This window comes from Enterobacter sp. K510, assembly GCF_055804875.1.
This window is the reverse complement of record NZ_JBNRLQ010000002.1, coordinates 456,657-551,706: the sequence shown is the minus strand read 5'-3', so window position 1 is coordinate 551,706 and position 95,050 is coordinate 456,657. Positions and strand designations below refer to the sequence as shown.

The window sequence follows — 95,050 nt, the reverse complement described above, 5'->3', positions numbered from 1 at the left end:
CTGCGCGCTCTGTGCGCCGGAAGCAAACGTTATTCCGCAACGTTAATAAGAGCGCAACCTACCCGGTAACAAACGTCCACAGCAAATAAAACCCTAAGCCTCCAGCCGGAACTGCGCCACCGTCTGCGCCAGCTGCCCCGCCTGATCCTCCAGCGAGCTGGCTGCCGCTGACATCTGCTGCACCAGCGCGGCGTTCTGCTGAGTCACGCCGTCCATCTCATTCACCGCAATGGTCACCTGACTGATGCCGCGCGACTGCTCTTCCGAGGCATTGACGATCTCGCCGATAATACTCTGCACCGAGCTCACCGCCTGGGTCATCTCCTGCATGGTTTTACCGGCGTCCTGCACCAGCTGCACGCCGCTTTCCACGCGCTGGGTCGACTCTTCGATCAGGGTGGCGATCTCTTTCACCGCGCTGGCGCTGCGCTGCGCCAGGTTACGCACCTCGGTCGCCACCACCGCAAAGCCACGCCCCTGTTCCCCTGCGCGCGCCGCTTCGACGGCGGCGTTGAGCGCGAGGATATTAGTCTGGAAGGCAATACTGTTGATCATGGTGGTAATGTCGCTGATTTTGCGGGAACTCTCGTCAATCTGCGCCATATTCTGCACCACCTGCCCGACCAGTTTTTCACCGCGGCTGGCGATGCGGGTGGCGTTCGCCGTCAGCTCGGTGGCCTGATGGGCGTTGCTGGTGTTGTGTTTAACGGTGGCGGTGATCTGCTCCATGCTGGCCGCCGTCTGCTCCAGCGCCGCAGCCTGTTGCTCAGTACGGGAAGCCAGATTGAGGTTACCGCTGGCGATCTCCTCCGCCCCCTGGCGCACCGAAAGGCTGGCGTCTTTGATCTGCCCGACAATCTCCCGCAGTTGCGTCTGCATGGTATTAAGCGCGTAGAACAGGCTGCTGCGATCGTTGCCGTGCACGGAAATCGCGTTGCTGAGGCGTCCATCGGCGACCGCCAGCGCGAAGCTTGCCGCCTGACGGGGTTCGCCGCCCAGCGGTTTGAGCACTTTGCGGCTGAACACCAACCCCAGTAAGGCACTGACCAGCACAATGCTTAAAACCATCAGCGCAATGGCCCACATCAACTGGCGGTTAGCCGCCGCCATCACCAGACTGACAGGCGCGACCACGCCCAGCAGCCAGTGCTCATCGCTGTTGCCGACGGTAATCGGCTGCCAGGTGACCAGCGCGTCTTCGCCGAGGATCGGATCGTGGCGTTCAGCCATGGTGCTGCTCAGGCTGCCCACCGGTTCGGACCAGGCTTTGCTGGTCAGGGATTTATCCGGATAAGCGACAATTTTGCCTTTACTGGAAAGCAGCACCGCATAACCTGCGCCATGCCAGGGTTTGATCTGCGCGATTTTGTCCTGTAGCGAGGCGAGTGAAATATCGGCCGTCACCACCGCCCACAATTTCCCTTCCTCGACAATGGGTGCCGCCACAGAGGTGAGCAGCGTATCGACGCCGTTATAGGCGTAAGTGTACGGCTCGGTAACGGTGTCTTTGCGGGATTTTTGCGGCAGCAGATAGTAATCCCCCTGCCCCGGCGTCAGATAACTGGTCAGCGGGTGCATGCTGTATTTACCGCCCGCGTCTTTATCAACGAACCAGGCATAGCGACCACCGGGCGCCTGGCCCGGCAGCGCGGCAAACTCGGCGTCACGTCCGTCGAGGGCGTTCTCTTCGAAAATCACGGACATTGAAAGATATTCAGGATTGGCGCGCAGGGTATATTCCGCCATTTTGTCAGCAATGGCGCGGTCTGCCTTGCCTGCCGCCGGTAGCGCGATCAGGTTATGACCGAGGTTACGCGCCACATCGCGGGCATAGCTCAGTTCATGCTGCACTTTCAGCGCATTCGTTTGCGCGATTTGTTGCAAATACTCTTCGGCCAGTTGTTTTTGCTGACGGCTGGATTGCCAGCTCAGCACGCCGATGGTCACCGCAAAGCCCAGCGTAATGGTCAGTGCGCCGGTCAGCAGCATTTGTGCGCGTGTACTTAATGTTTTCTTATTGTGTTGTGTTGCCATTACGGCTCTCCCCGGAGTTGCAGATTCTGTGTGGCACAGCCTGTGCAGCAACATCCCTCACAGGATCTATCGGCGCGGGGAGAGATAACTTCATCGCAAAAGGAAATTATTCCATTTACATATAAATTACATCCCTGTAACCATCTGACGTCCTTAGTGTTCTGCGATCACCACCACGCACTGACCGGCGCGCACCGGGGATCCGGGCTGCACGCGCACCTGCGCCACCACACCATCCGCGCTTGCCACCAGCGGGATCTCCATTTTCATCGACTCCAGCACCACCAGCACGTCGCCTTCACGCACCTGTGCGCCGGGTTCGACGTTAACCTGCCACAGATTTCCGGCAATGGGACTGTCGATACCGCGCTGACCAGGTTTAAGCGGCGCGTCATCGCCGTCGTCCGCCGCCGCCTCATGGCTGTCGAAATGGGCCTGGCCGGAGGCTTCCCAGCGCTGGCGCTCGGCGTTAAAAGCGGCCTGTTGATGACGACGGGCGGCAGCGATGCTGTCGGCTTCCGCCGCCAGAAACTGCTGGTACTCCGCCAGACGCAGGGTTGTGGTTTCAATGCGCAGCGGATAACGTCCTGTCGGGAAATCCCGGCGGATGTCGAGCAGTTCCTCTGCCGAAACCGGATAGAAACGGATCTGATCGAAAAAACGCAGCAGCCAGGGTTTGCCGCCAAAGTCCGGCACCTCATGATAGCGATCCCACATTTGCAGCGTGCGTCCGACGAACTGATAGCCTCCCGGCCCTTCCATGCCGTAAACGCACATATAGGCCCCGCCAATACCCACCGAGTTTTCCGCCGTCCAGGTGCGCGCCGGGTTGTATTTGGTGGTCACCAGCCGGTGCCGCGGATCGAGCGGCGTGGCCACAGGCGCGCCGAGGTAGACATCCCCCAGTCCCATCACCAGATAACTGGCATCGAAGACGGTTTTATACACCGCGTCGATATTTTCCAGGTCGTTAATACGGCGGATAAACTCCAGGTTGCTCGGACACCAGGGCGCATCACGCCGCACCGTGGTCATGTATTTGTCGATGGCTTTCTGGCACGCCGGATCGTCCCAGGAGAGCGGCAGCCAGACGATGCGCGACGGCACCTGTAAATCCTCCTGCTGACAGACCCCTTGCCAGGCTTCCGCCACCGTCCTCAGCAAGGTGGCGAGCGGCATGGCGTCCGGCTGGTAGTGAATTTGCAGCGAGCGAATGCCGGGCGTGAGGTCGATTACGCCGGGCAGCGCCAGCGCCTCCAGCGCCTGCATCAGCCCGTGACCGCGAAAACGCAGCACCAGATCCAGCTCCGCGTCGCCGATTTCCAGCAGCAAATGCGTATCGCCTGACAGCCGTGCCACCAGACGCTTATCGCCATGCCCGGTCTCCATCACTACCGGCGAGGCGAGCGGTTCCGGATGCCAGTTGATACTGACCGGCGCAAGCGACGCCAGCTCCTGCGCCCGGGCGTGGGCCAGCAGTCGCGCAGTCTCAATACTTACCGGCACAAAGCGCACCTTATCCCCGGCATTGAGCTGCCCGAGCTGATACAGATCCGCTTCAATAATAGTGACCGGGCAGACAAATCCGCCGAGGCTCGGGCCGTCCGGCCCCAGGATCACCGGCATGTCGCCGGTAAAATCCACCGCGCCTATGGCGTAAGGGTTGTCGTGTATATTCGACGGATGCAGACCCGCCTCGCCGCCGCTTTCGCGCACCCACTCCGGTTTCGGGCCGATTAAGCGCACGCCGGTACGGCTGGAGTTGAAATGCACTTCCCAGTCGGTGGCGAAAAAGGTGTCCATGTAGCCGGGTGTGAAATATTCCGGTGCGCCGTGCGGGCCGTAGATCACCCGCAGTTCGCGCACCGCCGGCAGCCGGGTGTGCAGCGCATCGGGCAGCACCGCCCCGGTGCGGGTATCGGTGAGCGGCGTCAGGTGCAGCACATCGCCGGTGCGCAGCGTGCGCCCGGCATGGCCGCCGAACTGCCCGAGCGTAAAGGTGCTTTTGCTGCCGAGATACTCCGGCACCGCAAAGCCGCCGCGCAGGCAGAGATAGCTGCGCACGCCCTGCGCCGTCAGATCACCCAGCCGCAGCGTCGCCCCTGCCGGAATGGCAAACACGCGGTTCATCGTCTGCGGCTCGCCGTCCAGCGTGATCGCCAGCGCCGCGCCGGTAACAACGGCCACGGCGGCAGTATTAAACTTCAGCGTCGGGCCGCTCAGGGTGATCTCCAGCGCCGCCTCGCCGGGCGCGTTACCCAGTAAGCGGTTGCCAAGCCGCAGCGCGCGATCGTCCATCGGGCCGGACGGCGGCACCCCCACTGCCCAGTAACCGAGGCGGCCCGGATAATCCTGCACCGTGGTCTGGGTGCCGGGGTTTAACACTTCCAGGGTATCAGCCTGATAATGCAGATTTTCCAGGCAGCGCGTCCACGGCTGGCCGCAGGCAAAAGGCGCGTCCGCGATAATTTGCCGCAGATAGTGGCGGTTGGTCTCCACGCCGTACAGCCGGGTCTGCGCCAGCGCCTCATCCAGCGCGGCGATGGCCTGGTCACGGGTGGGCTGATGGGTGATGATTTTAGCGAGCATCGGATCGAAAAACGGCGGCACCTCGCAGCCGGACTCCACCCAGGTGTCGATACGCAGCGCCAGGCGATCCTGCAGCGGGAACACCACTTCGGTCAGCAGACCGGGGGACGGCTGAAACTGACGTCCCGGATCTTCGGCGTACAGGCGCGCCTGTACCGCATGCCCGCGCGGAGTGAAGGTGGCGGCGATGTCGCGCAGCGGCGGCAGATCCCCTGCCGCCAGTTCGATCATCATGCGCACCAGATCCACACCCCAGACCTGCTCGGTGACGCCATGCTCCACCTGTAAACGGGTATTCACTTCGAGGAAGTAAAACTGTCCGGCGTCGCTGTCATAAACAAACTCTACCGTACCGGCGCTGCGATACTGCACTGCCTGGCCGAGACGCACGGCGGCGGCGCACAGGGCATCCGCCATGCCGTCAGGCAAACCGGGCGCGGGGGTTTCTTCCAGCACTTTCTGGTTACGACGCTGCACAGAGCAGTCGCGCACGCCGAGGGCGATCACCTCGCCGCGACCATCGCCGAAAATCTGTACTTCCAGATGACGCGCGCGGGGAATGTATTTTTCAATAAATACTCCCGCGTCGCTGAAGTTGTTTTTGCCGAGGCGTTGCACCACCTCAAAGGCCTCCGCCAGCGCCTGCGGCGTATCGCAGACGCGCATACCGATCCCGCCGCCGCCCGCGGTGCTTTTCAGCATCACCGGGTAGCCGACCTGTTCCGCCGCCGCCAGCGCCGCGTCGCTGTCCGCCAGCAGATCGGTACCTTCGAGCATCGGCACGCCGTGCTGTTTTGCCAGGGCGCGGGCGGTATGTTTCAGGCCAAAGACGCGCAGCTGCTCTGCCGTCGGGCCGATAAAGGCAATGCCCGCGGCGTCGCAGGCATCGGCAAAGGCGGCGTTTTCCGAGAGAAAGCCATAACCCGGATGGATGGCCTGCGCGCCGGTGTCACGCGCGGCGGCAAGAATTTTATCCACCTGGAGATAGGTTTGCGCCGCCGGGCCGCTGCCAAGGCAGATCGCTTCGTCCGCTTCACGGATATGCAGGCTGCTGGCGTCCGATTCAGACCAGACGGCGACGCCCTGGACGTTGATGTCGCGCAGAGTGCGCAGAATGCGGCAGGCAATGGCCCCGCGGTTGGCAATAAGGAGTTTCGTGAACATGATCCAGCCCCGAACCGTGGCGGGTCGTCCCGCCGGAAAAGTGTCGCCGCCTGGTCGTCCAGGGGGAAAATTTATTTGGATTATCCGTTTACGCCCGGCGGCGCAGGCTTGCCGGGCCTACAAACTTACAATCATCATCGATCCGTAGGTCGGGTAAGCGCAGCGCCACCCGACAAAAAACCGCCTCATTTCAGCCGGTTGGCCCGCACTTCGAACAGGCGGAAAATCGCGCGGCGCAGTTTTTGTAAGCGCGTCAGTTCCATACCAGCACCTCCGCCGGAGTCGGGTTCCAGCCGTTGCAGGGATTATTCAGCTGCGGGCAGTTGGAAATCAGCACAATGACATTGCATTCGGCGCGCAGCTCGACGTATTTGCCCGGCGCAGAAATGCCATCGGCAAAGGTCAGGCCGCCCTCCGGCGTCACCGGCACGTTCATAAAGAAATTGATGTTCGCGCCGATGTCGTGCTTGTGCAGACGACCATCGTGCAGGCAGGCGCAGAGAAAGTTGTCGCGGCAGCTGTGCATATAGCGCACCTCCGGCGAGTAGCGCACGGTGTTGCTCTCCTGGGCGCAGGCGCCGCCGAGGGTGTCGTGACGCCCGCAGGTATCGGCGACGATGGTCAGCAGCGGATTGCCCAGCCCCGACCAGAGTACGCTGCCGGTAGTCAGATAAGCATTTCGCTGACGCCGCAGCGTGCGCTGGGGATCGTAGCGCTCGCGCGGGTTATCGGCGTTATAGAACAGCGTATCGATCGCCTGATTGCCTTCCAGATCGACCAGGCGCAGCGTCTGCCCGCGTTTAACATCAAACAGATAATGCTCCCCTGCCGGGATCACATGGCGGAACACCGCCTGCTGCGGATTTTTTTGGCTTTCGACCAGCGTCATGATGCGTCTCCTTACAGGGCAAACAGGTGAGTGTTATCCAGTGCGCGACCGTTTTCCGGGCGCGTTAACAGCGCGTGCTCCGCAGCCTGCGGATCGTCCGCCGTGAACCAGCTGAGCGCCACCGGGCGCGGGGCGTACTCCGGGTCTGGATCCAAAGGATGTTGTAACGAAGTGAGCACGATCAGCGTATCCATCGCCGCATACAGTTCGACGACACTTCCCGGCGCGGAAAAATCCCGCTGAAAATGGAAACGCCCGTCTTCATCCACGCTGACCTTGCTGAAAAAGTTGACCACCATCAGCAGATCTTCGAGGTTCAGATCCCACTTGCCCATCTCCACCAGCAGGTTATCCATGCCATTGCGGTAAAAACCGTTGCGTCGCTCCTGATAGCGCCCTTCGCCGTATTTCTCCAGGGTTTCCGCCGCGTTCAGCACGCCGCCGAAGGGATCGTGCCAGCCGCAGCTGTCTGTCAGAATGCCGGTCAGCACACGGCCCATATCCGAGTAAAAGCAGTGCCCGGCGGTCAGCCGCGCGGTGTGCTGACCTTTCAGCGTGTCCGGCAGATTCAGGCGTTCACTTTTTTCATGGGCGTTAAGCATCATCATGCTGACGTTGGCCCCGCCGTGCAGATCGGTCATGCGCAGGATCTGCCCACGCTTGAGAATAAAAGAGAGATGGCCGCCGCCGGGGACGGTTTCCTCCCGCAGCGCGGGGGCGGAATGATACTGTTGCGTCATCAGATGTACTCCTTCATGGATACGACGTTAACCGGGGCCGCGGCCATCACTTCCGCCATGCGCGCTTCGTTAAGCGGAATGTCGTAGGTGATGCGCGCGCCATACGCATTAGGTTCGTGGGGATCAATTCGCACTTTGTCGAACACCAGCAGACGGGTGCCAAGGTTGAAGCCCTCGGACAGGTCATGAGTGACCATAAACACCGTCATGCGGGTTTCGCTCCACAGCTGTAAAAGCAGGCCGTGCATGTCTTTGCGGATGCCGGGATCAAGCGCGCCAAAGGGCTCATCGAGCAGCAGCACGCGCGGCTGCATAATGAACGCCTGGGCGATGGCCAGCCGCTGTTGCATCCCGCCGGAGAGCTGCGCCGGGTATTTATGCAGCGCCTGTCCCAGCCCCACTTTGTGCAGCATCTGCGCCGCCTGTTCCCTGGCGGCTTTTTTACGGTTGCCGAACAGCCGCCCGAGCAGTGGCGCATGGGGCAGTTCAAGGCCAATGGCCACGTTATCCAGCACGTTGAGATGCGGAAACACGGAATAACGCTGGAACACCACCCCGCGGCTGCGATCCGGCTCGGCGGTCAGGGGTTTGCCGTCAAGGGTGATAGTGCCGCGGCTGGGCGCTTCCTGGCCGAGCAGCAGACGCAGGAAAGTGGATTTGCCGCAGCCGGACGCGCCGACCATCGAGCAGAACTCCCCTTCCCGGATTTGCAGGTTCACACGCTCCAGCACCACATGATCGCCGTACTCCTGCCAGATATTGTCGATACTGATAAAACTCATGCTTTGCCCCCTTCCGCCCACGGGAAACAGACGCTGTGCAGTTTGCGCAGGGCCAGATCCATCAGCCACGCCAGCAGCGTGATCCACACCACGTAAGGGATGATCACGTCCATCGCCATGTAGCGGCGCACAAGGAAAATGCGGTAGCCCAGCCCGGCGGTGGACGAAATCGCTTCGGCGGAAATCAGGAACAGCCAGGCCGAGCCCAGCAGCAGCCGCAGCGAGGTCAGCAGGCGTGACAGCAGTTGCGGCAGCACCACGCGCAGCACCAGCGTCCAGCTGTTCGCGCCGAGGGTCTGGGCTTTGATAATGATCTCCTGCGGAATTTCACGGGCGCGGTGCTCCAGATCCCGCGCCAGCATCGGCGTGATGCCGATAACTATCAGCATGATTTTCGACAGCTCATCCAGCCCGAAGACGATAAACAGCACTGGTAAGATCGCCAGCGGCGGGATCATCGACAGCACGGTCATCAGCGGCGACAGCGACGCCCGCCACAGCGGGAAAACGCCGGCGGTAATGCCGATGCACAGCCCGAGCAGCGAGGCAATCAGCAGCCCGGTCAGCAGACGCGCCAGACTGACCAGGGTGTCCATCCAGAACAGGTAGTCACCGCTGCGGCGGTCTGGCGTGAACGCCATCCGGTCAAGCGCGCTCAGCATCTGATCCAGCCCTGGCAGCAGCTTGTCGTGGGGATTAGCGTCCAGGCGCACCGCGGAGCCAATGAAGTACACCGCCAGCAGCAGGATAAACGGCAGCAGCATCAGCATGATGTGCATACCCCGGGACGGATGGCGGTTAATCTGGCGCATCAGAGCGTCCCGGCCACGGCCATTTTCAGGAAGCTGTCGTCAAAGCGCAGCTTAATATTGCTGGCATCGCCCTGAGTGACGTTACCGGGGAAAGCCATGCCGATGAAATCCGCGCTCTGTGCGCCATCGCCGAGCAGTCCTTTATCAAAGGAGAACTGCGCCACGCGCTGCATGGTTTTTGCCAGTTCCGTCGAGGTGGTGAACGCAAGGTTATCCGCCGGGGTATAGAACAGGTGAGTGGTTTTGAGCTGCGCCTGATAGCCCGCCAGATCGGTGCCGGACGCCGCCGCCATCGCATTAAGCGCTTTCGCATCCTGCGCTTTCATCAGGCTCATCATTTCATACCAGGCGCCGGTCAGGGCTTTGCCAAGCGCGGGATTGTCTTTCAGGGTGGCGGTGTTCACCACCATCATGTCGATAAGTTCCCCTGGCACCGAGGCGGAGCTGAACACTTCCGTCGCCTGCGGCGTACTCTTGATCACTGACAGCTGCGGATTCCATGCCACCGCCGCTTCGACGTCCGGCGTACTAAAAGCAGAGACAATATCCGCATCGGAGGTATTCACCACCGTTACGTCACGTTCGGCAAGCCCGGCTTTCTCCAGCCCGCGCACCAGCAGATAGTGGGACACCGACAGCTCCGGCAGGTAGATCTTCATGCCTTTCAGATCCGCCAGCGTTTTGCCTTCGCCTTTCATCACCACGCCGTCGTTGCCTTCCGAGTAGCTGCCAAGGATCAGCGCCGTGGTATCAACGCCGCCCGCGGCCGGAATCGTCAGCGCATCCATATTGGTCATGGTGCAACCATCAAACTGGCCCGCAGTGTACTGATTAATGGATTCGATATAGTCGTTAAGCTGCACGACATTGATTTTAATGCCGTATTTGCTGGCCCATTTGTCGATGATTTTGTCACCCGCAATGGTGCCCCAGGGCATCCAGCCGGCGTAGATGGTCCAGCAGACGTTGAACTCTTTTTTGGCGGCAGCAAGGGCTGGCAGGCTGGTCAGCATCACAAGTGACAGCGCGAGGGTGCGGAGCAAGGGAAATGTCTTCATGGTTCGACCTCTGGTTGGACAAAAAGGGGGCAGCGCGACACCATCTGGTGCTGCTGTCTCCCGGGTTTTTGTCCCGCCGTGTAACCTCACAGAGGTCGCGTGCTCTCGGACCAGCATTCACCTGAGTGAACCGGAACCCTAGCCCGCTATTTTTTTACAGATAATTGTCTGATGCGCTGCCTTCTGAAATGAATAAAGCAAGCGCTGTGCCAGTTTTATCTTTCCCCGGCGGCGGTGATTTTCACGGGCGATAAGGAGGCAGTGAGCGAAAATAGCGACCCAAAATGGGGCAGTGCCGCAAAGCGGTGCAGGCGTCTTTTTCACCGGCAGGCGTAAGGCACGTTTTGATGCGCTGATTTAACCTAAGAAAAATCTCTTTTTTTAGTCGATTGTCACGTGCGAAATAACGCAATATAGCCTTTACTCAACACCATAAGATAAGCTGGGATTAACCCCTGTCAGGTAAGGGATAAGAATCAACTTAATCTCATACTTATGCATGATGGCGGTTTATTCAGCATTGTGAGAGGCGGGCTGGCAAACGCCATTGAATTGTTAATCAGTCAATGTAAAATCATAAAGATGATGCTAATCCATGTTAATTGCTTTACCGTTTTGCGTTGGCAGATTTGCCGGTGCACCGGTTATCCAGGCAGCATGGCATATTTCACGTCGGGTTCAACTTTATTGCAGGGAAAGTTACGATGAATTTGCGAAGCTTGTTACTCCTTTTAGTGGTCAGCACCGTCGTGGGGTGTAAAGCGCCGCCGCCGAAAATCACCGACGATACCATCGTGACCAGTCAGGTAAATGGTGTAACGCTGACCCACCGTCATATTGTGGTCCCGCCTAAAGAATTTAACCCGGTTAACGATGAATACCGGGCGATGTACCCCGGCTCCATCCTCAGCAAGCCCGATTTCAGCGGCAAGGTGCTGGGCGAGCTGAAAACCGGCGAAACCTATATGGTGTTAGGTTTTGTTGAACAATCCTGGCTTGCCATCAGCACCACGGATAACCCTCAGTTGCTGGGCTACGTGCCGCAGCGCGCCATGGTGGTCAGCGAGCGTTACGAGCAGGCGCTGAAAAGCGACCGTCCGCGTCCGAAACGCGCGGCGAAAAAATCCACCTGCGTGGCCGTGGACGACAGCAGCAAAGCCTGTCAGAAAGGCGACAGCGGTACCTGGATCATCGACTGAATTCACAACGGGGAGCAGATGCAACGTCGCTCCCCCTTCTCATAAGATAATTCTGAACTAAAATACGTATCCAGGGTGATGAAGTCGCAACTTCATTTTTCACAGGCTAACAAGGATTTTTATGAAACTCTGGCTCTCCGGTCTGGCATTGCTTCTGGCAACCACTACCGCGTCAGCTGGGAATTATCGCATCGTGCAATCCCCTTCGCAGAAGCTGGATGTCTGGATAGACGATATAAAGGATAACTCCCCGCAAAGCTGGTGCGCCGCTGAACTCCCGCTGCGTATTACCACGATGGGCGATAAAAACCCGTTCATTCTCAGTAACTTTATGCCACGCCTTGGCAAACTGCTGTTGAGTCAGTGCAGCACCCTGACGCAGATTAGCTGGCAGCTGGTGGATCCGCAGGATCACGTGCTGGCGACCGGCACCGCCAGTAAAGAGAGTGACTGGGCGCTGGATATCGCGCCGCAAACGCTGGAGCCGGAAGGCGCACCGGCGCAGGCCACCCTCTCCGCCCCGGCCGATCGCACGCCCTGGCTGGAATTCACCCTGCAGGATGGCTGCCATCTGCGCACCTTCTGGCGCGGCGATGCCAATGCCTCGGCGCTGTTTATTCCGGCCAAAGCGCAGGATCAGTGTGAGAAAGGCGGCTGGCTGAACGGCCGCAGCGAGATGGTGCAAAGCGGCGTCAATGGCGATAAGCGCATGATGATGACCTTTGTGCACGGTTTCCCGGTCAGCGGATTAAGCAGCGCGGTGAATGCCGATACGCTCCTTATCACCAGCGTCAATAATGAACGCATGGTGGTCAGCAACGAGCAGGCCCCGCAGAGCTGGATGATTTTGCCTTACAGCCCGGAGATTAACGGCTGGAAAAGTAACGGCACGGTGGCCGTCGAAGTGTCCCGTGAACTGGCGCTGGACGAAGCGCGATTACAGACGCGCCTGAATGCGGTACGCAAGGTCTGGTCGCAATGGCTGGAGCCGGGCACACCGCTGACGTTGCTGTTAATCGATAATTTGCATCCGCAACTTCGCGACCCGGCCGCCGGTTCGTGGCGCACGCAAAAATGATCACGTCCGTCTGGAACAGAGAAGCCGCATAATGACAACCAGCGATTACACTCCAGCGATAGCCGACGCTCTGCCGCCGGGCTATCGTTTTGACGAATTTGAGATACAGGACGTTTTGCAGACCACGCCGTGCGAGATTGTCTATCGTGCGTGGGATCATCAGCTGGAACGCGCCGTTATCATTCGCGAATATATGCCGCGCGCGATGGTGGTGCGCAGCGATGACATGCACCTCGGGCTACGCAGCCAGCAGGATCATCCGGCATACAGCGCAGGTCTTACCGCCTTTATTCAGGACGCCCGCCGCCTGGCGAAGTTTAACTATCCGGAACTGGTACAGGTGCTGCGCTTCTGGACGGAAAATGACACGGCCTACACGGTGACGCGCTATTACAGCGGCATCACCCTGGCGGAGCTGCATCAGCAACAGCCGGACGTGCTGGACGAAGAGTGGGTGCGTCGTATCCTGCCAATGCTGTGCGGCGCGCTGGCGGCGCTGCATGCGGAAGGCGTGATCCATCGCGATTTATCGCCGAAAAGCATTCAGATCCAGGACAACGGCGTGCCGCTGCTGCTGACCTTTGGCGTCTCCCGTCCGCAGGGCGACGAGGTGCGCGATCTCAATACCACCATGCTGCATGCGGGCTATGCGCCGCTGGAGCAGTACAGCAGCGATCTGGAAAATCAGATCGGACCCTGGACTGATATTTACGCACTCGGCGCGGTGCTCTATACGCTGATCACAGGCGTTGCGCCCCCTGCCAGCGTGACGCGCAGCATTCAGGATAACTGTATTCGTCTGACGGAAAATCCACCGGCAGGCTGGTCACCGGCGCTGTTACGGGCCGTGGATCAGGCGCTGGCGCTGAAACCCGAAGCCCGTCCGCAGTCTATTGAAGCCTTTGCGGCGCTGGCGGAGATCAATACTCATCGCAGCACGGAAATTGGCGGGCTGAAAAAAACCGGCACGATGCTGGTGCCGGTAGAAGAAGCCGCGGCGGCAAAACCGCTGTGGGCGCGCGTTAAATCGCCATTGCAAATCGCCGCAGGCGTGCTGGTCGGGGTGATCGTCGGGGCCTTATTGTTCCGCGGCGAGCCTGCGGAGGTTCCTGATGCGCCACCAACCGCGACGGCCACCCCAACGGCCACGCCGGTGACGCCAACGCCTGCGGGCGGGCTTATCGCGCGGGTGTATATCCGCATGAGCGATGCGGATCATCTGCTGGTAAACGGCAAGCCGCAGAAGGCGGTGGCCGCGTCGAGCGGGTTCGCGTTTATTCAGCTGCCGGCCGGGAAGTATGATATTACGCTGCAAAGCGGCAGCCAGACGCATACGCAGTCGCTGGCGATTGCCACGCCGGGTACCTGGCTGATTAATCCGCAGGGGTGATTCGTTTCGTGGTAAATTGCGCTCTTACTGGCTTCTGAGTACGGCTCAGACTCCAGGCGCACAGAGCGCGCAAGGGGCGGCCAGTCGCCGCCGCCCCCTGCACCCCCGGGCTCCCCACACTTCACGATTTCTAAAAAACACCACTCACAGATTCCTGTAAGTTAAAAAAAATTAACGCCACTCAGTCGTCTTATAAAGAATAAAAATAATGACGCGAGGGGTTGAGTCCCCGCTGAAACCGGCGAGCCGTAGGCCGGATGACAAGGGCTGGACGCCATGGATGGCGGCCAGAGGCGAAATGAGGCAGGATGCCGAATCGAGCCGACCGCGGGCAGACGGCCGGGAGGTGAGCGCAGTGCGCAGCACCGGTTTCTTTGCGGGGCCGCGGGGATTGCTAAGGGGGCCGCGGTGGCCCCCTTAGCACGTTCACCGTCAGCGGCGTCACGCCTGACTCAAAACGCAAAGTGAACGGAACATTCCACCAAACCAAACATTCCACAGAACCAAACATCCCTCCAAACCAAACATTCCACAGATCCGCCTATCCCCCACAAAATTTGCCTTCCAATGCGCAAAAAGTTAAATCCACCACGCACCCTGCCCGATATTCGTCTACTGTTTTCTCAAGGTTGATTGCAGCGGTTTCGCTGTTCGCCCCTCAAGGAGAATAATTAATGACCAAACCTTTTATGCGCCGTCCCCACACGCTGTTTTTCGCCATGCAAATCGCGATTGGTGGCGCACTGCTGTCCCTTTCCGCCCCGCTGCTGGCCGATGAAGTCCAGAACAAAGGCCAGCCGCAGTCCCCGGATGTCCTGCTTGGCCCGCTGTTTACCGATGTGCAGACCGCCAAACTCTTCCCTGATCAAAAAACCTTCGCCGATGCGGTGCCGAAAGGCGATCCGCTGATGGTGCTGGCGGATTACCGCATGCAGCGCAACCAGTCTGGCTTCGATCTGCGCCACTTTGTTGACGTGAACTTTATTGTGCCAGGCGAAGGCAAAAAATATGTGCCGCCTGCCGGACAAAGCCTGCGCGAGCATATCGACGGTCTGTGGACCGAGCTGACGCGCACCACCGATACCGCCGGAAAATGGGACTCCCTGCTGCCGCTGCCGAAACCTTATGTCGTGCCGGGCGGACGCTTCCGGGAGGTCTATTACTGGGACAGCTATTTCACCATGCTGGGGCTGGCGGAGAGCGACCACTGGGATAAAGTGCAGGATATGGTCGACAACTTTGCCCATGAACTGGACGCCTGGGGGCATATCCCCAACGGCAACCGCAGCTACTACCTGAGCCGTTCGCAGCCGCCCTTCTTCCCCTTTATGGTTGAGTTGTTAGCCACTCACGAAGGGGATGACGCGCTGAAGCAGTATCTGCCGCAGATGGAAAAAGAGTATCAGTACTGGATGGAAGGCGCAGATGCCCTGCAACCGGGTGAAGCCAGTAAGCGCGTGGTTAAACTTCCGGATGGCTCGCTGCTCAACCGCTACTGGGACGATCGCGACACCCCGCGCCCGGAATCCTGGCTGGCTGACGTGACCACGGCGAAAAACAACCCTAACCGCCCGGCGACGGAAATCTATCGCGATCTGCGCGCGGCAGCGGCATCCGGCTGGGACTTCAGCTCCCGCTGGATGGACGATCCCGAACAGCTCGGCACTATCCGCACCACCAGCATTGTGCCGGTGGATCTGAACGCGCTGATGTACAAAATGGAAAAAATGATCGCCCGCGCCAGCCAGGCGGCCGGCGATACGGGCAAAGCGCAGAAGTTTGAAGCGCTGGCGAATGCGCGCCAGAAAGCGATGGAAGCCAATCTGTGGAATGACAAGGACGGCTGGTACGCTGATTACGATCTGAAAACCAAAAAAGTGCGTAATCAACTGACCGCCGCCGCCCTGTTCCCGCTGTATGTTAACGCGGCGGCGAAAGATCGCGCGGATAAAGTGGCCGCAGCGACCGAGGCCCGGCTGATCAAGCCAGGCGGCCTGACCACCACCACGGTAAACAGCGGTCAGCAGTGGGATGCGCCGAACGGCTGGGCGCCGTTGCAGTGGGTCGCCACCGCCGGTCTGAAAAACTACGACCACGAGAAGGCGGCGATGGATGTCACCTGGCGCTTCCTGAAAAACGTCCAGCATACTTACGACAGCAAGCAAAAACTGGTGGAGAAGTATGACGTCAGCAGCACCGGCACCGGTGGCGGCGGCGGTGAATACCCGCTACAGGACGGCTTTGGCTGGACCAACGGCGTGACGCTGATGATGCTGGATCTGGTCTGTCCGAAAACGCAGCCGTGCGATAACGTACCGGAGACGCAGCCCGCTGTGCAATCCACCGCGCAACCGGCTGCCGCGCAGTCATCTGCCCCTGCCCCGACGGCTGAAAAAGTCGCACAATAAGCGGTTCGCCTGCTACCAGATTTGGTAGCAGGTTTTAGTGTGCGAAATCAACACATTGCCCGGCGGCGCAGGCTTGCCGGGCCTACAGCAATCTCCTCACTCTCCCCTCGGTTAATCCCACACTCATTTTCCGTTGTATTCTTTAACGTTAACGATAATAATTCGCATTCCTTTTACATTTGTTAATACAAATTTCCCGTTTGTGGCGGAGGCTTGTTCCGCGCACAACGGTACTCAGGATCCCGGAATGACCACGACATTATCCCTGAAACGTTCGTCCCTGCTGTGCGCTCTTGCGCTGGCGCTTCCTCATGCGGTGCTCGCGGAAGACACCGTGGTGGTTACCGCCACCGCGCCTCAGTCAGCCATTGCGCCGACCGAAGGCTATACCGTGCAAAGCACCCGCGGCGCGACCAAGACCGATGAACCGCTGATCACTACCGGTCAGTCGGTGTCCGTCGTTACCCGCCAGCAGATGGAAGATCAGGGCGTGGCGACGGTGTCCCAGGCGCTGGCCTATACGCCGGGGGTTTATTCCAGCTTCGGCGGCGGCGCTACCCGCTTCGATACCGTTTCCCTGCGCGGCTTCCACGGCGGCGACGTGGATAACCTGTTCCTCGACGGGATGCGTCTGATGAGCGACGGCGGTAGCCACAGTGTATTGCAGGTGGATCCGTGGTTTATCGAACGTGTTGACGTGGTGAAAGGCCCGTCATCGGCGCTGTACGGTCAGAGCGTGCCGGGCGGGCTGGTGAATCTCACCTCCAAACGCCCGCAGTTCAAACAGGAAGGCCATTTCCGTCTCAGCGGCGGTACCCATAACACCAAAGGCGGCGCCTTCGATTACACCGACGCGATCAACGAGCAACTGGCGTTCCGCATTATCGGGATGACGCGCAGCAGCGATACCCAGTATGACAACACCCGCGAAGAGCGCTACGCCATCTCCCCGTCGCTGTTGTGGCAGCCGGATTCGGATACCAGCCTGCTGTTGCGCGCTTATCTGCAAAAAGATCCGACCGGCGGCTATCACGGCTCCCTGCCTCTCGACGGCACGCGCTTTGCCCACAATGGCCGCAAGCTCGACACCGGTACGAATGAAGGCGAAAGCGAAGACGGCTACCGTCGTCGTGAGCAGATCTACAGCCTGGAGTTCGATCACCAGTTCAACGACATCTGGTCAGTACACTCCAGCGGCAGCTATACCCATGCCAACGTGTCACTGGATCAGGTGTATCAGACCGGCTGGATCGACGGCGGCGATACGCTGTCCCGCGGCTATAGCGGCAACCGAGGCTCACTGGATGCGTGGTCCACCGATAACCGCGTACAGGCGGATTTCAATACCGGCGAGGTGGCGCATACGCTGATCCTCGGCGGCGAATACCATCGCTATCGCAACGATCTGTGGACAGGCGCGGGCAGCGCTTCGCCGCTCAACCCGTACACCGGTTATACCGCGCAGCATGGCCACGTTGTGACCTACAGCGATGACAACAACCGCCGCTATTACCAGACCGGCATCTATTTGCAGGATGAGATGGTGTGGGATCGCTGGCATATGGATCTCTCGGGCCGCTATGACCGCATCGTCTCTGAGCAGGTGAGCGACAGCAATGCCACCTCGAATCGTCGCCAGGATGACCATATCAGCGGCAGAGCGTCACTGCTGTATGCCTTTGAAAACGGCCTGTCCCCCTACATGAGCTACAGCCAGGCGATCACCCCGGCCTCGCTGCCAGGCGCGGACGGTACGCTGCTGAAACCGACCACCGCCGAGCAGTATGAAGCGGGTCTGAAATTCCAGCCGCCGGGCACCTTGGATATGTACAGCATTGCCCTTTACGACCTGACGCAGAAAGACGTCGCCACCCGCGATATTAATATCGCCACGGCGACCTATCTGCCTGCCGGGAAAGTGCATTCCCAGGGCGTGGAAATCGAAGCCCGTAACCAGTTAACGCCACGCCTGAGCACTATTGCGGGCTATACCTGGAATCGCCTGAAGTATCAGGATTCGCTCGATGGTAACAACGGTAATACGCCGCAGCTGACGCCGGACCAGATGGCCTCCTTCTGGGCAAACTATAAGTTTGATTATGGCCTGAGCGTCGGCGCGGGCGTGCGTTACATCGGCAAGCAGTGGGCGGATGATGCCAACTCATCGCGCCTGCCGTCGGCTACGGTGTTTGATGCTTCGGTGCGTGCGGATCTGGGCGAGTGGTCAGCGCCGCTGAAAGGGGCGTTCGTGCAGGTGAATGCCAATAACCTCGGGGATCGTGAATACGTGGCGGGATGCTACGGAACGAATAACTGCTATTACGCGGCGGAGCGCAGCGTGGTGGCGACCGTGGGATATGATTTCTAATCTGTAGTACTGGAAATAACAAAGGGGCGGCTTCTGGCCGCCCCTTTCGCGCTTAAGAACGCGATTTATCGCATCTCAGAATTCGTTAGCCCCGACGCAGCAAACGGAACAGCGCCAGTACCACAATCGCACCTACCACCGCGACCAGGAAGCTGTGCAGATCAAAACCTGTCACGTCGCCGCCAAAGCCGAACATCGTCGCCAGCCAGCCGCCGACCACGGCACCCACCACCCCAAGAATACAGGTCAGAATGAAACCACCGCCATCACGTCCTGGCATGATTAATTTAGCGATAACACCGGCAATAAGACCAAAAATGATCCACGCAATAATGCCCATTTTGCATTTCCTCTTTTTGTTGTGACTTGATATTGCAAGATTGATTTCCTGCCCACGACGCTAAGTATAGGCAACCACAGCAAAAGGGTTAGTTGTCACAGACTTAATTCAGTTTAATCGCAAAAAATATTTGCTCGTTTGTATTAAGTTTCCCGCCGCCATGCCGATATATTCCCGACAGGCGATACGCTATTAAGGAGCCATCCGGCGTGAGTAATTATAGTGAGCAGTTTCTGAAGCAGACCCCACTGGCCGTACTGGGGGTATTGCGCGATCTGCAAAAAGGCCAGGTGCCACTGCGCATCTCATGGGCCAGCGGTCAGTTCATCAGTAAGATCCTCGACGTCACGCCGGAAGGGCTGGTGATGGACTACGGCAGCCAGGAATACGATAACAAAGCCGTTCAGCGTGCCGAAAATATCGCCATCACGGCGGAAACCCGTGGCGCGAAAGTTGAATTTACGCTGCCCCGTTTACAGAGCGGACAGTACCAGGCATTGCCAGCCTTTACCACGCCACTGCCTGCTGAACTCTGGTTTATCCAGCGCCGGGAATATTTCCGCATTTCCGCCCCGCTCTATCCGGCCTATTACTGCAAAGCCAGAATGCCGGATAAATCCATGCTGCGTTTCCGTTTGTTTGATTTGTCCCTTGGCGGCATGGGCGCATTGCTGGAAGGTAACGCGCCGGAAGCGCTGAAGGAAGGTCTGCGCTTTACGCAGATTGAACTGGATATGGCGGGATGGGGTCAGTTCTATTTCGATGCCCAGTTACTGTCGATCAGCGAGCGCACCGTGGTGGACGGCAAAAACGAAACCGTCACCACGCCGCGCCTGAGCTTCCGCTTTCTGAACGTGAATCCGGCAGTTGAGCGCGAGCTCCAGCGCATTATTTTCTCGCTGGAGCGCGAAGCGCATCAACGGGCGAACAACGTTCGCTAGGCGTTACATGGCATCCATCGCCTGCTGGACTTTCCAGATATAGCGGGGTGCCTGGGGTGCAGGGTGATTGTCGGCCACATGGTCGACAAACTCATCCGGGCTGAGCGAGTTGATCTCTTTGATGGCCTTTTTACGATCCGATGAGAAGGTGCGCAACAGCGCCCCCGCCCCGTTCACATAAGACACCACCAGCGCGTATTGCATCACTTCCGGATCTTCGATCCCTGCCAGCACGCCGTGTTCCAGTATGCTCAGGTAAGCGGTCCCCATTGAGATATTACGCTCCGGGTTTTTCAGCTCGCTGGTGGAAGGCTGCCCCTTCCAGCCCATATGCCGGTACACTTCACGTCCGGCGGTGGAGGCTTTCAGCTGCATCAGGCCAACCGCGTTGGATTTGCTGACCAACGTCGGATTACCGCCGGATTCCACGGCGATGATCGCGGTGATAAGCCGTGGGCTGACGCCCCATGCTGCTCCCGCTTTCTCGGTGATCGGCATCCACTGCATGGCGCGTTTTACCGGCACTTCCGGGTTCCATGGTGGATTTTTATAGTCCTGTTTTGAACTGCATCCCGCCAGTAACACAATCAAAAAAGCAAACCATCTTAATTTCACGCCAACGATCCTTATACCGGTATGTAATGTTCAGTCGCCCGCCGGCCAGCAGATGCCGCTTGAAGTGTGACGGGCGTAAGCGGCATGATAAACGTTTCACCTTATATGTCAGCAAGGAATTGCCATGTCAGTGTTTCATTTGATTGCGCCTTCGGGCTACTGCATCAATCAGCAGGCAGCCGCCCGCGGGGTCGCGCGTCTGGAGGCCGCCGGTCATGAGGTACGTAATCGCGAGGTGATCGCCCGTCGCTGGCAGCGCTTCGCCGGGAGCGATGCCGAGCGTCTGGCGGATCTCAACGGACTTGCCCGGCTGGCCGGTAAAAACACTATCGTGATGCCGGTACGCGGCGGCTACGGGGCCAGTCGTCTGCTGGCGTCGGTGGACTGGCACGGGCTTGCGCAGCGCCAGCGGCAGGATCCGCTGCTGATTTGCGGGCACAGCGATTTCACCGCTTTTCAGATGGGACTGCTTAAGCACGGCGTGATGAGCTTCAGCGGGCCGATGCTGGCGGGCAACGTCGGCGCGGAAACTGTGGACGCTTTCACCGAACGCCACTTCTGGCTGGCACTGCGCAACGAAACCTTCACAGTGGAATGGCACGGCGACGGCCAGCCCTGCCAGGCACAGGGCACGCTGTGGGGCGGAAATCTGGCGATGCTGGTGTCGCTTATCGGCACGCCCTGGCTGCCTGTTATCGACAATGGCATTCTGGTGCTGGAAGACATTAACGAGCATCCTTTCCGCGTGGAGCGCATGCTGTTGCAGCTGCACCATGCCGGTATTTTATCCCGCCAGCGGGCGGTGATCCTCGGCAGCTTCAGCGGCAGCGCCCCCAACGATTACGACGCGGGTTACACGCTTGAGGCGATGATCGACTATATGCGCACGCAAATTCCTGTCCCGTTAATCGCCGGGCTGGCCTTCGGCCATGAGCCGCAAACCGTCACCCTGCCCCTTGGCGCGCAGGCGACGCTGGAACACGATGGCAGCCATACCGGGTTAACCCTGACAGGGCATTCTGTGCTGCATGCGTAAAAAAACCATTCATCGCACTTATCAAATCTGACCTCCTGCCGTTAATATAAAGAAGCGTATTGAGATGCACGGTCACCGATCGTGCATGTTGTCTGGCAGTAACGGTGTTTTAAGGAGTAATTCGACATTGGAAGCAGAGGCGATAATCGGTCTTTTTATCCTGGGTTCTGTTCTTGTAACCTGTAGCATCTTATTAAGTTCTTTCTCCTCTCGTCTCGGTATTCCTATCCTGGTCATTTTTCTTGCCATCGGCATGCTTGCCGGGGTGGATGGTGTTGGCGGTATCCCTTTCGATAACTATCCCTTTGCCTATATGGTGAGTAACCTGGCGCTGGCGGTGATCCTGCTGGATGGCGGGATGCGCACCCAGGCCAGTTCGTTTCGTGTGGCGCTGGGTCCGGCGCTGTCGCTGGCGACGGTGGGCGTGCTGATCACCTCCGGCCTGACCGGGATGATGGCGGCCTGGCTGTTTCATCTCGACATAATGGAAGGCCTGCTGGTGGGCGCGATTGTCGGCTCAACGGACGCCGCAGCGGTGTTCTCCCTGCTTGGCGGCAAAGGGCTTAACGAGCGTGTGGGCTCGACGCTGGAGATCGAATCAGGCAGCAACGATCCGATGGCGGTCTTTCTGACCATTACCTTAATTGAGATGATCCAGCAGCATGAAAGCGGGCTGAGCTGGATGTTTGCAGTGCACATTATTCAGCAGTTTGGTCTGGGTATCGTGCTCGGGCTGGCCGGGGGTTATCTGCTCCAGCAGATGATCAACCGTATCGCGCTGCCCGCCGGGCTCTACCCGCTGCTGGCGTTAAGCGGCGGCATTATGGTGTTTGCTATCACCACGGCGCTGGAAGGCAGCGGGATCCTGGCGGTCTATCTGTGCGGCTTTTTACTGGGCAACCGCCCGCTGCGCAACCGCTACAGCATCCAGCAAAACTTTGACGGACTGGCGTGGCTGGCGCAAATCGCCATGTTCCTGGTGCTCGGCCTGCTGGTGACGCCATCGGATCTGCTGCCGATCGCCATTCCGGCGCTGATCCTTTCGGCATGGATGATTTTCTTCGCCCGTCCGCTGTCGGTCTTTGCCGGGCTGCTGCCGTTCCGCGGCTTTAACCTGCGTGAGCGGGTGTTTATCAGCTGGGTGGGTCTGCGCGGCGCGGTGCCGATCATTCTGGCGGTCTTCCCGATGATGGCCGGGCTGGACAATGCGCGGCTGTTCTTCAACATCGCCTTCTTCGTGGTGCTGATTTCGCTGCTTTTCCAGGGCACTTCCCTCGGCTGGGCAGCGAAAAAAGCAAAAGTGGTGGTGCCGCCGGTTGGCTGGCCGGAATCCCGCGTCGGGCTGGATATTCATCCGGAAAACCCCTGGGAGCAGTTTATTTATCAGCTCAGCGATGACAAATGGTGTGTCGGCGCGGCGCTGCGCGATTTACACATGCCCGCGGAAACGCGCATTGCCGCGCTGTTCCGTGATAACGCCCTGCTGCACCCCACCGGCAGCACCCGGCTGCGTGAAGGGGATGTGCTGTGCGTGATTGGCCGCGAGAAAGATCTTCCGGCGCTCGGCAAGCTGTTCAGCCATTCGCCGCCGGTGGCGCTGGATCAGCGCTTCTTCGGCGACTTCATCCTTGAAGCCAGCGCGAAATTTGCAGATGTGGCGCTGATCTACGGCATTGATGTGGGCGCGGATTACCGTGACAAGCAGCAGACGCTGGGGGAAATCATTCAGAAACTGCTGGGCGCGGCGCCGGTCGTCGGCGACCAGGTGGAATTTGCCGGTATGATCTGGACGGTAGCCGAGAAGGAAGATAATGCCGTGCGTAAGGTCGGGGTGCGCCCGATGGAAGACGAGGCGGAATAACCGCCCCGTTAAAAGTTACACCGTCACGACAGGCACGCGCGGGGCTAAGGCGCACATCAGTTCATAGCCCACCGTGCCTGCGGCAGCAGCCACATCATCAATTTTGATCTCCTGCCCCCACAGCTCCACCGGCGTACCTATTCCCGCCTGCGGACAGGGAGTGAGATCCACCGCCAGCATGTCCATGGACACCGTGCCTACCGTACGGGTGCGCACGCCGTCCACCAGCACCGGCGTGCCGTCCGGCGCGACGCGCGGATAACCGTCGGCATAACCACAGGCCACGATGCCGATACGCTGCTCGCCCCGTGCCTGATAACGCTGGCCGTAACCCACACGATCGCCCGCCTTTAACGTCTGAATGCCGATGATCTGGCTGCTCAGGGTCATTACCGGTTTCAGGCCGCTGGTCGCCACATCCTGCCACTGACCGGACGGCGACGCGCCGTAAAGTATGATACCCGGTCTGACCCAGTCGAAATGCGCCGCCGGATGCCAGAGCGTGGCCGCCGAGTTGGACAGCGAACGCGGGCAGTCCAGCCCTTCTGCCGCCTGTTCGATTTTTACCATCGCCTCATCAATGCCATCCGGCCGTTCCGCGACGGCGAAATGCGACATCAGCGTCATATCGCCGACGTTGCTCATCGCCCGTAGCTGCTGCCAGACCGTATGGATCCGCTCCGGCTGAAAGCCGAGGCGGTTCATACCGCTGTTCACCTTGAGATAAATATCCAGCGGCGCTTGCAAACGTGCATTTTGCAGCGCTTTCAGTTGCCAGTTGCTGTGCACGCTGGTGGTCAGGCGATACTGATCGAACAGCGCCAGTTCATCGGCGTGAAAGAACCCCTCCAGCATCAGGATCGGCCCTTTCCAGCCGCGTTCGCGCAGCGCAATGGCCTCCTCCAGATTAAGCATCGCAAAGCCATCGGTGCTGCTGAGCGCATTCCAGACCCGCTCAATCCCGTGACCATAGGCGTTGGCTTTCACCACCGACCAGACGCGGGACACCGGCGCGGCCAGCCGGACGACCTGCAGGTTGTGCCGCAGCGCCTGAGTGTCGATGGTGGCCAGTACAGGACGAGACATGACTGCTCCTTTTTAGTTTTGCACACCGTGCAGGTGTTGCGCGCGGGCCGGGGTAAAACCGGGCTGGTAGCGCGCCACGCTCAGATCCTCGAACGGAATGGCCGGGGTACGGCCGGAGAGTAAATCGCTTAACAACTGCCCGGAACCGCAGGCCATGGTCCAGCCCAGGGTGCCGTGACCCGTGTTAAGCCACAGGTTTTTAAACGGCGTGCGCCCCACCAGCGGCGTACCGTCCGGCGTCATCGGCCGCAGCCCGGTCCAGAAGGTTGCCTGCTCCACATGGCCGCCGCGCGGGAAGAGATCGCGCACCACCATCTCCAGGGTTTCGCGCCGCGGCTGTAACAGTTCGGTGTTAAAGCCGACAATTTCCGCCATCCCGCCGACGCGAATGCGCTGGTCAAAACGGGTGATGGCGATTTTGTAGCTTTCATCCAGTATGGTCGAAACCGGCGCGCCGTCATCTTCGGCCACCGGAATGGTGAGTGAATAGCCTTTGAGAGGATAAACCGGAATATCGACAATATTTTTCAGCATCGCCGTGGAGTAAGAGCCAAAAGCCATCACATAAGCGTCGGCTTTGATTACCTCATCGCCGCACTTCACGCCATAGATTTTTTCGCCTTCATACAGCAGTTGCTCCACCGGCGTGTTATAGCGGAACACCACGCCCGCCTGTTCCGCCATCGCCGCCAGACGTTGGGTAAATAGCTGGCAGTCGCCGGTTTCATCGTTCGGCAGGCGCAGGCCGCCGGTCAGTTTGTGTGCCACTTCCGCCAGCGCCGGTTCGACTTCGGCAAGGCGGGAAGATTCCAGCAGCTGATACGGAACGCCTGCGTCTTCCAGCACCGCGATATCGCGGGTGGCATTTTCATATTGCTGCGCGGTGCGGAACAGTTGCAGCGTGCCGCCCTGCCGCCCTTCGTACTGGATGCCGGTGCTGTCGCGCAGGGCTTTCAGGCAGTCGCGGCTGTACTCCGCCAGACGCACCATGCGGCCTTTGTTTTCCATGTAGTGACGGGTGTCGCAGTTGCGCAGCATTTGCCACATCCATTTCAGCTGTGACGGGGAACCATCAAGGCTGATGGCCAGCGGCGCATGCCGCTCAAACATCCATTTAATGGCCTTCAGCGGCACGCCGGGCGCGGCCCAGGGGGCGGCGTAACCGGGGGAGATCTGTCCGGCATTGGCGGCGCTGGTTTGCAGCGCCGGGCCCGGCTCCCGTTCGATCACCGTGACCTCATGTCCGGCCTGATTCAGATACCAGGCGCTGGTGACGCCTACTACGCCACTTCCCAGTACAACAATGCGCATAACCACTCCCTTTGAGAAAGAACAATGTTCTGATTACAAATTGATAACCCAGATGAAAATGTTATTCAACATATGGCTTTTTTATGGTGACTTACCTCACATCTTCGCCTACGCTGCCTGTGATGGCGGATTTAGGATCTCCTGCTGACCGGCGATTTTAGTCAGCATTTAATGCTGCAAACAGGCGCTTTTACCCCGTCACCACAAGGTGAAATGGCGAAGAAAAAAATTTACCGGGCAGACCCTTTGTGACACCTTGATCTATGCTTGAAATGAGGCTCTCCATACAGAGAGATCCGCCAACAATGAGGGCGCGCTAATGGCTACGATTGATTCCATGAATAAGGATACGACACGTCTCAGCGATGGACCTGACTGGACGTTTGAGCTGCTCGATACCTATCTTGCTGAAATTGACCGCGTGGCAAAGCTCTACCGTCTGGATACCTATCCGCACCAGATTGAGGTGATCACCTCTGAGCAGATGATGGATGCCTATTCCAGCGTCGGGATGCCGATCAATTATCCTCACTGGTCTTTCGGTAAGAAGTTTATCGAGACAGAACGGCTCTACAAACATGGCCAGCAGGGGCTGGCGTATGAAATCGTTATCAACTCAAGCCCCTGTATTGCTTATCTGATGGAAGAGAACACCATCACCATGCAGGCGCTGGTGATGGCGCATGCCTGTTACGGACATAACTCTTTCTTTAAAAATAACTATCTTTTCCGCAGCTGGACCGATGCCAGCTCCATTGTCGACTATCTGATCTTCGCCAGGAAATACATAACCGACTGCGAGGAGCGCTATGGCGTGGACGAGGTGGAAAAACTGCTCGACTCCTGCCATGCCCTGATGAATTACGGCGTTGACCGCTATAAACGTCCGCAGAAAATTTCTTTGCAGGAAGAGAAAGCCCGTCAGAAAAGCCGTGAGGAGTATCTGCAAAGCCAGGTGAATACCCTGTGGCGCACACTGCCGAAACGCGAAGAGGTGGAAACCGTGGCGCAAGCGCGCCGCTATCCGTCCGAACCGCAGGAAAATCTGCTCTATTTTATGGAAAAAAATGCCCCGCTGCTGGAGTCCTGGCAGCGCGAAATCCTGCGTATTGTGCGTAAGGTTAGCCAGTATTTTTATCCGCAAAAACAAACCCAGGTAATGAACGAAGGTTGGGCCACGTTCTGGCATTACACCATCCTCAATCACCTGTATGACGAGGGTAAAGTCACCGAACGTTTCATGCTGGAGTTTTTGCACAGCCACACCAATGTTGTATTCCAGCCGCCCTATAACAGCCCCTGGTACAGCGGTATTAACCCTTATGCGCTGGGCTTCGCCATGTTCCAGGATATTAAACGCATTTGTCAGTCGCCCACTGAAGAAGATCGCTACTGGTTCCCGGATATTGCCGGATCGGACTGGCTGGAAACGCTGCATTTCGCCATGCGCGATTTTAAGGACGAGAGTTTTATCAGCCAGTTCCTGTCGCCAAAGGTGATGCGCGATTTCCGTCTGTTCAGCGTGCTGGATGACGATCGTAATAATTATCTGGAAATTTCGGCTATTCATAACGAAGACGGTTACCGGGAGCTACGCGCCAGGCTTTCGGCTCAGTACAACCTGAGCAATCTGGAGCCAAATATTCAGGTCTGGAACGTGGATCTGCGCGGGGATCGTTCGCTGACTCTGCGTTATATTCCGCATAATCGCGCGCCGCTGGATAAGGGCCGTCGGGAAGTGTTAAAGCATGTGCATCGTCTGTGGGGTTTTGACGTCGCGCTGGAGCAGCAAAATGAGGATGGCAGCGTAGAGCTGTTGGATCGTTGCCCGCCACGGCCAAACAATCTTTAAAACAAAAAGCCCTCTCCGGTGAGAGGGCTTTTTCTTAGCGTCCGTGCATTGAAATGCCGCCGGGCAGCGTCTTTTGCATGCGGTGCCAGATTTCGCCGCTCTCACGACCGTAACGACGCACGGTGTCGTATACCTGATCAAGCTCCCCCCGCTCACACACCTGCGCCAGCTGGTGATAAAAGCCGAGCGCCAGGCTGCGCGCTTCCGGATTCGCAAAGTAATGACGGCCAATACGCGTATATAAACCTTTCATGCCGTTGATGATCAGGCCATAAATCGGGTTACCTGATGCAAACGCCAGGCCGCGGAAAATGTTGTAATCCAGCTCGGCAAAGGCATCAGCGTGATCTTCAATAGCACTGGCGGTGGCCAGCACCTTCAGCGCATCTTCCGGGTGCTGGCGGAAGGCGGTACGGATAAAAATGGTGGCGATGTTGGTGCGCACGGAAAGCAGGTTATCGATCAGCTGAGGAACGCTTTCGTGATCGAGGCGTGCCAGCGTTTCAAGAATATTCAGCCCGGACGTTTCCCAGAAATTATTTACTCTGGTGGGTTTGCCGTGCTGAATGGTCAGCCAGCCATCGCGGGCCAGACGCTGTAACACTTCACGCAGGGTTGTGCGAGTGACACCAATCAGTTCAGAAAGCTCACGCTCGGCTGGCAGGATGGTTCCAGGGGCGAAGCGGTTATTCCAGATACTTTCGATGATGTATTCTTCAGCGAAACCCGCCGGGCTTTGCGCCTTAATGACCATAGTGAGATTTCCATTACACAGCTTAACAAAGAGACTCATCATACCAGAGCGATACAGGCGCAGATAGCGCCAGGCATGAAGAAAAAGGGATCGGGACTTCATTTTTAAGATTTTGTCAGACGCATTTTTCTGGTGAATAAAACCAGCAAACTGACTTAAGGGACAGGCTTATCCTGGCGACGATTCAGGTAAAATAATCCATTACTTATTATTTTTATTGTGGCTAGTGGCGCGGGAAGTGAATTCGTTTACACTGCGTTGTCCACGCTTGTCTTAGGGAAATGATTATGTTGCGATTTTTGAACAAGTGCTCACACGGACGCGGTGCCTGGCTGTTAATGGCCCTCACCGCGCTGGCGCTTGAAATGGTGGCGCTGTGGTTCCAGCATGTGATGCTGCTTAAACCCTGCGTACTTTGTATTTATGAACGAAGCGCGCTGTTTGGCGTGATGGGCGCGGGGCTTGTGGGAGCCATCGCCCCTAAAACGCCGCTGCGCTTTGTGGCGATGGCGATCTGGTTGTACAGCGCCTTTCGGGGGATCCAGCTGGCCTGGGAACATACTGACATTATGTTGCACCCGAATCCGTTTGCGACCTGTGATTTTGCCGCCCGCTTCCCGAGCTGGCTGCCGCTGGATAAGTGGCTGCCGCAGGTGTTTGTGGCGTCCGGTGACTGTGCGGAACGTCAGTGGTCGTTCCTGTCGCTGGAAATGCCGCAGTGGTTGCTGGGCATTTTTATCGCCTACTTCGCGGTTGCAGTGCTGGTGGTGATTGCCCAGGGGTTTAAACCGAAAAAACGCGATCTGTTCGGGCGGTAATCATTCAGCCCGGCGTTACTGAAATCCGGAAATACATGGTGTTTCCGGATTTTTTTGTGGGCTTATCCCCTGCTTGAGAGAGTAAACAACAGGCTCGAATGGATTAAGCGTTTGTTATAGTGGTATCCAGCGGCTTTGTGATTTCAGGACGACTATGAGTGTTGGTTGGTGCCCATGACGACTCAGAGATTTAACCTGATAATCATTTAAGCGGATATTTTTCCCGGTATTTCTCAATTACGTTTGGTTTGCAGGATTCGACATACTTTGGATCAGCATCGATTTTCTCAATTCCTGGATGATCCTTAACTACTTCTCTATAGGCTTCCAGTACATCTTCATTGAAAGGAGTGGGATCAGTCGCATTTAATATCCCTTTTTTAATTTCAAAATCTGACTTAGCAGCATCTGCTCTGAATTTAGCGCTGCAAATTAGTTCAGCTTGATACGACAACGCGTCATCAGACAAAGGGGTTTTAGTTTCGGCTGCATAAGCTGTAAAGCTGAGAGCAACTGTACATAAAGCAACTACAGTCTTTTTCATTATTGCTTCCCTATGAGTTATGTCACGATATCTTTTATCACAAAGTGATGAAACAACCGAGAGTCCCCACCCTACCAAAGTTAAGTATCGTCACGCAGCTTATGAGTGAAATCAGACGCCACAGGCCTGAAGCGCATGTTCTGTGTATTCAGCCGAATATGCGAATGGGTTAGTAGCACAGGATAAAAACTCCTGCGCGCGAGTTAGGCAAAATGAGCACAAATAAATGTACATTTATGTTGGTGATGCAATGAGCAGGTATCTGGTACTGGAAAGCTTATATTTCAAAGTGGCGGTTTAATACAAAAGATCACTCAACGCTGTATCACCGCACAGATGGTTTACAAGGTTAGGTAAAAAAGAGGGCCGACCAGATGAGCATTCTGAACGCGAATTTTAACGCTGATGCCCCACCCATGCCCCTGGAATCTTCGCTGTAAGGTAAAACCCTTTCAAATCACCGCATCAATCCGCCCACTCCGGCTTATTCAAAATATGATCCTGCCAGTCATTCACTTCTGACTCTTTAACCGCAATGTGACGCACGGAGATGCGTTCGGCGTGCATCGCGGCTTTGGAGCCGGTGCGCAGCGGGTGCCAGACCGGCAGGTTCTTCCCTTCGGCGAGGAGTCGATAGGCGCAGCTTGGCGGCAGCCATTCGAAGGTCGGCAGATTATCACGGGTCAGCTTGATGCAGTCCGGTTCAAATTCGAAACGGCGCTCATAGTTGCGGCACTGACAGGTTTTGATATTCAGCTGACGACAGGCGACATTGGTGAAATAGATTTCATCCGTGTCTTCGTCCATCAGTTTATGCAGGCAGCATTGCCCGCAGCCATCACACAGCGATTCCCACTCGGCGTCGGTCATCTGCTCAAGTGTTTTGCTTTGCCAGAAAGGAGTGTCAGTCATAAGCGGATCCGCCAGTAGAAAATCAAGCTGCACCTTATAACCAGTCAGGCTCGTTGATGCAAGCTTTGCCGCCCTTGCGGACGGCATTTCGCATTTAAAGTACGCGGGTATTAATGGTTAACCCGTTGAGGCTCACTTCCAGCGTATCGCCGCTGTGCAGCGGGCCGACGCCTTCCGGCGTGCCGGTGAGGATAATATCCCCGGCGCGTAAGGTGAAATACCGGCTCATGTAGGCGATGAGCGGCACGATTTTGTGGATCATGTCAGCCGTCGTCCCCTGCTGGCGTACTTCACCGTTTACTTTCAGGCTAAGCGGGGTGTTTTGCGGATCGCCCTGGAATTCTGCCGCCGGGATAAAACCGGAAATCGGGCAGGAATTATCAAAGCCTTTCGCTTTTTCCCACGGCTGCCCCGCTTTCTTCATCTGCCCCTGAATATCACGCAATGTCAGATCGAGCGCCACGCCGTACCCGGCGATCGCCTGTTCGACATGCGCTTCGCTCGCCTGACGCAGCGTGGCGCCAATCAGCACTGCCAGTTCAACTTCATGATGCACCGATCCCAGTCCCTGCGGCAGCGCCAGCGGCTGGCGCAGATCGCAGAGCGCGGTTTCCGGTTTGATAAACAACACCGGCTCCGTCGGGGTGGCGCTGCCCATCTCCTGGATGTGCTTTGCGTAATTGCTGCCGACGCAGACAACTTTACTGACCGGCATTTCCAGCAGTGCGCCCTGCCAGTGATGATGTTGATACATGAGTTCCCCCTGAGTAACACCCTGAACGCGTAAGAAATTAACCTTTTCCGTTGCTCGCCAGATGTTGTTTCAGCAAATCTTCCGGCGGCGGTGGCAACTGCAAATAATAGCCCTGCGTCTTCAGCGCCTCTTTCACTTTTTCCAGATCGGCGTTGACCAGTTTTTTACGCCCGTCGAGGGGTAAGAGCATCGCCAGTTGCGGTTTACCGAAGCCCTGCATCAGGGCTTCAGGCACGCGGGAAAAATCGTCTTTTTTTTCAACGTAAAGGTAGGTCTGTTCACGCCGTGGGCTTTTGTAGATCACACAAAACATTCTTTTGCTCTTATTTGTCGGGAGGTCACTTGCCTCAATATAATCCTGACTATAACATGCCTTCTGGTCTTCGGAATATTACCCGCTGTACGGGTGATAATAGCAAATTGAGTAAGGTCAGGATGTCAAACACGCCCATCGAGCTAAAAGGCAGTAGCTTCACCTTATCAGTGGTTCATTTGCATGATGCAAAGCCCGAGGTTATTCGTCAGGCGTTGAAAGACAAAATCGCTCAGGCTCCCGCGTTTTTACAACATGCGCCGGTTGTGATTAACGTCGCTGATGTGGAAGGCAATATTTCCTGGGCCACGCTGCAAAAGGTGATCGCCAGTACCGGTTTGCGCGTGGTGGGGATCAGCGGCTGCAAAGATGCCGCCCTGAAAGCCGAAATCGAACAAGCAGGCCTGCCGTTACTGACGGAAGGCAAGGAGCAGGCGGTACGTCAGGCCCCTGCCCCCGTTGCAGTGGTGGAAGAACCTGCTGTTGCGCCCCACACCATTTCACGGTTGATAGATACGCCGGTGCGTTCCGGGCAACGTATTTATGCACCTAACTCTGATTTGATTGTTACCAGTCATGTCAGCGCAGGTGCAGAACTGATTGCCGATGGCAATATTCATATCTACGGCATGATGCGTGGACGCGCGCTGGCAGGTGCCAGCGGCGATCGTGAGGCACAAATTTTCTGTACCCATCTCACCGCGGAACTGGTTTCTATCGCGGGGGAATACTGGCTGAGCGAGAACATCCCGGCCGAATTTTATGGCAAAGCGGCGCGTCTGTTGATTGCAGATAACGCTTTGACTGTTCAACCATTGAACTAAGCCCTTTTTAACAAGGAACTCCTATGGCACGCATTATTGTTGTTACTTCGGGTAAAGGGGGCGTCGGCAAGACCACCTCCAGCGCGGCCATCGCGACAGGTTTAGCCCAGAAGGGAAAGAAAACCGTCGTTATCGATTTTGATATCGGCCTGCGTAACCTTGATCTGATCATGGGTTGCGAACGCCGCGTTGTATACGATTTCGTTAACGTTATTCAGGGCGATGCGACGTTAAATCAGGCACTTATTAAAGATAAGCGTACTGAAAACCTGTTCATCCTGCCGGCATCGCAGACGCGTGATAAAGACGCGCTGACCCGCGAAGGCGTGGAAAAAGTGCTCGACGATCTGCAGAAAATGGACTTCGATTTTATCGTCTGTGATTCACCGGCAGGTATCGAAACCGGCGCGCTGATGGCGCTTTATTTCGCCGATGAAGCCATCATCACCACTAACCCGGAAGTCTCTTCCGTGCGCGACTCTGACCGTATTCTGGGCATTCTGGCGTCTAAATCTCGCCGTGCGGAACAGGGCAAGGAGCCAATCAAGGAGCATTTGTTACTGACCCGCTACAATCCAGGCCGCGTCAGCAAAGGCGATATGCTGAGCATGGAAGACGTGCTGGAAATTCTGCGTATCAAGCTGGTTGGTGTGATCCCGGAAGACCAGTCGGTGCTGCGCGCCTCCAACCAGGGCGAGCCGGTGATCCTGGATGCCGCGTCAGACGCGGGCAAGGCCTATGCAGATACGGTGGAACGTCTGTTGGGAGAAGATCGTCCTTTCCGCTTCATAGAAGAAGAGAAGAAAGGTTTCCTCAAACGCCTGTTCGGAGGATAAATTATGGCTTTACTCGACTTTTTTCTCTCACGAAAGAAAAGTACCGCCAACATCGCGAAAGAACGTTTACAGATTATCGTTGCCGAGCGTCGCCGTAGCGATGCTGAACCTCACTACTTACCGCAGTTGAGAAAGGACATTCTCGAAGTCATTTGCCGCTATGTGCAGATCGATCCGGAAATGGTCTCGGTGCAACTGGAACAGCGTGATGGCGATATTTCTATTCTGGAGCTGAACGTCACGCTACCGGAAACAGAAGACAGTAAATAAATCTCTCTTACTGGTTAAAATATCAGAGATAAAAAAAGGCAGCCTCAACGCTGCCTTTTTATTTACCTGCCAAAAAACCCTGTAATTAATTACAGGGGTAATGAAAGATCACCGCGGATATTCTTTTAGCAGCACGTTAAGTTTTGGTGCCATTAAATCGCCGCGCCAGCCGGAAATTAATTCAGGCTGCACGCTTTGCGGTTTTAACTGCCAGTGCCAGTTGAGCAACTGATTAATCTGGCGACGGGAAGCCAGCAGTTCGGCGCTGACGCCGCTTTCCGTACTGACCTCCTGTACCAGCGCTTTGATGGCTTTAAACGCCTTGCGGTAGCCCGGCATATCCACCAGATTCACCAGCGGCTCAGGAAGCGCCTCCTCCGGCAATTCCTGCGCTTTCGCCACCAGCGCCAGCAGAGTTTTGCCATGGAAGCGGATCTCGCTGCCTGACAAGCCTATGCTGTCCAGCTCGCCCATGCTGCCCGGCATGTAACGCGCCACGGCCCACAGGTGTTCTTCACGTACCACAAAGTTCACCGCCAGATCGCGCTCACGCGCTTTACGCAGACGCCAGTCCGCCAGCAGACGCAGACAGGCCAGTTGACGGGTGCGCAGCTGCCAGGCGTTGCTGATGTCGCGCCATGCCTCCTCAGGGGCCAGCACTTCCTGGCGGCGCTGCTGCATCAGGCGGCATTCGTCCAGCGCGGCGGGCAGCCAGCCTGCGGTTTCGGCTTCCGCCATCAGTTTGTGGGCGATGGGTAACAGGTACCAGACGTCTGCCGCCGCATAAATGCACTGACGCTCCGTTAACGGACGCGCCAGCCAGTCGGTGCGGGATTCGCTTTTATCCAGCGCCGTGCCGGTGTACTCCTCCACCATCGCGGCAAAGCCCCATGACATCGGGCGTCCGCTGAATGCAGCGAGGATCTGCGTGTCGATCAGCGGTTCCGGCAGTTCGCCAAAGACGTTGAGGAACACTTCCAGATCTTCGCTACCCGCATGCAGGAATTTGATGATGCTGCGATCCTGTAACAGCGCGCGGAACGGCGTCCAGTCGGTGATGGTCAGCGGATCGATCAGCGATACCTGCTCGCCGTCAAACACCTGGATCAGGCCAAGCTGCGGATAGTAGGTACGGGTACGGACAAATTCGGTATCAAGGGCGATAGCGGGAAACGCGCGCGCGGCGTCGCTCATGGCGGCCAGCGCGTCGTTGGTGGTGATCATCTGGTAATTCAAATCGGGTTCTCTCAGGTTTGCGCCCATAAAAAACGCCGGCTAACCGGCGTCGGGCGACTTACTCAAAGCTCAGACTTTATTGTCCACTTTGGCGCGGGCTTCGTCACGCAATTCTCGTCGCAAAATCTTGCCAACGTTGGATTTCGGCAGTTCATCGCGGAATTCCACCAATTTTGGCACTTTGTAGCCGGTAAGCTGACGACGGCAGAAGGTTATCAGCGCCTCACCGGTGAGCGCCGGATCTTTCCTGACCACAAAGAGTTTGACCGTTTCACCGCTGTTGCCGGAGGGTACTCCCACCGCCGCCACTTCCAGCACGCCGGGATGCTGCATGACCACGTCTTCAATTTCGTTAGGGTAAACGTTGAAGCCGGAGACCAGGATCATATCTTTTTTACGATCGACAATACGCAGGAAGCCTTCGTCGTCCATCACCGCAATGTCGCCAGTGAGTAACCAGCCGTCTTTGAGGATCTGATCGGTATCGGCAGGACGCTGCCAGTAACCAAGCATCACCTGCGGGCCTTTAATGCACAGCTCGCCAGGCTGACCGTGCTCGACTTCGTTGCCTTCATCGTCGATCAGTTTGGCTTCGGTGGACGGCACCGGCAGACCAATGCTGCCGCTGTGATAATCAATGTCGTGCGGGTTGACGCTCACCAGCGGCGAGCACTCGGTCAGCCCGTAGCCTTCCAGCAGGTATTGTCCGGTCAGCCTCACCCAGCGCTCGGCCACCGCCTGTTGTACCGGCATGCCGCCGCCCGCGGAGAGATGCAGCGAGGAGAAGTCCAGCTGCTGGAACTCTTTGTTGTTGAGCAGCGCGTTAAACAGCGTATTGACGCCGGTCATCGCGGTGAAGGGATATTTCGCCAGCTCTTTCACCAGCCCCGGAATATCGCGCGGGTTGGTGATCAGCAGGTTCTGGCCGCCCAGCTCGATAAACAGCAGGCAGTTCATGGTCAGCGCAAAGATGTGGTACAGCGGCAGCGCCGTTACGACCAGCTCTTTACCGCGATGCAGCAGCGGGCCGTAGGTGGCATTCACCTGTTCGAGGTTGGCGAGCATATTGCGGTGCGTCAGCATCGCGCCTTTCGCCACGCCGGTGGTGCCGCCGGTGTACTGTAAAAACGCCAGATCGTCAGTCACTACTTCCGGCTTGATGTACTGCATCCGGTAGCCGTTGTGCAGCGCCTGACGAAACGAAATCGCATCCGGCAGGTGATATTTCGGCACCAGCTTTTTGATGTATTTGACCACGAAGTTCACCAGCGTGCCCTTCGCCGGGGAGAGCTGATCGCCCATACGCGTCAGGATCACGTGCTGAACCTGGGTTTTTTCCACCACTTTTTCCAGCGTGTGGGCAAAGTTGGAGACGATCACAATCGCCGCCGCGCCGCTGTCATTAAGCTGATGCTCCAGCTCGCGCGGGGTGTACAGCGGGTTAACGTTCACCACCACCATACCGGCGCGCAGAATGCCGAACAGCGCCACCGGATATTGCAGCAGGTTAGGCATCATCAGCGCCACCCGATCGCCCTTCTTCAGCCCCAGCCCCTGCTGGAGATAGGCGGCAAACGCCCGGCTGCGCTCTTCGAGTTTGCGGAAGGTCATCACCTCCCCCATATTCACGAAGGCGGGCTGATCGGCATAACGCGCCGTGGAGTGTTCAAACAGCTCTACCAGTGACTGGTAGCGGTCGGGGTTGATCTCTGCTGGCACATCGGCGGGATAACGGTTAAGCCAAACCTTCTTCAATGCATCACCTCTGAAATGAGTATTTGTCGTCATCGCAACCCCGGATAATAAACAAGTCGTTAACATTATATTAACTCAGCGTACCAGTTTAATAATTAAACGGATTTAAGGTTGCGAAGCGCGTCACTATTTATTTTTCTTATGATCCTGAAAACGCAGAAACAGCGGACCGGCCGCTGTTTCTTTTGTTGCATTAACAGGAGTTTACTCGGTTACTATGGTCTGAACCTGCGCCGGGCCTGGATTGTACCAGCCGCCATAACCGTAGCGCCACGGGTGAGGCCCCGGTCCCCAGAACCACGGGTCGATGGGCTGCGGCGGCATCATCACCTGCTGGGTAATACGCCAGCGTTTATAGCCGTTCGCCTGCATCACCATGTATTTATATGGCGTGTCGCCGACTTTGCCTTCGGCGGTGCCGGTAATCGGCCCGACAACGGTGACCAGCTGACCGCGGAAGTCGACCGGATCGAGGAAGCCGCTGACATCGGCATAAATACGTCCGCGGGACGGCTCGCCCAGCACCGGACGGGCAGCGCTGTCCAGCGGCACGGCGGCGATCTCAAGGCGGGTTTTGCCCTGCTCGTTTTTCACGTCGATCACTTTGCCGCCAAAACGCGCTTCCTGGCCCACATAGAGCTGCGGCGCGTTCATCACCCGCACCAGATCCTGCTGCGGCGTCGGGCTGGTGCCCTTAATGGCATCCGGTACGCTGACGCAACCGCTCAGGGCGATGGCCACCAGCGCGGCGACAGCGCCGCGTACAACTCGTTTATTCAGTGCCATGTTGCGACTCCCGTTATGAACATCCTGTATCTAAGATTCACTCGCGGCCAGGAAGTTTCTTCCATGCCACTTCGTTTCGCAAATAAACAGGTTCGGCGGTATCGGCGGTCACGGTGTTGCCCGCCGCCAGCAGCTGGCAGGCCAGCGGTAGCATATCTTCAGCTGCCGGCAGCAGAATGTCGCCGTCCGTCAGCGTGAGATCGCAGCCTTGCGCCAGATCCGGCCAGGCGGGCCAGCCGGTGCCCACGGTAGCCCAGGCGCCGTCCAGCTGCGCCAGACGCGCGCGCACGGCTTCCGGTTTCAGGACGGCTTCCGTCTCTTCGCCGTGCCAGACGCCCTGCGCATCGCGCTCGTACTGCGCCCAGTAGACTTCGCCCATGCGGGCGTCGATGGCAGCCAGCACGCGGGTGGCCCCGGTTTTACGGTAAGCGCCCTGCGCCATGGTGGCGAGGGTGGAGACGCCGATCATCGGCAGCTCTGCCCCCAGCGCCAGCCCCTGGGCAATGCCGATGCCGATACGCACGCCGGTGAAACTTCCCGGTCCGCGGCCAAAAGCCAGCGCGTCAAGATCGCGCAGCGTCACGCCGCCTTCGTTCAGGATCTGCTGAACCAGCGGCAGAATGCGCTGAGTGTGCTCACGCGGGCAGAGTTCAAAATGGGCATGGGTGGTGTCGTTTTGCTGTAGCGCAACTGAACAGGCTTCAGTTGCGGTATCAATAGCCAGAATTCGCATGGGTCTTCGCGCGCTCTCTTTAATAAATGGCGCGCATAATACCACAGACTGCGATTACTGTGTCGGCGGGACGGCGAGAAAGCGCACGGCGCGGGAGATGTCCCGGGTGCGCGGCGTCGGCGGCAGGCTGGCGAGGAAGGTCGCGCCATAAGGGCGCATTACCAGCCGGTTATCGCAGATCACCAGCACACCGCGATCGTCAATGTCGCGGATCAGGCGGCCGACGCCCTGTTTCAGGGTGATCACTGCATCCGGCAGCTGTACTTCATCAAAGGGATCGCCGCCGCGCAGACGGCAGTCTTCCATGCGCGCTTTCAGCAGCGGATCGTCCGGGGAAGTAAACGGCAGTTTGTCGATGATCACCAGCGACAGCGTGTCTCCGCGCACGTCCACCCCTTCCCAGAAACTGCTGGTCGCCACCAGCAGCGCATTACCGGCGGTGACGAACTGCTGCAACAGCTGCCCTTTGCTGGTTTCGCCCTGCAACAGCACCGGCAGCGTCAGGGTGGCGCGGAACTGTTCCGCCAGATCGCGCATCATGGCGTGTGAGGTGCAGAGCATAAAGCAGCGGCCATTGTTCGCTTCGATCAACGGACGCAGCATCGACGCCAGTTGCCGCGCCGCGCCCGGTTGATTGGTCTGCGGCAGATTGCGCGGTACGCACAGCAGCGCCTGACGGGCATAGTCAAACGGACTCGGCAGCAGCAGCGAGTGCGCCTCTTCAATGCCCAGCCGGGCAGTGAAGTGGTGCAGATCATCATTCACCGACAGGGTGGCGGAAGTAAAGACCCAGCTGCCCGGCTTCTGCGCCATCACTTCTTTGAATTTATCGGCTACCGACAGCGGCGTCAGCGCCAGGGTGAAGTGCCGCGAGGTGCATTCGTACCAGTAGCTGTAGCCGGGCTGGTTGATCTCTTTCAGGCGTTTTAAGCGCGCGCGGTACAGGGTGGCGCGTTCAAAGGCGGCATCCAGCAGGGCTGAACGCCCGAGGGAGAGTTTTGCCACGTCGTAGCACAGCTCAAGGGTGTCATCGAGCAGCAAAAAAGCGCGCTGAATGTGGCTGTCCGCCAGCAGTTCGCGCAGATTCCCGCGATAGCCCGGCTCGCCGAGCTGCAACCGAAAATCCTGGGCGCTCTGCGCCAGCCGGTCGGCGCATTTTTGCAGCTGCTGGGTGTCGCGCAGTTCGGTGAGATAGGCGATGGTGAAATCTTTTGCCAGGTCGAGCAGCTGACGGCTGGAAAGCGACTGACCAAAATACTGGCTGGCGATATCCGGCAACTGGTGCGCTTCGTCGAAAATCATCACCTCGGCTTCGGGGATCAGTTCGCCAAAGCCGCTGTCTTTCACCACCATATCCGCCAGGAACAGGTGATGGTTAACCACCACCACGTCGGCATCCATGGCTTTTTTACGCGCCTTCACCACAAAACAGTCTTTGTACTGCGGGCAGTCGCTGCCGAGGCAGTTATCGTTGGTGCTGGTGACCAGCGGCCAGGCGGGAGAATCTTCCGCCACGCTGGCGCAGGTGCTGATATCGCCGTCGACGGTCTGGTTTGACCATGAGCGCAGCAGAATAACATCGCTCAGGGTCTGCACGGGTAGATCGCCCCCCGCCAGCGCCTGCTGTTCCAGACGTTCGATGCACAGATAGTTGGAGCGGCCTTTCAGCAGCGCCAGTTTACCGCTGTACTCCAGCGCGCGGGAGACGGTGGGCAGATCGCGGCTGTAAAGTTGATCCTGAAGCGCTTTCGATCCGGTTGAGATAATGACTTTTTTCCCGGCGCGCAGTGCAGGTGCAAGATAAGCGTAGGTTTTCCCGGTGCCGGTTCCCGCTTCCACTACCAGCGGCTGCGTTTGCGCGATGGCCTCAGCCACAGCCTGCGCCATCTGCCGCTGCGGTTCACGCGGGTTAAATCCCGGTATCGCTTTTGCTAACTGACCGTCGATCGCAAAATCGTCCGTCTCACTGTTTTTCGCCACACTACCCCCTGGTTAAATCGCCAGTGATTATGTCAGGGGCGATGGCTTTTAGCCAGCCGAAGTCGTGACAGGGTAAAAACTCTGTGGCAGTCTTGGCGCGCCAATGAAAAATAAGGAGAGATTCATGACAATCGTGCGAATTGATGCCGCAGCCCGCTGGTCTGATGCGGTGATCCACAATCAGACGCTGTACTACACCGGCGTGCCGGAGAATTTGCAGGCGGATGCCTTTGAACAAACCGCCAACACGCTGGCGCAGATTGATGCGATGCTGGAAAGCCAGGGCAGCGACAAATCACGCATTCTGGACGCCACCATTTTTCTGGCGGACAGTAAGGATTTTGCGGCAATGAATAAGGCGTGGGATGCGTGGGTGGTTGCGGGTCATGCGCCGGTGCGCTGTACAGTGCAGGCCACGCTGATGAACCCGCAATACAAAGTGGAAATTAAAATTATCGCCGCCGTTTAAAGGCGATTATTCTTCCTCGTCTTCTTCGTCAAAGCGTGCCAGAACCCGTTCGCCTTTATGGCTGGCGCGCAGTTCCGCAGCAACCAGGGCAATGGCTTCGCCGCTGCTCATACCTTCAGCCATCAACGTATGAATGCGATCGACGGCCTCTTGTTGTTGCTCGTGCGTAAGGGAAGGTAAACCTGCAAACATAGTGAACTCCTGCTAAATTGTTCGCGCTGATCAAACATGCTACCCCATAAGCCGGTTACCGGATAGCAAAGAGTCTGGATTAATGAAGACGTTATCACCCGCCGTTATTTCGCTGCCGTGGCGCCCCGACGCTGCCAGCCACTGGTTTACCCCACTCAACACGCAGCCATGGGCCATGCTGTTGCATTCCGGCCATGCGGAGCATGCCCATAACCGTTTTGATATTCTGGTGGCGCAGCCCTGCTGCACGCTGGTTACGCACGGCGACAATACCACCGTGACCCGCGAGGGTGTCAGTACAGCCTCCACAGCGGATCCGCTGGCGCTGTTACAGTCTGAGCTGGACGCCATGCAGCTTGCCCCGCCCTGCGATCCTGATTTGCCCTTTACCGGCGGCGCGCTGGGTCTGTTTGGTTATGACCTGGGTCGCCGCTTTGAAACGCTGCCATCGCAGGCCGAACAGGATCTTCCCCTGCCGGATATGGCCGTCGGGCTGTACGACTGGGCGCTGATTGTCGATCATCATCAGCAAAAAGTCACCCTGCTCAGCTATGGCGATATAGCGCAACGTCTGGCCTGGCTGGAAGCGCAACGGGCAGAAGAGACGCAATCGTTTAGCTTAACCTCCCCCTGGCGCTCAAACATGACCCGCGAGCAGTATGGCGAGAAGTTTCGCGCGGTGCAGGCGTTTTTACACAGCGGGGACTGCTATCAGGTTAACCTTGCCCAGCGCTTTCAGGCACATTACCGCGGCGATGAGTGGCAGGCGTTTATGCAGCTGAACCGCGCCAACCGTGCGCCGTTCAGCGCCTTTCTGCGTCTGCCGCAGGGGGCGGTGCTCAGCCTGTCGCCGGAGCGCTTTATTCAACTGGCTAACGGCACCATTCAGACCCGCCCCATAAAAGGTACACTGCCGCGGTTAAGCGATGCGCAGGCGGATGCTCATCAGGCCGCGCGGCTGGCGCAGTCGCCCAAAGATCGCGCCGAAAACCTGATGATTGTCGATCTGATGCGCAACGATCTGGGCCGCGTCGCCGAACCGGGATCCGTACGCGTGCCGGAGCTGTTCGTCGTCGAACCGTTCCCGGCGGTGCATCATCTGGTGAGCACCATCACCGCCCGGCTTCCTGCCTCGCGTACCGCCTGCGACGTATTACGCGCCGCTTTTCCGGGGGGCTCGATCACTGGCGCGCCGAAAGTGCGGGCGATGGAAATTATCGATGCGCTGGAGCCGCACCGCCGTAACGCCTGGTGCGGCAGCATCGGCTATATCAGTCTGTGCGGCAATATGGACACCAGCATCACTATCCGCACCCTGAGCGCCTGTAACGGGCAGCTATACTGTTCGGCGGGCGGCGGCATCGTCGCCGACAGCGAGGAGCAGGCGGAATATCAGGAAACCTTTGATAAGGTTAATCGTATTCTGCATCAACTGGAGAGCTGATTTTGGATTTACAGGCGCTGACACTGGATGATTTTTTATCGCGATTTCAACTTTTACGTCCTCAGGCGAGCCGCGCGTCGCTGAACGCCAGACAGGCGGCGGTGCTGATCCCGGTAGTTCGCCGTGAACAGCCCGGTCTGTTGCTGACCCAGCGCTCGGCGCAGTTGCGTAAACATGCCGGTCAGGTGGCCTTCCCCGGCGGCGCGGTGGACAGCAGCGATGCGTCGCTGATCGCCGCCGCCCTGCGTGAGGCGCAGGAAGAAGTGGCGATCCCGCCGGAGGCGGTGGAGGTGATCGGCGTGCTGCCGCCGGTAGACAGCGTGACGGGATTTCAGGTGACGCCGGTGGTCGGCATTATCCCCCCTGACCTGCACTATCACGCCAGTGAAGATGAAGTGGCGGCGGTTTTTGAGATGCCGCTGGCGGAAGCTCTGCGCCTGGGGCGCTATCATCCTTTAGACATCCATCGTCGCGGCAACGATCACCGCGTATGGCTGTCGTGGTATGAGCACTATTTCGTCTGGGGGATGACGGCGGGTATCATTCGTGAACTGGCGTTGCAGATTGGCATCAAACCCTGAATATTCTTTATGCAATAACCCTTCTGCCAGGAGTGGGATCCGCGTCTCGCCATTAGAAAATTAATGTTCACGCATTAATTTAATTCATGCGAATACTCCAGCCGATCCCGCGGTTCCCTCATACACTATGCGCAATTATTACATCGTTATCGGAAAGTCCGGTAACCCTGTCAGGAGTGTTAATGTGATTAGTCTATTCGACATGTTTAAGGTGGGGATTGGTCCCTCATCTTCCCACACTGTAGGCCCGATGAAGGCCGGCAAACAGTTCGTCGATGACCTGGTCGAAAAGGGATTGCTTGAGAGCGTAACCCGCGTGGCGGTTGACGTGTACGGTTCGCTGTCACTGACCGGTAAAGGTCACCATACGGACATCGCCATCATTATGGGTCTGGCGGGCAATGCGCCGGCCACCGTCGATATTGACGCCATTCCGGCGTTTATACGCGACGTTGAAACCCGCGGTCGTCTGCTGCTGGCGCAGGGTCGTCATGAGGTGGATTTCCCGAAAGATAACGGCATGCGCTTCCAGAGCAATAACCTGCCGCTGCATGAAAACGCCATGCAGATCCACGCTTATAACGGCGACACCACCGTTTACAGCAAAACCTACTATTCCATCGGCGGCGGTTTTATCGTCGACGAAGAGCATTTCGGCAAAGAAGCCAGCAATGAAGTAAGCGTGCCTTATCCGTTCACCTCGGCAAAAGAGATGCTTGATTACTGCCATGAAACCGGCCTGTCGTTATCCGGCATGGTAATGCAGAACGAACTGGCGCTGCACAGCAAGCAGGAGATCGAAGATTACTTCGCTGATGTCTGGCAGACCATGCGCGCCTGTATCGATCGCGGCATGAACACTGAAGGCGTGCTGCCTGGCCCGCTGCGCGTGCCGCGTCGCGCCTCGGCGCTGCGTCGCCTGCTGGTCGCCAGCGATAAGCTGTCCAGCGATCCGATGAACGTTATCGACTGGGTGAATATGTTCGCCCTGGCGGTAAATGAAGAAAACGCCGCCGGTGGCCGCGTGGTCACCGCGCCTACTAACGGCGCATGCGGTATCGTTCCGGCGGTGCTGGCCTACTACGATCACTTTATTGAGCCGGTGACGCCGGATATTTATATCCGCTACTTTATGGCGTCCGGCGCTATTGGCGCGCTGTACAAGATGAACGCCTCTATTTCCGGCGCGGAAGTGGGCTGTCAGGGCGAAGTGGGCGTGGCCTGTTCGATGGCGGCGGCCGGTCTGGCGGAACTGCTGGGCGCAAGCCCGGAGCAGGTGTGCGTGGCGGCCGAAATCGGCATGGAGCATAACCTGGGTCTGACCTGCGATCCGGTGGCCGGTCAGGTACAGGTGCCGTGCATTGAGCGTAACGCCATCGCCTCGGTGAAAGCGATCAACGCTTCACGCATGGCGATGCGCCGTACCAGCGCGCCGCGCGTGTCGCTGGATAAGGTTATTGAAACCATGTACGAAACCGGTAAAGACATGAACGCCAAATACCGCGAAACCTCCCGCGGTGGTCTGGCAATCAAGGTGCAGTGCGACTAATACTTCTCATAGCCCTTCTGCGACAGAAGGGCTAAATCTCCTCCAATTCTCGTCCGATTATTTTTTCCACACTACACTTGCTGTGGTGCCGTTGCCTTTTGCGATCAACGGTATACTTACCGGACGATGACTTCATGCAGACTGCGCAACGGATCATTAGCGACTACCGGCGAAAACGCATTATCGTCTGCGTGCTTGCTGCCGTTTCCATGCTGCTGTTGACCCTCGGCGCGCGATTTATTTCGGAGCGGAATTTAAATCAGCAGCGTCTGTTATCTTTCACTTCTCATGCTGTTTCCTCACTGGAAAAAGTACTTTCCGCCCTTGAACGCGGGCGTCCCCTGCTGTTGCCGCTGGTAGGTAAACCCTGCGACGACGTGCATCTGGCGCTGCGTATTGAAGCGGCCTCATTGCAGACTATCCGCTCCATTGGCCTGGTGGAGAACGGGATGCTGTACTGCTCAAGCATTTTTGGTTTTCGCAATGTGCAGGTGCGTCAACTTCAGCCTTTGCTGCCCGCCAGCGAAGCACAGCTGATCCTTTCCACCGATAAATCGTTACTCAAAGGCAGCCCGATACTGATCCAATGGTTTCCTTCTGCGCAAGGGGATGACAGCGGGGTGATGACCATTGTCAATATCACGCTGCTGACCGACCTGATGCTGGAACCGCAAAAACCGCTGATCACCGGCGCCAGTCTGTCGGTCAATAACCGGCATCTACTGTATGGCGGTGGGGTGGCGGACGCCCTGCCCGCGCTGACGGATGAAAAACGCTTTTCGCAAACGTCACAGCGCTACCCTTTTACGGTTAACGTCCGCGGGCCGGGCGCAACGGAGCTGGCGCTGCGGCATCTGCCCTCCCAGTTTCCGCTGGCGCTGCTGCTCAGCCTGCTGGTGGGTTATATCGCGTGGGTGGCGACCGCCAGCCGCATGAGCTTTGCGTGGGAGATCCATATGGGGCTGGCGGAAAATGAGTTTGAGCTGTTTTGTCAGCCGTTGCTGGACGCACAATCCCAGCAGTGCGTGGGAGTGGAAATTCTGCTGCGCTGGAATAATCGCCGTCAGGGCTGGATCTCGCCGGATGTGTTTATTCCTATAGCCGAAAACCAGGGTTTGATCGCCCCGCTGACGCGTTACGTGCTGACGGAAACCCATCGCCAGCTCGCCCTCTTCCCGCCCTCGCCGCACTTTCATATCGGCATTAACGTCGCCGCCAGCCATTTCGGCCACGGAGAGCTGATTGCCGATCTGAACCAGCACTGGTTTAACATCCGTCCGGTGCAGCAGCTGGTGATAGAACTCACCGAGCGGGACAGCCTGAGCGAGGCGGATTTCCGCATGGTGCGTGAACTGCATCGTATGGGCGTGAAAGTGGCGATTGATGATTTTGGCACCGGCAACACGTCCCTCTCGTGGCTGGAAAAGCTTAGCCCGGACATTCTTAAGATCGACAAATCCTATATTGCGGCCATTGGTACGGATGCGGTGAATTCGACGGTGACGGACATGATCATTGCGCTGGGCAAACGTCTTGAACTGGAAATGGTGGCAGAGGGGGTGGAAACCCCGCTGCAGGCGGCACATCTGCGCCAGCGCGGGGTGCATGTGTTACAGGGGTTTCTCTATGCGAAGCCGATGCCGCTGAAAGATTTCCCCGGCTGGCTGGCGGGAAGTACCCCGCCGCCAGCCCGGCATAACGGGCGGATGATGCCGTCAATGCCGTTACAATAACCTTACTCTTCTTCGTCGTGCTCCGGACGCTCTTTAACAACCCGAACCAGATCGACCCGGTAGTCGTTGGCTTCCAGCACGGTAATGGTCAGCGGCGCCAGTTGCAGCACGTCACCCGCGCGTGGGATCTGGCCGTTAATGGCGATCACCAGACCGGCAACGGTCGCGATATCTTCGCTGTCGTTAACCAGATTATCCAGCCCCAGCGCATGTTGCAGGGCGTGCAGATCGGTGGTGCCTTTTACCAGCCAGCCGTCGGCATCGGCGATGATTTCCGGCGTTTCGTCGGCATCCGGGAATTCACCGGCAATAGCTTCCAGCACGTCGAGCGGCGTCACCAGGCCCTGCACCACACCAAATTCGTTGGTGACGATAACAAAGCTGCCGCGGGCGCGGCGCAGCACGCCAAGCAGTTTGATCGGATCCAGGGTTTCCGGCACCACAATCGCCGGGGACGCGGACGCTATCGCCGCCACGTCGCCGCCCTCTTCCAGCGCCACCAGCATCTCTTTGGCGCGCACGATACCGATCACTTCATCCAGCTCGCCACGGCAGACCGGGAACAGGCTGTGCGGCGACGAGAGCAGCTGCTGGCGAATAGTGTCTTTATCCAGGCTGGCATCCACCCAACTGATGTCGCCGCGCGGCGTCATAATGCTGCGCAGCGAGCGCGATGCCAGCGTCAGTACGCCGTTGATCATATAACGCTCTTCATCGGCGAAGGCCCCTTCCGGCACCTGCACCGGCGCTTCGCTGTCCGGCTCATGCTGTTGATTATCTTTGCGGCGACCGCCCATCAGACGCAGAATGGCGTCCGCGGTACGGGCACGCAGCGGCAGCGTTGACTGATGGCGAATAAAGTTGCGGCGAGCAATCTGGTTAAAGAACTCAATAATGATTGAGAAACCAATCGCGGCATACAGGTAGCCTTTCGGAATATGAAAGCCGAAGCCTTCCGCCACCAGACTCAGACCAATCATCAACAGGAAGCTCAGACAGAGCACCACCACCGTCGGATGCTGATTGACGAATCGCGTCAACGGTTTTGACGCCAGCAGCATCACCGCCATGGCGATCACTACCGCCGCCATCATGACCGGCAGATGGTTCACCATACCGACCGCCGTGATCACCGCATCGAGTGAGAACACCGCATCAAGGATGACGATCTGTACCACCACGACCCAGAAGCTGGCGTAGCCTTTCGTCTGTCCGGTGTCATGTTCACGGTTTTCAAGTCGCTCGTGTAATTCTGTTGTCGCTTTGAACAGCAAGAATAGTCCCCCGAGCAGCATGATTAAGTCACGGCCGGAGAAGCTTAAATCCATCACGGTAAACAGCGGATTTGTCAGCGTTACCATCCACGAGATCACCGACAGCAGGCCGAGTCGCATGATCAGCGCCAGTGACAGGCCGATCAGCCGGGCTTTATCACGCTGTTTAGGCGGGAGTTTATCCGCAAGGATGGCAATGAACACCAGGTTGTCGATACCGAGAACGATTTCAAGAACAACAAGCGTCAACAACCCCACCCAGATCGAGGGGTCCATTAAGAATTCCATGACAGGCTCCTGTTTACGGAATGGCAAAACGGTGCGTTAAGCACAGGCGTGATGACAGCAGATGAAAATGAAAGGTGGCGGAAAACGCCGGATTGCGAGGCACGAAACGGCCAATGGGTTAACTGACGTCGGTGACGGTCCATACACGGGGCTACTGCCCTATACTCCTTGATAATTAAACGGATGGTAAACATAGCAGAGAGAATTAATGTTTTGCAAAGATTTACCGGAATTTGCAATTGGAATTTTGTGGTTATTTCGCGGGCCGAAATTTCTGATCGACGAAAGCTAAATTACGGATGCGCATCACAAAAATTATTTTTTCGATGTCTAAAATAATTCACGGAAGTTTTAACTTTTCTTTCAAACCCTTATCTGAATCGATTCGCTGGTAAAGATTGATTCACAACACATCTGTTACAGAGGTGTTAACGATAATAACGGAGGTAGCAAGTGACCATTGCTATTGTAATAGGCACACATGGCTGGGCTGCAGAACAATTGCTCAAAACAGCCGAAATGCTGTTGGGTGAGCAGGAAAACGTCGGCTGGATCGATTTCGTTCCCGGCGAGAACGCCGAAACGCTCATCGAAAAATACAACGCCCGGCTGGCAAATCTCGACACCAGTCAAGGGGTGCTGTTTCTCGTCGATACATGGGGTGGCAGTCCGTTTAACGCCGCAAGCAGAATTGTCGTCGATAAAGAGCATTATGAGGTGGTTGCTGGCGTCAACATTCCGATGCTGGTTGAAACGCTCATGGGGCGTGATGACGATCCGAGTTTTGACGATTTGGTCGCCGTGGCGGTTGAGGCGGGACGTGAGGGGGTGAAAGCCCTGAAGGCAAAAGCGCCGGAAGCGGTAACGCCTGCGCCTGCTGCTGTGGCAAAACCCGCCGCACCGGTTAAGCCCATGGGCGCGGATGATTACATGGTGATCGGCCTTGCGCGTATCGATGACCGCTTGATCCACGGCCAGGTGGCAACACGCTGGACCAAAGAAACCAACGTGCAGCGCATTATCGTGGTCAGCGACGAAGTGGCCGCTGATACCGTGCGTAAAACCTTGCTGACGCAGGTTGCGCCGCCGGGCGTGACGGCGCACGTGGTGGATGTCGCTAAGATGATCCGCGTTTATAACAACCCGAAATACGCGGGTGAACGCATCATGCTGCTGTTTACTAACCCTACCGATGTTGAACGTCTGGTGGAGGCCGGGGTGAAGATCACCTCCGTCAATATCGGCGGTATGGCTTATCGTCAGGGCAAAACCCAGGTAAACAACGCCGTTTCGGTGGATGAGCAGGATATTGAGGCCTTCAAAAAACTCAATGCCCGCGGTATTGAGCTGGAAGTCCGTAAAGTCTCAAACGATCCGAAACTGAAAATGATGGACTTGATCAGCAAAGTGGCGAAGTAGCCGGCACGAGCTGATTTACTCAGTTTTCACAACTACGTCTTAGTTATAGGAGAAGTACAATGGAGATCACCCTTCTTCAGATTGTGCTGGTGTTTGTCGTTGCCTGTATCGCCGGTATGGAGTCGGTACTGGATGAATTTCAGTTCCACCGTCCGCTGGTGGCCTGTACGTTAATTGGCATGGTGCTGGGTGATATGCAAAAAGGCATCATCATCGGCGGTACCCTGGAAATGATCGCCCTCGGCTGGATGAACATCGGGGCCGCCGTGGCGCCGGATGCCGCGCTGGCGTCGATCATCTCCACCGTGCTGGTCATTGCCGGGGGCCAGAGCATCGGCGCCGGGATTGCGCTGGCTATTCCGCTGGCCGCGGCAGGCCAGGTGTTAACCATCATCGTTCGTACCATTACCGTGGCATTCCAGCACGCGGCGGATAAGGCGGCCGACAACGGCAACCTTACGGCGCTGTCCTGGATCCACGTTTCTTCTCTGTTCCTGCAGGCGATGCGTATCGCGATCCCGGCCGTCATCGTTGCGGTTTCTGTGGGCACCAGCGAAGTGCAGAATATGCTTAACGCCATTCCTGAAGTGGTGACCAGCGGTCTGAACATCGCCGGGGGCATGATCGTGGTAGTGGGTTATGCGATGGTCATCAACATGATGCGCGCGGGCTACCTGATGCCGTTCTTCTACCTGGGCTTCGTCACTGCCGCCTTCACCAACTTCAACCTGGTGGCGCTGGGCGTGATTGGCGCGGTAATGGCCATCCTTTATATCCAGCTGAGCCCGAAATACAACCGTTCAGCAGGTGGCCCGGTACCGGCCGAGGGTGCAAACGATCTTGATAACGAACTGGACTAGCAGGTGAGCGACATGGTTGATATGACAAAAACTACCGCAGTGAAAAAACTCACTCCGGGTGATATTCGTGGCGTGTTCATTCGTTCAAACCTGTTCCAGGGGTCGTGGAACTTCGAACGTATGCAGGCGCTGGGTTTCTGCTTCTCAATGGTGCCGGCGATCAAACGCCTCTATCCGGAAAACAACGAAGCGCGCCGTCAGGCCATCAAGCGCCATCTGGAGTTCTTCAACACCCATCCTTACGTGGCGGCTCCAGTACTGGGCGTGACGCTGGCGATGGAAGAGCAGCGTGCTAACGGTGCAGAGATCGACGACGGCGCCATCAACGGGATCAAGGTTGGTCTGATGGGGCCGCTGGCAGGCGTCGGTGACCCGATTTTCTGGGGTACGGTGCGTCCGGTGTTTGCCGCGCTGGGTGCCGGGATCGCGATGAGCGGTTCTCTGCTCGGGCCGCTGCTGTTCTTCATCCTGTTTAACGCCGTGCGCCTGGCAACCCGTTATTACGGCGTGGCCTACGGCTACCGTAAAGGCGTGGACATCGTAAAAGACATGGGCGGCGGCTTCCTGCAAAAACTGACCGAGGGGGCGTCAATTCTCGGCCTGTTTGTTATGGGGGCGCTGGTTAACAAGTGGACGCACGTGAATATCCCGCTGGTGGTGTCGGAAATTACCGACCAGACCGGGAAAACCAACGTCACCACCGTACAGACCATCCTCGATCAGCTGATGCCGGGGCTGGTGCCGCTGCTGCTGACCTTCGCCTGTATGTGGCTGCTGCGTAAGAAAGTGAACCCGCTGTGGATCATCGTCGGCTTCTTTGTTATCGGTATTGCCGGTTACGCTGTCGGCCTGCTGGGTCTGTAAAGGGTAGTTATTGCGCCGGGGCCTTTGCCCCGGCTTTTTTTCGGGAGGATGAATGACGATCACGGATATCGTGTTGATTTTGTTTGTTGCTGCACTGCTGGCTTACGCACTTTATGATGAATTCATCATGCCCCGCCGCCATGGACAAACGCTGCTCAGCGTACCCCTGTTGCGCCGCAGCCGGGTCGACGGCTTCATTTTTGCCGGGTTACTGGTGATCCTTATTTATAACAACGTGACCAATAATGGTGCTGTTTTAACCACATGGTTATTATGTGCACTGGCGCTGATGGCTATTTATCTGTTCTGGGTTCGCGCGCCGAAAATCATCTTCAAACAGGATGGTTTTTTCTTCGCCAATGTCTGGATTGCTTATAACCGCATTAAAGAGATGAATTTATCTGAAGATGGTGTGCTGGTAATGCAATTAGAGCAGCGCCGCCTGCTTATCCGGGTGCGAAATATCGATGGCCTGGAAAAGATCTACAAAGTTATGGTTAAAACTCAATGAGTTAAAATATAGCGAAGGCTATATTTCTGCACATAAAATCACCGCAGTTATAGCCACTGCTATATTATTTTCTACGGAATAACTTATATTTTTTAACCTGATTATTACCAATAAAGACAAATGCAAATCGTTATCAGCCTGACAAAAAAGTAATGAATTTCTGTGATTGTTCTCACCTTGCGAAATATGGTAAAGTTGCGCCCGTCGTTGGGGAGTAGCCGATTTCCATTCACCCCGGAAATGTGCGCGTCAACATACTCGTTGAAAAACGTGGCGCGTACGAATCAAACCGCATAGACGTTTGATTAGGCGAGACCATTGACACATCAACTGCTGATTACTGGGGGCAGTGATGTGTTATATGGATACCCCGGTCAGGACGCTCTTATGAATTTATCTGCCACTCTCCTGCTCGCTTTTGGCATGTCGATGGATGCCTTCGCCGCTTCCATCGGGAAAGGCGCTACCCTGCACAAACCCAAATTCTCCGAGGCCCTGCGCACCGGTCTGATCTTTGGCGCGATTGAAACCCTGACGCCGCTGATAGGCTGGGGACTGGGCATGCTCGCCAGCCAGTTCGTGCTGGAGTGGAATCACTGGATCGCCTTTTTGCTGCTGGTTTTTCTCGGCGGACGAATGGTGCTGGAAGGGGTACGGGGAAATAATGATGAAGATACGCCCCTGCAGCGTCACGGCTTCTGGCTGCTGGTGACAACCGCGATTGCCACCAGCCTGGATGCCATGGCGGTTGGCGTCGGGCTGGCCTTCCTGCAGGTCAATATTATCACCACCGCGCTCACCATTGGCTGCGCGACCCTGGTGATGTCGACGCTCGGGATCATGATTGGCCGCTTTATAGGCCCGCTGTTAGGAAAACGGGCTGAAATTCTCGGCGGGATCGTGCTTATTGGTATTGGCTCGCAGATCCTCTGGAGCCACTTCGCCGGTTAAGGATCACGCTGCCAGCACTGGATGCTGAAATCCGTCTGACAGCTGAACTGTTCCATATCCGCCAGCGCTTCCCATACCGCCGGTTTCGCCCGCCACGCGAAGGGCGTCATCTGCAACAGCGCCACCGCTTCCGCCCCGCTCAGGGTCATGCGGTACCCCAGCGCATGCTGCTCTGCCAGCGTAAAACCTTCGATCTGCTCACTTTGCGGCGCGTGAAGCTGAACTTCATCGTAGATCAGCCCTTTCAGCTCCTGTAAGTGATGCGGGCCGGGAGCGGCGGTGATCACCCAGCCACCGGCTTTCATTACCCTTGCCAGCTCCTGCGCTTTACAGGGCGCATAAATGCGTACAATCGCATCCAGTGTACTGGCTTCAAACGGCAGCCGGTGGCTTGACGCCACACAGAACATTACCTGCGGATAACGCTTTGCCGCGGCGCGTATTGCGGGCTTTGACACATCCAGCCCGAAAGTCTGCGCCCCGTGTTGCGCGGCGATCTGCGCGAACGCATCGGTGTAATAGCCTTCGCCGCAGCCAATATCCAGCAGCGCACTGGCCTGCGCCGGTAAACGCGCGTCCAGTTGCTCGCTGATAGCATCCCGTAACGGCTGATAGTGCCCCGCATCCAGAAAGGCGCGGCGCGCCTGCATCATCTCTACGCTGTCCCCCGGCTCGCGGGAGCGTTTATGCTGAACGGGCAGCAAATTGACGTAGCCCTCTTTCGCCAGATCAAACTGATGCCGTTGCGGGCAGACGAGGCTATTTTCCTGACGGCGCAACGGCGCATGGCAAAGGGGGCAACTGAAGGACATATCAACTCCGGGCGATAATAAAGGGCGAAAGTGTAACGCCATTCGCCCCTGCGGGAAATGATTTAGCGCGCTGCCGCCACGCCGGAAGAAGAATTGAGCACCAGCAGATGATCGTCGCCGGGGCGCAAACCGTCGGGTTCGATATTTTCGACACGCAGTACACGGGTCATGATCTCGCTGAATACCGGCGCCGACACGGCACCGCCGTAATAGGCACCGTTTTTGGGATCGTCGATCACCACCACTAGCGCATATTGCGGATGACTGGCTGGCGCGACGCCTGCAGTGTAGGCAACGTATTTATCGACATATTTCCCGTCATCGCCGATTTTCTTCGCCGTGCCGGTTTTGACCGCCACCCGGTAATCGCGTACCGCCGCTTTGGTGCCGCCGCCGCCCGGTAGCGCGACGCTCTCCATCATATGCTCCACCTGATGAACAATGTCAGCGGGCATCACCTGCGTACCCATCACCGGCGGATCGACGCGGGTAATAGACAGCGGCCGCGCCAGACCAAAACTGCCGATAGTGGCGTAGACATGCGCCAGCTGTAGCGGCGTGACCATCAGGCCATAGCCAAATGAGAAGGTGGCGCGATCTAACTGCCCCCAGTAACGGCGCACCGGCAGGCTGCCACGGCTTTCGCCGGTCAGACCCAGCCCGGTGGGGGTACCAAAGCCAAAGCTTTTATAAGTATCCAATAGCTTCTGGATGGGCATCGCCAGCGACAGTCTGGACACGCCGGTATCGCTCGATTTCTGCAGAATGCCGGTCAGCGTGAGTTCCGGGTAATAGCCCACGTCGCGAATACGGTGTCCGTCAATGACATACGGGTGGGTATCCACCACGCTGTCAGGTTTGACTATCCCCTGCTGTAGCGCAGTCATCAGCACCATCGGCTTAACGGTCGAGCCGGGTTCAAAGGTATCGCTGATGGCGCGGTTACGGAAATCATCCAGGGTCGCGCCGCTGCGATTATTGGGATTAAAATCGGGATAATTGGCCATCGCCAGAATTTCACCGGTGTCTATTTTTATCAGCACCGCCGCGCCTGACTCCGCCTTATTCCAGGTAACGGCGTTATTCAGCGCATCTTCCGCCAGGGTTTGCAGCCGTTTATCGATGCTCAGCGCCAGGATTTGTGCCGGTACCGCGGGCGTTTCGGTGATATTTTCAATCACGTGCCCATAGCGATCTTTACGCACCTCGCGCAGACCGGGCTTGCCGGTCAGCTGCGCGTTAAAGCTTTTCTCAACGCCTTCGATCCCCTGCCCGTCGATATTAGTAAAACCGATCAGATTGGCGGCAACATGCCCGCCGGGATAAAAGCGCCGTGATTCCGTTTGCAGATTAATGCCCGGCAGATTGAGGCGATCTATCCACTGCGCCTGTTGGGGATCAAGCTGCCGCGCCAGATAGACAAAGCGCGACGATGCATGTTGCCGGAGCATGGCGGTCAGATCGCTCAGCGTCATTCCCAGCGCTTTCGCCAGCGCCTGCCAGCGCCCGTTATCCACCGGGCCGCCCTTTTCACGGATAACCTTCGGATCGGCCCAGACAGCATCAACGGGCACGCTGACCGCCAGTGGTGATCCATTGCGATCGACAATCATGCCGCGCGGCGACGACACTTTCACTTCGCGCAAAGAACGCCTGTCCTCCTGCCTGACCAGTTTGTCCGGGGCAATAATCTGCAGCCAGGCGGTGCGGCCCAGCAGTATGCCCAGCGAGAAAAGAATGGCGATGCAAAGCAGGGTAAAACGCAGAGGGGTAAAATTGAGGGTAAGGCTGTTCTTTTTCACCGTGGCTCCTGTAATGAATTAACCCGCTGATTTAACGGGAAACAGGCGCAGAAAGGGAAAAAACTGTGCTAATAACGGTATGGCTTTGCTACAAAAGGATAATGAGGAAGCAGAAGGTAACACTTTGAAATGAAGGCATTAAAAAGCCCCGCACCGGGCGAGGCTTTATGCTGACATTGACCGCCTGTGGCGTTCAAGTCGGTGGCAGAAATCAGATAGCGGTAACGTTAACTGCTGCCGGGCCTTTCTGGCCGTCCTGAATTTCGAACTCAACGTTCTGGCCTTCAGCCAGAGTTTTGAAGCCGTTACCCTGGATTGCAGAGAAGTGTACGAACACGTCTTTGCTGCCGTCAGCAGGAGTAATGAAGCCAAAACCTTTAGACTCGTTGAACCACTTAACTTGACCTTTAATCTTTGCCATTTGCAAAATTCCTTAGAGTGTTTTCTTAGCCCGCAGGCATTAACTGAGATAAAACTGAGACATTACTGCTTGAGGCACTAATATAAGGTTCGGCAGAGAAGCGGTATTCAACGACAACGTGTTTACTCAGGACTTCTTTACTGAAAATGCCACACATAAACAGAACTGTACCTCGTTCGACTCACGACGTGTTATCACATACAACATGAAATATGGCAAGCCATTTTTAAACATGTCTGGATCCGCCGCACAAATTCTGCAAATGCCTTCACTACCCGCCTTCGATAAGACCTGACTTTGCAGATCAGGGCGCTTTAACGGTAGTTATGGGCACGTGCGGATCCTGTGAAAAACACGACTTTATAACCATAGCTTAATATGATGGATTGATCCAGCCTAAGCTAAGCGATTGATATAATATAAAATATATCCTTATAACTTTTTCTTCTGGCTTATAAAATTAACAAAAGAGCCAACAATAAAGCGTAATTTTACCTGGTTATACAAAGGTGCTGAGCGAGTGAATAAAAGTTGCACAAATAATAATATGCCTGCACCAAAATAATGAAAGTTTAATGACATTGCATCATCGTAAAGCAATAAAAACGTTTCGCTGGTGCAAAAAATAATAGCATTTGCTGTTAATGCGGGAATAAGGAAAAGCTTATGCGAATATTTTCGCTGGAAAGGATAAATACTGACCGATTTTCAGGATGCGAAAGTTATCACGCCGCCCTCCCGCTTCGTTTAATTCCTGCACCAGTTCCCGGACAGGTTCATCGAGCCCTTCATCCGCCAGTTCGAAAACGCCCCAGTGCACCGGAAAAGCCAGCGGTTCCCCGGCCTGCTGCCAGAGTCGCACCGCTTGCTGAGGATCCATATGATGTGAGGCCATAAACCAGCGTGGCGCATAAGCGCCAGCCGGCAGCGCCACGATGTCGAATGGACCCAGACGCTGCGGGATGTCAGCCAGCGTCGGCGTGTAGCCTGTATCGCCGGTAAACCAGAAACGCTGGTGCGGGGATGTCACCACCCAGCCACACCAAAGCGACCGATTGCGATCCCACAGGGTACGCATACTCCAGTGCTGGGCGGGAACGGCAGTTATCGTCAACCCATGGAAGCTGCGGTGATCCCACCAGTCGAGCTCAACGATATGCTGTACACCGCGACGGCGACACCAGTCGCCCAGACCGAGCGGTACGAAGAGGGTGACATCAGGAAAACGCTTTAGCAGCGCACGCAGGGTACGCTTATCAAGATGATCATAATGGTTGTGGGAAATCAGGATGGCGTCGAGGACGGGCAGATCGTTGATGTTCAGCGCCAGGGGCGTTTTGCGCCGCGGCCCGCTGAAACTCACCGGCGAGGCGCGATTTGAAAATACCGGGTCAATCAGCAGATGCTTGCCGTCAAGTCGCAACAGCATACTGGTATGACCAAGCCACCAGACGCGATCGTCTTCTCCGGAAATAACGGCGCGTTGCCACCATTTGTCGATAAAAGCGTCATAGCCACCCTGCGGTGCTAAGGGTAACCCGGCGGCACGACGTTCTTTACGCCAGCGCTCCACGTCGCCAGGTTTATGTCCGGTTTCGTACAGATTACGAAAACCTTCAGGGGAATGATGCGGCAGATCAGGATTATACCAGGGGTTTTTCCATGCCATGCTGCACCCTCCCCTGACGATTAGCGCTCGGCGACCAGACGAATAAAATCATCGCCATCGGCCTGAACGTTCACCGCTTTCTCCGGCGCTTCTTTTTCAGGTTCGTTTGCTTCGCACAGTCTGCGCAGCAAGGCCGTCTGCCGTTTTTGCTGATCGAGCAGCGCTTCAAGCAGTTCAATCTGTTCACGGGTACGTGAGCTCAGACGATTAACAAAAAACCACAGGATCAGACCTGCGACCAGCACCACCAGCGATACGACCAAAGACGCAAGATTAAACACGCCTGAATTCAGTACTTCGTTCATTTCACCACCTCAATGTTAACGCGCTATCTTACCACTGGCATTAAGGAAGGAAATCATTCACTGAAAAAATGCCGTCACCAGGGAATAAATTTATTGATAACGCAGATACCGCTGAAAAACTGCACATCCTGATCGCACATAACATTCAGCATCTGGGTCCACATCAACAGGCAGACAACCAGCGCGGCGATCACGATAAGCCACCGAAATTTTCTCACTACTCTCTCCGAATTAATACCCTGTCTCAAGGTTATCACGCGCTTGTTAAACCGCGGCTAACTGTAGCGCTATCCGGCCTTTTTAGGAATGCGTGACTTGTTTCATTGCGTAAAAACCGCCAGGATTTTACGCACAGGATAATAAAAGGAGTTTATATGCGCATGACAGTTCGCACGATTATGATCATCGCTCTGCTGTGGATTGGCGTATTACTGAGTGGTTACGGCGTACTGGTTGGCAGCAAAGAAAATGCCGCCGGACTCGGTTTGCAGTGTCGCTATCTGACGGCGCAGGGCTTCAGCACAGCGCAATATATTCATACCGACAGTGGAATTATTGGTTTTACGAATTGCCCGGTACTGCGTAAAAGCAATACGGTAATTGATTAAGCGATTGCCCGGTCAGCAGCGGCTGCCGGGCAACGATTTTTATTCAGAACGGGTAGTCGTTGTAGCCCATCTGCTCAGAGATTTTACGCGCGGCAGTGTGCAGCATGGCCACGTAATCGTGCAAATGCTCCTCAGAGAAACGCAGCGTAGGGAACGAAATACTCAGACCCGCAATCACCACGCCAAAACGGTCAAATACCGGTACGCCAATGCAGCGCAGGCCTTCTTCCTGTTCTTCGTTATCTTCGCCGTAGCCCTGCTCACGTACGATATCCAGCATCGGCAGCAGATCTTCAGTCGTGGTTATGGTGCGATCGGTACTGCGCTTATACTCAACGCCTTCCAGGATCTGCTTCACTTCTTCACGATCGCGCCACGCCAGCAGCACTTTGCCAATCGCCGTGCTGTACAGCGGATTGCGACGCCCGATACGGGAATACATGCGCAGGTTGTACATGGAATCGATTTTGTGAATGTAGACGATACTGTCTTCATCCAGCGCGCCCAGGTGGATCGTCTCTTTGGTCAGACGGGACAGTTCGCGCATCTGAATATCCGCGCTGCGGATCAGATCCACATTCTGTAGCGCACGCGCGCCAAGTTCAAAAAGCTTCAGCGTCAGCGAATACTTTTCTGACTCACCTTCCTGCGCCACATAACCCAGCGATTTCATGGTCTGCAAAAAGCGATAAACAGTGCTTTTTGACATCATGACCCGCTGCGACAGTTCGGTGATACCAATTTCACGCTCTTCGCCGAGCGCCTGCAGGATGCCAAAAACTTTCAGAACTGAAGAGACAGAATCTGGCTGCTTATCCAAATCTGCGATTGCCATTAATCACCTCATCGCCAGTGTTTTATAAAAATTAGAACCGGTTTTTATTATAAATTCGCGGCGGGCTGCCCGCAATGCGCGTTTGGCATCTTCTTTACAAATCTGCGACATAAAACCGAATATCCTGCCGGACGGCATAAAAAAAGCGCGCCGGGTGGCGCGCCTGATGTATCAAATGACGGCTTATTTCAGATAAGCGCCGCTACGCAACGCTTCAATGCGTTTATCCAGCGGCGGGTGAGTCATAAACAGCTCGCTGAGCGATTTGGACTTACCGTTGATGCAAAAGGCCATCATGCTGCTGGCTTCCTGCGGCTCATAGCTGGTTTTCAGACGCTGGAGCGCCGCGATCATTTTCTCACGCCCAACCAGACGCGCGGAACCGGCGTCGGCGTGGAATTCACGGTGACGGGAGAACCACATGGTAATAATGCTGGCCAGGATACCGAACACCAGTTCCAGCACCATCGCCACCACGAAATAGATCATCGGGTTGCCGTTGCTCTCTTCGCCCTCTTCGCGGTTACCACCAAGGAAGCCCGCCGCCAGCTGCGCCAGGATACGGGAGATGAAAATAACGAAGGTGTTCACCACCCCCTGCACCAGCGTCATGGTAACCATGTCACCGTTGGCAACGTGGCTGATTTCATGGGCGATAACCGCTTCCGCTTCGTCGCGGCTCATGTTCTGCAACAGCCCGGTGCTCACCGCCACCAGTGAAGCGTTACGGCTGGCGCCCGTGGCGAAGGCGTTAATATCCGGCGCGTGGTAAATAGCGACCTGCGGCATGGCGATCCCGGCCTGGCGGGACTGCTGCTCGACGGTCTGCATCAGCCAGCGTTCCATATCGTTACGCGGCTGCTCGATGACTTCGCCACCCACGGATTTCAGCGCCATCCATTTCGACATCATCAGTGAAATGATGGATCCGCCAAAACCGAAAAGCAGCGCCATGATTAACAAGCCCTGAATACTGCTGGACTGAATGCCTGTCAGGCTGAGCACCAGCCCGAAAACCACCATCACGGCCAGGTTGGTCAGCAGGAAAAGCGCGATCCGCATCATAATTTTCTTTTAACCCCAGTTTAACAAAACGCACTATGCGATTACCCACATCGTATGGGTATACGCGGCATTTTCAAGGATCCAGGCTTCGTAAGTCACCAGAAAGACACAACTTTACATTGAGAATGACATTGCTGACGTGAATACGCGTTTGTTAAAAAAAACAGGCACAATTTCTTGTGCCTGTGGTTTTTATTTTGCGGGAGCGGGCTTCGCCGTCGGTTGATCTTTTGTGAGATGGGCAAGATCAAGGGCGATATGCACCGTTTCATCCAGATACGGATCCGGCTCCTTGTAATCTTTTGGCAGGTCATCCAGCTTCTTGAGTAACGGCTTGCCTTCGCGCTTAAAGCGATCGTTCAGACGCGCCAGACGAATGGCATCGTCTTCGGCGTTCTCTTTCTCGCGCTGCGCCTCATTCAGCGACACGATGTCCCGTTTTTCCTTCATGGCGTTGAAACGGGCAATGTCCTTCATGATGTACTGGAACTCAGGATCTTTTGCGATACGCTCGTTATGATCTTTCAGCAACTGCGGCCCGTGCGGCGTTAAATCGCCATACTTCACAAAGGTCGCGGCGTTGATGCTGTCCCACGGCAGGGCGTTATCCTCGAACTTCTCGCCGGTTTCCGTCTCTTCATTACCTGTCGGCATGATGATGTCCGGCGTGACGCCTTTACGCTGCGTACTGCCGCCATTAACGCGGTAGAATTTCTGGATGGTGTACTGCACCGAGCCCAGCGCTGGCCATTCCGGACGCAGCATCTGATCGTAAATACGGTTCAGCGAACGATACTGCTGCACGGTACCTTTACCGAAGGTCGGTTCCCCGACAATCAGCGCACGGCCATAATCCTGCATGGCGGCGGCGAAAATCTCCGATGCCGAGGCGCTGAAGCGGTCAACCAGTACCACCAGCGGGCCTTTGTAGTACACAATGCCGTCGTTATCGCTGTCTTCGCGCACTTTACCGTTGTTATCACGCACCTGCACCATCGGGCCGGACGGGATAAACAGACCCGAGAGCGATACCGCTTCGGTCAGCGCGCCGCCGCCGTTGGTACGCAGATCGATAATCACGCTGCTGACGTTCTGTTTTTCCAGCTTCTGCAGCTGCACTTTGACGTCATCCGTCAGGCCAACGTAGAAGCCCGGAATATCCAGCACGCCGACTTTTTCTTTGCCCACGGTTTTCACAGACATTTTTACTGCGCGATCTTCCAGGCGAATGCGTTCACGGGTCAGGGTGACAATGCGCGTTTTGGTGCCCTTGCCTGCCGGCAGGATCTCCAGACGTACTTTGCTGCCCTTCGGCCCTTTAATCAGCGCGACGACGTCGTCCAGACGCCAGCCGATCACGTCCACCATGTTCTGCCCGGTCTGACCAACGCCAACAATGCGATCGCCAACGGTAATGGCTTTGCTTTTCGCCGCCGGACCGCCTGCCACCATCGAATTAATGACGGTGTAGTCATCGTCCATTTGCAGCACGGCGCCGATCCCCTCAAGGGAGAGGCTCATTTCCGTGTTGAACTGTTCGGTGTTACGCGGCGAGAGATAATTGGTGTGCGGATCGATTTCGTGCGCGAACGCGGTCATCGCCAGTGAGAAAACATCTTCACTGTTGGTCTGCACCAGACGACGGATCGCAAACTTATAGCGACGCGTCAGGGTCTCGCGGATCTCTTTTTCGTTTTTACCGGTCAGCTTCAGGCTCAGTTCGTCAAACTTAACCTTGCCATCCCACAGGGCGTTCAGCTCGGCTTCGTCTTTCGGCCACGGCGCTTTGCTGCGATCGACGTTGAAGGAGTCGTTGCCGGTAAAGTCCATCGGACGCTCCAGCACTTTCAGCGCGTATTGATAACGCTCAAAGCGACGCTTCTGCGCCAGATTGTACAGATCGTAGAAAACGTCGAGTTTACCGGTGCGTAACTCATCGCCGATCACGCCCTTTTTCTGGGCAAACTGGGCGACATCGCTGGCTAACAGCACGTTGTGGCTGTAATCCAGCAGGTTCAGGTAGCGATCGAAAATTTTGGCGGAAAACGCCTGATCCAGATCGAACTGGCGGTAGTGGGAGCGAGTGAAGCGCGAGGTTACGCGTTCACTCACTGTGGCATGCTGCGTCTCTTCCTTTAATACCGGAATTTGATCAGCACGCGTAATATCTTCGACGGCGAAAGCCTGCCCTGTGATCAGGAGCAGGCCAGCCAACGCGGTGCGCTTAAACAAAGTGTTCATGCCAGGCCTGGCCTCCGTTTCAGAACAACAGGTGTTCTGCGCGTACAATCATCGACATACCAGAAGTCAGCTGCACACGAACGCCATCTTTGGTGATTTCCGTTACAGTGGCATCCATGGCATTGTTGCCCGCTTTCACCTTGAGGTTCTGCCCCACACTCAGCGCAGTGATATCTGACACTGGAGTATGCTGCGGCTCTTCACGCGGTGCGCGCTGTGGCTTAGCGGCTGGCTTATCGGCACGCGGTTTACGCTCGCCGCCTTCTTTGCGACGAGGCGTCGCCGGGCGCGGTTTACGTTCACGACGCGGTGCGTCTTCTGCCGAATCCCCGGCGGCGGCAGCAGCTTCGCGCTTTTTCGCCTGCTGCTCGGCACGTTGTGCCTGCACGCGGGCTTTGGCTTCTTCCAGCTGCTTACGGGCGTGCTCTACGTGCTGCTCGTCCAGCACACCGCAAGGGTTGCCGTCGAGATCGACGCGCGCTGCGCCCGCTTTGATACCGTACAGGTAGCGCCAGCTGGAGGTGTAAAGACGCAATGCAGAGCGCAGTTGGGTTTTGCTGAGATTCATCTCACCATCAACACGCTCGACGAGATCCTGAAAAATACCGATTTTCAGGGGGCGCGCTTCGCCTTCAGCACTGAAACAGAGCGGAAAACGTTCGGCCAAAAATGCGATAACTTCTTTACTACTGTTCAACTTAGGTTGATTTTCCATGAAATTTCCTGATTACAACGGACGTAGCCAACTAGCCGCAGGCATGAACAGGCGTCATTATAATGACGCTATCAGTAAATGCTACGTTATCCGTTGATTATCCTGCGACGGCTGCAAAGAATTTACGGTAATCGGTCGCCGCCAGAACGGTTTCAAGCTGCGAAACCAGCTGGCGCAGGCCCTCTTCGTCCTCAGCAGTAAAGCGGGAAAAGACCGTACTGTCGATGTCGAGCACGCCAATAATCTGATCGTTCACTACCAGCGGCAGAACAATTTCAGCATTACTGGCGGAATCGCAGGCGATGTGGCCATCAAAGGCATGCACATCATCCACCCGCTGCACACGGTTTTGCGCCACCGCGGTGCCACATACGCCGCGACCGACAGGAATACGTACACAGGCGATTTTGCCCTGGAACGGCCCTAACACCAGCGTCTCGCCTTCCAGCAGGTAAAACCCTGCCCAGTTAACCCCATCCAGACGCTCAAACAGCAGCGCGCTGGTATTGGCAAGGGTGGCTAAGAAACTGCTTTCACCTGTCATCAACGCCTGAAAATCGCGGTTCAAATCCGCATAGAAATCTGCTTTGTTCATTATTTAATCACTTGGTTGTCTTACAAAATTCCTGCACAGCCTAATAAAATAAGCATTAAATGCGTTCTTGCTCAAGATGATTCCATTCATGAGTTAATATAGATGCATTCCAACACTGGCTATTGAAACCATGGCTTTAAAAATCTCGCAGGTAACACCAGACAAAAAAATCACCGTACATTCGGTTGGTGATGCTTTGCCTCGTGCACATTATCAGCGTTGCCCGCAGTGCGATACGCTTTTTGCGTTACCGGTGATGAAATCGCACCAGAGCGCCTGGTGTCCGCGGTGTGACGCCAAAATTCGCGATGGACGCGACTGGTCGCTGACGCGCCTGGCGGCGATGGCCGTCACCATGCTGTTGCTCATGCCCTTTGCCTGGAGCGAACCCTTGCTGCGCTTCTATTTGCTGGGCACGCGCATCGACGCCAACCTGTTGATGGGCATCTGGCAGATGACCGCCCAGGGCGATCCATTGACCGCAGCAATGGTTTTGTTCTGTACCGTCGGCGCGCCGCTGGTGCTGGTGGCCGCCATTGCCTATCTGTGGTTCGGTAATATTCTTGGCATGAACCTGCGCCCGGTGCTGCTGATGATCGAGCGGCTGAAAGAGTGGGTGATGCTGGATATTTATCTGGTCGGCATTGGCGTCGCCTCTATCAAGGTGCAGGATTACGCCTACCTGCAACCGGGCGTCGGGCTGCTGGCGTTTGTTGCGCTGGTGATCCTCAGCATCCTGACCATTATCCACCTCAACGTGGAACAGCTGTGGGAGCGTTTTTATCCCCAGCGGCCGGCGACCCGCCCGCATGATAACCTGCGCGTCTGCCTCGGCTGCCATTTCACCGGTTTGCCCGATGCCCGCGGTCGCTGTCCGCGCTGCCATATTCCGTTACGATTTCGCCGTCGGCAGAGCGTTCAGAAATGCTGGGCGGCGCTGCTGGCGTCCATGGTCTTTCTGTTACCTGCGAATCTGTTGCCCATCTCGGTGGTTTACATTAATGGCGCGCGCCAGGAAGACACCATTATGTCGGGGATTATTTCACTGGGGAGCAGCAATATCGCTGTCGCCGCCATCGTATTTATCGCCAGTATTCTGGTGCCTTTCACCAAGGTTCTGGTCATGCTGACGCTGCTTATCAGCATTCATTTTAAATGTGAGCAAGGATTACGGACTCGTGTATTGTTATTGCGGCTGGTGACCTGGATCGGGCGCTGGTCGATGCTGGATTTGTTTGTAATTTCACTCACCATGTCTTTGATTAATCGCGATCAATTGCTCGCGTTTACCATGGGGCCAGCTGCGTTTTATTTCGGCGCAGCGGTAATTTTGACTATTCTTGCTGTGGAATGGCTGGACAGCCGCTTACTTTGGGATGCACATGAGTCAGGAAACCCCCGCTTCACCGACTGAAGCGCGCATTAAAACTAAACGTCGTATTTCACCTTTCTGGCTGCTGCCGGTCATCGCGCTGATGATCGCAGGCTGGCTTGTCTGGAGCAGTTTCGAAGATCGCGGTAATACCATTACCATCGACTTCGTTTCCGCCGATGGCATTGTGGCGGGACGCACGCCGGTCCGTTATCAGGGGGTGGAAGTCGGCACGGTGCAGGACATTCGCCTGAGCGAAAAACTCAATAAAATTGAGGTGCGGGCGAGTATTAAAGCCGACATGAAAGATGCGCTGCGTAGCGATACCCAGTTCTGGCTGGTAACGCCCAAGGCGTCGCTGGCCGGTATTTCAGGTCTGGATGCGCTGGTGGGCGGTAACTATATCGGCATGATGCCGGGCAAAGGCGAACCTCAGGATCATTTTACCGCGCTGGATACGCAGCCAAAATACCGTCTTAACAACGGTGAGCTGATGATCCATCTCCATGCGGCGGATCTGGGCTCCCTGAGCAGCGGCTCGCTGGTCTACTTCCGTAAAATCCCGGTGGGCCGCGTCTATGACTACGCCATCAACAAAGACAAACAGGGCGTCACCATCGACGTGCTGATTGAGCGCCGTTTCACTAACCTGGTGAAAAAAGGCAGCCGCTTCTGGAACGTCTCCGGCGTGAAGGCGGACGTGGGCCTGAGCGGTGCGAAGGTGGAGCTGGAAAGCCTCGCCTCGCTGGTGAATGGCGCCATCGCTTTTGACTCGCCGGACAGCTCCAAACCCGCAGAGCCGGACGATGAATTTGGTCTGTACGAAGATTTAGCCCACAGCCAGCGCGGCGTGCTGATCAAACTCGATTTGCCGGGCGGCCAGGGGCTGAAAGAGAACTCTACGCCGCTGATGTATCAGGGGCTGGAAGTGGGCGAGCTGACCAAAATTAACCTTAATCCAGGCGGCGGCGTCACCGGCGAAATGACGGTGGATCCGAGCGTGGTCAATCTGCTGCGTGACAATACGCGCATTGAGATGCGCAGCCCGAAAATTTCCCTGAACGATACCAGTCTCAGTTCGCTGTTAACCGGCAATACGCTGGAGCTGGTGCCGGGCGAAGGCGAGCCGCGGGATCACTTTGTGGTATTGCCCGCCGATAAAACCCTGTTGCAGGAGCCGGGCGTGATCACCACAACCCTGACCGCGCCGGAAAGTTACGGCATCGATGCCGGTCAGCCGGTGATCCTGCACGGTGTGCAGGTGGGTCAGGTACTGGAGCGTAATCTGACGGCGAAAGGCGTGACCTTCGCGGTGGCGCTGGATCCGCAGTATCGCGATCTGCTGCATGGCGACAGCAAATTTGTGGTCAACAGCCGGGTGGACGTCAAGCTCGGTCTGGACGGCGTGGAGTTTCTCGCCGCCAGCGCCAGCGAGTGGATCAGCGGCGGGATCCGCATCCTGCCCGGCAATAAAGGCGAGATGAAATCCACCTATCCGCTGTTCGCCAACCTTGATAAAGCGCTGGAAAACAGCCTCGGCGATCTGCCCACCACCACGCTGACGCTCTCCGCCGAAACCCTGCCGGACGTACAGGCGGGATCGGTGGTGCTGTATCGCAAGTTTGAGGTGGGTGAAGTCATCACCGTGACGCCGCGCGCCAATGCCTTCGACATTTCGCTGCATATTAAGCCGGAATACCGCTCGCTGCTGACCAGCAACAGTGTGTTCTGGGCGGAAGGCGGCGCGAAAGTGCAGCTCAACGGCAGCGGACTGACGGTACAGGCCTCGCCGCTGTCCCGCGCGCTGAAAGGCGCCATCAGCTTCGATAACCTGCCGGGAGCGGGCGCGTCTACACGTAAAGGCGACAAGCGGGTACTCTTCCCGTCAGAAACCGCCGCCCGCGCCGTCGGCGGGCAGATCACCCTGCACGCGTTTGATGCCGGAAAACTGTCCGCCGGGATGCCGATCAAATACCTTGGCATTGATATTGGCCAGGTGCAGGATCTGAAGCTCATCACCGAACGCAACGAAGTGCAGGCAAAAGCGGTGCTTTATCCGGAATATGTGCAGACCTTTGCCCGCACCGGGACACGCTTCTCGGTGATCACGCCGCAGATTTCCGCGGCGGGCGTGGAGCATCTTGATACCATTCTGCAGCCTTATATCAACGTCGAGCCGGGACGCGGCAACGCACGCCGCGACTTCGAGTTACAGGAAGCGACTATCGCCGACTCCCGTTATCTGGACGGGCTGAGCATCGTGGTGGAAGTGCCGGAAGCAGGCGGGCTTAATATCGGTACGCCGGTGCTGTTCCGTGGCATGGAAGTGGGTACGGTCACCGGCCTGACGCTGGGCACGCTGTCAGATCGCGTGATGGTCGGCCTGCGGATCAGCAAGCGCTATGAGCATCTGGTGCGGAATAACTCGGTGTTCTGGCTGGCTTCCGGCTATTCACTGGACTTTGGCCTGACCGGTGGCGTGGTGAAAACCGGCACCTTCAACCAGTTTATTCGCGGTGGTATTGCCTTCGCCACCCCGCCGGGCACGCCGCTGGCGCCGAAAGCGCAGGTCGGTAAACATTTCCTGTTACAGGACAGTGAACCGAAAGAGTGGCGTCAGTGGGGCACCGCCCTGCCGCGTTAACCAACCGGGGCTCCGGCGTGTCTGCGCCGGGGCCTTTATGCTACACTGCGCGCCTGTTTTTTTGCTGGTGATACGCGAGTGGCACACAATTCTGTTTATCTTCCCGATGCTTTTCTTACGCAAATGCGCCAGGCCATGCCGTCGCATCTCTCCTTTGACGACTTTATTGCCGCCTGCCAGCGCCCGTTGCGCCGCAGCATTCGCGTCAACACCCTGAAAATCAGCGTGGAAGATTTTCTCACGCTGGTGGCGCCCTATGACTGGCATCTGACGCCGGTGCCCTGGTGTGGCGAAGGTTTCTGGATCGAGCGTGAAGAGGAAGATACCGTGCCGCTCGGCAGCACCGCCGAGCACCTGAGCGGCCTGTTTTATATTCAGGAAGCCAGTTCCATGCTGCCGGTCGCCGCGCTCTTTGCCGGGGACGAACAGCCGTTACGGGTAATGGATGTGGCCGCCGCCCCGGGATCCAAAACCACGCAAATCGCCGCCCGTATGCAGAATCGCGGGGCGATCCTCGCCAATGAATTTTCGGCCAGCCGCGTAAAAGTGCTGCACGCCAATATCAGCCGCTGCGGCATTCATAACGTCGCCCTCACCCATTTCGACGGACGGGTGTTTGGCGCAGCGCTGCCGGAAGCCTTTGATGCCATTCTGCTGGACGCGCCCTGCTCCGGCGAAGGCGTGGTGCGTAAAGATCCCGATGCGCTGAAAAACTGGTCGGTGGCGAGCAATCTGGAAATCGCCGCCACCCAGCGCGAACTTATTGACAGCGCTTTTCACGCCCTGCGGCCCGGCGGGACGCTGGTCTATTCCACCTGCACGCTTAACCTGGACGAGAACGAAGCCATCTGCCACTGGCTGCAGGCGCAATATCCTGACGCCGTGGAATTTGAATCGCTGACAAGTCTGTTTCCGGATGCCGGCGCCGCGCTTACCGCAGAGGGTTTCCTGCATGTCTTTCCGCAGATTTACGACTGCGAAGGCTTTTTTGTCGCGCGACTGCGTAAAACCGCCTCCGTGGTCCCTTTACCGGCCCCGACCTACAAAGTAGGTAATTTTCCCTTCACGCCGATGAAAACCCGTGAAAGCGCAAACGTTATGCAGGCGGCGGCCAGTGTCGGGCTGCGCTGGGACGAGCAGCTGCGGCTGTGGCAGCGGGACAAAGAAATCTGGTTATTCCCGGCGGCCATCGAACCAATGATCGGTAAAGTGCGCTTCTCCCGTCTGGGCATCAAACTTGCCGAGGTGCATAACAAAGGTTTCCGCTGGCAGCACGAAGCCATTATCGCGCTGGCCGGTACTGCAAATCCGCTGGCCTTTGAGCTGACCCATCTGGAAGCCGAAGAGTGGTATCGCGGACGTGACGTTTATCCGCAAACCACGCCCCCGCAGGACGACGTGATTGTCACTTTCCAGGGGCAACCGCTGGGGCTGGCGAAAAAAATCGGCTCGCGGCTGAAAAACAGTTATCCACGTGAACTGGTACGGGACGGGCGTTTATTTGCGGACAGAGACTGACGGCTTAAAAAAATAAGCACATTCTGACTGGCATATTCCGCTTAAGTGAACCAGGCTAAAAAATGGGTGACTTTACTGGTCGTACCACTATAGCAACTTAACGGAGAGCATTATGACGAAAACCAGCGTGCGTATTGGCACCTTTGAAATCGATGATGCTGAGCTGCAAGGCGAACAGCAGGGTGAACGAACATTGCGTATTCCATGCAGTTCCGATCCGGATTTATGTATGCAACTGGATGCCTGGGATGCGGATACCAGCATTCCGGCGCTGCTTGATGGTGAGCACTCAGTGTTGTACCGCGAACATTATGATGAGCAGTCTGATACCTGGATTATGCGTCTTGCCTGATCCGAAGAACCCGTCTTCCGGACGGGTTATTTACTCCGCGAATTTCCCCCGCTCTGTTTCATCCCCTACACTTACTCTACGTTAGCCCGATCTGAGGATGGAATGTTCGCACTGGTATTATTTGTTTGTTACCTGGATGGTGGGTGTGATGACATTGTGATTGATGTCTATAACACCGAACAACAGTGCCTGGTGGCCATGGACGAGCAACGTTTGCGGCACGGCGGCTGCTACCCGGTAGAAGATTTTATCGATGGCTTCTGGCGTCCGGCTCAGGAGTACAGCGATTTCTGATGACCTTTTTCATATATTGCGCTGCGGGTGCTCCGCAGACGCAATAATACCCTCGCCCGCGTCCCTGTTTATTGCCCTTCCGGTCTTTTTATTTAAATCAGATTAACCTCAATCAATCCTAAACAAAGCGGAAATAAAACTCCCGCAGCCATTAACATATTTTTGTCAGGCCTCCAGAATAGTCGGAAATTAGAGAGGTCATTATTGTGACAAACACTACCCTGCAAATTGATGCGCCCTCATCGCCGCATCCACACCTTATTTCCGACCTGATCCATGGCCGTCTGACGCCCGGACCGATCTGGCAAAAGCGCGATTATCGCGTTAAATTTCTCCTGCGCTCGCTGCTCTTCTGGCCGTCGACCGTTAAGATGCTGAACAGCCTGTCCAGCCGTCCGGGCTTCGATCGCCTGCTCAGCGCCCAAATCACGCTGCCCAGTAAATCGCACCGCCAGTATCTGATGCGGGGCCTGCGTGCCGGACAGCGCGCCGACGCTATCATCAGCCACTATGACTATATCGACAGTCTGACCTCCGCACCGCTTGCGGAGGCGCTGACCGCTGCCGCGCCGGTACCTCTAATGGGATTTACCGGCAAAGACGACGCGCCCTTTACCGTCTACGCCTCCTGCGCCAGCAAAGCCGAGCGTGAAGGGGAAAGCACCCTGTGGCTGTATGGCGCAGATAATACGCTGCTGGCAAGCGCCACTTTCAGCGTGGTGACGGAAAAGGGAGCGCGCGCGCTGATGGTGGGAGGATTACAGGGACCGCGCCGCTCGGTTTCTCACGACGTCATTAAACAGTCCACCCGCGCCTGCTACGGTATCTTTCCGAAACGTATGCTGATGGAAATATTCTGGCAACTGGCGGCGCTTACCGGCATTACGGCGGTCTATGGCGTCAGCGATAAAGGCCATGTGTTCCGTGCCCTGCGCTATCGTTTCAGTAAGGGCCGGCATTTTCATGCCAGCTACGATGAATTCTGGGCCTCCGTGGATGGCACGCCTGACAACGCCTGGCGCTGGAAGTTGCCGTTACAGCTTGAGCGTAAATCACTTGAAAGCATTGCCAGCAAGAAACGCGCTGAGTATCGCCGCCGCTTTGCGCTGAAGGATGATGTTCAGGCCCGTCTGCGGGCGCTGTTTGATTAATCATCACCCGCCGGGCAGCGTCTGGCGGGGTGGCGGGCTCTCTGTTATTGTCTTAAGGCCAGGAACACTTAAGACAAGGTAGCGGTATGCAAAAGTTTGATGAATTGTGGAATGCCATAGCCACGCGGGTGCGTGAAAACAACGACATTCCCTTTGCGGAAATGGAAAACGAAGAGAGTTCCCTGGGGAATGCCACCCGACAGCGTATCGCGCAAATATTTATTCTGGAAGTGCTGCTCGCCAGGCATCGTGATAAATACGCCAGCATGTTTGTTCCGCTGTCCGGCGAAGAAGCGCTTTATCACCTGATTTTCAAGCGCACCGGCTGGAAGCCTTTCGAGATTAAGCAGCTTTCCTTCAATGATGCCATGTTTGTGATGGCTGAATTATTCCGTGAAGAAAACCTGCCCGTCGAGGCGCGTGAAATGCTGCTCGCCCAGGGTGTGCGTGACACCGCTTTCCCGGTTTTTGATTTCTCAGAAAAAGACTGGTCGCCGCGCGAAAACGCCCTCTTTCTGCAACGCTGATATTCCCCTTCCCGCGGTGCCGCGGGGAGTGGTAGTTTTTTTAAACCTCGATTTTTTGCATTATTTTTTCGCGATCAACATAAATACAGCGATTACGACCGGTTTCCTTGCCGTGGTATAACGCCTTGTCGGTTCTTTCCAGCACTTCGCGTAATACTTCATCTTCATCGATACGGGTTAACCCGGCGGTAAAGGTGATCTTAATTTCATGCCCGGCCACAAGCATTAATGTTCTGGCAATCAGGTTGCGGATCCGTTCAGCAGCAATGCAGGCTTCTTTTTTGGTGGCGGCGTGCAACACAATAATAAACTCCTCGCCGCCATAGCGATATACGGTCTCACACTTTCTGACATTATCTTCCAGCGTCAGCGCCAGACAGCGTAATACCCCGTCTCCCACCAGATGCCCGTAGTTATCATTTATTTTTTTGAAGTGATCGATGTCCACCAGTAATAAATACAATCCCTGTTGACTGTATTGATCGACCATCCCGCTAAAGGAATCATCCAGCGTGCGTCGTAAAGGTAAACCGGTGAGCGTGTCGTAACTGCTGCGCAACTGTAAAAGATGGGTTTTATAGTCGGTCACCGAGGCATTGAAGGCAATGAGCGCATTTTCAAAGCTATCAAAACGCGCGTCGCTCACCTCCCCCTTGCGCACCGCCTCCACCAGCGCCCGGCAGGTGATATGAATGTCGTGGTGCTTACGGTGGATGTCCTGAAGAAAACTGCCGTCATTGCGCTCTTCTGTCAGCCGCTCGTCGATCCACTGACCAAATTCGCAAATTTTATGGGCGTCGTCATAAGTAAGCTCAGGCATCAGCGCCGATTTATTCGCGATAAAATGGAGTACTTTTACCAGCCATTTAAAATGGGCTTCGGATGAATTATTCAGCCCAAGAATAGTTGAATCAATATAACTGTGTTTTTTGTTCATATATATAACCTTCGTGAATACTTTAGCGCAAAATAAATAATTAAATAGCCTGGTACGATACTACAATTTAATTAGTTTTATTTAACCTTCACGTGCCCCGCTAATATCAGCATGAGGGCGATCCCACAAAGTGAGGACAAAAAGCGTCGAAAAGGGGTTGGATACGCTCCAAAAAACGTTTACCTTGTAACCTGAGTCAGGCAAAAGGCGCGGGATCGGCACCTGCTGGCTAAGTTGTTGATGGAAAACAGAATAAAAAAAGACCGAATACGATTCCTGTATTCGGTCCAGGGAAATGGCTCTTGGGAGAGAGCCGTGCGCTAAAAGTTGGCATTAATGCAGGCAAACTACGCCTGGCACTTTAAGAATAGATGACAGCGCCAGCTTTTCCAGTCTGCCGCAGGAGTGGTCTGGAAAATCCGGTTAAGGTCGCAGCCGAAAAGCAAAAAACCGCAGCACTTCAGTATGAGGGCTGCGGTTTTTTTATTGGAAATCAGAAAGATATTTTTGGTATTTAGCAGAGCTTTTCAGCACGCTCGATAAACGGAGCGAGGCTCATTTTTTCACCGCTTTTGTGCGGATTATCGACCTGGATCACACTGATGGACGTACCCTGCGCCTGACCGCTGTCGACCTGCTTTTGTGCCGCCTCGTTCAGCGGATACTGCACCAGCGTCGACGGATTAATCGCAAAGAGCGCATGTCCCGGACGGCAGGTTAACATCACCTCCTCGCGGTTAAAGGCCCAGTTATCTTTTCCGACTTCAAAACGGCTTACCGTGATCACTTTCGGGGCTGCCAGCGCGGCGGCGGAACAGGTAAGTAACAGCAGGGAGAGAATACTTTTCTTCATTGTCTTCGCCAGTTATTCAGAAAGGTTCAAGCGTTGCGAACAGGCTGACCAGGGCCAGCACCAGTGTACCCAAGATCACTTCAGCCTGCGTCATGCGAATAAAGTGTGTTTGCGCCTGACGACCATGGGTGCGAAAGCGCGGCACCAGAACATAACGATTCACGACCGCAATTACCAGCATCAGCAGCACCAGCGCACATTTGCACAAAAGCAGACGACCATAATCGCTCTGCCAGGGTAGTGCAACGCCCTGGATCAACAGCGCATTAATAATACCCGTCAGGAATACCAGCGCCACCGCCAGATGCGTGGCGCGGGAAAAACGCATCAGCGTAGTGATTGCCGCTTCGCGCCTGTGACCTCCTGCCTGTCGGGTGCAGAAAATCACCGGCAGGAGGCCGCCAAACCATGCGGTTGCGCAGATCAGATGCAGGGCGTGATTCAGGCGCTGCAACAGGCCGGGCAGCCCGTCATGCATCGCCGCATGACCGACCATGGCCTGTAACATGAGCTGTGCGAGGAGCAACGCAAACAGGCGCCCCTGACAGCGCGGCTGCACCATCACCATAACCAGCGTGATGAGCGCCAGCAGCATCTGCCACAGCCAGACGCTGCCAAACTGCGTCTGCGCCACCGCCAGCCAGATATCAGGGCGAAGCGTATCCGCAAAGCCATTGCCCATCATCCCGCCCTGTACGGCAAACATCAGCAGCGCGCTGCCAGCGCACAGAGTCAGGCAGAGGCGCTGTATACGCTTAAAGCGCCGGACGATCACCGGTTGCAGATCTGCCGGTGCCAGCACGGCGCTGAACCAGGCGCTGCCTGTCGCCAGCATCAGGGTGGCGAAATGAATAAACCGCAACGTGATATAGAGAAAGGCCAGCATCGGTTATCTGACGCTGAAGTGATAATTACCTGTGGTTTTGTGTCCATCGACCGACACAACGTGCCAGTCTACGGTATACTCTCCCGGCGTCAGCGCCTGCTCAATGGGCACAATCAACTGCGTTTTGTCGTTCTCATTACGTTTCACCGGGCCGGTTTTCACGTCCTGCTGTTTGCTGCCGGTAATTTTCACGCCGCTGAATTTTGGCTCGATCCCTTCCGAGAAATTGAGCGTCAGCGCCTGGGGTGCCGCATCGACCTTCGCATCTGCTGCCGGATACTGATGTTTCAGATGGGCATGCGCCAAAACAGCAGGCGTTGCGAGCATTCCGCCTGCAAGCAGCAAGGCAGAACAGAGACGGGATACCATGAAAGTCATTTATTCCATTCCTTTTTGTTATATCTCAGTAATGAGAATAACCCCGATGAATGTATGAGTCGAGTCTGCCGGCAGTCGGGCTTGCCTTTCCGGGACAGGCTTAGTAAGTTTTGCGCCGAACACTCAGGAGAAGTTTATGAACAAAAATCTCGCTACCCTTCCTCAGGATGAGATGGACAAAGTGAATGTCGATCTGGCGGCGGCTGGTGTAGCCTTTAAGGAGCGCTATAACATGCCGGTGATCGCTGAAGCCGTAGAGCGTGAGCAGCCCGCGCATCTGCGTGACTGGTTCAGGGAGCGCCTGATTGCCCATCGTCTGGCCTCGGTGTCGCTCTCGCGCCTGCCGTATGAACCGAAAATGAAATAAATTTGCATCACCTGCTAAGGGAAACCCACATGTTACGCGTGATAGACACCGAAACCTGCGATTTGCAGGGCGGCATCGTAGAAATTGCTTCCGTCGATATTATTGACGGCCAGATAGTGAATCCGATGAGCCATCTGGTGCGCCCGGATCGCCCTATCAGTCCGCAGGCGATGGCTATCCACCGTATTACGGAAGCGATGGTGGCGGATCAGCCATGGATCGAAGAGGTTATTCCCCATTATATGGGCAGTGAGTGGTATGTCGCCCACAACGCCAGCTTTGACCGGCGTGTGCTGCCGGAAATGCCCGGCGAGTGGATCTGCACCATGAAGCTGGCGCGTCGGCTGTGGCCGGGGATCAAATACAGCAATATGGCGCTGTATAAATCCCGTAAACTGAATGTTCAGACCCCGGCCGGGCTGCATCATCACCGGGCGCTGTATGACTGCTACATTACCGCCGCGCTGCTGATTGATATTATGAATACTTCAGGCTGGACGCCGGACCAGATGGCGACCATTACCGGCCGCCCTGCCCTGATGACCACTTTTACCTTCGGTAAATATCGCGGTAAAGCGGTGTCGGAAGTGGCCGAACGCGATCCGGGTTACCTGCGCTGGCTGTTTAATAACCTTGATCGCATGAGTCCGGAGCTGCGCCTGACCCTTAAGCACTACCTTAACGATCAGTAGCCTGACGTCCCGGTAACGTGCCCTGCGCAAGGCCAATGAGAAACGCATATTCCAGCGCCACCCCTTCATAAGATTTGAAGCGGCCCGATTTCCCGCCGTGCCCGGAATCCATATCGGTACAGAGTAGCAGCAGGTTGTCGTCGGTTTTCATTTCACGCAGCCTGGCGACCCATTTCGCCGGCTCCCAGTATTGCACCTGTGAATCGTGCAGCCCGGTGGTTACCAGCAGATGCGGATAGGCCTGCCGCTGAATATTGTCATAGGGGCTGTAGCTCTTCATATAAGCGTAATATTCCGGATCCTGCGGGTTGCCCCACTCCTCAAACTCACCGGTGGTGAGCGGAATGGATTCGTCCAGCATGGTGGTCACCACATCCACAAAGGGCACCTGGGCTATCACACCGTGGAACAGATCCGGCCGCTGGTTAATCGCCACCCCCATTAACATGCCGCCCGCGCTGCCGCCCATGCCATAGCAATAGTGCGGCGAGCCGTAGCCCTGCGCGATAAGCGCGTCGCAGACGTCGATATAATCGTTGAAGGTGTTTTTCTTGCGCAGGAATTTGCCGTCCTCATACCAGGACTGTCCCAGTTCGCCGCCGCCGCGCACATGGGCGATGGCGTAAACAAAGCCGCGATCCAGCAGGCTGATGCGGCTGCTGCTGAAATCGGCATCCATACTGGAGCCGTAGGAGCCGTAACCATAAATCAGGATCGGGTTTTCCCCTTTACGGAAATGTTTGCGGTGGTAGACCAGCGATACCGGCACTTCCACGCCATCCCGTGCTTTGATCCACAAATGTTCACTGCGGTAGTCGCTGGCCTCGAAACCCTGCACTTCCGTCTGCTTAAGCACGCGGCGCTCGCCGGTGTCCATATCCAGTTCAAACAGCGTATCGGGCGTGGTCAGCGACGAATAGCCATAGCGCAGGCGCGACGTTTCCGGCTCAGGATTATACGCAAGCCAGGTGACATAGGCGGGATCGTCAAAGGCAATGCCGGTGACTTCACGGGTTTTGCGGTTGATCTGTCGCAGACTGGTCAATCCGCGCTGGCGCTCTTCCACCACCAGCCAGTCGGTGAAAAGCGTGAAGCCCTCCAGCATAATGGCGTCCCGCGGCGGGATCAGCACTTCCCATTTCGCCTCGCTGCGCACTTTGGTGCGGTAAAGGCCAAAGTTTTTGCCTTCGCGGTTAGAGCGCAGATAAAAGGTATGCTGATAGTGATCAAGGTTGTATTCATGATCTTTACGCCTCGGCAAAAAGCGCAGCGGCTGGGCGTCCGGCAGCTCTGCATCCAGCAGTAACGACTCGCTGGTGGTGGCGCTGGAAAGCGAAATTACCACATAGTGCTGTGAAGTGGTTTTGTGCAGGCTGACGTAAAAGGTCTCGTCCTGCTCTTCATAAACCAGTTCATCCTGACAGACGGGCGAGCCGACGGTATGACGCCAGACCTGATACGGCAGCAGCGTGGTGGCGTGTTTACGCACGTAGTACAGGGTTTCAGAGTCATTAACCCACACAAAGTCCGGCGTGACGTTGGCCAGCATCTCCGGATACCAGTTGCCGGTTTGCAGATTACGAAAGCGAATACCGTACTGGCGACGCGACAGATAATCTTCCGCCAGCGCCATAATATTATTGTCCGGCGAGATCGCCAGTCCGCCAAGGGTGTAGAACTCGCTGTGCGCGGCGCGTTTGTTGGCATCAAGCAGCACCTGCCACTCATCCCATTCGGAACTGAGCACCGACTGGCGCTGATAGATAGCGTATTCACAGCCCGGCTCATAGATATGCCGGTAACGGTAGCCGTTGCGGGTATAAGGCGCAGATACTTCGCGCTGGGGGATACGCCCAACGATTTCAGCCAGCAGACGCTCTTCCAGCGCCTGCTGCGATGCCATGACCTCGCGGCCATAGTCATTTTCCTGATGCAGGTAATCCAGCACTTCCGGCTGCGAGCGCGAGTCGTCCCGCAGCCAGTAGTAGTCGTCGATGCGTGTGTCGCCATGCGTGGTGATGGCGTGAGGAATTTTTCTGGCTTTTGGTGGCATAGCGTCTGTCTTTTGCAGTTTACACCCTATAAGGGTGGCAAAAGACACGCATGTTGCAAGCGCAGCGTGCCACCAGGGCGCAGATGATTAGCCGGGAAGCGCCAGCTTTTGCTGTTTGAGATCCTGTTCAATACCCTCGCGTACATCCTGCGGGATCTTCAGGGCATCCCCCAGTGCATTCAGATAGCTGCGCTCCATAAAGTGGTCGACATCAATGGCCGCACAGCTCAGGAAATAAACTTCCAGCGCTTCTTCTTCGTTTTTGATGCCGCGCGCCAGACGTTCAGGATCCAGCGGCTGTTCGATGGCCTGGGTGACCAGCGCTCTGCCCTGCTCTTCAACGCCCGCTTCGCGCATCTGGGCGTCGATGGCGGCACGTTCTTTGTCGTCGATATGTCCGTCGCTTTTAGCAGCGAAGACCAGCGCAAGGATCAGACGCTCAGTACGCACGTCCAGCGGTGAGCTTTGCACGCCATACTGCGGCTCATCCTGATGGGCGGCGCGCACCTTGTCTTTGTATTTGTTCCACAGCACGCTACCGGCGACGGCACCACCGCCCACCAGCAGCGCGCTGGTACCGTATTTGGTTAACAGCTTGCGGGACGATTTGCTGGCAACCAGCAGCCCCGCCAGACCGCCCAGCGCGCCAGGCAGCATTTTGCTGAAACCCTGATCGCCCGACGACGTTGCCGATGCGCCTTTTTGCTTCAGCAGCGACTGTAATTGATCCATCCAGTTAGCCATGATTCCCCTCAAATAGCTGATGACAGTTGCCACAGCGTAAGCGAGGGGATGTCAGGAAACGTCTGTATCAGCAAAAGATGCGCAAATTCACGGGCGTTACTGCGCCTGGTAATCCGCCCGCCCGGCTTTGCAGTCGACCTTCACCCGATAGTGGATATCGGTATTTTTACCGCGCACGGTCAGGGGCACGTTCCAGTTATCGTCCTTACCGGAAATCTCTTTGACGTTAATCCACGCCACCGGATCCGCCTGACCCAGTTTTTCCTGATCGTCTGCCCAGCGTGCTATGCGATTTTGCAGATAATCACGCTTCACCGCGGCGGCGATACCGTCTTCTTTCAGCCCTTCGCAACCCGGAAACTTCACCGATTTTTCATTGGCTGCCTGCGCCGCTACGCTGCCCGCCAGCAACACCAGACCAAATACTACCCCTGCTGTTTTCATGCTTTTCTCCTGTGAGCTAACCCACTCAAAGCATGGTACAAATTGCCGGCAGCGCAAGGACGGATCAGGCGGCTTTGGTGCGCTTCGGCGTCGGAATATCGGTCACGTTGACGTCAGACGGCGCGTCGTCGGTTTGTAACTTACCGGATTTGATGATGGTATTGAGCGTATCTTTCTGCTCCGCCATCCACATCGCCATTTGCTCGCGCTGTGCCTCATCCAGGGCTACCGGCCCCTGCGCCAGCCAGCTCTCCAGCACTTCCGCCAGATCGAGCATTTTGTCATAAGCATCGGCTTCCTTTTTGCTGGCAAAAGACATTTTTTCCTCACCTTCACGAATGACTACGTATTTAACTTCAACCGCCATGATGCAGCCTCACATTACTGGTTATTTATACAGTATATGATAACTGAACGCCCGGCTTAAGGCAAGCCGGGACGGAAGGAAAGGTCAGAACAGGATCGTCAGGCCAGGGTGGCGTTATCAATCACAAAGCGGTAATGCACATCACCTTTCAGCATGCGCTCATAGGCCTCGTTGATCTCTTCGGCGCGGATCATTTCCACATCGGCGACAATCCCGTGTTCCGCACAGAAATCGAGCATCTCCTGGGTTTCCGGAATACCGCCAATCATCGATCCGGCTATGGCCCGGCGCTTCGTGATGAGGTTGAACACTTCCGGCGGAGCGTGCGGCGTGGCGGGCGCGCCTACCAGCGTCATGGTGCCGTCGCGTTTGAGCAGCGTGATAAATGCGTCGAGGTTGTGCGGTGCCGCCACGGTATTAAGGATAAAGTCGAAGCTTTTAAGATGCGCTTCCATTTCGCTGGCGTTACGTGACACCACTACTTCATCGGCGCCCAGCGATTTTGCCGCCTCGCGCTTGGATTCGGAGGTGGTAAAGGCCACCACATGCGCGCCCATCGCGTGGGCCAGTTTTATGCCCATATGTCCCAGGCCGCCGATGCCCACGACGCCGACCTTTTTACCCGGGCCCGCCTGCCAGTGACGCAACGGCGAATACGTGGTGATCCCGGCGCACAGCAGCGGCGCCACCGCAGCCAGTTGCTCTTCCGGATGGGTGATGCGCAGGACGTAGCGCTCATGCACCACAATCTGCTGAGAGTAGCCGCCCAGCGTGTGGCCCGGCGCGTCCTGGGTCGGTCCGTTATAGGTGCCGACCATGCCGTCGCAGTAGTTCTCCAGCCCCTCCTCGCAATCTTCGCACTGCTTACAGCTGTCGACAATACAGCCGACGCCCACCAGATCCCCCGTTTTAAAAGCAGAGACATGCTCGCCCACAGCGGTCACACGCCCGACAATTTCATGCCCCGGCACGCAGGGATACTGCGTCCCTGCCCATTCGGAGCGCACCTGATGAATATCGGAGTGGCAGACGCCGCAAAAAGCGATATCGATTTTAACGTCATGGGCGCCAGGCTGACGGCGGGTAATTTCCATTGGTTCAAGAGGCTGCGTGCCGGTATGGGCACCATAAGCTTTGACAGTCATGGTAGAACTCCAGGTTATAAAAGGCTCAGGCAGAGGGTTCTGCACGTGAGGTCAGGAAAATCGGTCAAATAAACTCTCCTGATTGTAGATGCGAGTGTGTCAGATAGCAGGTTAATTGCCTGTGTACTGCTCGTCGCTGACCTTTTCCATCCACTCCACAACCTTGCCGTCTTCCGCTTCGGCAATCGCGATGTGGGACATACTGTTTTCCGGCGCGGCCCCATGCCAGTGCTTCACGCCTGCAGGGATCCAGACAATATCGCCGCTACGTATCTCACGCTGCGGACCGCCCCACTCCTGCACCCGTCCGGCACCGGCGATAACAATCAGCGTCTGTCCGAGGGGATGAGTATGCCATGCTGTGCGGGCTGAAGGTTCAAAGGTCACTGTGGCACCGCCTGATTTCGCAGGCTCAGTGCCCTGAAAGGGCGCATCAATACGAACGTTGCCGGTGAAATACTCGGCCGGGCCTTTTACGGAGGGACTGGTAGTCGGGGTTAAGATCGTGATCATGGTGTTCTCCTTAAAATAACGAGTAGTCAAAAGTGTAAGTTGCCAGCGATTGATTGATAAGATATGCAAATCAGAATGCTCATGTGCATGGTATGCAACAATGTCGACAGAAAATCTCAACGATCTGCGCGCGTTTGCGCGGGTGGCTCAGGAGAAAAGCTTTACCCGGGCGGCGGCGCAGCTGGGTATGTCGCGCTCAGGACTGAGCCACGCGATAACCGCGCTGGAAGAACGGCTGGGGGTCCGGTTACTTATGCGTACCACACGTAGTGTGTCGCTGACGGAAGCAGGCCAGCGGCTTATCAATACGCTTGGACCAATGCTTGATGATCTTGAACAGGAACTTAAAGCCCTGCGCTCATTCAGCATCAATCCCGCTGGTACGGTACGCATCACCGCCCACGACCACGCCATTGCATCTGCTATCTGGCCACGTTTAACGCCGTTGCTGGTGAAGAATCCTGAGATTACCCTGGAGCTAAGCGTGGATTATGGGCTGACGGACATTGTTGCCCAGCAGTTTGACGCCGGGGTCCGGGTGGGCAATATCGTGGATAAAGACATGATTGCGGTTCGTATCGGACCGGATTTCCGGATGGCGGTGGTGGCCGCACCCGCATTCCTTCAGGGCAAAACGCTGCCGCTCACTCCCGGAGAATTAACTTCCTACCCGTGCATCAATCTTCGCCTGCCGACACACGGGGGCCTGTATGCCTGGGACTTTGAAAAAGCAGGCAAATCACTGTCAGTACGCGTGGCAGGACAGGCAATCTTCAACAATACCTACCTGATGTTGCAGGGTGCCATTGAGGGGCTGGGTTTCGCCTATGTACCCCGTGATCTTGCCCTTCCGCATATCGAGGAACAACGGCTGATCCCGGTACTGGAAGACTGGTGTCCTCTTTTACCGGGTTATCATCTCTACTACACCAGCCGCCGTCAGGTGGCACCTGCCCTGCAGTGCGTTATCAATGCGCTACGCTACCAGTCTTAACAGACGCAAACGTTTTCGTTTATACTGCTGCCAACTTTTTTCAAGGGCAGGTTGTTATGACTTTATTAGGTACTGCGCTGCGTCCGGCAGCCACACGCGTGATGTTATTAGGCTCCGGTGAACTGGGCAAAGAGGTGGCAATCGAGTGCCAGCGGCTGGGTGTGGAAGTGATTGCCGTTGATCGCTATGCCGACGCGCCTGCCATGCACGTCGCTCATCGCGCCCACGTGATCAATATGCTGGATGGCGAGGCGTTAAAAGCGCTGGTCGCACAGGAACAACCGCACTTTATCGTGCCGGAAATCGAAGCCATCGCCACTGATATGCTGGTGGCGCTGGAAGCCCAGGGGCAGCGCGTGGTGCCCTGCGCCCGCGCCGCGCAGTTAACCATGGATCGCGAAGGCATTCGTCGGCTGGCGGCCGAGGAATTAAAGCTGCCGACCTCCCGCTACCGCTTTGCCGATAACGAAGCGGCGTTCAGGGAGGCGGTGAATGAGATCGGTCTGCCGTGCATCATTAAACCGGTGATGAGTTCATCCGGCAAAGGCCAGAGCCTGATCCGTCATGCCGATCAGCTGGCAGATGCCTGGCGTTATGCGCAGCTGGGCGGCCGTGCCGGCGCGGGCCGGGTGATTGTCGAAGGGGTGGTGAATTTTGATTTTGAAATTACCCTGCTGACCATCAGCGCCGTTGACGGCGTACATTTTTGCGCGCCGATTGGCCATCGTCAGGAGGACGGCGATTATCGCGAATCCTGGCAGCCGCAGCAGATGAGCGCACTGGCGCAGCAGCGTGCCGAAGCGGTGGCCCGCGAGGTGGTGCTGGCGCTGGGCGGCCACGGGCTGTTTGGCGTTGAGCTGTTTGTGTGTGGCGATGAGGTGATTTTCAGTGAGGTGTCGCCGCGTCCGCACGATACCGGTATGGTGACGCTGATTTCGCAGGATCTCTCCGAATTCGCCCTGCATGTGCGCGCGTTTCTTGGTTTACCGGTCGGCGGTATTCGTCAGTATGGCCCGTCGGCGTCCGCTGTTATTCTCCCCACACTTACCAGCCAGAATGTGACCTTTGATAACGTCGATGCCGCCACTGGCGCTGGGCTACAGGTGCGTTTATTTGGCAAACCGGAAATTGACGGTTCGCGTCGTCTGGGTGTGGTATTAGCGACGGCAGAAAATGTTGATGATGCGGTGGCGCGTGCCAGGACAGCAGCTGCCAGTGTGATGGTGAAAGGATAAAGCGCCCACCGGCCCGGCAGCTTGCGCCGCCGGGCATGACGTCAGATTACTGCTTCGCGCCTTCAACGGCTTCGCGGGCCAGTCTGGTGATACGGTCGTAATCACCGGCTTCCAGCGCATCGGCCGGCACCAGCCAGGATCCACCGATGCAGAGCACGCTTTTCAGCGCCAGGTAGTCACGGTAGTTAGCTGGTGAGATACCGCCGGTCGGGCAGAAACGCACCTGCGAGAACGGACCTGCAATGGCCTGCAGCGCTTTGGTGCCGCCGTTGGCTTCCGCCGGGAAGAATTTGAACTCTTTCAGTCCATAGTCCATACCCAGCATCAGTTCGGAAACGGTGCTGATGCCAGGGATCAGCGGAATGGTGCCTTCGGTTGCCGCTTTCAGCAGCGGCTCCGTCAGACCCGGGCTGATGGCAAACTGGGCGCCCGCTTCAGTGACTTCCGCCAGCTGTGCCGGATTCAGTACGGTGCCTGCGCCGATGATAGCGTCCGGCACTTCTTTTGCGATGGCGCGGATAGCATCCATGGCGCACTCGGTGCGCAGGGTGACTTCCAGCACGCGCACGCCGCCTGCCACCAGGGCTTTCGCCATAGGTACAGCGTGTTCCAGTTTGTTAATCACGATCACCGGCACAACCGGGCCAGTTTTCAGGATTGCTTCTGCACTCGTTTTCCAGTTTTTCATCAGAGTTTTTTCTCTCGCCAGATCTACAATTTTTAAGTCTTAGAAAGTGATACAGGTCGCGCCCTGCTCCGCACCGGAGAGATTCTCGCGCAATGCGCTGAACATCTCGCGCCCTGTTCCCACGCGCGACGCGCTGAGGTCAGGAATGTGTGGCTGACGTGCGGCCAGTTCGGTTTCATCCACCAGCAGGGTTAATTCCCCTGTCTGTCCATTCACGCGGATGATGTCGCCATCACGTACTTTTGCCAGCAATCCGCCATCGTAGGCTTCCGGGGTGACATGAATTGCTGACGGCACTTTACCTGATGCACCAGAGAGCCGTCCATCAGTAACTAATGCAATTTTGAAACGGCGGTCCAATAATACACCAAGTGGCGGCATCAGTTTATGTAATTCTGGCATCCCGTTCGCTTTTGGCCCCTGATGACGGACAACAACCACGCAGTCACGATCCAGAAGACCCGCGTCAAAGGCAGGTAAGACGTCGTGCTGGCTTTCAAATACCACGGCCGGGGCTTCAATGATCTGGTTTTCCACCGGCACGGCGGACGTCTTCATCACCGCGCGCCCAAGGTTGCCGCTCAGCACTTTGGTGCCGCCATGGTGAGAGAAAGGTTTGTCGATGGTGGCGATCACATTCTCATCCAGTGAGCTGTCAGCCCCTTCGCGCCAGTCCAGCTCGCCATTGTTCAGCCACGGCTCCAGGGTGTAACGGGAAAGCCCGAAACCGGCCACGGTGTTCACGTCTTCATGCAGCAGACCGCCTTTCAGCAGTTCACGCATCAGCAGCGGCACGCCGCCCGCCGCCTGGAAGTGGTTGATATCCGCCGGGCCATTCGGGTAGAGACGGGTCATCAGCGGCACAATGTCAGAGAGATCGGAGAAGTCATCCCAGTTGATGATAATGCCGGCCGCCCGCGCCATCGCCACCAGATGCATGGTGTGGTTGGTGGAACCGCCGGTTGCCAGTAGCGCAATAATGCCGTTGACGACGACTTTCTCGTCGAGCATTTTGCCGAGCGGCATCCATTCGTTGCCGTTGCCGGTCAGACGCGTCACCTGCCGCGCCGCAGCGGCGGTCAGGGCTTCACGCAGCGGCGCGTCTGGGTGCACGAACGAGGAGCCGGGCAGTTGCATACCCATAAATTCCACCACCATCTGATTGGTGTTGGCAGTGCCGTAAAAGGTACAGGTACCTGGCGCATGGTAGGACGCGGCTTCGGACTCCAGCAGCGCCATGCGATCCACTTTGCCTTCCGCATACAGCTGGCGGATGCGAACCTTTTCTTTATTTGGCAGGCCGCTGGCCATCGGGCCTGAGGGCACAAAGATTGCCGGAAGATGGCCGAACGACAGCGCCGCCATGACAAGGCCGGGGACGATCTTATCGCACACGCCCAGGTAGAGCGCGCCATCAAACATATTATGCGACAGCCCTACCGCCGCCGACATGGCGATCACTTCGCGGCTCAGCAGAGACAGTTCCATGCCGTCCTGCCCCTGGGTGACACCGTCACACATGGCCGGTACACCGCCCGCCACCTGGCCGACGGCGTTTGCCTCATGCAGCGCTTTACGAATGATGTCCGGATATTTTTCATAAGGCTGATGGGCGGACAGCATGTCGTTATAGGAGGTAATAATCGCGATGTTATTGCGCAGCATGCTTTTCAGCGACGCTTTGTCATCCGGCTGGCAGGCGGCAAAACCGTGCGCCAGGTTGCCACAGGCCAGTGATGAACGGTGCACCGTTTCGCTTTTCGCCTGCTCAATACGGGCAAGGTAGGCGGCGCGCGTCTTGCGGGAACGTTCGATAATTCGATTTGTTACCCGTAACATTTTTGCATTCATAGAAGCTCCTGAAATTATCTGTCATGGGCGGGGGTAAACATTCGACATGTTCCGGCAGTTAAACAGTGATACGCCGTCGCCCGGTGGCAAAATCGCTTCAGCCAGTGTAATAAAAAAAGCCCCGTGGGTGAATCCACACGGGGCTTAAAAGCTGAAATATTACTCAGGAGTCTGAGTCAGATCATATTACCGGTAAAATGAGAGCCTTCCGGTTACTCAAACTCATTCCATGAACGGCCATCACGGGTGATCATCGCAACTGAAGCCACCGGCCCCCAGGTGCCTGCCTGATACGGCTTAGGCGCATCGTTGTCCATCGCCCAGGCTTCAGTGATGGAGTCCACCCACTTCCAGGCTTCTTCCACTTCATCACGACGCACGAACAGCGCCTGGATGCCACGCATGGTTTCCAGCAGCAGACGTTCGTAAGCATCGGCAAGATGCGTCTGGTTAAAGGTTTCGGAGTAGCTCAGATCAAGCTTGGTGGTTTGCAGGTTATGCTTGTGATCCAGACCCGGTACTTTATTGAGGATCTGAATATCCACACCTTCGTCCGGTTGCAGACGAATGGTCAGCTTGTTCTGCGGCAGATCCTGCCAGGAGTCTTTGAACAGGTTCAGCTGTGGCGTGGTAAAATAGACCACCACTTCAGAGCACTTCGCCGGCAAACGCTTACCGGTGCGCAGGTAGAACGGCACGCCCGCCCAGCGCCAGTCGTCGATATCTACGCGGATCGCCACGAAGGTTTCGGTGTTACTGGATTTGTTCGCGCCCTCTTCTTCCAGATAGCCCGGCACTTTTTTGCCCTGAGCGAAACCGGCGGTGTACTGGCCGCGCACGGTTTTTTCACGCACGTTGGAGCGATCGATACGGCGCAGGGATTTCAGCACTTTCACTTTTGCGTCGCGGATGCTGTCCGCAGACAGATCAGACGGCGGAGACATGGCGATCATGCACAGAATTTGCAGCAGGTGGTTCTGGATCATGTCGCGCATCTGACCGGCCTGATCGAAGTAACCCCAGCGGCCTTCGATACCCACTTCCTCGGCCACGGTAATTTCCACGTGATCGATGGTGCGGTTATCCCAGTTGTTCACAAACAGCGAGTTGGCAAAACGCAGCGCCAGCAGGTTAAGCACTGTCTCTTTACCGAGGTAGTGGTCGATACGGTATACCTGGCACTCTTCAAAATACTCGCCCACCTGGTCATTGATTTCGCGGGAGGTTTCCAGCGACGTACCCAGCGGTTTTTCCATTACCACGCGCGCCGGTTTGGCGTTCAGCTTCGCTTCGCCAAGGCCTTTGCAGATCGCGCCGAAGGTGCTTGGCGGCATAGCGAAATAGTTGATGGTAACGCGGTTTTCCTGATCCAGCATCTCGCCGAGACGCTTAAAGGATTTAGTGTCATTGACATCCAGATTGCAGAAATCGAGGCGTCCGCTCAGCGTGTCCCACAAACTTTCATCGATCTTCTCTTTCATGAAAGTTTCCAGCGCTTCGCGCACCACTTTGGTGTACGCCGCTTTGTCCCAGTCGGCACGCCCGACGCCCAGGATCCGCGTTTCAGGATGGATCTGACCCGCTTTTTCCAGTTGATACAGGGAAGGCAGCAATTTCCGGCGTGCGAGGTCGCCTTTCGCGCCGAAAATGACCAGGTCACATGCCTGGGCTGTTTGCGTTACCGCCATGTCATTCTCCTCAGTTAGCTATCCTGGTGCTTCTGCCAGGCCTTAGTTGTAATTTTATTACAGTGCACTGTACTGCTTTTACGTAATTACCGAAACCGTTAACGTTTTGCCGCTTGTGCGCTAAAGACATCAGGGCGTACGTACAGGCCAATTGCCCTGAAATATCAGGGGTTTTGCACGGGGTCGGTGTCACTAAAATCCGACCCTGATCATGTAATGAAAAAAAACAACAACTTTTCGGGTTGTTATTTACCCATAATCACGTCACAAGAGTAATATCGACTTACACGCACCGCGGTTTCATCCATTTCTGGAATCGATTTTACCCAAGAGCGCCCTGTTAAACATGAATATGCTGGAAAAGATCCAGTCTCAACTGGAACACCTTAGCAAATCCGAACGCAAAGTGGCGGAAGTGATCCTCGCCTCCCCCGATCAGGCTATCCATTCCAGTATCGCTGCCCTCGCCCAGCAGGCCTCCGTCAGCGAACCTACCGTTAACCGGTTCTGCCGTAGCCTGGATACCCGCGGCTTTCCTGATTTTAAGCTACATCTGGCACAAAGTCTGGCAAATGGTACACCTTATGTGAACCGCAATGTGGACGAAGACGACAGCGTGGAAGCCTATACCGGCAAGATTTTCGAATCGGCGATGGCGACGCTGGATCATGTGCGGCAGTCCCTTGATATGGCGGCGGTTAACCGGGCGGTGGATTTGCTCACCCAGGCGAAAAAAATCGCCTTCTTCGGCCTTGGCTCGTCCGCTGCCGTAGCCCATGACGCGATGAATAAGTTTTTTCGCTTCAATGTGCCGGTGGTGTATACCGACGATATCGTTTTGCAACGCATGAGCTGTATGAATTGTAGTGAAGACGATGTGGTGGTGCTCATCTCTCACACCGGGCGCACCAAAAGTCTGGTGGAGCTGGCACAGTTAGCGCGCGAAAACGACGCCATGGTCATTGCCATTACTTCTGCCGGAACGCCGCTGGCGCGGGAAGCCACGCTCTCCATTACGCTGGATGTGCCGGAGGATACCGATATTTACATGCCGATGGTGTCGCGGCTGGCGCAGCTGACGGTCATTGATGTGCTGGCAACGGGCTTTACTCTGCGTCGTGGGGCAAAATTCAGAGATAACTTGAAGCGAGTCAAGGAAGCGCTGAAAGAATCGCGCTTTGATAAGGAACTCCTCGTCAGAGGGGAAAACATTAAAAGTTGATAACAAAGTTGTAACTTATTACGCCATTCGGTTAAGTTCATAGCGGCCCACAGAGGCGCACGATGTCACCGAATTTTTAATTCACGCAACACCGGTTGTTTCAGTCAACGGAGTAATACATGTCCAGAAGGCTTCGCAGAACCAAAATCGTTACCACCCTGGGTCCGGCCACCGATCGCGATAATAACCTTGAGAAAATTATCGCCGCGGGCGCCAACGTGGTGCGCATGAACTTCTCACACGGCACGGCAGAAGATCATAAATTGCGTGCTGATAAAGTGCGCGAGATTGCGGCAAAACTGGGACGTCATGTTGCTATTCTTGGCGATTTGCAGGGTCCAAAAATCCGTGTTTCCACCTTCAAAGAAGGCAAAGTTTTCCTCAACATCGGCGATAAGTTCCTGCTTGACGCCAACCTCGGCAAAGGCGAAGGCGATAAAGAGCGCGTCGGTATCGACTATAAAGGCTTACCCGCTGATGTGGTGCCAGGCGATATTCTGCTGCTCGACGACGGTCGCGTGCAGTTAAAAGTGCTCGAAGTTCAGGGCATGAAAGTGTTCACCGAAGTGACCGTGGGCGGCCCGCTGTCGAACAATAAAGGCATCAATAAACTGGGCGGCGGCTTGTCTGCGGAAGCCCTGACCGACAAAGACAAAGCCGACATCCTGACCGCCGCGCAAATCGGCGTCGACTACCTGGCCGTCTCCTTCCCGCGCTGCGGCGAAGATCTGAACTATGCCCGTCGCCTCGCCCGTGACGCGGGCTGCGACGCCAAAATCGTCGCCAAAGTGGAACGTGCCGAAGCGGTATGCAGCCAGGACGCCATGGATGATGTGATCCTGGCATCCGACGTGGTGATGGTTGCCCGTGGCGATCTGGGCGTTGAAATCGGCGACCCGGAACTGGTAGGCATTCAGAAAGCGTTGATCCGTCGCGCCCGTCAGCTGAACCGCGCGGTGATCACCGCCACCCAGATGATGGAATCGATGATCACCAACCCGATGCCGACCCGTGCGGAAGTGATGGACGTGGCGAACGCCGTGCTGGATGGGACGGATGCGGTGATGCTGTCAGCGGAAACAGCGGCCGGTCAGTATCCGGCGGAAACCGTAGCGGCGATGGCACGTGTCTGCCTGGGGGCGGAGAAGATCCCAAGCATTAACGTTTCCAAGCATCGTCTGGATATTCAGTTTGATAACGTTGAAGAAGCGATTGCCATGTCGGCGATGTACGCCGCGAACCACCTGAAAGGCGTGACGGCGATCATTTCCATGACCGAATCGGGCCGTACGGCGTTAATGACTTCGCGTATCTCCTCCGGCCTGCCGATTTTCGCTATGTCCCGTCATGAGCGTACGCTGAATCTGACCGCCCTGTACCGTGGCGTGACGCCGGTGTACTTCGACAGCAGCGCCGACGGCGTGGTGGCGGCGAATGAAGCCGTAACTCTGCTGCGCGATAAAGGCTATCTGGTGTCCGGCGATCTGGTGATTGTGACGCAGGGCGATGTGATGGGTACCGTGGGCACCACCAACACCACCCGTATCCTGACCGTCGAATAAGTAGTTGTGCCCGGCGGCGCTTTGCTTGCCGGGCCTACAGTATTCAAGCCTCCCAGGCCCGTGCAAGCGTAGCGCCGCCGGGTAAACATCATTCCAGCCCCCCAGGCCCGTGCAAGCGCAGCGCCGCCGGGCATTTAAAACGGCTACTTCTTCGGGAAAAGCTCTTTACGCTTGTACGGCTCTTTTTCCCCTGGCCTGCGGGTTTTCAACAGCTTCAGGATCCAGGTGTACTGCTCCGGGTGCGGACGTACAAAAACTTCCACCTCTTCGTTCATACGCCGGGCAATGGTCGTATCGTCTGCGGTCATCAAATCGTCCATCGGCGGACGCACCTGAATGGTCAGCCGGTGCGTGGCGCTGTCATACACCGGGAACAATGGTACAACGCGCGCACGGCATACTTTCATCAACCGCCCAATGGCGGGCAGCGTCGCTTTATAGGTGGCGAAGAAATCGACGAATTCGCTGTGCTCTGCGCCATGATCCTGATCGGGCAGATAGTAGCCCCAGTAACCCTGACGTACTGACTGGATAAAGGGCTTGATGCCATCGTTACGTGCATGCAGCCGTCCGCCAAAGCGACGACGCACGGTGTTCCAGACGTAATCAAAGACCTTATTCCCCTGATTATGGAACATAGCGGCCATAGGCTGCCCGGTTGCCGCCATCAGCATCGCCGGAATGTCCACGCCCCAGCCATGCGGCACAAGAAAAATCACTTTTTCGTTGTTGCGGTGCATCTCATCAATGATTTCGCGGCCCTGCCAGTCAATACGCGGCAGGATTTTTTCCGGCCCGCGCATGGCAAGCTCGGCCATCAGCACCATCGATTGCGGCGCGGTGGCGAACATCTCATCAATAATGTCTTCGCGCTGCGCGTCGCTCAGTTCAGGAAAGCAGTACAGAAGATTGATCTGCGCGCGGCGGCGGGCGCTTTTGCCCATCCGTCCACCCAAACGCCCCAGTTTTGCCAGCAAGGGATCGCGCACTGACGGCGGGATCATCGCCACACCGGCGAAAGCCATTACCCCCAGCCAGGCGCCCCAGTAGCGCGGATGTAAAAATTCCCTTTCGAATTCGGGGAGGTATTCACTGTTATTTTTTTTCGTTTCCATGCATCTTCCAGGGTCTGCGGACTCGGGTAAGAAAAGATAATGCGTAAGTGTAGCGAGGCTGACTTATCCGCACAAAACAAAAAGCCGGGTATGCACTATCACCCGGCTTATTTCGTACGTTACTTAATCGAACCGAAGCTGCGGTATAACCTCTTTGACCTGCGCGAGGTAATCGCGACGATCCGAACCGGTCAGCCCTTCGGTGCGCGGCAGTTTCGCCGTCAGCGGGTTTACCGCCTGCTGGTTGATCCACACTTCATAATGCAGATGCGGGCCAGTGGAGCGACCAGTGTTGCCGGAGAGCGCAATGCGGTCGCCGCGTTTCACTTTCTGCCCCTCTTTGACCAGCAGTTTGCGTAAATGCATATAGCGGGTGGTATAGGTGCGACCGTGACGGATGGCTACGTAATAGCCTGCCGCTCCGCTGCGTTTCGCCACCACTACTTCACCGTCGCCCACAGAGAGCACCGGCGTGCCCTGCGGCATGGCGAAGTCGACGCCTTTATGCGGCGCTACGCGCCCGGTAACCGGGTTTAAGCGACGCGGATTGAAGTTCGAAGAGACGCGGAACTGTCTCGAGGTCGGGAAACGCAGGAAGCCCTTCGCCAGCCCGGTACCGTTACGGTCATAAAATTTACCGTCTTCGGCACGAATGGCGTAATAATCTTTCCCTTCTGAACGTAAACGCACGCCGAGCAACTGGCTCTGTTCACGCTTGCCGTCCAGCATTTCGCGGGACATCAATACGGAAAATTCATCGCCTTTCTTCAGCTTACGGAAATCCATCTGCCACTGCATGGCTTTGATCACCGCGCTGATTTCCGCGCTGGTCAGGCCGGCATTTTTGGCGCTGCTGACGAAGCTGCCGCCCACGGTGCCGTTAAGCGTTGAGTTAACCCAGTCGCCCTTCTGAATTTCGGCGCTCATTTTAAAGCCGTTATCAGCGCGATCGTAAGTACGGGTTTCGCGGCGCGACATTTCCCAGGTCATGCGCTGCAGTTCACCGGCATCATTTAGCGTCCAGGAGATCTGCTGACCAATTTTCAGGTTACGCAGATCCTTATCCGCCGAGGCTAACTGGCTGATATCGCCCATATCGATGCCGTACTGATTGAGGATGCTGCTCAGGGTGTCGCCGGTGGAAACGACATATTCATGTACGCCCGTTTCGTTCGCCGTTTTATCGTCCAGCTCATCCTGCGGAATGGCTTCCACTTCATCCGGCATGGTCTGATCGATAGGTTCACTGGCTTCAGGGAGCAAAGAACGTATTTCGCTTTTTTCCAGTTCGATGGTTTTTACAATGGGTGCGGACTGGGATTGGGGGTGATAGACATAGGGTCGCCAGACGGCGACCGCTAATGTGAGAACAGTAAGAGACCCCAGCATAACGCGATGGGGGCGTGGCAGATTATTAAACGCCAGGCTGACCGCGCGGGCTATCTGTTGCACGTATTCACTTCCTCGTTATTCTCCTTTCAGGCAGCCCGAGTACTGGTTGGCGAGTTGAGTCAGGAACTGGGGATAGCTCGCTTTACTCAATTTGATACTGGTTCCAAGCGGATCCAGGGTCCCCATGCGAACTGAGGTACCTCTCGCAACAGCTTCAATAACGGCTGGCCTGAACTGTGGCTCAGCAAAAACGCAGGTTGCTTTTTGCTCAACCAACTGTGTTCTGATTTCATGTAAACGCTGAGCACCAGGCTGAATTTCAGGGTTAACGGTGAAATGACCAAGAGACGTCAGACCATAATGTTTTTCAAAGTAGCCGTAGGCGTCATGAAAAACGAAGTACCCTTTACCTTTCAGCGGTGCCAGCTCTTTACCCACCTGCTCATCGGTTTGGGCTAATTGTGCCTCAAAATCCTTCAGGTTGGCGTCAAGTTTGGCTCGACTTTGCGGCATAACTTCCACTAATTTTTGATGGATTGCAACCGCTGCCAGCCGCGCTACGTCTGGCGAAAGCCAAATATGCATGTTGTATTCGCCATGATGGTGATGGTGGTCACCATTTTCATCATGATCGTGGCCGCCCTCATGTTCGTGCTCGTCTTCCTCAGCGCCTTTCATCAGCAAAGGTTTCACGCCGGGCAGCTCGGCCATCACCACTTGTTTCGACTGCGGGATTTTTTGCGTGGTCTTTTGCATGAAGGCTTCCATGTCCGGCCCCACCCAGACAACTAAGTCCGCGCTCTGTAAGCGTTTTACATCGGACGGGCGCAGCGCATAATCATGCTCAGACGCGCCATCCGGCAGTAAGACTTCTGTGTTAGTGACGCCATCAGCAATAGCCGACGCAATGAATCCGATTGGCTTAAGTGAGGTTACTACGGCTGCGTTTGCGCCTGTACTCAGGCCAGCCCATAAAGCAGCGGAAACCGCTGCGCAAAGAAGCGTATTTTTATGTAACATAATGCGACTTATCATCGTAATGAATTGGTGGAATGTGATATTATAACATTCTGTCACTTGTGCAAGTCTTTAAACGCTATGACTAATTTAGTTTCACTTGAAAAAGTCTCTGTCTCTTTCGGTCAACGCCGCGTCCTGTCTGACATTTCGCTGGAACTGAAACCGGGGAAAATTTTAACCTTACTGGGGCCAAACGGCGCCGGGAAATCGACGCTCGTGCGGGTGGTATTGGGCCTGGTAGCAGCGGATGCGGGGGTCATCAAGCGCGATAAGCAGCTGCGCATTGGCTATGTGCCGCAGAAATTGCATCTCGACGCCACGCTGCCGTTAACCGTCAGCCGTTTTTTACGTCTGCGTCCGGCAACCCGTAAAGCTGACATTTTGCCTGCGCTTAAACGCGTGCAGGCGGGGCATCTCATTGACGCGCCGATGCAGAAACTCTCCGGCGGGGAAACCCAGCGGGTGCTGCTGGCGCGCGCGCTGCTTAACCGCCCGCAGCTGCTGGTGCTGGATGAACCCACCCAGGGCGTGGACGTTAACGGTCAGGTGGCGCTTTACGATCTGATCGACCAGTTACGCCGCGAACTGGATTGCGCCGTGCTGATGGTGTCGCACGATCTGCATCTCGTGATGGCCAAAACCGATGAAGTGCTGTGCCTGAATCATCACATCTGCTGTTCCGGGACGCCGGAAGTGGTTTCCATGCACCCGGAATTCATTTCGATGTTTGGCCCGCGCGGCGCTGAACAGCTCGGTATCTATCGCCATAACCATAATCATCGTCACGATTTGCAGGGACGCATTGTACTGCGTCGGGGAAATGGACACTCATGATCGAATTATTACTGCCCGGCTGGCTGGCCGGAATTATGCTGGCCTGTGCCGCCGGTCCGCTTGGTTCTTTTGTTGTCTGGCGTCGGATGTCTTATTTTGGCGATACGCTGGCGCATGCCTCACTGCTTGGCGTGGCCTTTGGCCTGATGCTGGACGTCAATCCGTTCTATGCGGTGATCGCCGTTACGCTGTTGCTTGCAGCCGGTCTGGTGTGGCTGGAAAAACGTCCTCACCTTGCCATTGATACCCTGCTGGGCATTATGGCGCACAGTGCGCTGTCGCTGGGTCTGGTGGTAGTCAGCCTGATGTCGAACATCCGCGTCGACCTGATGGCCTACCTGTTTGGCGATCTGCTGGCGGTGACGCCGGAAGATTTGCTGTCTATCGCCATCGGCGTGACGGTGGTGATCGGCATTCTGCTCAGCCAGTGGCGCAATCTGCTTGCCATGACCATCAGCCCGGATCTGGCCTTTGTGGACGGCGTAAAACTGCAACGGGTGAAATTACTGCTGATGCTGGTGACCGCCCTGACGATTGGGGTGGCGATGAAATTTGTCGGCGCGCTGATTATCACGTCGCTGCTGATCATTCCTGCCGCGACGGCGCGGCGCTTCGCCCGTACGCCGGAACAGATGGCGGGCGTGGCCGTGGGTATTGGCGTTGTCGCCGTGACCGGCGGTTTAACCTTCTCTGCTTTTTACGACACCCCTGCCGGTCCGTCGGTGGTGCTGTGCGCCGCAGCGCTGTTTATTCTGAGTATGCTGAAGAAACAGGCAGCGTAATGCAGGCCGCCTGCCCTCTCCGCACCGGAGAGGGCAAAAGCGCGGTTACGGCATGGCGGGCGGCGTGATGCCGAAGTGATCCCAGGCCCTGATCGTCGCCATGCGGCCGCGCGGGGTGCGCTGTAAAAAGCCCTGCTGGATGAGAAATGGCTCCAGCAC

Annotated in this window: 91 protein-coding genes, 1 pseudogene and 2 riboswitches (1 of these 94 running past the window's edge); of the genes and pseudogenes, 39 read left to right on the top strand and 53 right to left on the bottom strand. The window is 56.4% G+C overall.

The window, feature by feature from the left end; all coding sequences use genetic code 11:
* Nucleotides 1-93: 93 nt before the first annotated feature.
* The 7 genes from ACQUTD_RS05245 to ACQUTD_RS05215 form a co-directional block, all read right to left on the bottom strand.
* Entirely contained in the window at nucleotides 94-2,034 is a 1,941-nt protein-coding gene (locus ACQUTD_RS05245) for a methyl-accepting chemotaxis protein (RefSeq protein WP_473273938.1), read from the bottom strand.
* A 153-nt stretch (nucleotides 2,035-2,187) separates the two neighbouring features.
* Nucleotides 2,188-5,787: an urea carboxylase gene (gene uca / locus ACQUTD_RS05240; protein ID WP_473273936.1), complete on the bottom strand. Its 3,600-nt coding sequence runs from the start codon at nucleotides 5,785-5,787 to the stop codon at nucleotides 2,188-2,190.
* Between the two features lie 253 nt (nucleotides 5,788-6,040).
* A complete protein-coding gene (locus ACQUTD_RS05235) occupies nucleotides 6,041-6,676 on the bottom strand; it encodes an urea amidolyase associated protein UAAP2 (protein WP_072568705.1) in 636 nt (211 codons plus the stop codon).
* Between the two features lie 11 nt (nucleotides 6,677-6,687).
* Nucleotides 6,688-7,416 (bottom strand): urea amidolyase associated protein UAAP1, encoded by a 729-nt coding sequence (locus ACQUTD_RS05230; RefSeq protein ID WP_318363710.1) that lies wholly within the window; start codon nucleotides 7,414-7,416, stop codon nucleotides 6,688-6,690.
* Nucleotides 7,416-8,198 carry an ATP-binding cassette domain-containing protein gene (locus ACQUTD_RS05225; protein ID WP_473273934.1) on the bottom strand — a complete coding sequence of 261 codons (783 nt, stop codon included), beginning with the start codon at nucleotides 8,196-8,198 and terminating at the stop codon, nucleotides 7,416-7,418. The genes ACQUTD_RS05230 and ACQUTD_RS05225 overlap by 1 nt, the downstream gene beginning before the upstream one ends.
* Entirely contained in the window at nucleotides 8,195-9,010 is an 816-nt protein-coding gene (locus tag ACQUTD_RS05220; RefSeq protein ID WP_473273933.1) for an ABC transporter permease subunit, read from the bottom strand. Before ACQUTD_RS05220 ends, ACQUTD_RS05225 begins: the two co-directional genes overlap by 4 nt.
* Nucleotides 9,010-10,068: a putative urea ABC transporter substrate-binding protein gene (locus ACQUTD_RS05215; protein WP_473273932.1), complete on the bottom strand. Its 1,059-nt coding sequence runs from the start codon at nucleotides 10,066-10,068 to the stop codon at nucleotides 9,010-9,012. The genes ACQUTD_RS05220 and ACQUTD_RS05215 overlap by 1 nt, the downstream gene beginning before the upstream one ends.
* Before the next feature lie 55 nt (nucleotides 10,069-10,123).
* A riboswitch (guanidine-I (ykkC/yxkD leader) is annotated at nucleotides 10,124-10,221 on the bottom strand.
* 551 nt (nucleotides 10,222-10,772) lie between these two features.
* Here ACQUTD_RS05215 and ACQUTD_RS05210 point away from each other — a divergent pair.
* The 5 genes from ACQUTD_RS05210 to ACQUTD_RS05190 all read left to right on the top strand — a co-directional run bounded on the left by ACQUTD_RS05210 (nucleotide 10,773) and on the right by ACQUTD_RS05190 (nucleotide 18,511).
* Nucleotides 10,773-11,267 (top strand): SH3 domain-containing protein, encoded by a 495-nt coding sequence (locus tag ACQUTD_RS05210; RefSeq protein WP_072568710.1) that lies wholly within the window; start codon nucleotides 10,773-10,775, stop codon nucleotides 11,265-11,267.
* A gap of 121 nt (nucleotides 11,268-11,388) precedes the next feature.
* Complete coding sequence (locus ACQUTD_RS05205; protein WP_072568711.1) at nucleotides 11,389-12,345, top strand: hypothetical protein; 957 nt, start codon at nucleotides 11,389-11,391, stop codon at nucleotides 12,343-12,345.
* Nucleotides 12,346-12,376: 31 nt separating this feature from the next.
* Entirely contained in the window at nucleotides 12,377-13,735 is a 1,359-nt protein-coding gene (locus ACQUTD_RS05200; RefSeq protein ID WP_321987600.1) for a serine/threonine-protein kinase, read from the top strand.
* Between the two features lie 674 nt (nucleotides 13,736-14,409).
* Nucleotides 14,410-16,143, top strand: coding sequence for an alpha,alpha-trehalase TreA (locus tag ACQUTD_RS05195; RefSeq protein WP_473273931.1), 1,734 nt, complete (start codon nucleotides 14,410-14,412; stop codon nucleotides 16,141-16,143).
* Between the two features lie 247 nt (nucleotides 16,144-16,390).
* Nucleotides 16,391-18,511, top strand: coding sequence for a TonB-dependent siderophore receptor (locus ACQUTD_RS05190; protein WP_473273930.1), 2,121 nt, complete (start codon nucleotides 16,391-16,393; stop codon nucleotides 18,509-18,511).
* An 85-nt stretch (nucleotides 18,512-18,596) separates the two neighbouring features.
* Here the strand turns inward: ACQUTD_RS05190 and ACQUTD_RS05185 are convergent, their stop codons facing one another.
* A complete protein-coding gene (locus tag ACQUTD_RS05185; RefSeq protein WP_072568716.1) occupies nucleotides 18,597-18,851 on the bottom strand; it encodes a GlsB/YeaQ/YmgE family stress response membrane protein in 255 nt (84 codons plus the stop codon).
* 209 nt (nucleotides 18,852-19,060) lie between these two features.
* On the opposite strand from ACQUTD_RS05185, the gene ycgR reads away from it, so the two are divergent.
* Entirely contained in the window at nucleotides 19,061-19,792 is a 732-nt protein-coding gene (gene ycgR, locus ACQUTD_RS05180) for a flagellar brake protein YcgR (protein ID WP_072568717.1), read from the top strand.
* A gap of 3 nt (nucleotides 19,793-19,795) precedes the next feature.
* Here the strand turns inward: ycgR and emtA are convergent, their stop codons facing one another.
* The gene (emtA, locus tag ACQUTD_RS05175; protein WP_072568718.1) at nucleotides 19,796-20,407 is read right to left on the bottom strand and encodes a membrane-bound lytic murein transglycosylase EmtA; all 612 of its coding nucleotides are present in this window, start codon (nucleotides 20,405-20,407) and stop codon (nucleotides 19,796-19,798) included.
* Between the two features lie 124 nt (nucleotides 20,408-20,531).
* Between emtA and ldcA the strand changes: the two genes are divergently transcribed.
* Nucleotides 20,532-21,443, top strand: a complete 912-nt coding sequence (gene ldcA / locus ACQUTD_RS05170; protein ID WP_473273929.1) for a muramoyltetrapeptide carboxypeptidase — start codon at nucleotides 20,532-20,534, stop codon at nucleotides 21,441-21,443.
* A gap of 127 nt (nucleotides 21,444-21,570) precedes the next feature.
* Nucleotides 21,571-23,304 (top strand): potassium/proton antiporter, encoded by a 1,734-nt coding sequence (locus tag ACQUTD_RS05165; protein WP_072568720.1) that lies wholly within the window; start codon nucleotides 21,571-21,573, stop codon nucleotides 23,302-23,304.
* A 15-nt stretch (nucleotides 23,305-23,319) separates the two neighbouring features.
* Here the strand turns inward: ACQUTD_RS05165 and dadX are convergent, their stop codons facing one another.
* Complete coding sequence (gene dadX, locus ACQUTD_RS05160; RefSeq protein WP_072568721.1) at nucleotides 23,320-24,390, bottom strand: catabolic alanine racemase DadX; 1,071 nt, start codon at nucleotides 24,388-24,390, stop codon at nucleotides 23,320-23,322.
* A 12-nt stretch (nucleotides 24,391-24,402) separates the two neighbouring features.
* A complete protein-coding gene (locus ACQUTD_RS05155; protein WP_072568722.1) occupies nucleotides 24,403-25,701 on the bottom strand; it encodes a D-amino acid dehydrogenase in 1,299 nt (432 codons plus the stop codon).
* A 319-nt stretch (nucleotides 25,702-26,020) separates the two neighbouring features.
* Here ACQUTD_RS05155 and ACQUTD_RS05150 point away from each other — a divergent pair, with 319 nt between their 5' ends.
* The gene (locus ACQUTD_RS05150) at nucleotides 26,021-27,553 is read left to right on the top strand and encodes a SpoVR family protein (protein WP_072568723.1); all 1,533 of its coding nucleotides are present in this window, start codon (nucleotides 26,021-26,023) and stop codon (nucleotides 27,551-27,553) included.
* 34 nt (nucleotides 27,554-27,587) lie between these two features.
* Here ACQUTD_RS05150 and fadR read toward each other — a convergent pair whose 3' ends face one another.
* The gene (gene fadR / locus ACQUTD_RS05145; RefSeq protein ID WP_072568724.1) at nucleotides 27,588-28,307 is read right to left on the bottom strand and encodes a fatty acid metabolism transcriptional regulator FadR; all 720 of its coding nucleotides are present in this window, start codon (nucleotides 28,305-28,307) and stop codon (nucleotides 27,588-27,590) included.
* A 287-nt stretch (nucleotides 28,308-28,594) separates the two neighbouring features.
* Between fadR and dsbB the strand changes: the two genes are divergently transcribed.
* On the top strand, nucleotides 28,595-29,125 hold the full coding sequence (gene dsbB, locus ACQUTD_RS05140) for a disulfide bond formation protein DsbB (RefSeq protein ID WP_473273928.1): 531 nt from the start codon (nucleotides 28,595-28,597) through the stop codon (nucleotides 29,123-29,125).
* 202 nt (nucleotides 29,126-29,327) lie between these two features.
* Here the strand turns inward: dsbB and ACQUTD_RS05135 are convergent, their stop codons facing one another.
* The 4 genes from ACQUTD_RS05135 to ACQUTD_RS05120 form a co-directional block, all read right to left on the bottom strand.
* On the bottom strand, nucleotides 29,328-29,669 hold the full coding sequence (locus ACQUTD_RS05135; RefSeq protein ID WP_318363720.1) for a hypothetical protein: 342 nt from the start codon (nucleotides 29,667-29,669) through the stop codon (nucleotides 29,328-29,330).
* Nucleotides 29,670-30,134: 465 nt separating this feature from the next.
* Entirely contained in the window at nucleotides 30,135-30,581 is a 447-nt protein-coding gene (locus ACQUTD_RS05130; RefSeq protein WP_318363721.1) for a YcgN family cysteine cluster protein, read from the bottom strand.
* Nucleotides 30,582-30,675: 94 nt separating this feature from the next.
* Nucleotides 30,676-31,335: a fumarylacetoacetate hydrolase family protein gene (locus tag ACQUTD_RS05125; RefSeq protein WP_473273927.1), complete on the bottom strand. Its 660-nt coding sequence runs from the start codon at nucleotides 31,333-31,335 to the stop codon at nucleotides 30,676-30,678.
* A 37-nt stretch (nucleotides 31,336-31,372) separates the two neighbouring features.
* The gene (locus ACQUTD_RS05120) at nucleotides 31,373-31,648 is read right to left on the bottom strand and encodes a YcgL domain-containing protein (protein WP_072568730.1); all 276 of its coding nucleotides are present in this window, start codon (nucleotides 31,646-31,648) and stop codon (nucleotides 31,373-31,375) included.
* Nucleotides 31,649-31,770: 122 nt separating this feature from the next.
* Between ACQUTD_RS05120 and minC the strand changes: the two genes are divergently transcribed.
* From minC to minE, 3 genes are read left to right on the top strand one after another with little or no spacing between them, the layout of a single operon-like run.
* Nucleotides 31,771-32,472: a septum site-determining protein MinC gene (minC, locus tag ACQUTD_RS05115; protein ID WP_072568731.1), complete on the top strand. Its 702-nt coding sequence runs from the start codon at nucleotides 31,771-31,773 to the stop codon at nucleotides 32,470-32,472.
* A 23-nt stretch (nucleotides 32,473-32,495) separates the two neighbouring features.
* On the top strand, nucleotides 32,496-33,308 hold the full coding sequence (gene minD, locus ACQUTD_RS05110; RefSeq protein ID WP_072568732.1) for a septum site-determining protein MinD: 813 nt from the start codon (nucleotides 32,496-32,498) through the stop codon (nucleotides 33,306-33,308).
* 3 nt (nucleotides 33,309-33,311) lie between these two features.
* Nucleotides 33,312-33,578, top strand: coding sequence for a cell division topological specificity factor MinE (gene minE, locus ACQUTD_RS05105; protein ID WP_072568733.1), 267 nt, complete (start codon nucleotides 33,312-33,314; stop codon nucleotides 33,576-33,578).
* Between the two features lie 108 nt (nucleotides 33,579-33,686).
* Here the strand turns inward: minE and rnd are convergent, their stop codons facing one another.
* From rnd to ACQUTD_RS05080, 5 genes are all read right to left on the bottom strand, one after another.
* Nucleotides 33,687-34,814, bottom strand: coding sequence for a ribonuclease D (gene rnd, locus ACQUTD_RS05100; protein ID WP_473273956.1), 1,128 nt, complete (start codon nucleotides 34,812-34,814; stop codon nucleotides 33,687-33,689).
* A gap of 69 nt (nucleotides 34,815-34,883) precedes the next feature.
* Complete coding sequence (gene fadD, locus ACQUTD_RS05095; RefSeq protein WP_473273926.1) at nucleotides 34,884-36,569, bottom strand: long-chain-fatty-acid--CoA ligase FadD; 1,686 nt, start codon at nucleotides 36,567-36,569, stop codon at nucleotides 34,884-34,886.
* Nucleotides 36,570-36,773: 204 nt separating this feature from the next.
* The gene (locus tag ACQUTD_RS05090) at nucleotides 36,774-37,355 is read right to left on the bottom strand and encodes a Slp/YeaY family lipoprotein (RefSeq protein WP_473273925.1); all 582 of its coding nucleotides are present in this window, start codon (nucleotides 37,353-37,355) and stop codon (nucleotides 36,774-36,776) included.
* A 37-nt stretch (nucleotides 37,356-37,392) separates the two neighbouring features.
* Nucleotides 37,393-38,088, bottom strand: a complete 696-nt coding sequence (gene tsaB / locus ACQUTD_RS05085) for a tRNA (adenosine(37)-N6)-threonylcarbamoyltransferase complex dimerization subunit type 1 TsaB (protein WP_321987607.1) — start codon at nucleotides 38,086-38,088, stop codon at nucleotides 37,393-37,395.
* A gap of 54 nt (nucleotides 38,089-38,142) precedes the next feature.
* The gene (locus tag ACQUTD_RS05080) at nucleotides 38,143-40,068 is read right to left on the bottom strand and encodes a DNA repair helicase YoaA (RefSeq protein ID WP_473273924.1); all 1,926 of its coding nucleotides are present in this window, start codon (nucleotides 40,066-40,068) and stop codon (nucleotides 38,143-38,145) included.
* A gap of 124 nt (nucleotides 40,069-40,192) precedes the next feature.
* Here ACQUTD_RS05080 and ACQUTD_RS05075 point away from each other — a divergent pair, with 124 nt between their 5' ends.
* Complete coding sequence (locus tag ACQUTD_RS05075) at nucleotides 40,193-40,537, top strand: RidA family protein (RefSeq protein WP_088218737.1); 345 nt, start codon at nucleotides 40,193-40,195, stop codon at nucleotides 40,535-40,537.
* A gap of 6 nt (nucleotides 40,538-40,543) precedes the next feature.
* On the opposite strand, the gene ACQUTD_RS05070 is transcribed toward ACQUTD_RS05075, so the two are convergent.
* The gene (locus ACQUTD_RS05070; RefSeq protein ID WP_318364244.1) at nucleotides 40,544-40,729 is read right to left on the bottom strand and encodes a YoaH family protein; all 186 of its coding nucleotides are present in this window, start codon (nucleotides 40,727-40,729) and stop codon (nucleotides 40,544-40,546) included.
* Nucleotides 40,730-40,811: 82 nt separating this feature from the next.
* Here ACQUTD_RS05070 and pabB point away from each other — a divergent pair, with 82 nt between their 5' ends.
* The 4 genes from pabB to ACQUTD_RS05050 all read left to right on the top strand — a co-directional run bounded on the left by pabB (nucleotide 40,812) and on the right by ACQUTD_RS05050 (nucleotide 46,036).
* Entirely contained in the window at nucleotides 40,812-42,173 is a 1,362-nt protein-coding gene (pabB, locus tag ACQUTD_RS05065) for an aminodeoxychorismate synthase component 1 (RefSeq protein ID WP_473273923.1), read from the top strand.
* Nucleotides 42,174-42,175: 2 nt separating this feature from the next.
* On the top strand, nucleotides 42,176-42,754 hold the full coding sequence (locus tag ACQUTD_RS05060; RefSeq protein ID WP_318374310.1) for a CoA pyrophosphatase: 579 nt from the start codon (nucleotides 42,176-42,178) through the stop codon (nucleotides 42,752-42,754).
* Between the two features lie 184 nt (nucleotides 42,755-42,938).
* Nucleotides 42,939-44,303 (top strand): L-serine ammonia-lyase, encoded by a 1,365-nt coding sequence (gene sdaA, locus ACQUTD_RS05055; protein ID WP_072568743.1) that lies wholly within the window; start codon nucleotides 42,939-42,941, stop codon nucleotides 44,301-44,303.
* A gap of 134 nt (nucleotides 44,304-44,437) precedes the next feature.
* Nucleotides 44,438-46,036: an EAL domain-containing protein gene (locus ACQUTD_RS05050; RefSeq protein WP_473273922.1), complete on the top strand. Its 1,599-nt coding sequence runs from the start codon at nucleotides 44,438-44,440 to the stop codon at nucleotides 46,034-46,036.
* 2 nt (nucleotides 46,037-46,038) lie between these two features.
* Here ACQUTD_RS05050 and yoaE read toward each other — a convergent pair whose 3' ends face one another.
* Nucleotides 46,039-47,598 (bottom strand): CNNM family cation transport protein YoaE, encoded by a 1,560-nt coding sequence (gene yoaE, locus ACQUTD_RS05045; protein WP_473273921.1) that lies wholly within the window; start codon nucleotides 47,596-47,598, stop codon nucleotides 46,039-46,041.
* Nucleotides 47,586-47,741, bottom strand: a complete 156-nt coding sequence (locus ACQUTD_RS05040; RefSeq protein ID WP_412175884.1) for a protein YoaL — start codon at nucleotides 47,739-47,741, stop codon at nucleotides 47,586-47,588. The genes yoaE and ACQUTD_RS05040 overlap by 13 nt, the downstream gene beginning before the upstream one ends.
* Before the next feature lie 310 nt (nucleotides 47,742-48,051).
* On the opposite strand from ACQUTD_RS05040, the gene manX reads away from it, so the two are divergent.
* The 5 genes from manX (at nucleotide 48,052) to mntP (ending at nucleotide 52,203) form a co-directional block, all read left to right on the top strand.
* On the top strand, nucleotides 48,052-49,017 hold the full coding sequence (gene manX / locus ACQUTD_RS05035) for a PTS mannose transporter subunit IIAB (RefSeq protein WP_318364242.1): 966 nt from the start codon (nucleotides 48,052-48,054) through the stop codon (nucleotides 49,015-49,017).
* A gap of 59 nt (nucleotides 49,018-49,076) precedes the next feature.
* Nucleotides 49,077-49,877: a mannose/fructose/sorbose family PTS transporter subunit IIC gene (locus ACQUTD_RS05030; protein ID WP_473273920.1), complete on the top strand. Its 801-nt coding sequence runs from the start codon at nucleotides 49,077-49,079 to the stop codon at nucleotides 49,875-49,877.
* Nucleotides 49,878-49,889: 12 nt separating this feature from the next.
* Entirely contained in the window at nucleotides 49,890-50,741 is an 852-nt protein-coding gene (locus tag ACQUTD_RS05025; protein WP_072568749.1) for a PTS mannose transporter subunit IID, read from the top strand.
* Between the two features lie 52 nt (nucleotides 50,742-50,793).
* The gene (locus ACQUTD_RS05020) at nucleotides 50,794-51,252 is read left to right on the top strand and encodes a DUF986 family protein (RefSeq protein ID WP_473273919.1); all 459 of its coding nucleotides are present in this window, start codon (nucleotides 50,794-50,796) and stop codon (nucleotides 51,250-51,252) included.
* A 197-nt stretch (nucleotides 51,253-51,449) separates the two neighbouring features.
* A riboswitch (yybP-ykoY riboswitch) is annotated at nucleotides 51,450-51,559 on the top strand.
* An 80-nt stretch (nucleotides 51,560-51,639) separates the two neighbouring features.
* Nucleotides 51,640-52,203 (top strand): manganese efflux pump MntP, encoded by a 564-nt coding sequence (gene mntP, locus ACQUTD_RS05015; RefSeq protein ID WP_473273918.1) that lies wholly within the window; start codon nucleotides 51,640-51,642, stop codon nucleotides 52,201-52,203.
* On the opposite strand, the gene rlmA is transcribed toward mntP, so the two are convergent.
* The 7 genes and pseudogenes from rlmA to mgrB all read right to left on the bottom strand — a co-directional run bounded on the left by rlmA (nucleotide 52,200) and on the right by mgrB (nucleotide 57,430).
* On the bottom strand, nucleotides 52,200-53,015 hold the full coding sequence (rlmA, locus tag ACQUTD_RS05010) for a 23S rRNA (guanine(745)-N(1))-methyltransferase (RefSeq protein ID WP_473273917.1): 816 nt from the start codon (nucleotides 53,013-53,015) through the stop codon (nucleotides 52,200-52,202). The genes mntP and rlmA overlap by 4 nt on opposite strands.
* A gap of 62 nt (nucleotides 53,016-53,077) precedes the next feature.
* Entirely contained in the window at nucleotides 53,078-54,817 is a 1,740-nt protein-coding gene (gene ftsI / locus ACQUTD_RS05005; RefSeq protein WP_473273916.1) for a peptidoglycan glycosyltransferase FtsI, read from the bottom strand.
* A gap of 211 nt (nucleotides 54,818-55,028) precedes the next feature.
* Nucleotides 55,029-55,238 (bottom strand): transcription antiterminator/RNA stability regulator CspE, encoded by a 210-nt coding sequence (cspE, locus tag ACQUTD_RS05000; protein WP_001062678.1) that lies wholly within the window; start codon nucleotides 55,236-55,238, stop codon nucleotides 55,029-55,031.
* 12 nt (nucleotides 55,239-55,250) lie between these two features.
* A pseudogene (locus ACQUTD_RS04995) lies at nucleotides 55,251-55,395 on the bottom strand (DUF2627 domain-containing protein).
* A gap of 507 nt (nucleotides 55,396-55,902) precedes the next feature.
* A complete protein-coding gene (locus ACQUTD_RS04990; protein ID WP_473273915.1) occupies nucleotides 55,903-56,907 on the bottom strand; it encodes an MBL fold metallo-hydrolase in 1,005 nt (334 codons plus the stop codon).
* A gap of 20 nt (nucleotides 56,908-56,927) precedes the next feature.
* The gene (locus tag ACQUTD_RS04985; RefSeq protein WP_318364237.1) at nucleotides 56,928-57,212 is read right to left on the bottom strand and encodes a YebO family protein; all 285 of its coding nucleotides are present in this window, start codon (nucleotides 57,210-57,212) and stop codon (nucleotides 56,928-56,930) included.
* Between the two features lie 74 nt (nucleotides 57,213-57,286).
* Nucleotides 57,287-57,430, bottom strand: coding sequence for a PhoP/PhoQ regulatory lipoprotein MgrB (mgrB, locus tag ACQUTD_RS04980; RefSeq protein ID WP_072568757.1), 144 nt, complete (start codon nucleotides 57,428-57,430; stop codon nucleotides 57,287-57,289).
* 156 nt (nucleotides 57,431-57,586) lie between these two features.
* On the opposite strand from mgrB, the gene ACQUTD_RS04975 reads away from it, so the two are divergent.
* Complete coding sequence (locus ACQUTD_RS04975) at nucleotides 57,587-57,820, top strand: YobH family protein (RefSeq protein WP_072568758.1); 234 nt, start codon at nucleotides 57,587-57,589, stop codon at nucleotides 57,818-57,820.
* 43 nt (nucleotides 57,821-57,863) lie between these two features.
* On the opposite strand, the gene kdgR is transcribed toward ACQUTD_RS04975, so the two are convergent.
* The 5 genes from kdgR to ACQUTD_RS04950 form a co-directional block, all read right to left on the bottom strand.
* Nucleotides 57,864-58,655 (bottom strand): DNA-binding transcriptional regulator KdgR, encoded by a 792-nt coding sequence (gene kdgR, locus ACQUTD_RS04970; RefSeq protein WP_318364236.1) that lies wholly within the window; start codon nucleotides 58,653-58,655, stop codon nucleotides 57,864-57,866.
* A gap of 183 nt (nucleotides 58,656-58,838) precedes the next feature.
* The gene (htpX, locus tag ACQUTD_RS04965; protein ID WP_072568760.1) at nucleotides 58,839-59,720 is read right to left on the bottom strand and encodes a protease HtpX; all 882 of its coding nucleotides are present in this window, start codon (nucleotides 59,718-59,720) and stop codon (nucleotides 58,839-58,841) included.
* A 192-nt stretch (nucleotides 59,721-59,912) separates the two neighbouring features.
* On the bottom strand, nucleotides 59,913-61,961 hold the full coding sequence (gene prc, locus ACQUTD_RS04960; protein ID WP_473273914.1) for a carboxy terminal-processing peptidase: 2,049 nt from the start codon (nucleotides 61,959-61,961) through the stop codon (nucleotides 59,913-59,915).
* 19 nt (nucleotides 61,962-61,980) lie between these two features.
* Nucleotides 61,981-62,676, bottom strand: coding sequence for an RNA chaperone ProQ (proQ, locus tag ACQUTD_RS04955; protein WP_318364235.1), 696 nt, complete (start codon nucleotides 62,674-62,676; stop codon nucleotides 61,981-61,983).
* A gap of 97 nt (nucleotides 62,677-62,773) precedes the next feature.
* The gene (locus ACQUTD_RS04950; RefSeq protein ID WP_072568763.1) at nucleotides 62,774-63,271 is read right to left on the bottom strand and encodes a GAF domain-containing protein; all 498 of its coding nucleotides are present in this window, start codon (nucleotides 63,269-63,271) and stop codon (nucleotides 62,774-62,776) included.
* 130 nt (nucleotides 63,272-63,401) lie between these two features.
* Here ACQUTD_RS04950 and yebS point away from each other — a divergent pair, with 130 nt between their 5' ends.
* The 7 genes from yebS (at nucleotide 63,402) to ACQUTD_RS04915 (ending at nucleotide 71,129) form a co-directional block, all read left to right on the top strand.
* Entirely contained in the window at nucleotides 63,402-64,685 is a 1,284-nt protein-coding gene (gene yebS, locus ACQUTD_RS04945; RefSeq protein ID WP_473273913.1) for a membrane integrity lipid transport subunit YebS, read from the top strand.
* On the top strand, nucleotides 64,654-67,287 hold the full coding sequence (locus tag ACQUTD_RS04940; protein ID WP_072568765.1) for a PqiB family protein: 2,634 nt from the start codon (nucleotides 64,654-64,656) through the stop codon (nucleotides 67,285-67,287). The genes yebS and ACQUTD_RS04940 overlap by 32 nt, the downstream gene beginning before the upstream one ends.
* 78 nt (nucleotides 67,288-67,365) lie before the next feature.
* Entirely contained in the window at nucleotides 67,366-68,805 is a 1,440-nt protein-coding gene (rsmF, locus tag ACQUTD_RS04935; RefSeq protein WP_473273912.1) for a 16S rRNA (cytosine(1407)-C(5))-methyltransferase RsmF, read from the top strand.
* Between the two features lie 112 nt (nucleotides 68,806-68,917).
* Nucleotides 68,918-69,157: a YebV family protein gene (locus ACQUTD_RS04930; protein WP_088218761.1), complete on the top strand. Its 240-nt coding sequence runs from the start codon at nucleotides 68,918-68,920 to the stop codon at nucleotides 69,155-69,157.
* Nucleotides 69,158-69,259: 102 nt separating this feature from the next.
* Entirely contained in the window at nucleotides 69,260-69,451 is a 192-nt protein-coding gene (locus tag ACQUTD_RS04925) for a YdfD/YebW family protein (RefSeq protein ID WP_072568768.1), read from the top strand.
* Nucleotides 69,452-69,657: 206 nt separating this feature from the next.
* Nucleotides 69,658-70,602: a DUF535 family protein gene (locus tag ACQUTD_RS04920; protein WP_473273911.1), complete on the top strand. Its 945-nt coding sequence runs from the start codon at nucleotides 69,658-69,660 to the stop codon at nucleotides 70,600-70,602.
* Nucleotides 70,603-70,688: 86 nt separating this feature from the next.
* Nucleotides 70,689-71,129: an ECs1072 family phage-associated protein gene (locus ACQUTD_RS04915; RefSeq protein WP_473273910.1), complete on the top strand. Its 441-nt coding sequence runs from the start codon at nucleotides 70,689-70,691 to the stop codon at nucleotides 71,127-71,129.
* A 40-nt stretch (nucleotides 71,130-71,169) separates the two neighbouring features.
* Here ACQUTD_RS04915 and ACQUTD_RS04910 read toward each other — a convergent pair whose 3' ends face one another.
* From ACQUTD_RS04910 to yobA, 4 genes are all read right to left on the bottom strand, one after another.
* Complete coding sequence (locus ACQUTD_RS04910; RefSeq protein ID WP_473273909.1) at nucleotides 71,170-72,066, bottom strand: diguanylate cyclase; 897 nt, start codon at nucleotides 72,064-72,066, stop codon at nucleotides 71,170-71,172.
* Between the two features lie 514 nt (nucleotides 72,067-72,580).
* Nucleotides 72,581-72,919 (bottom strand): YebY family protein, encoded by a 339-nt coding sequence (locus ACQUTD_RS04905; RefSeq protein ID WP_072568772.1) that lies wholly within the window; start codon nucleotides 72,917-72,919, stop codon nucleotides 72,581-72,583.
* A 16-nt stretch (nucleotides 72,920-72,935) separates the two neighbouring features.
* Complete coding sequence (copD, locus tag ACQUTD_RS04900) at nucleotides 72,936-73,805, bottom strand: copper homeostasis membrane protein CopD (protein ID WP_318376848.1); 870 nt, start codon at nucleotides 73,803-73,805, stop codon at nucleotides 72,936-72,938.
* Nucleotides 73,806-73,808: 3 nt separating this feature from the next.
* The gene (yobA, locus tag ACQUTD_RS04895; protein WP_473273908.1) at nucleotides 73,809-74,183 is read right to left on the bottom strand and encodes a CopC domain-containing protein YobA; all 375 of its coding nucleotides are present in this window, start codon (nucleotides 74,181-74,183) and stop codon (nucleotides 73,809-73,811) included.
* Between the two features lie 136 nt (nucleotides 74,184-74,319).
* On the opposite strand from yobA, the gene ACQUTD_RS04890 reads away from it, so the two are divergent.
* Together ACQUTD_RS04890 and exoX are read left to right on the top strand one after the other, a co-directional pair.
* Entirely contained in the window at nucleotides 74,320-74,550 is a 231-nt protein-coding gene (locus ACQUTD_RS04890; RefSeq protein WP_072568775.1) for a DNA polymerase III subunit theta, read from the top strand.
* Between the two features lie 29 nt (nucleotides 74,551-74,579).
* Complete coding sequence (gene exoX / locus ACQUTD_RS04885) at nucleotides 74,580-75,242, top strand: exodeoxyribonuclease X (protein ID WP_318364227.1); 663 nt, start codon at nucleotides 74,580-74,582, stop codon at nucleotides 75,240-75,242.
* Here exoX and ptrB read toward each other — a convergent pair.
* From ptrB to ACQUTD_RS04855, 6 genes are all read right to left on the bottom strand, one after another.
* On the bottom strand, nucleotides 75,229-77,295 hold the full coding sequence (gene ptrB / locus ACQUTD_RS04880; protein WP_318373662.1) for an oligopeptidase B: 2,067 nt from the start codon (nucleotides 77,293-77,295) through the stop codon (nucleotides 75,229-75,231). The genes exoX and ptrB overlap by 14 nt on opposite strands.
* A gap of 87 nt (nucleotides 77,296-77,382) precedes the next feature.
* Entirely contained in the window at nucleotides 77,383-78,039 is a 657-nt protein-coding gene (locus ACQUTD_RS04875) for a DUF533 domain-containing protein (protein WP_473273907.1), read from the bottom strand.
* Between the two features lie 96 nt (nucleotides 78,040-78,135).
* Nucleotides 78,136-78,483, bottom strand: a complete 348-nt coding sequence (gene yebF / locus ACQUTD_RS04870; RefSeq protein ID WP_473273906.1) for a protein YebF — start codon at nucleotides 78,481-78,483, stop codon at nucleotides 78,136-78,138.
* A gap of 64 nt (nucleotides 78,484-78,547) precedes the next feature.
* The gene (locus tag ACQUTD_RS04865) at nucleotides 78,548-78,850 is read right to left on the bottom strand and encodes a YebG family protein (RefSeq protein ID WP_072568780.1); all 303 of its coding nucleotides are present in this window, start codon (nucleotides 78,848-78,850) and stop codon (nucleotides 78,548-78,550) included.
* A 98-nt stretch (nucleotides 78,851-78,948) separates the two neighbouring features.
* Entirely contained in the window at nucleotides 78,949-79,995 is a 1,047-nt protein-coding gene (locus tag ACQUTD_RS04860; RefSeq protein WP_473273905.1) for a zinc-binding dehydrogenase, read from the bottom strand.
* A gap of 111 nt (nucleotides 79,996-80,106) precedes the next feature.
* Nucleotides 80,107-80,508 (bottom strand): (R)-mandelonitrile lyase, encoded by a 402-nt coding sequence (locus ACQUTD_RS04855; RefSeq protein WP_083580930.1) that lies wholly within the window; start codon nucleotides 80,506-80,508, stop codon nucleotides 80,107-80,109.
* Between the two features lie 100 nt (nucleotides 80,509-80,608).
* Here ACQUTD_RS04855 and ACQUTD_RS04850 point away from each other — a divergent pair, with 100 nt between their 5' ends.
* Together ACQUTD_RS04850 and purT are read left to right on the top strand one after the other, a co-directional pair.
* Nucleotides 80,609-81,502, top strand: coding sequence for a LysR substrate-binding domain-containing protein (locus tag ACQUTD_RS04850; RefSeq protein WP_473273904.1), 894 nt, complete (start codon nucleotides 80,609-80,611; stop codon nucleotides 81,500-81,502).
* Between the two features lie 56 nt (nucleotides 81,503-81,558).
* On the top strand, nucleotides 81,559-82,737 hold the full coding sequence (gene purT, locus ACQUTD_RS04845) for a formate-dependent phosphoribosylglycinamide formyltransferase (RefSeq protein ID WP_072568784.1): 1,179 nt from the start codon (nucleotides 81,559-81,561) through the stop codon (nucleotides 82,735-82,737).
* A gap of 46 nt (nucleotides 82,738-82,783) precedes the next feature.
* Here purT and kdgA read toward each other — a convergent pair whose 3' ends face one another.
* The 3 genes from kdgA to zwf form a co-directional block, all read right to left on the bottom strand.
* Nucleotides 82,784-83,425, bottom strand: coding sequence for a bifunctional 4-hydroxy-2-oxoglutarate aldolase/2-dehydro-3-deoxy-phosphogluconate aldolase (gene kdgA / locus ACQUTD_RS04840; RefSeq protein WP_072568785.1), 642 nt, complete (start codon nucleotides 83,423-83,425; stop codon nucleotides 82,784-82,786).
* A gap of 39 nt (nucleotides 83,426-83,464) precedes the next feature.
* A complete protein-coding gene (edd, locus tag ACQUTD_RS04835) occupies nucleotides 83,465-85,276 on the bottom strand; it encodes a phosphogluconate dehydratase (protein ID WP_473273903.1) in 1,812 nt (603 codons plus the stop codon).
* Between the two features lie 212 nt (nucleotides 85,277-85,488).
* Nucleotides 85,489-86,964, bottom strand: a complete 1,476-nt coding sequence (gene zwf / locus ACQUTD_RS04830; RefSeq protein ID WP_072568787.1) for a glucose-6-phosphate dehydrogenase — start codon at nucleotides 86,962-86,964, stop codon at nucleotides 85,489-85,491.
* Nucleotides 86,965-87,310: 346 nt separating this feature from the next.
* Here zwf and ACQUTD_RS04825 point away from each other — a divergent pair, with 346 nt between their 5' ends.
* The gene (locus tag ACQUTD_RS04825) at nucleotides 87,311-88,186 is read left to right on the top strand and encodes a MurR/RpiR family transcriptional regulator (RefSeq protein WP_072568788.1); all 876 of its coding nucleotides are present in this window, start codon (nucleotides 87,311-87,313) and stop codon (nucleotides 88,184-88,186) included.
* Nucleotides 88,187-88,305: 119 nt separating this feature from the next.
* Nucleotides 88,306-89,748 carry a pyruvate kinase gene (gene pyk / locus ACQUTD_RS04820; protein ID WP_072568789.1) on the top strand — a complete coding sequence of 481 codons (1,443 nt, stop codon included), beginning with the start codon at nucleotides 88,306-88,308 and terminating at the stop codon, nucleotides 89,746-89,748.
* A gap of 143 nt (nucleotides 89,749-89,891) precedes the next feature.
* Here the strand turns inward: pyk and lpxM are convergent, their stop codons facing one another.
* From lpxM to znuA, 3 genes are all read right to left on the bottom strand, one after another.
* Nucleotides 89,892-90,863 (bottom strand): lauroyl-Kdo(2)-lipid IV(A) myristoyltransferase, encoded by a 972-nt coding sequence (gene lpxM / locus ACQUTD_RS04815; protein WP_072568790.1) that lies wholly within the window; start codon nucleotides 90,861-90,863, stop codon nucleotides 89,892-89,894.
* 123 nt (nucleotides 90,864-90,986) lie between these two features.
* Nucleotides 90,987-92,315 (bottom strand): murein DD-endopeptidase MepM, encoded by a 1,329-nt coding sequence (gene mepM / locus ACQUTD_RS04810; protein WP_318364217.1) that lies wholly within the window; start codon nucleotides 92,313-92,315, stop codon nucleotides 90,987-90,989.
* Nucleotides 92,316-92,330: 15 nt separating this feature from the next.
* Nucleotides 92,331-93,275 (bottom strand): zinc ABC transporter substrate-binding protein ZnuA, encoded by a 945-nt coding sequence (gene znuA, locus ACQUTD_RS04805; RefSeq protein ID WP_318364216.1) that lies wholly within the window; start codon nucleotides 93,273-93,275, stop codon nucleotides 92,331-92,333.
* 78 nt (nucleotides 93,276-93,353) lie between these two features.
* On the opposite strand from znuA, the gene znuC reads away from it, so the two are divergent.
* Both znuC and znuB read left to right on the top strand, forming a co-directional pair.
* On the top strand, nucleotides 93,354-94,109 hold the full coding sequence (gene znuC / locus ACQUTD_RS04800; protein ID WP_072568793.1) for a zinc ABC transporter ATP-binding protein ZnuC: 756 nt from the start codon (nucleotides 93,354-93,356) through the stop codon (nucleotides 94,107-94,109).
* Complete coding sequence (gene znuB / locus ACQUTD_RS04795) at nucleotides 94,106-94,891, top strand: zinc ABC transporter permease subunit ZnuB (protein ID WP_072568794.1); 786 nt, start codon at nucleotides 94,106-94,108, stop codon at nucleotides 94,889-94,891. The genes znuC and znuB overlap by 4 nt, the downstream gene beginning before the upstream one ends.
* A gap of 45 nt (nucleotides 94,892-94,936) precedes the next feature.
* Here the strand turns inward: znuB and ruvB are convergent, their stop codons facing one another.
* On the bottom strand, nucleotides 94,937-95,050 hold the 3' end of the coding sequence (gene ruvB, locus ACQUTD_RS04790) for a Holliday junction branch migration DNA helicase RuvB (RefSeq protein WP_072568795.1). Its footprint extends 897 nt past the window's final position; only the last 114 of its 1,011 coding nucleotides appear in the window; the start codon falls outside the window, past its right edge; the stop codon is at nucleotides 94,937-94,939.

Bases quoted from the DNA above. Each gene is read 5' to 3' on its own strand.
- ACQUTD_RS05245 (WP_473273938.1), bottom strand. From the start codon at position 2,034: ATGGCAACACAACACAATAAGAAAACATTAAGTACACGCGCACAAATG.
- uca (WP_473273936.1), bottom strand. From the start codon at position 5,787: ATGTTCACGAAACTCCTTATTGCCAACCGCGGGGCCATTGCCTGCCGC.
- ACQUTD_RS05235 (WP_072568705.1), bottom strand. From the start codon at position 6,676: ATGACGCTGGTCGAAAGCCAAAAAAATCCGCAGCAGGCGGTGTTCCGC.
- ACQUTD_RS05230 (WP_318363710.1), bottom strand. From the start codon at position 7,416: ATGACGCAACAGTATCATTCCGCCCCCGCGCTGCGGGAGGAAACCGTC.
- ACQUTD_RS05225 (WP_473273934.1), bottom strand. From the start codon at position 8,198: ATGAGTTTTATCAGTATCGACAATATCTGGCAGGAGTACGGCGATCAT.
- ACQUTD_RS05220 (WP_473273933.1), bottom strand. From the start codon at position 9,010: ATGCGCCAGATTAACCGCCATCCGTCCCGGGGTATGCACATCATGCTG.
- ACQUTD_RS05215 (WP_473273932.1), bottom strand. From the start codon at position 10,068: ATGAAGACATTTCCCTTGCTCCGCACCCTCGCGCTGTCACTTGTGATG.
- ACQUTD_RS05210 (WP_072568710.1), top strand. From the start codon at position 10,773: ATGAATTTGCGAAGCTTGTTACTCCTTTTAGTGGTCAGCACCGTCGTG.
- ACQUTD_RS05205 (WP_072568711.1), top strand. From the start codon at position 11,389: ATGAAACTCTGGCTCTCCGGTCTGGCATTGCTTCTGGCAACCACTACC.
- ACQUTD_RS05200 (WP_321987600.1), top strand. From the start codon at position 12,377: ATGACAACCAGCGATTACACTCCAGCGATAGCCGACGCTCTGCCGCCG.
- ACQUTD_RS05195 (WP_473273931.1), top strand. From the start codon at position 14,410: ATGACCAAACCTTTTATGCGCCGTCCCCACACGCTGTTTTTCGCCATG.
- ACQUTD_RS05190 (WP_473273930.1), top strand. From the start codon at position 16,391: ATGACCACGACATTATCCCTGAAACGTTCGTCCCTGCTGTGCGCTCTT.
- ACQUTD_RS05185 (WP_072568716.1), bottom strand. From the start codon at position 18,851: ATGGGCATTATTGCGTGGATCATTTTTGGTCTTATTGCCGGTGTTATC.
- ldcA (WP_473273929.1), top strand. From the start codon at position 20,532: ATGTCAGTGTTTCATTTGATTGCGCCTTCGGGCTACTGCATCAATCAG.
- dadX (WP_072568721.1), bottom strand. From the start codon at position 24,390: ATGTCTCGTCCTGTACTGGCCACCATCGACACTCAGGCGCTGCGGCAC.
- ACQUTD_RS05155 (WP_072568722.1), bottom strand. From the start codon at position 25,701: ATGCGCATTGTTGTACTGGGAAGTGGCGTAGTAGGCGTCACCAGCGCC.
- ACQUTD_RS05150 (WP_072568723.1), top strand. From the start codon at position 26,021: ATGGCTACGATTGATTCCATGAATAAGGATACGACACGTCTCAGCGAT.
- fadR (WP_072568724.1), bottom strand. From the start codon at position 28,307: ATGGTCATTAAGGCGCAAAGCCCGGCGGGTTTCGCTGAAGAATACATC.
- dsbB (WP_473273928.1), top strand. From the start codon at position 28,595: ATGTTGCGATTTTTGAACAAGTGCTCACACGGACGCGGTGCCTGGCTG.
- ACQUTD_RS05135 (WP_318363720.1), bottom strand. From the start codon at position 29,669: ATGAAAAAGACTGTAGTTGCTTTATGTACAGTTGCTCTCAGCTTTACA.
- ACQUTD_RS05130 (WP_318363721.1), bottom strand. From the start codon at position 30,581: ATGACTGACACTCCTTTCTGGCAAAGCAAAACACTTGAGCAGATGACC.
- ACQUTD_RS05125 (WP_473273927.1), bottom strand. From the start codon at position 31,335: ATGTATCAACATCATCACTGGCAGGGCGCACTGCTGGAAATGCCGGTC.
- ACQUTD_RS05120 (WP_072568730.1), bottom strand. From the start codon at position 31,648: ATGTTTTGTGTGATCTACAAAAGCCCACGGCGTGAACAGACCTACCTT.
- minC (WP_072568731.1), top strand. From the start codon at position 31,771: ATGTCAAACACGCCCATCGAGCTAAAAGGCAGTAGCTTCACCTTATCA.
- minD (WP_072568732.1), top strand. From the start codon at position 32,496: ATGGCACGCATTATTGTTGTTACTTCGGGTAAAGGGGGCGTCGGCAAG.
- minE (WP_072568733.1), top strand. From the start codon at position 33,312: ATGGCTTTACTCGACTTTTTTCTCTCACGAAAGAAAAGTACCGCCAAC.
- ACQUTD_RS05090 (WP_473273925.1), bottom strand. From the start codon at position 37,355: ATGGCACTGAATAAACGAGTTGTACGCGGCGCTGTCGCCGCGCTGGTG.
- tsaB (WP_321987607.1), bottom strand. From the start codon at position 38,088: ATGCGAATTCTGGCTATTGATACCGCAACTGAAGCCTGTTCAGTTGCG.
- ACQUTD_RS05075 (WP_088218737.1), top strand. From the start codon at position 40,193: ATGACAATCGTGCGAATTGATGCCGCAGCCCGCTGGTCTGATGCGGTG.
- ACQUTD_RS05070 (WP_318364244.1), bottom strand. From the start codon at position 40,729: ATGTTTGCAGGTTTACCTTCCCTTACGCACGAGCAACAACAAGAGGCC.
- pabB (WP_473273923.1), top strand. From the start codon at position 40,812: ATGAAGACGTTATCACCCGCCGTTATTTCGCTGCCGTGGCGCCCCGAC.
- ACQUTD_RS05050 (WP_473273922.1), top strand. From the start codon at position 44,438: ATGCAGACTGCGCAACGGATCATTAGCGACTACCGGCGAAAACGCATT.
- yoaE (WP_473273921.1), bottom strand. From the start codon at position 47,598: ATGGAATTCTTAATGGACCCCTCGATCTGGGTGGGGTTGTTGACGCTT.
- ACQUTD_RS05040 (WP_412175884.1), bottom strand. From the start codon at position 47,741: ATGGACCGTCACCGACGTCAGTTAACCCATTGGCCGTTTCGTGCCTCG.
- ACQUTD_RS05030 (WP_473273920.1), top strand. From the start codon at position 49,077: ATGGAGATCACCCTTCTTCAGATTGTGCTGGTGTTTGTCGTTGCCTGT.
- ACQUTD_RS05025 (WP_072568749.1), top strand. From the start codon at position 49,890: ATGGTTGATATGACAAAAACTACCGCAGTGAAAAAACTCACTCCGGGT.
- ACQUTD_RS05020 (WP_473273919.1), top strand. From the start codon at position 50,794: ATGACGATCACGGATATCGTGTTGATTTTGTTTGTTGCTGCACTGCTG.
- mntP (WP_473273918.1), top strand. From the start codon at position 51,640: ATGAATTTATCTGCCACTCTCCTGCTCGCTTTTGGCATGTCGATGGAT.
- rlmA (WP_473273917.1), bottom strand. From the start codon at position 53,015: ATGTCCTTCAGTTGCCCCCTTTGCCATGCGCCGTTGCGCCGTCAGGAA.
- cspE (WP_001062678.1), bottom strand. From the start codon at position 55,238: ATGGCAAAGATTAAAGGTCAAGTTAAGTGGTTCAACGAGTCTAAAGGT.
- ACQUTD_RS04990 (WP_473273915.1), bottom strand. From the start codon at position 56,907: ATGGCATGGAAAAACCCCTGGTATAATCCTGATCTGCCGCATCATTCC.
- ACQUTD_RS04985 (WP_318364237.1), bottom strand. From the start codon at position 57,212: ATGAACGAAGTACTGAATTCAGGCGTGTTTAATCTTGCGTCTTTGGTC.
- ACQUTD_RS04975 (WP_072568758.1), top strand. From the start codon at position 57,587: ATGCGCATGACAGTTCGCACGATTATGATCATCGCTCTGCTGTGGATT.
- kdgR (WP_318364236.1), bottom strand. From the start codon at position 58,655: ATGGCAATCGCAGATTTGGATAAGCAGCCAGATTCTGTCTCTTCAGTT.
- htpX (WP_072568760.1), bottom strand. From the start codon at position 59,720: ATGATGCGGATCGCGCTTTTCCTGCTGACCAACCTGGCCGTGATGGTG.
- prc (WP_473273914.1), bottom strand. From the start codon at position 61,961: ATGAACACTTTGTTTAAGCGCACCGCGTTGGCTGGCCTGCTCCTGATC.
- proQ (WP_318364235.1), bottom strand. From the start codon at position 62,676: ATGGAAAATCAACCTAAGTTGAACAGTAGTAAAGAAGTTATCGCATTT.
- ACQUTD_RS04950 (WP_072568763.1), bottom strand. From the start codon at position 63,271: ATGAACAAAGCAGATTTCTATGCGGATTTGAACCGCGATTTTCAGGCG.
- yebS (WP_473273913.1), top strand. From the start codon at position 63,402: ATGGCTTTAAAAATCTCGCAGGTAACACCAGACAAAAAAATCACCGTA.
- ACQUTD_RS04940 (WP_072568765.1), top strand. From the start codon at position 64,654: ATGAGTCAGGAAACCCCCGCTTCACCGACTGAAGCGCGCATTAAAACT.
- ACQUTD_RS04930 (WP_088218761.1), top strand. From the start codon at position 68,918: ATGACGAAAACCAGCGTGCGTATTGGCACCTTTGAAATCGATGATGCT.
- ACQUTD_RS04925 (WP_072568768.1), top strand. From the start codon at position 69,260: ATGTTCGCACTGGTATTATTTGTTTGTTACCTGGATGGTGGGTGTGAT.
- ACQUTD_RS04915 (WP_473273910.1), top strand. From the start codon at position 70,689: ATGCAAAAGTTTGATGAATTGTGGAATGCCATAGCCACGCGGGTGCGT.
- ACQUTD_RS04910 (WP_473273909.1), bottom strand. From the start codon at position 72,066: ATGAACAAAAAACACAGTTATATTGATTCAACTATTCTTGGGCTGAAT.
- ACQUTD_RS04905 (WP_072568772.1), bottom strand. From the start codon at position 72,919: ATGAAGAAAAGTATTCTCTCCCTGCTGTTACTTACCTGTTCCGCCGCC.
- copD (WP_318376848.1), bottom strand. From the start codon at position 73,805: ATGCTGGCCTTTCTCTATATCACGTTGCGGTTTATTCATTTCGCCACC.
- yobA (WP_473273908.1), bottom strand. From the start codon at position 74,183: ATGACTTTCATGGTATCCCGTCTCTGTTCTGCCTTGCTGCTTGCAGGC.
- ACQUTD_RS04890 (WP_072568775.1), top strand. From the start codon at position 74,320: ATGAACAAAAATCTCGCTACCCTTCCTCAGGATGAGATGGACAAAGTG.
- exoX (WP_318364227.1), top strand. From the start codon at position 74,580: ATGTTACGCGTGATAGACACCGAAACCTGCGATTTGCAGGGCGGCATC.
- ptrB (WP_318373662.1), bottom strand. From the start codon at position 77,295: ATGCCACCAAAAGCCAGAAAAATTCCTCACGCCATCACCACGCATGGC.
- ACQUTD_RS04875 (WP_473273907.1), bottom strand. From the start codon at position 78,039: ATGGCTAACTGGATGGATCAATTACAGTCGCTGCTGAAGCAAAAAGGC.
- yebF (WP_473273906.1), bottom strand. From the start codon at position 78,483: ATGAAAACAGCAGGGGTAGTATTTGGTCTGGTGTTGCTGGCGGGCAGC.
- ACQUTD_RS04865 (WP_072568780.1), bottom strand. From the start codon at position 78,850: ATGGCGGTTGAAGTTAAATACGTAGTCATTCGTGAAGGTGAGGAAAAA.
- ACQUTD_RS04860 (WP_473273905.1), bottom strand. From the start codon at position 79,995: ATGACTGTCAAAGCTTATGGTGCCCATACCGGCACGCAGCCTCTTGAA.
- ACQUTD_RS04855 (WP_083580930.1), bottom strand. From the start codon at position 80,508: ATGATCACGATCTTAACCCCGACTACCAGTCCCTCCGTAAAAGGCCCG.
- ACQUTD_RS04850 (WP_473273904.1), top strand. From the start codon at position 80,609: ATGTCGACAGAAAATCTCAACGATCTGCGCGCGTTTGCGCGGGTGGCT.
- purT (WP_072568784.1), top strand. From the start codon at position 81,559: ATGACTTTATTAGGTACTGCGCTGCGTCCGGCAGCCACACGCGTGATG.
- kdgA (WP_072568785.1), bottom strand. From the start codon at position 83,425: ATGAAAAACTGGAAAACGAGTGCAGAAGCAATCCTGAAAACTGGCCCG.
- edd (WP_473273903.1), bottom strand. From the start codon at position 85,276: ATGAATGCAAAAATGTTACGGGTAACAAATCGAATTATCGAACGTTCC.
- zwf (WP_072568787.1), bottom strand. From the start codon at position 86,964: ATGGCGGTAACGCAAACAGCCCAGGCATGTGACCTGGTCATTTTCGGC.
- ACQUTD_RS04825 (WP_072568788.1), top strand. From the start codon at position 87,311: ATGAATATGCTGGAAAAGATCCAGTCTCAACTGGAACACCTTAGCAAA.
- pyk (WP_072568789.1), top strand. From the start codon at position 88,306: ATGTCCAGAAGGCTTCGCAGAACCAAAATCGTTACCACCCTGGGTCCG.
- lpxM (WP_072568790.1), bottom strand. From the start codon at position 90,863: ATGGAAACGAAAAAAAATAACAGTGAATACCTCCCCGAATTCGAAAGG.
- znuA (WP_318364216.1), bottom strand. From the start codon at position 93,275: ATGTTACATAAAAATACGCTTCTTTGCGCAGCGGTTTCCGCTGCTTTA.
- znuC (WP_072568793.1), top strand. From the start codon at position 93,354: ATGACTAATTTAGTTTCACTTGAAAAAGTCTCTGTCTCTTTCGGTCAA.
- znuB (WP_072568794.1), top strand. From the start codon at position 94,106: ATGATCGAATTATTACTGCCCGGCTGGCTGGCCGGAATTATGCTGGCC.